The organism is Streptomyces lusitanus (genome assembly GCF_042647945.1).
In the GTDB taxonomy this organism is placed as follows: Bacteria; Actinomycetota; Actinomycetes; order Streptomycetales; family Streptomycetaceae; genus Streptomyces; species Streptomyces pseudogriseolus.
The window spans coordinates 110,107-225,020 of sequence record NZ_JBHRWL010000006.1 but is presented as its reverse complement, the minus strand read 5'-3'; the positions used below and the strand labels follow the sequence as shown (position 1 = coordinate 225,020).

The following is a 114,914-nucleotide window of genomic DNA, read 5'->3' as shown; positions in this document are numbered from 1 at the left end:
GCCCGGCGCGCGTCGGCGTCGGGGAGGCGGACGAGATCGACGATCACGGGGCCGTCGCCGTGCGGCAGCGCCGCCAGCACGGCCGGGTCCTTCGTGCCGACCAGGACGACCTCGGCGTGGTCCAGCACGTCCTCGACGGAGTCGGCGAGCAGCTGCGCGAGATGCGGCAGCCGGGTCTCGATGTACTCGCGGTTGGCGCCCAGCAGCCGGGACAGGCTGACGTTGGCGTCGTGGATCTTCAGGTCGTACCCCTTGCCGAAGAGCCGCTCCGCCAGTTCCACCAGCGGGCTCTCACGCAGGTCGTCGGTGCCCGGCTTGAACGACAGCCCGAACAGGCCGACCTTGCGCCTCCCGGTGCGCTCCACCAGCTCCACCGCGCGCTGGAGGTGCTCCTCGTTGGACGGCAGCACATGGGACAGGATCGGCACCGACACGTCGGCCCGGTGCGCGGCGTGCACCAGGCTGCGCAGGTCCTTCGGCAGGCACGAGCCGCCGAAGGCGAAGCCCGGACGCAGGTAGGCGGGGCTGATGTTGAGCTTGCGGTCGGCGAGGAACACGTCCATCACCTGGTGCGAGTCCACCCCGAGCGCCCGGCACACCGCGCCCAGTTCGTTGGCGAAGCCGATCTTCAGCCCGTGGAAGGCGTTGTCCGCGTACTTGATCGCCTCGGCCGTCGGCACCGGCACCCGGAACACCTCGCCGGGCAGGTCCGCGTACAGCGCCGCGACGACGTCGCCGCTCGCCGTGTCGAGCTCGCCGATGACGGTCTTCGGCGGGTCGAAGAAGTCCCGCACGCTGGTGCCCTCGCGCAGGAACTCCGGGTTGACCGCGACCCCGAGGTCGACCCCGGCGGTGCCGCCGACGTGCTTCTCCAGGATCGGCACCAGCAGGCCCAGGCAGGTGCCCGGCAGCATCGTGGAGCGGAACACCACCGTGTGCCGCCCGCCCCGCTCGGCCAGCGCCGCGCCGATCTCCTCGGTGACCCGCTCCAAGTACGTCGTGCACAGGCTGCCGTTGGGCTCCGACGGGGTGCCCACGCAGACCAGGGACACCTCGCTGCCCTCGATCGCCTCCCGCACGTCGGTCGTCGCGCGCAGCGCCCCGCTGCCCACGACCTCGGCGACGACCTCGCCGATCCGTTCCTCGACGACGGGCGCCTTGCCGTCGTTGACCAGGTCCACCTTCACCGGGTTGACGTCCACCCCGATGACCTCGTGACCCATACTGGCCAGGCATGCGGCCGACACGCAGCCCACGTAGCCGAGCCCGAACACGCTGACTCTCATGACCCGTTCCTCCCCCCGGGCAGGCCCTTGCGGCCTGCGCTCCGCACCCCGGCCGCCCCACGGCCGCCGCGCATCAGTACGCCCCCTGTCCCTGCACCACGGCGCGCAGCGTCTTCCACAAGATCACCGTGTCGAGGGCGAGCGACCAGTCCTCCACGTACCGCAGGTCCAGCCGGACCGCCTCCTCCCACGACAGGTCGCTGCGTCCGCTGATCTGCCACAGCCCGGTGAGCCCCGGCTTGACCTTCAGCCGCCGGCGGATGTCCGGGCCGTAGGCGGCGCACTCCTCCGGCAGCGGGGGGCGCGGACCGACCAGCGACATCGACCCGGTGAGCACGTTGAACAGCTGCGGCAGCTCGTCCAGCGAGTAGCGGCGCAGCACCGCCCCGATCCGGGTCACCCGCGGGTCGCGGCGCATCTTGAACAGCGGCCCGGCGCCCTCGTTGAGGCCGGCGAGCGCGGCGCGGACGCGGTCCGCGTCGGGGATCATCGTGCGGAACTTCAGGATGGTGAACTCGCGGCCGTCCTTGCCGACCCTGCGCTGCCGGTAGAACACCCCGCCCCGGCTGTCCGTCGCCACGAGCAGCGCGACCAGCAGCATCAGCGGCGCGAGCACCAGCAGCAGGATCAGCGCGCCGAGCCGGTCGACGACGCCCTTGACCGCGCGACGGCCGCCGGTGAACGCCGGCATGCTGACCCGCAGGAGCGGGATGCCGAGGACCGCGTCGACGTGCAGCCGGGGCCCGGCCACCTCCATCAGCACCGGGGCGACGACCATCTCGGCGTCGGAGCCCTCCAGGTTCCACGACAGCCGCTGGAGCCGGTCCGGGGACCAGTGCGCGTCGGGGGTGACGGCGACGACGCGGTAGCCGTCCCGGCGGACGTGGTCGGCGACGTCCGCCAGCCGGCCCACCACCGGCACCCCGTCCAGCCGGTCGCCGTCGATCCCGGGGCCGTCGGTGGTGCACACGGCGTCCACGCGCCAGCCCAGGTGCGGGTACTTGCGGGTGCGGGCGATCAGGTCGCGCACCGTGTCCGGGCTCCCGGCCGCGAGCACCGGCCGCAGACAGCGGCCCTCCTTGCGCCGGCGGTGCAGCCGCAGGCGCAGCAGGTAGCGCATCGTCATGGTGACGAGCGCGATCGCGGGTACCGCGACGAAGATCCAGAGTTTTATGTTGCGCGAGGTCAGGGCGATCCCGCCGAGCGCGAGCACGACGGTCGCCATGAACAGCGAGCGGCCCAGCCGCCGGAACTCCTCGGCGCCCTGGCCGAGCACGGTCGGCGACCACGACCGGCTCACCGCCAGCGCGCCCAGCACCAGCAGCCAGGTGCCGAAGGCGAGGATGCCCCACTTCTCGTGCCAGTCGGCGGCGTCCCGCACGCCGAAGAAGTTGCCGATCCCGGCGACCACGACGGCGGTCGCCACGGTGTCGCTCGTGATCACGGTACGGCGGTACCGGTGCTCCCAGTCGGCCGTACCTCTGTGAAACGCCCCGTCCGCCAGATCCCGTTCCGACGGGAACGGGCCGACCAATCCCCCTTGCCGCACAGAACCCCCCAGGTCCCCAGTAATGCGACGTGTTCGCCTGACACTGTTTCTGCCGGGGGGACCCCACCCCCCGAACCGCGCTGTTCCTCGCCACGGGAGGCCCCCGCCTCCCGCGCCGGCATGCCGGCAGCGGACGGACAAAGAACAACGTGAACAACTTGTCGCGGCGGCAGCGGCACACACACGGCCGCGCCGTTACATGGAGCCGAGCGGACCTGACCGGTCCCCCGGGTGCGCCCCCGCACCCGAGCCCCCCCGGGGCCCAGCGGTGTGATCACCCCCACGCCTGGCGCCGCGGACGAACCCCTCCCCAGGCGCCGGACTTAAAGATCAACTAATCGGTCGCCTCGTGCCCGAACAGCCGAAGCAGGGTCAATCTAGACCATCAGGGCCTGTAAGAAGAGAGGGTGTGGGGAAATTGTGTTCAGGCAACGTGGCTGAATACGCCGTCCGGAACCCGTCCTCGTGCCCCTCGCACCAGCGTCTCAACTCCCGTCGTACGACTGCGTGATGACACGTACGACCCCCGCCGACGACCCCGCGGCGCCGGCCCCGCGCACCCCTGCCGGCGGCGACGGCCGAGGTCCCGGCCCACTTGACAGCCGTACGGCCCCTCTGCCCCCGCCGCACCGCAGACACCCCCGGATCCCCGCGGCGCCACCCCCGCCCGACCCCCGGAACCCGCCCCTCCACCCCCGTTCGAACGCATGCGTGCACCGTCCACGGATGTCCGAGATCCAACCGCTGAACCACCGGTTCCGCGGTCCGTGCGAAGCCCCGCGGAGAGTGTCAGCGCCTGCTGCGAGGATGCCGCCGACGGCACACGAGGAGAGCGACATGGGCACCTGGGGCACCGGACCCTTCGACAACGACGCGGCGGCGGACTTCGCCGGCGCGCTGGTGGGGAGCTCGCGTTGCTGGGGGCGCGGGCCGGACGGGAGCGGATGGACGCGTATGCCGGGAGGCTGCGGGAGTTGGGGCATCCTCTGGCGCGGCTGCCCGAGACGCGGCTGGACGTCGAGCACCGGTTCGGTGTCCGCGTGCGAGGACTGGGGTCGGTCAAGACCTTGCAACAACTTCGGTCTCGCTTCCCGGAGTTGCCGCCGAGCGACGTCGGCGCGGCGGCCGGGCGGGGTGCCGTCGGCGGGGACGACGACGCGCGGGCGCGGGCGGTCGCGCGGCCGTTCACCGCCGGGGGATGGGCGCGCACCCCCGAGGTGCGATTCTTCGCGCTGCCCGCGCCGCTCGATCCCGGCGACTTCGGCACGTCCCTTCTGGAACGGCTTCCCTTGGCCTGCCTGCAAGGGGGCGGGAGCGCGGTCGCCTGTGCCACGACGCCCGATGACGTGCTCAACGAGCTGTTCTCCGCCGCCCTCTACGGCGGGGTCGGTGGGCAAGGGCAGGGCGGTGCGTATGCGCGGCTCTTCGCGTGGGAGAGTCTGTACGCCCTCATGGGACTACCCGCCGACGTACCGTTCCTCGACGCCGTGCGCACAACCCCCGATCACCGGTGGGTGCGCTTCCTCGCTTCCACCCCGTGGTTCCACCACGACACCGCCGACCTTGGTTTCGCAGTACTCGACCCTTCGCGTACGCGCGTCGCGGTCCTTGCGGCGACCGACACCGATGTCACGGCGCCGGGCGGGTGAGGACGGCTGTGAACTTGTAGCGGGAGCCGCGGTACACCGAACGTACCCACTCCACCGGGGTTCCGGTCTCGTCCCGCGAGTGGCGGGAGAGCAGCAGCATCGGCAGGCCCACGTCCGTGCCGAGCAGGCCGGCCTCGCGGGGGGTCGCCGGGGAGGTCTCGATGGTCTCGTCGGCCTCGGCGGGGCGGACCCCGTACACCTCGGCGAGCGTGGTGTAGAGGGAGGTGTAGCGGGACAGGTTGCGGCGCAGGCCGGGGAAGCGGCGGGCGGAGAGGTGGGTCGCCTCGATGGCCATCGGCTCACCCCCGGCCAGCCGCAGCCGCTCGATGCGCAGCACCTTGTCCTCCGGCGCCACCTCGAGCAGCGCCGCCAGCTCCGCGTCGGCGTGGACGTAGCCGATGTCCAGGACCCGGGAGGCGGGGTTGAGGCCCTGCGCCCTCATGTCCTCCGTGTAGGAGGTGAGTTGCAGCGTCCGGTACACCTTCGGGCGGGCCACGAACGTGCCCTTGCCCTGGATGCGGTCCAGCCGCCCCTCGCTCACCAGCTCCAGCAGCGCCTTGCGGACCGTGGTGCGGGACGTGCCGAACTCGACGGCGAGCAGCCGCTCGGCCGGCATCGGGGAGCCCGGGGCGCGCTCGTCGGTCATCTCCAGCAGCCGCTGCTTGATGCGGTAGTACTTCGGCACGCGGTCCCGGCGGCCCGGCGCCCCCGTGCCGGGCTGGGCGCTGCTGACGTCCGTGCTCATGTCCTGCCTTCCGGCTGCGGTGTCCGGCGCGCGGACGGCAGGGGGCCGGCCGCGGTGCACGTCGGCGGACCGCCAGTGATCGGCGCCGCACGCTCGGCGATCCCGTTATAACGGCGTGCTCTTGCTTTGGTCTAGTCCAACCCTGGATCCCGTCCCCGTTTGGGCGGACATCTCCACCCCGTACAGGGCTCGTTGCCGTTACCCAGCCGTGAGTCCGGCAACCCTTGACATGACCATAGGTCTAGGCCAAGCTCCCCTTGCTGGTCTAAACCATTTAGCGGAAGCCGGGTCCCAGCCCGCCGAGCTGTTGCGCCGTTGTCAGGGTCACCGCGAGGGCGTGGGTGTGCAAGGCATTCCTGAGGAGGGGTGGCGCGTGAAGCGCAAGCTGATAGCCGCGATCGGGGTCGCGGGCATGTTGTTCTCGGTCGCTGCGTGCGGGGGCGACGACGGCGGTGACAGCGGCAAGAAGGCCGGCGCGGACGGCTACGCCGGGCAGACGCTCACCGTGTGGGTCATGGACGGCTCCTCACCGGACCAGTGGCAGAAGGACCTCGCCGCCGAGTTCGAGAAGAAGACCAAGGCGAAGGTCACCTTCGAGGTCCAGCAGTGGAACGGCATCCAGCAGAAGCTGACCACCGCCCTGTCCGAGGAGAACCCCCCGGACGTCTTCGAGATCGGCAACACCCAGACCCCCGCCTACGCCAAGACCGGCGGCCTCGCCGACCTCGCGGACCTCAAGGAGGAGATCGGCGCCGACTGGACCGAGTCCCTCAACGAGTCCTCCGTCTTCGAGGGCAAGCAGTACGCCGCCCCCTGGTACTTCGCCAACCGCGTCGTCCTCTACAACAAGAAGGTCTGGGCCGACGCCGGCCTCAAGGGCACCCCCAAGACCCGCGACGAGTTCTACGCCGCGCTCAAGACCATCGGTGAGAAGACCGACGCCGAGCCGATCTACCTCCCCGGCCAGAACTGGTACCACTTCGTCGGCCTGGTCATCGGCGAGGGCGGCGAACTCGTCAAGAAGGACGGCGACAAGTACGTCTCCAACCTCGACGACCCGAAGGTCGCCGCGGCCGCCGAGACCTACAAGAAGTTCCAGGCCCTGTCCAAGGCCCCCAAGGACAAGGACGAGGCCACCCCGCAGCAGGGCGAGGTCTTCGCCAAGGGCAACGTCGGCGCCTTCATCGGCATGGGCTGGGAGGCCGGCATCGCGATCGAGGCCAACCCGGCCATCGAGAAGCAGATCGGCTACTTCACCATCCCCGGCGCCACCGCCGCCAAGCCCGAGGGCGTCTTCCTCGGCGGCTCCAACCTCGCCGTCGCCGCGGGCAGCCAGAAGCAGGACCTCGCCAAGGAGTTCCTGAAGCTCGCCCTCTCCGACAAGTACGAGGGCCAGCTCGCCAAGCTCAACGGCGTCATCCCCAACAAGGAAGCGCTGCAGACCAACCTCAAGGGCAACGCGCCCGCCGAGGCCGCCGCGCCGGCCGCCGCCGTCGGCGGCACCACCCCGCTGATCCCCGAGTGGGCCGCCGTCGAGAACGCCCCCAACCCGATCAAGACGTACCTGACCGCCGTCCTGAACGGCAAGTCCCCGGCCGCCGCCGCGAAGCAGGTCGAGGGCGAGTTCAACAAGCGCCTGGCGCAGCAGCAGTAACAGCGCACGCGCTCCGACCGGAGCGGGGACCGGCCGACGGGACGGTCCCCGCCCGCGTTGAGCACGCCGAGAAGAGAGATCGCGAGCATGACCGTGCAGACCGAACGGCCGCCCTCCTCACCGGCGGACGTCCGCAAGTCGGGCGACTCCCCCTCCGCCGGGCCCCGACCCAGAGCCGCGTCGCGGGCCGGCGCGCTCGCCCCGTACCTCCTGCTGCTGCCCGCCGTCGCGGCCACCGTGCTGCTGCTCGGCTGGCCGCTGCTGAAGGACCTGCTGCTGTCGTTCCAGAACCTCAACATGGCGCAGCTGATCCAGCACGTCACCGAGTGGAACGGCGTCGACAACTACAAGGAGGCCCTCACCGGGGAGGACTTCTGGCGGGTCACCCTCCGCTCCATCCTGTTCACGGCCGTCAACGTCGCCCTCACCATGCTGCTGGGCGCCCTGACCGGTCTGCTGCTCGCCCGCCTCGGCCGGCGCATGCGGCTCACCCTGATGATCGGCCTGGTGCTGGCCTGGGCGATGCCCGTGGTCGCCGCCACCACCGTCTACCAGTGGCTGTTCGCGCAGCGCTTCGGCGTCGTCAACTGGGTCCTCGACAAGCTCGGCTGGCACTCCATGGCCGACTACAGCTGGACCGGCAGCCAGATGTCGACGTTCTTCGTCGTCACCGTGCTCATCGTCTGGATGTCCGTGCCGTTCGTCGCGATCAACCTCTACGCGGCGACCACCACCATCCCCGGCGAGCTGTACGAGGCGGCCGCGCTCGACGGCGCCGGCGCCTGGCGCAGCTTCACCACCGTCACCCTGCCGTTCCTGCGGCCGTTCCTCTACGCCACGACGTTCCTGGAGATCATCTGGATCTTCAAGGCGTTCGTCCAGGTCTTCACCTTCAACGGCGGCGGCCCCGACCGGCTCACCGAGATCCTGCCCGTCTACGCCTACATCGAGGGCGTCGGCAACCAGCACTACGGCATGGGCGCGGCGATCGCGGTGCTGACCATCCTGATCATGCTCGGCCTGACCGCGTACTACCTCAGGATCGTGCTCAAGCAAGAGGAGGACGAGTCGTGAAGCGCTCGCTCTTCGGCCGCGTCTGGCCCAACGCCACCGCCCTCGTCGTGTTCGTCGCGTGCATCTTCCCCGTGTACTGGATGTTCGCCACGGCGCTGAAGCCGACCGGCGACATCATCGCCGAGGACCCGGTCTGGTTCCCGACGAACATGACGTTCGAACACTTCGGCACCGCTGTCGACGCCGAGCACTTCTGGACGTTCGTCCGCAACTCGCTCGTCGTCACCTGCCTGGCCGTCGTGTTCTCCCTGATCATCGCGCTGGCCGGCGCCTTCGCCCTGGCCCGCATGCGGTTCAAGGGGCGGCGCGGCTTCGTCATCGGGTTCATGCTGGCCCAGATGGCGCCCTGGGAGGTCATGGTCATCGCGATCTACATGATCGTCCGCGACGCCTCCCTGCTGAACAGCCTGGTGCCGCTGACCGCGTTCTACATGATGATGATCCTGCCCTTCACCATCCTGACGCTGCGCGGCTTCGTCGCCGCCGTGCCGAAGGAGCTGGAGGAGTCCGCGATGGTCGACGGCTGCACCCGCGTCCAGGCCTTCCGCCGCGTCATCCTGCCGCTGCTCGCGCCCGGCCTGATGTCGACCTCCATGTTCGGCTTCATCACCGCCTGGAACGAGTTCCCCCTCGTCCTGGTGCTCAGCAAGGAGTCCGGCGGAGCGCAGACCCTGCCGCTGTGGCTGTCCAGCTTCCAGACCCAGTTCGGCGACGACTGGGGCGCGACCATGGCCGCCTCCTCCCTGTTCGCCGTGCCGATCCTGATCCTCTTCGTCTTCCTGCAGCGCCGGGCCGTCAGCGGCCTCACCGCAGGCGCCGTGAAGGGATAACGCCACCCGATGACGACATTCACCACCGGCGCCGGCACCGTCACCCGCGACGCGCTCGCCGTGCTCCAGCCGGGGTTCACCGGCACCACCGCACCCGACTGGGTGCGGCGCGCCCTGGCCGAGGGCCTGGTCTCCGTCGCCCTGTTCGGCCGCAACGTCGCCGACCCCGAGCAGGTCACCGCCCTCACCGCCCAGCTGCGCGCCGAACGGGACGACCTGCTGGTCGCCATCGACGAGGAGGCAGGCGACGTCACCCGCCTCGAGGTCCGCACCGGCTCCTCGTTCCCCGGCAACCACGCCCTCGGCGCCGTCGACGACCCCGCCCTCACCCGGCGGGTGGCCCGCGAACTGGGCCGCCGGCTCGCCGCGTGCGGCGTCAACCTCAACTGGGCGCCCTCGGCCGACGTCAACGCCAACCCCGACAACCCGGTGATCGGCGTACGCTCCTTCGGCCGCGACCCGGACCTGGTCGCCCGGCACACCGCCGCCTACGTCGAGGGCCTCCAGTCCAACGGCGTCGCCGCCTGCACCAAGCACTTCCCCGGCCACGGCGACACCAGCGTCGACTCCCACCACGCGCTCCCGCAGATCGACGTCGACGCCACCACGCTGCACGAGCGCGAACTGCGGCCCTTCCGCGCCGCCATCGAGGCCGGCACCCGCGCCGTCATGACCGCCCACATCCGGGTGCCCGTGCTCGACCCGGACCGCCCCGCCACCCTCTCCCCGCGCATCCTCACCGGCCTGCTGCGCGGCGAGCTCGGCTACGACGGTCTCATCGTCACCGACGGCATGGAGATGGGCGCCGTCGCCGGCACGTACGGTCTCGAACACGGTGTCGTGCTCGCCATCGCGGCCGGCGCCGACGCGATCTGCGTGGGCGGCGGACTCGCCGACGAGGACACGGTGCTGCGGCTCCAGGAGGCCCTGGTCGCCGCCGTACGCTCCGGCGAACTGCCCGAGGAACGGCTCGCCGACGCCGCCGCGCGGGTCAGGTCCCTGGCCGCGTGGACGACCGGCACCCGGCGCTCGCCCTCCGCCGCCGACGACCCCGCGCCGGAGATCGGCCTGACCGCCGCGCGCCGCGCCGTGACCGTCACCCGCGCGGCCGGTCCCGCGCCGGTCACGGACCCCGTGTACGTCGCCACGTTCAGCCCCGCCCCCAACATCGCCGTCGGCGACGAGACGCCGTGGGGCGTCGGCGCGGAGCTGGAACGACTCCTCCCCGGCACCACCACCGGCCACTTCACCGGCCCCTCCGCCGGCACGGAGGCGCTGCGCGCGGCGAACGGCCGCCGGGTCGTCGCGGTGGTCCGCGACGAACACCGTCACCCGTGGATGGGCGCGGCCCTGGACACGCTGATCGCGGCGGGGCCGGACACGGTGGTGGTGGAGATGGGGGTCCCGCAGTCGGCGCCGCGGGGGGCGCTGCACATTGCCACGCACGGGGCGGCGAGGGTGTGCGGCGTGGCCGCGGCGGAGGCGGTTTTGGCGGGCTGAACCCGCGGATCCTTCGTGGGGGCTGCGCCCCCACACCCCCCTTGTCGGCCCTGACGGGCCTCGTCCTCAAACGCCGGACGGGCTATATGTAGCCCCTCCGGCGTTTGAGGAGCGGGGTCCGGGGCGGAGCCCCGGGGTCGGGACGGGAAGGGGCGGCGGGGGCGAACACCCTCTGCGCCCCGAACCCTCACGGATACAGCTTCTCGCCCCTGGCCAGCATGGCCACGAACTTCTCGATCCGCGCCGCCCGCGTCCCCGCCCGCTTCGCCTCCTCGACGCGATGCAGAATCGCGTACCGATTCCGGCTGTCCAGCCCCTCGAAGAACTCCCGCGCCGCCACAGGCGCCGCATCCAACGCCGCCCGCAGATCCTCCGGCACGACAGCCGTCCGCTGACTCGCGTACGCGGCCTCCCACCGCCCGTCCGCCTTCGCCTTCTCCACCTCCCGCAGCCCGCCCGGCCGCATCCGCCCCCGCTCGATCAGCTCGATCGCCTTCTGCCGGTTGACCGCGGACCACCGGCTCCGCGCCCGGCGCGGGGTGAACCGCTGCACCCAGTGCGTCTCGTCCAGACTCCTCTTGTGCCCGTCGATCCACCCGAAGCACAGCGCGGACTCCAGCGCGGTGGCGTAGTCGACGCCGCCCAGCCCGGACCCCTTCCGCGGAATCTTCAGCCACAGCCCCTCGGCGTCCCCCTGATGCTCCTCCAGCCACGCCTCGAACTCCTCCTGGGTGTCAAAACCCAGCACCGGCCCTGTCGGCCCTGTCGGCCTAGTCGGCCCTGTCGTACCACCCGTCCCACCAGCCATGCGCCCATGCAAGCCGTGTCCGACGGCCAGGTCAACGGCCGCCCCCCATCGGGGTGTTGCGCGGCCAACGATGGCGGAGCGTGTCGTTATTGGGCCGAACGGGTGACCATGGGTAAGAATTGGCCGATGCAGACAGCCAGCGCGACAGGGGACGGAGCATGCCGGTGAGCAGCCACGATGTCACCGACGAACAGTGGGAGGGGCTCGCCCAGGTCGTGCCGCTGCGGGGCCGCGACGCGTGGCCGTCCTCGGTCGGCCACCGCGCCAGTCCGGAGGCCCGCACGGAGGCGGCGCGGCGCCGCTTCGTCGTGCTCCGTGTGAACGTCTTCGCGGACGCCCGCGAGGTCGCCGAGACCCTGATGTCCGGCATACCCGTCCTCCTCGACCTGACGGGCGCGGAGCCGGACGTCGCCAAGCGCGTCCTCGACTTCAGCACGGGGGTCGTGTTCGGCCTCGCCAGCGGAATGCACCGCGTCGACCGCAACGTCTTCCTGCTGACGCCGGAGGGCATGGAGGTCACGGGTCTGATGGAGGGCGTCGGGGCGCCGGGCGCATGAGGCCTCACGCGCCGCGCGGCGCGCGCCGCGCGCGGCGCACGGGCGCGTCCGTGCCCGACGCGGGCGCGCCGTCCGTTCGTAGGAAAGGCCTCTGACGGAACGATTCGGCGGCGGGGAAAGCGTTTAGCGTCCCGCGCATGACCTCGCCGTCCGCCGCACCCCCGCGGCCCGCCGCACCCCCACGGCCCGTCGCCGAACCCCTTACGCACGCCCCCACCGACACCGGCCGGGCGCGGCGGCCCGGCCTGCCGCGCGTCACCGAGCTCCTGCTCTCCGCCTTCGCCGGGCACCGCGGCACCACGTTCCGCCTGGGCGAGCTCACCCTCCTCGCCGGTCCCAGCGGCACGGGCAAGACCACCGCGCTGCGCGCGTACGAGGCGCTCGCCCGGCTCGGCGGCGGGGCCGAGCTGGGCGAGGTGTTCCCGGACCCGTCGGCCTGCGTCCCGGAGCGGGCCCGGCCCGACGCCCAGCGCCGCCGCGGCTTCCGTATCGGCTGCACCGCCGACGGCCCGGAGGGCCCGGTCCGCCTGGAGATCGCCGTCCAGGCGGAGCCCGAACTGCGCATCGTGGGGGAGCGGTTGTCCGCCGACGGCCTGGTCCTGCTGGAGACCGCGCTGCGCGACCCCAGCCGCCGCGCCGTGCAGGCCGCCTGGCACACGGCGGGCGCCACCGCCGTCACGCGCGCGCCCCTCCCCGACGACCGCCTCGGCACCGCACTGCTGCCGCTGCGCGTGGCCGGCACGACCGCCGGACAGCTCCGGGTGCTGGCGGCGGCCGAGCAGATGCTGGTGGCGCTGCGCTCCGTCTTCCCCTGCGACCCCCGCCCCGAGCGGATGCGCGAACCCGTCCCGGCCGGCGGCGGTCGGCTGCTCCCCGGCTGCGAGAACCTCGCCGACGTGCTGTGGCGCACCCGCGCCGAGTGCACCCGCCGCCACGCGCTCCTCGTGGACGCGATGCGCGTCGGCTGCGCAGGACCCGTCGCCGACCTGCTCGCCGAGCCGTTCGCCGGGGGCCGCCTGGTGCGCGCCGTGCTGGACCGCGGCGACGGCGCCCGCACCACGCTGCGCCGGCTCGGCGACGGGGAACTGCGCTACACCGCCCTCGCGCTGGTGCTGCTCACCGGACCCGGGGTGCTGGAGGCCGACGTGCCCGGCGAGGTGCCGGCCGCCCTCCAGTGCCTCACCGTCCTGGCCGACGGCCTGGACCGGGCGCTCGACCCGGCCCAGCGCGCGGCCCTGCTGGCGCTGGCGGCGCGGATGTGCGAGCGCGGGCACATCCGCCTGGTCGGCGCGGTGAGCGACGCCACCTGGGCCGCCGGGGTGCCCGGGGCGACCGTGGTACACCTGAGGCGTGACTGACCCGCACGACGACGCGTCCCGGCCCGCCGACCTGCCCGCGCTCCGGCGCCGCCTCGCCGACTTCGCCGCCGCGCGGAACTGGCAGCCGTACCACACGCCCAAGAACCTCGTCGCCGCGCTCGGCGTCGAGGCCGCCGAACTGCAGGAAATCTTCCAGTGGCTGACGCCGGAGGAGTCCGCCCGCGTGATGGACGACCCGGACACCGCGCACCGCGTCACCGACGAGGTGGCCGACGTGCTCGCCTACCTCCTCCAGTTCTGCGAGGTCCTCGGCATCGACCCGCTCGCCGCCCTGGCCGAGAAGATCGACCGGAACGAGCACAGGTTCCCGGTGCCGGAGCCGGAGTCGGGTCCTGAGCGGTCCGACACTCCGCCGCGCGCCTAGGAGCCATGCGTTCCGTTCTCACGCTCCGTGGTCGAAAACACGCCTCGGCGCCAAGTGGTGTCCACAGATTTCGGACTTCCTCTGGCCTTTTGTCTCACCAAGCTTCACTCTGGGTAGTGAACAAGGGAGTTCAACGGATGCGGACGCGTGGGCAGCGCGTCGGACAGACGGGGGCAGCGCATGGACGCTGTGCGGCTCATCGTGACAAGCAGGAGGGCCCTGGCCGCCGGCGGCGGAGTGCCGGAGCTGATGGCCGAGGTGTGGCAGGCGCAGGCACTGGCCCAGGCGATAGGGAGCCGCCTGGCCCTGGTGGGCCCGCCCCAACTGCGCAACGAGGCGATCATGTTGGCCGATCTGGCCGACCGGGGCTGCGGCGTCCTCGACCCGCCGCCGCTCGGCCCCGACGGACCGCGCGCGGCCCGGCTCACCGAGCTGGGGGAGACCCACGCGTGCCTGATGCACCTCGGCGGCCTGCTCGGCGACGTCGGCATCGCCCTGGTCGGCATCGCCTGCGCCGCCGACGACGAGGCGACGTACTGGAGTTGCGTCGAGGCCATCGACGCCGCCGACGAGGCACGGGACCGCGTCCGGGACATGCTGCGCAAGCTGGCGGAGCGGGAGGCGGCGTTACCCCGGCGGGAGGCGGGCTGACCGCCCTCCCGCCACACCGTCCGCCCGCCGGCCGCTCAGCGACCTCCGTTCAGCGACCTCCGCTCTCCTCCGCCGAGCCGTCCTCTCCCGGCCCCCGCTCCGGTGCGGCACCCACCCCCTGAGGCCCCGCCCCCTGAAGTTCCGCGTCCAACGCGGACAGATCCGCGTTCAGCGCCGCCATCAGCAGATCCATCTGCGCCAGCAGCCCCACCGGCGGCCCCCCGGCCACCCCACCCCCCGGCGGCACCTGCGCCCCCTGTGGCCCCTGCCGCCCCTGCGCCACCCGCGGCACACTGCTCTGCTCCTCCGACATGACGGCCCCCTCGGCCCCTGGCCCCGACCGGGGCCGACACGGTGACACCCCGGCGTCCACAGGGCCGGCGCGGGCGCCGGACGCTCCGGCTCCGAACGAGCCCAACGATCTTCCCCACCCCCGGTCACTCCCCGTCGCACCACCGGCGTGCGACGAGGCACGCCGACCCTGCTCGCGCGCCCCCGCGCCAGGAAGCGTGCAGGATGGAGTCATGGATCTTCGCATCTTCACCGAGCCCCAGCAGGGGGCCACCTACGACACCTTGCTCACCGTCGCCAAGGCCACCGAGGACCTCGGCTTCGACGCCTTCTTCCGTTCCGACCACTACCTGAGCATGGGATCCGGGGACGGCCTGCCCGGTCCCACCGACGCCTGGATCACCCTCGCCGGACTCGCCCGCGAGACCAGGCGCATCCGCCTCGGCACACTGATGACGGCCGGCACCTTCCGCCTCCCCGGCGTGCTCGCCATCCAGGTCGCACAGGTCGACCAGATGTCCGGCGGCCGCGTCGAACTCGGCCTGGGCGCGGGCTGGTTCGAGGAGGAGCACAAGGCGTACGGCATCCCCTTCCCCAAGGAGAAGATCGCCCGTCTCGAGGAGCAGCTGGAGATCGTCACCGGTCTGTGGGCCACCGAGGCCGGCAAGACCTTCGACTTCCACGGCACCTACTACGACCTCACCAAGTCGCCCGCGCTGCCCAAGCCGGCCCAGTCCAAGGTGCCCGTGCTGATCGGCGGCCACGGCGCCAAGCGGACCCCGAGCCTGGCGGCCCGGTTCGCGGACGAGTTCAACCTCCCGTTCGCCGCCGCCGAGGACTCCGCCGCCAAGTTCGAGCGGGTCCGGGACGCCGCCCGTGAGATCGGCCGCGACCCCGGCGAGATCGTCTTCTCCAACGCCCTCGTCGTCTGCGTCGGCCGGGACGACCAGGAGGTGGCGCGCCGCGCCGCCGCCATCGGCCGCGAGGTCGACGAGCTGAAGACGAACGGCCTGGCGGGCTCCCCCGCCGAGGTGGTCGACAAGATCGGCCGCTACGCCGAGGCCGGCTCCCGGCGCATCTACCTCCAGGTGCTCGACCTGTCCGACCTGGACCACCTGGAGCTGATCTCCTCCCAGGTCCAGTCCCAGCTGTCCTGACCCACGGCACCACAGCGGGGCCGTCCCCACCGGGGGCGGCCCCCGCTCACGTACCGGGCGAAAAATGCCCGGACCCCCGCGACCCCTTCGCTGTACGTTGGGCGGACACCGGAATCCCGGTGTGTTCCCGCAGCTCAGAAGGTGTCTCGAGGTGTGACTCCGTGTTCCTGACGATCAGTACCACCGGCTCCGCGCAGCGCCCGGCGACCGACCTCGGTTTTCTGCTCCACAAGCATCCCGAGAAGGCGCAGGCGTTCTCCACGTCGTACGGCACGGCGCACGTCCTCTACCCCGAGGCGGACGCCGAACGCTGCACGGCGGCGCTGCTGCTGGAGGTGGACGCGGTGGCACTGGTCCGGCGCTCCAAGGGCAAGGGCCGCGGCGGCGCGCCCGACGCGGCCCTCGCCCAGTACGTCAACGACCGCCCGTACGCGGCCTCCTCGCTGCTCGCCGTCGCCCTCGGCTCCGTCTTCTCCACCGCCATGCGCGGCGTCTGCGCGGCCCGTCCCGAGCTGCCGGGCGTCCCGCTGCCGCTGCGCGTCGAGGTGCCCGCGCTGCCCGCGCGCGGCGGCGCCGCCCTGGTCCGCCGCCTCTTCGAGCCGCTCGGCTGGACGGTGACCGCCGAACCGGTGCCGCTGGACACCGAGTTCCCCGACTGGGGCGACTCGCGCCACATACGCCTGACCCTGGAGTCCGCCGCCCTCACCCTCGCCGAGGCGCTGCGCCATCTCTACGTACTGCTCCCCGTCCTGGACGACGCCAAGCACTACTGGGTCGCCCCGGACGAGGTCGACAAGCTGCTGCGCGTCGGCGACGGCTGGCTGGCCGGACACCCCGAGCGCGAGCTGATCACCCGGCGCTACCTCTCCCACCGCTGGTCGCTGACCCGGCGGGCGCAGGAGCGCCTGGAGCTGGTCCGGCTGGCCGAGGCGGACGACAGCGAGGTCGAGGATCTCGACAACGCCGTCGAGCCGGAGACCGAGGACGAGGAGAGGCCGACCCCGCTCGGCGTGCAGCGGCGGGAGGCGATCCTGGCCGTGCTGCGCGCGTCCGGCGCTGCCCGGGTGCTCGATCTCGGCTGCGGTCAGGGCCAGTTGGTGCAGGCGCTGCTGAAGGACCCGGCGTTCACCGAGATCGTCGGCGTGGACGTGTCGATGCGGGCGCTGACCATCGCCTCCCGGCGGCTGAAGCTGGACCGCATGGGGGAGCGGCAGGCGTCCCGCGTCACGCTTCTCCAGGGCTCCCTCGCCTACACCGACAAGCGTCTCAAGGGCTACGACGCGGCCGTGCTCTGCGAGGTGATCGAGCACCTGGACCTGCCGCGGCTGCCCGCACTGGAGTACGCGGTGTTCGGCGCCGCCCGCCCCCGGACGGTGTGCGTCACCACCCCCAACGTCGAGTACAACGTGCGCTGGGAGAACCTGCCGGCCGGCAAGGTCCGGCACGGCGACCACCGCTTCGAGTGGACCCGCGAGGAGTTCCGCGGCTGGGCCCGCACCGTCGCCGAACGGCACGGCTACGCCGTGGAGTTCCTGCCCGTCGGGCCGGACGACCCCGAGGTCGGCCCGCCCACGCAGATGGCCGTGTTCCGGCTCGACACCCCGAAGCCCGACAGGTCGAAGTCCGTCACCTCGACGTCCGACGCCCCGAAACCCGTCACCCCGAAGGAGGCGAAGGCCGCATGACCACCACCACCGACACCACCGCCGCCGCGCGCGGCCGTGCCCTGCCGGTCACCGACCTGTCCCTGGTCGTGCTGATCGGCGCCTCCGGCTCGGGCAAGTCCACCTTCGCGCGCCGTCACTTCAAGCCGACCGAGGTCATCTCCTCCGACTTCTGCCGGGGTCTGGTCGCCGACGACGAGAACGACCAGAGCGCCTCCCGTGACGCCTTCGACGTGCTGCACTACATCGCGGGCAAGCGCCTCGCGGCCGGCCGCCGCACCGTCGTCGACGCCACCAGCGTCCAGCAGGACGCCCGGCGCCAGCTGATCGACCTGGCCAGGCAGCACGACGTGCTTCCGATCGCCATCGTGCTCGACGTGCCCGAGGAGGTGTGCGCCGATCGCAACGCGGCCCGTGCCGACCGCGCCGACCTGCCCCGCCGGGTCGTCCGCCGCCACACCCGCGAACTCCGCCGCTCCCTGCGCCACCTGGAGCGCGAGGGGTTCCGCAAGGTGCACGTGCTGCGCGGCGTGGAGGAGGTCGAGCACGCCACCGTCGTCACGGAGAAGCGGTTCAACGACCTCACCCACCTGACCGGCCCGTTCGACATCGTCGGCGACATCCACGGCTGCGCCTCGGAGCTGGAGGCGCTGCTCGGCAAGCTCGGCTACGTCGACGGCGTCCACCCCGAGGGCCGCACCGCCGTGTTCGTCGGCGACCTGGTCGACCGCGGCCCCGACAGCCCGGGCGTGCTGCGCCGGGTGATGGCGATGGTGAAGTCGGGCAACGCCCTGTGCGTGCCCGGCAACCACGAGAACAAGTTCGGCCGTCACCTCAAGGGCCGCAAAGTTCAGCACACCCACGGACTCGCCGAGACGATCGCGCAGATGGAGGGCGAGAGCGAGGAGTTCCGCGCCGAGGTGCGCCGGTTCGTCGAGGGACTGGTCAGCCACTACGTCCTCGACGGCGGCAGGCTGGTGGTCTGCCACGCCGGTCTGCCCGAGAAGTACCACGGCCGCACCTCCGGCCGGGTCCGCAGCCACGCCCTCTACGGCGACACCACCGGCGAGACCGACGAGTTCGGGCTGCCCGTGCGCTACCCGTGGGCCGAGGACTACCGCGGCCGGGCCGCCGTCGTCTACGGCCACACCCCCGTCCCCGAGGCGACCTGGCTGAACAACACCATCTGCCTGGACACCGGCGCGGTGTTCGGCGGCAAGCTCACCGCGCTGCGCTGGCCGGAGCGCGAGCTGGTCGACGTACCGGCCGAGCGGGTCTGGTACGAGCCGGTGCGGCCGCTGCGCACCGAGGCGCCAGGCGGGCACGAGGGACGTCCGCTGGACCTGGCGGACGTGCACGGCCGGCGCGTGGTGGAGACCCGGCACATGGGCCGGGTGGGCGTACGGGAGGAGAACGCGGCGGCAGCGCTGGAGGTGATGAGCCGGTTCGCGCTCGACCCGCGGCTGCTGCCGTACCTGCCGCCGACCATGGCGCCCACCGCCACCTCGCAGCGCGACGGCTACCTGGAGCACCCCGAGGAGGCGTTCGCCCGCTACGCGCAGGACGGTGTGGCCCGGGTGGTGTGCGAGGAGAAGCACATGGGGTCGCGCGCGGTGGCCCTGGTGTGCCGTGACGCGGGCGTGGCGGCCCGCCGGTTCGGCGCGGCCGGGGGCGAGACCGGGTCGCTGTACACCCGTACCGGCCGGCCGTTCTTCGACGACGCGGAGATGACCGAGGAGGTCCTCGGCCGGCTGCGCACGGCGGTCACCGAGGCCGGGCTGTGGGAGGAACTGGCCACCGACTGGCTGCTGCTGGACGCCGAGCTGATGCCGTGGTCGCTGAAGGCGTCCGGGCTGCTGCGCTCCCAGTACGCGGCGGTCGGCGCCGCGGCCGGCGCGGTCTTCCCGTCCGCCCTCACGGCGCTGGAGGGGGCCGCGGCCCGCGGCGTCGACGTGGGGGAGCTGCTGACCCGGCAGCGCGAGCGGGCCGGTGCGGCGGCCGGTTTCACCGACGCGTACCGCCGCTACTGCTGGACCACCGACGGGCTGGACGGCGTGCGTCTCGCGCCGTTCCAGATCCTCGCCGTGCAGGGCCGCAGCCTGGCCGCGCTGCCGCACGACCGGCAGCTCGCCCTGATCGACCGCATGGTCGAGCACGACGCCACCGGCCTGTTGCAGACCACCCGCCGGCTCTTCGTCGACACCGCCGACCCCGAGTCGGTGCGGGCCGGCGTGGACTGGTGGCTGGAGATGACCGGGCGCGGCGGCGAGGGCATGGTCGTCAAGCCGGTCGACGCCCTGGCCCGCGACGGCGCCGGACGCCTGGTGCAGCCGGGCATCAAGTGCCGTGGCCGGGAGTACCTGCGGATCATCTACGGCCCCGAGTACACCCGGCCGGAGAACCTGGCGCGGCTGCGGTCCCGCTTCCTCGGCCACAAGCAGTCCCTCGCCCTGCGCGAGTACGCCCTCGGCCTGGAGGCCCTGGACCGCCTCGCCGACGGGGAGCCGCTGTGGCGGGTCCACGAGCCGGTGTTCGCGGTGCTCGCCCTGGAGTCGGAGCCGGTCGACCCGCGCCTGTGACGCGCGCGCGGGTGCGGGGGGCGCGGAGGACCCGTTCCTCCGCGCCCCGTCCGCCTTCGGCGTGGGGCGGACGGGATTCGGCGAGGGCAGGGGTGAACCCGGGCCGTGGCGGTCAGGATGGAGTCATGACCTACCACGTCGACTCCGAGGCCGGGCGGCTGCGCCGCGTCATCCTGCACCGGCCCGATCTCGAGCTCAAAAGGCTCACCCCGAGCAACAAGGACGCGCTGCTCTTCGACGACGTGCTCTGGGTGCGCCGGGCGCGCGCCGAGCACGACGGGTTCGCGGACGTGCTGCGCGACCGCGGCGTCACCGTCCACCTGTTCGGCGACCTGCTCACGGAGACGCTGGAGCTGCCCGAGGCGCGCGCGCTCGTGCTGGACCGGGTCTTCGACGAGAAGGAGTACGGCCCGCTGGCCACCGACCATCTGCGCGCCGCGTTCGAGACGCTGCCCGCGTGGGAGCTGGCCGAGGCGCTGATCGGCGGCATGACGAAGCGGGAGTTCCTCGACTCCCACCACGAGCCGGTCTCCGTGCGCTTCCATGTGATGGAGCTGGACGACTTCCTGCTCCGCCCGCTGCCCAACCACCTCTTCACCCGCGACACCTCCGCCTGGATCTACGACGGAGTCGCCATCAACGCCATGCGGTGGCCGGCCCGGCAGCGCGAGACCGTGCACTTCGAGGCGATCTACCGGCACCACCCGATGTTCCGGGACGCGTCCTTCCGCCTGTGGTCCGAGGGGCAGGCCGACTACCCGTCCACCATCGAGGGCGGGGACGTCCTGGTGATCGGCAACGGCGCGGTGCTGATCGGGATGAGCGAGCGCACCACCCCGCAGGCCGTGGAGATGCTCGCGCACAAGCTGTTCGCGGCCGGCTCGGCGCGCACCATCGTCGCCCTCGACATGCCGAAGAGCCGCGCCCTGATGCATCTCGACACCGTGATGACCATGGTCGACGGCGACACCTTCACCCAGTACGCGGGCCTGCCCATGCTCCGCTCGTACACGATCGAGCCGGGTGCGGACGAGGCGGAGCTGAAGGTCACCGACCATCCGCCGGAGCACATGCACCGGGCGATCGCCGCCGCGCTCGGCCTGAGCGAGATCCGGGTGCTGACCGCCACCCAGGACGTGCACGCGGCCGAGCGGGAGCAGTGGGACGACGGCTGCAACGTGCTGGCCGTCGAGCCGGGCGTGGTCGTCGCCTACGAACGCAACGTCACCACCAACACGCACCTGCGGAAACAGGGCATCGAGGTGATAGAGATCCCGGGCAGCGAGCTGGGCCGGGGCCGGGGCGGGCCGCGCTGCATGAGCTGTCCGGTCGAGCGGGACCCGGTGTAGCGCGCGGAGCGTGAACACGCTGTATAGAATTGCGGATCGTCGTATAGACTTCCACGGATTCGTGTCCCCCAGTCCTGGAGCGCCCCCATGGCGACAGTCCCGACCCCCCTCGCCGGCCGTCACTTCCTCAAGGAGGCCGACTTCACCGCGGAGGAGTTCCGCGGCCTGCTGGAGCTGGCCGCGGAGCTGAAGGCCGCCAAGCGGGCCGGGACCGAGACGCCGTACCTGCGCGGGAGGAACATCGCGCTGATCTTCGAGAAGACCTCGACGCGCACCCGCTGCGCCTTCGAGGTCGCCGCCGCCGACCAGGGCGCCTCCACCACCTACCTCGACCCGTCCGGCTCGCAGATCGGCCACAAGGAGTCCGTGAAGGACACCGCGCGGGTGCTCGGCCGGATGTACGACGGGATCGAGTACCGGGGCGACAGTCAGGCCAAGGTCGAGGAGCTGGCCGCCTTCGCGGGCGTGCCCGTCTACAACGGGCTCACCGACGACTGGCACCCCACCCAGATGCTCGCCGACGTGCTCACCATGACCGAGCACAGCGCGAAGCCGCTCACCGGGATCGCCTTCGCGTACCTCGGCGACGCCCGCTTCAACATGGGCAACTCCTACCTGGTCACCGCGGCCCTGCTGGGCATGGACGTGCGCATCGTCGCCCCGAAGACGTACTGGCCCGCCCAGGAGGTGGTCGACCGCGCCCGCGAGCTGGCCACGGCGAGCGGGGCCCGCATCACGCTCACCGAGGAGATCGCCGAGGGCGTGGCGGGCGCCGACTTCGTCGCCACCGACGTCTGGGTGTCCATGGGGGAGCCGAAGGAGGTGTGGGGGGAGCGGATCGCCGCCCTCGCGCCGTACGCGGTGACCATGGACGTGCTGCGCGCCACCGGCAACCCGGACGTCGGGTTCCTGCACTGCCTGCCGGCCTTCCACGACCTGGGCACCGCGGTAGGGCGGGACGTGTACGAGGCGCACGGCCTGGAGTCGCTGGAGGTCACCGACGAGGTGTTCGAGTCGGCGCACTCGCTGGTCTTCGACGAGGCGGAGAACCGTATGCACACCATCAAGGCGGTGCTGGTCGCCACCCTCGGCTGAGGGAACGCCGCCACCCCCGGCCGTGGGAACGCCGCGACCCTCGGCTGAGGGGCCACCGCCCCCCGGCTGACGGGACGCCTCAGACCGGACGCCGCTGACCCGGCAGCCGGAACCACACCACCTTGCCGGACTCGGTGGGGCGGTGTCCGCACGACGAGCTGAGCGAGCGGATCAGCAGCAGCCCGCGCCCGTGCTCCTGCCACGGGTCGGGCAGGCCGAGGTTGGGCCGGGTGAGGTCGCGGGGCGGCTCCGGGTCGGCGTCGTGCACCTCCACCTGGAAACCGGCCGGCAGCAGCCGCAGGACCAGCTCGATCGGGGTGGCGCCGGAGGTGTGCTCCACGGCGTTCGCCACCAGCTCCGCCGTCAGCAGCTCCGCCGTGTCGCAGTCGGCGGAGTGCTCCCGCTCGGCGAGCGCCGTGCGCACCAGGGCACGCGCGACGGGCACGGCCGCGGTCGTGTGCGGCAGCGCGACGCGCCAGGAAGTGGGGATGGCGGGGGGTTCGTACACAGCGGTTCCGTTCATGGAGCGGGCGCTCCCGTGATCGAGTGCCCATGGTACGGCCCGCCTCACCCGGTCCCGCCCCCGGGATCGGGTGGCACCGGAGCCCTGCCGGGCGCGCCGTCCGGAGCGCTGCGCCCCGGCATCCGCGGCCTACCCGCCCGGCGACCCCGCCTCGCACGCACGCCCGCACCGTTACCGAGCAGTCGATGATCCGTGACGTGCGTGACGGCGCCCGAACGGCGTATCGCGTACTCGTGACGACAGTCACCAACCGGTGATAACTTCGAGGGGCAGACCTCACTGAGCCGCGCAGTGCCCGCCCGAGGAGGCCGCCCTCATGAGTCCCTTCACCGGCTCCGCCGCCCGCACCGCGCGCTGGGAGCATCTGCGCGTCGAGCTCGCCGACGGCGTCGCCCATGTCACCCTCGCCCGCCCCGAGAAGCTGAACGCGCTCACCTTCGGCGCCTACGCCGACCTGCGCGACCTGCTCGCCGAGCTGTCCCGGGAGCGGGCGGTGCGCGCCCTCGTGCTGGGCGGCGAGGGCCGCGGCTTCTGCTCCGGCGGCGACGTCGACGAGATCATCGGCGCCACCCTCTCCCTGGACACCGCGCAGCTCCTCGACTTCAACCGGATGACGGGCCAGGTCGTCCGCGCGGTACGCGAGTGCCCGTTCCCGGTGATCGCCGCGGTGCACGGGGTCGCGGCGGGCGCAGGCGCGGTCCTCGCCCTGGCCGCGGACTTCCGGGTCGCCGACCCCACCGCCCGCTTCGCCTTCCTGTTCACCCGGGTCGGTCTGTCCGGCGGCGACATGGGCGCCGCCTACCTGCTGCCCCGGGTCGTCGGGCTGGGCCACGCCACCCGGCTGCTGATGCTGGGCGAGCCGGTGCACGCCCCGGAGGCCGAGCGGATCGGCCTGATCAGCGCGCTCACCGACGAGGGCGGCGCGGACACGGCGGCCCGCGAGCTGGCCCGCCGCCTCGCCGAAGGACCCGCCCTGGCCCACGCCCAGACGAAGGCCCTGCTCACGGCCGAACTGGACATGCCGCTCGCGGCAGCGGTCGAACTGGACGCCGCCACCCAGGCCCTCCTGATGACCGGCGAGGACTACGCGGAATTCCACGCGGCCTTCACGGAGAAGCGCGCCCCGAAATGGAGGGGACGATGACCCGGTCAGGGGCGCGGGGAACCGCGCGACCAGCCCCCACGGCGCCGCACCTGCGCGTGGCGATCATCGGCGGAGGCCCAGGCGGCCTCTACGCCGCCGCCCTCCTCAAACGCCTGGACCCCACCAGAGACATCACGGTCCACGAACGCAACGCCCCCCACGACACCTTCGGCTTCGGCGTGGTCCTCAGTGACGAAACCCTCGGCGGCATCGAACACGCCGACCCGGAGGTCTACTCCGCCCTCACGACCGAGTTCGTCCGCTGGGACGACATCGACATCGTCCACCGCGGCACCCGCCACACCTCCGGAGGACACGGCTTCGCCGCCCTCGGCCGCCGCCGTCTCCTGGAGATCCTTCACCAGCGCTGCCGCTCCCTCGGCGTGGACCTCCGCTTCCGGACGGAGGTCCCGGACCCCGCCCGCCTCGCGGAGACCCACGACCTCGTGATCGCCGCCGACGGCGTCCACAGCACCACCCGCGCCGCCTTCGCGGACGTCTTCCGCCCCCACATCACCGCGCACCGCTGCCGCTACATCTGGCTGGCCGCCGACTTCCCCTTCGACGCGTTCCGCTTCGAGATCGCCGAGACCGAGCACGGCGTGATGCAGCTGCACGGCTACCCGTTCTCCGCCGACGCCTCCACCGTCATCGTGGAGATGCGCGAAGAGGTGTGGCGGGCCGCCGGCTTCGACGAGGCCGACGAGACCGAGTCCGTCGAGCGCTGCGCCAAGATCTTCGCCGACGCGCTCGGCGGCCGCCCCCTGCGCTCCAACAACAGCGCCTGGACCACCTTCCGTACGGTCGTCAACGAGCGCTGGTCGCACGGGAACGTCGTGCTGCTCGGGGACGCCGCCCACACCGCCCACTTCTCCATCGGCTCCGGCACCAAGCTCGCCGTGGAGGACGCCCTCGCCCTCGCCGCCTGCCTGAGCGAACAGCCCACGATCACCGACGCCCTGCACGCCTACGAGGCGGAGCGGCGGCCCGTCGTCGCCTCCACCCAGCGCGCGGCCCGCGCCAGCCTGGAGTGGTTCGAGAACCTGGCCCTGTATCTGCGCCAGCCGCCGCGCCAGTTCGCGTTCAACCTGCTCACCCGCAGCCGCCGGGTCACCCACGACAACCTGCGGCTGCGCGACGCCCGGTTCACCGAGGCGGTGGAGCGCGGCTTCGGCTGCCCGCCCGGCACGCCCCCGATGTTCACGCCGTTCCGGCTGCGCGGACTCACCCTGCGCAACCGGGTCGTGGTCTCGCCGATGGACATGTACTCGGCGGCCGACGGTCTGCCCGGCGACTTCCACCTCGTCCACCTCGGCGCCCGCGCGCTGGGCGGCGCGGGCCTGGTGATGACGGAGATGGTGTGCGTCAGCCCGGAGGGCCGGATCACCCCGGGCTGCGCGGGCCTGTGGAGCGGGCGGCAGGCGGAGGCGTGGCGGCGGATCACCGACTTCGTGCACACCCGCGCGCCGGGCACGGCGATCGGCGTGCAGCTCGGCCACAGCGGGCGCAAGGGCTCGACCCGGCTGATGTGGGAGGGCATGGACGAGCCGCTCGACGAGGGCAACTGGCCCCTGGTCGCCGCGTCCCCGCTGCCGTACAAGCCGGGGTCCCAGACCCCCCGCGAGCTGTCCCGCGCGCAACTGACCGACCTGCGCGAACAGTTCACGGCCGCCGCGGTGCGGGCCGCGCGGGCCGGGTTCGACCTGCTCGAACTGCACTGCGCGCACGGCTATCTGCTCTCCGGCTTCCTGTCGCCGCTGACCAACCACCGCACCGACGCCTACGGCGGCTCGCCGGAGAAGCGGCTGCGCTTCCCGCTGGAGGTGTTCGACGCGGTACGGGCGGTGTGGCCGGAGGACCGGCCGATGACCGTGCGGATCTCCGCGACCGACTGGGCGGAGGGCGGCACCACGGCGGAGGACGCGGTGGCGATCGCCCGCGCCTTCGCCGACCACGGGGCCGACGCGATCGACGTGTCCACCGGTCAGGTCGTGGCCGACGAGGAGCCGGAGTTCGGCCGCTCCTACCAGACGCCGTTCGCCGACCGGGTGCGCAACGAGGCCCGCGTCCCGGTGATCGCGGTCGGCGCGATCTCCTCCTGGGACGACGTCAACTCCCTCATCCTGGCCGGTCGTACCGACCTGTGCGCGCTGGCCCGACCGCATCTGTACGACCCGCACTGGACGCTGCACGCCGCCGCCGAGCAGGGCTACGAGGGACCGGGCGTCCTCTGGCCTCCCCAGTACCGCGCGGGCAGCCGTCCGCCCCGCACCGGCCGCACCGACGCACCCAGGCCGCGGCTCACCCTGTCCGACCCGCCGCTCGCCCAGGCACCCGGGGTGTGAAGCCGTAGGACCGCGTCAGTCCGCCGCGGAATCGGAAGCCGGGTTCGCGAACGCGGCCCCCGCGTCCCGCAGTCGCTCGTGCAGCGCCAGGAAGACGGACGCCGAGCGGGTGCCGGGCCAGTCCGCCGGCAGCAGACCGGCGGGCAGGCCCGGGTCGGTGTACGGCAGGTGGCGCCAGGAGTCCAGGGCGAGGAGGTAGTCGCGGTAGGCCTCCTCGGGCGGGGCGTCCGTGCGTTGCTCCCAGGCCCGCAGCACCGGCGCGTGCCGCTCCAGGAACGCCTCGTGCCGCTCCGCGATCGCCTTCAGGTCCCACCAGCGGGCCACCGCCTCCGCCGTGGCCGCGAACCCGAGGTGCTCGCCGCGGAACAGGTCGACGTACCGGTCCAGCCGCAGCCGCTCGAGGCTGTGCCGGGTCTCCTCGTACAGCCGGGCCGGGGCGATCCACACGCCGGGCGCGGCCGTGCCGAAGCCCAGACCGGCCAGCCGGCTGCGCAGCACGTGCCGCTTCTGCCGCTCGGACTCCGGCACCGAGAACACCGCGAGCACCCAGCCCTCGTCGGCGGGCGGCGCGCCGGCGTAGATGCGCCGGTCGCCGTCCTCCAGCAACTGACGTGCCTCGGGGGACAGTTCGTAACCGGCCGCGCCCTGGGCGGTGCGGGCCGGGAGCAGCAGTCCGCGGCGCTTGAGCCGGGACACCGAGGAACGCACGGACGGCGCGTCCACGCCGACGGCGGCCAGCAGCCGGATCAACTCCGCGACGGGCACCGGGCCCGGCACGAACCGGCCGTAGGCGCCGTAGAGCGTGACGATGAGAGACCGTGGAGCATGCTGGTCGGACACGTTGATCATCTTAGGTCGTGTCAGCGGGCCCGTATCCCCGGCGTCATCCCTGGTCGTTCCCGGCGCCGGTGTCGGCGGAGGTGCGCAGCCGGAACCGCTGGAGCTTGCCGGTGGCCGTGCGGGGCAGCGCGTCCAGGAAGACGATCTCCCGCGGGCACTTGTAGGGCGCCAGCTCCGTCTTCACGAAGGCCCGCAGCGCCTCCGCGTCACGCTCCGCGCCCTCCTTGAGGACCGTGTACGCCACCACGACCTGACCCCGCGCCGCGTCGGGCCGGCCGACCACCGCCGCCTCCACCACGTCCGGATGGCGCAGCAGGGCGTCCTCGACCTCGGGCCCGGCGATGTTGTACCCCGCCGAGATGATCATGTCGTCGGCGCGGGCCACGTACCGGAAGTACCCGTCGGGGTCGCGGACGTAGGTGTCGCCGGTGACGTTCCAGCCGTCCCGCACGTAGTCCCGCTGACGCGGGTCGGCCAGGTAGCGGCAGCCGACGGGGCCGCGCACCGCGAGCAGCCCGGGCCGGCCGTCGGGCACGGGGACGCCGTCCGCGTCCTGCACGCGCGCCTGCCAGCCGGGCACCGGGACGCCGGTGGCGCCGGGGCGGACGGCGTCGTCCGCGGCGGAGATGAAGATGTGCAGCAGCTCGGTGGCGCCGATGCCGTTGATGATGCGCAGGCCGGTGAGGTCGTGCCAGGCCTGCCAGGTCGCGGCCGGCAGGTTCTCGCCGGCCGAGACGCAGCGGCGCAGGCTGGTCAGGTCGTGGCCGTCCGCCTCCGCGTGCATCGCCCGGTAGGCGGTGGGCGCGGTGAACAGCACCGACACCCGGTGCTCGGCGATCGCCGGCAGCAGCTGGGAAGGGTGGGCCTGTTCGAGCAGCAGCGCGCTCGCGCCCGCGCGCAGCGGGAACACCACCAGGCCGCCCAGCCCGAAGGTGAAGCCCAGCGGGGGACTGCCGGCGAACACGTCGTCGGCGACCGGCTTGAGGACGTGCCGGGAGAAGGTGTCCGCGATCGCCAGCACGTCCCGGTGGAAGTGCATGCAGCCCTTGGGCTTCCCGGTGGTGCCGGAGGTGAAGGCGATCAGCGCGACGTCGTCGGCGGCGGTCGGCACCGCCTCGTACGGGCCGTCGGGCGCCGGGCGGTGCAGCAGGTCGTCGCGGGAGTCGCCGCCGAACGCGGCGATCCGCAGGTCCGGGACCTCGGCCTTGACGAGGTCGTCGAGGGAGCGCACGTCGCACAGGGCGTGCCGCACCTCGGCGAGCGCGCAGATGGTGGCCAGCTCGTGCGGCCGCTGCTGGGCCAGCACGGTGACGGCGACCGCGCCCGCCTTCAGCACCGCCAGCCAGCAGGCGGCCAGCCAGGGCGTGGTGGGTCCGCGCAGCAGCACCCGGTTGCCGGGCACCACCCCGAGGTCCCCGGTGAGCAGATGGGCAAGCCGGTCGACGCGGGCGCGCAGCTCCCCGTACGTCCAGACGCCGCCGTCGGGCGTACGGAACGCCGGGCGGCCGTCGTCCTGGCCGCTGAGCAGTTCGGCGGCGCAGTTCAGCCGCTCGGGGTAGCGCAGCTCCGGCAGGTCGAAACGCAGCTCGGGCCACTCGTCCGGTGGCGGGAGATGGTCGCGGGCGAAGGTGTCGACGTGCGCGGTGGGCCGGGGATTCATGTCGATTCGCCCCCTTGGCGTGGTGGGCTCGCCCCTGGAGCGTATCGTGTTGGTGACGGCAGTCAACGGTTCGCGATAACCTCGGGGGTGGCCCAGCGGCGAGGGAAGGGACCGGCGATGACCGCATTCTCGCTCGACGAGGCACAGCTCGCCCGGTGCGCCGAGCTGCGCACCCTGGCCGCCGAACGGCTCCGGCCCCTCGCCGAGAAGGGCGAGCCGGGCCGCGTCAACCGGGCCCTCGTCGCCGAGTTGGGCGCCCTAGGGCTGCTGTCCCGGCTGTTCACCGCCGGTGCCCTGGAGCTGTGCCTGATGCGCGAGTCGCTCGCCCGGGAGTGCACCGAGGCGGAGACCGCCCTCGCCCTCCAGGGCCTCGGCGCCCACCCCGTGCACGCCCACGGCACCCCCGAACAGCGGGACCGCTGGCTCCCCCGGGTGAGTGACGGCACGGCGGTCGCCGCCTTCGCCCTGTCCGAACCGGGCGCCGGCTCCGACGCGGCGGCGCTCTCCCTGGGCGCGGAGCGCGACGGCCCGGACGGGTGGCGGCTCACCGGCGAGAAGTGCTGGATCTCCAACGCCCCCGACGCCGACCTCTACACCGTCTTCGCCCGCACCACCCCCGGCGCCGGCGCGCGCGGCGTCACCGCCTTCCTGGTGCCCGCCGACCGGCCCGGCCTCACCGGCAGCCGCCTCGACATGCTCGCCCCGCACGCCATCGGATCCCTCAGCTTCGACGGCGTCCCCGTCACCGCCGCCGACGTCCTCGGCGAGCCCGACGCGGGCTTCCGGGTCGCCATGGACACCCTCAACCTGTTCCGGCCCAGCGTCGGCGCCTTCGCCGTCGGCATGGCGCAGGCCGCGCTGGACGCGACCGTCGCGCACACCGCACGGCGCGGCGCGTTCGGCGGCCGGCTCCAGGACCTCCAGGCCGTCGCCCACCAGGTCGCCGAGATGTCCGTCCGCACGGAGGCGGCCCGCCTGATGGTCTACGCGGCGGCCACCGCGTACGACGAGGGCGCGCCGGACGTGCCACGGCGCTCCGCGATGGCGAAGCTGCTGGCCACCGAGACCGCCCAGTACGTCGTCGACACCGCCGTCCAGCTGCACGGCGCGCGCGCCCTGTGCCGGGGCCATCTGCTCGAACACCTCTACCGCGAGGTCCGCGCGCCGCGCATCTACGAGGGGGCGAGCGAGGTCCAGCGCGGCATCATCGCCAAGGAGCTGTACAAGACCCTGGAGGCCCGGTGACCGCCGAGCGCGTCAACCCGCCCGACCTGTCCCCGCCCGCCGGCTTCTCCCACGCCGTCGTCTCCACCGGCTCCCGCGTGGTGTTCCTGGCCGGCCAGACCGCCCTCGACGGCGACGGGAAGGTCGTCGGCGACACCCTCCCCGAACAGTTCACCCGCGCCCTCACCAACCTCCTCACCGCTCTGCGCGCCGCCGGCGGCACCCCCGCCGACCTGGCCCGCGTCACCGTCTACGCCACCGACGTCGCCGCGTACCGCACCCACGCCCGCGAACTCGGCCGCGTCTGGCGGGACCTGGCGGGCCGCGACTACCCGGCGATGGCGGTGGTGGAGGTGGTCCGGCTGTGGGACGAGGAGGCGATGGTCGAACTCGACGGGTTCGCCGTCCTGCCGTGAGCCGGCGGGCGCGGTTGAGCCGCTGCTCCTAGCCTGGAGCGATGCCGGAGATCGAGCTGAGCGCCGGGACCGTCGAGTACGAGGACACGGGCGGCGAGGGGCCGGTGGTCGTGCTGCTGCACGGCCTGCTGCACGACGCCGCCGTCTGGCGCCATGTCGTCGCCGAACTGCGCACCGACCACCGCCTCGTCGCGCCGACCCTCCCGTACGGCGCGCACCGTGTGCCGATGAGGCGGCCGCCCACCCCGGACCTGGTCAACGAACTGATCGCCGAGTTCCTCGACCGGCTGGACCTGCGGGACGTCACGCTCGTCGAGAGCGACTGCGGGCGTGCGCAGACGGTCGCCGTCCGGCACCCCGAGCGGCTGGCGCGGCTGGTGCTGATCTCGTGCGAGGCGTTCGACAACTACCCGCCGGGCCTGCCCGGCAAGATGATCGGGGTCGCGTGCAGGGTGCCGGGCGGACTTCCGCTGATGGTCCGCACCCTGGGCTGGAAGCCGTTGCGCCGGCTTCCCGTGGGCTTCGGCGCCCTGACGAAACGGCCGGTGCCGGATCACGTGGTCGAGCGATGGCTGCGCCCTCTGCGCACGGATCCGGCGATCCGCCGGGACTTCCGGCACTACGTCGCGCACGTGCGGCGTACGGAGCTTCTCGAGGCGGCGCGGGGGTTGCGGCGCTTCGAGCGCCCGGCGCGGGTCGTCTGGGCGACGGAGGATGTGATGATGCCGCGCACACATGGGCGCATGCTGGCGGAACTGCTGCCGCGGGGGCGGTTGGTGGAGTTGCGGAACACCAGGACGCTGATCGCGGAGGACCGCCCCCGGCGACTGGCGTCGCTGTTGCGGTGGTTCGTGGCGAACGGCTGAGCGGGTCGCCCGGGTGCGGGCCGGTGGGGGTTGCTCGCGCAGTTCCCCGCGCCCCCATCAGGGGCGCGGGGAACTGCGCGGACGGTCACCCATGTGCGCCTGCGCTGCCCACTCCGCCCCTGAAGGGTGACCATGAGTGGCCGCGCCCCCGTGGGGCCGGTACTGGTGGAGGGGCCCCTTCCGCTCACCTCGGAGGTACTCCTCATGCCCCTGCGCCCCCTCCTCGGCGCCGCGTCCTGCGCCGCGCTGCTGCTGGTAGGCGCCGCCGCGGCGGCCCCCTCCGCCGTGGCCGCCCCCGCGGAGTACGTCACCGTCGACCCGGAGGGCCGGATCGCCGCCGACGGTACCGTCACCCTCACCGGCACCTACCGCTGTGTCGCGAACACCGGACCCGTCTTCGTCAGCTCCTCCGTCAACCAGAGCACGCCGAACGTCACCTACGGCATCGGCGGCACCGCCGCCGTGTGCGACGGCGCCGAGCACCGCTGGGAGAACAGCGGCAAGGTTCCGAAGGACGCCCTGAAGGCGGGCCCGGCCAAGGTCGAGGCCACCCTGATGGAGCTGCGTGGCAGCGGCATCCTGGTCCTCCCCGTCCCGCACGCCGTCAGCCGCCACGACGTCACCCTCGCCGCCGCCGCGGCCTGAGCCGCCTACGCCACCGCCGTCTCCGGCCAGTTCAGCAGCCGCGCCCCGATGACGGCCGTCTGGAGCATGTACCGGTGTGCCGGATCGCCGGGGTCGGCGCCGGTCAGCCGGTGGATCCGCTCCAGCCGGTACGTCAGCGCCCGCACGCTCAGCGACAGCCGCCGGGCCGCCTCGGCGGCGACGCAGCCGGAGTCGAAGTAGGCGGTGAGCGTGTCCAGGAGCGGCCCGGCCCCGCCGCGCGCCCCGGTCAGCGGGCCCAGGGTGTTGTGCACCAGGTCGGCCATGGCCTGCCGGTCGCGGGCCAGCACCGGATAGACCAGCAGGTCGGCGGCGCGCAGTACCGGGTCGTCCAGGTCCAGACGCTCGGCGATCTCCAGCGCGTTCAGGGCCTCCTCGTACGACTGGACCACCCCGCCCGGCCCCGACTGCGGGCGTCCGACGGCCACCTGGCCGCCGTCGGTGGCGGCGTGCGCCTGCTTGGCGAAGTGCGTGAGCACGTCCTGCTGGTGGCCGGGCGCGATGCACAGCAGCCGCCCGTCCTTGGTGGTGAGCAGGATGCTCCGGTCGCCGAACCGGGCGATCAGGGCGCGCTCCACCTGACGCGGCACCGGGTCCCCGTCCTCGTAGGCGACGGGGCCCCGGGCGACGGCGACCGCGTGCTCGTGGGAGAGCCGCAGCCCGAACCGTTCGGCGCGCTCGGCCAGCCGGCCCAGGTCGCTGCGTCCGTAGAGCAGGTCGTCGATGAACTCCCGCCGCGCCGCCTCCTCCTGACGGATCGCCATCCGCTGCGCCCGCTCGTATCCTTCGGCGAACGCGTCCACCGCCTGCTGCACGGCGGCCAGCGCCCCGTCGGCCGTGTCCGTGCCGCGGGCCGGCCAGGCGTCGCGCGCGGCGGCGAGGTGGGCGATGACCAGGGAGCGCAGACCGAAGCCGGCCTCGGCGGCCTGTTCTCCGAGGGCGCGGCGGGAGGCGAGCTCGTCGCGGGTGAGACGCCTGCCCGTGGCCGCGACCTCGGCCAGGATGCGGGCGTAACCCTCCAGATACTGCTCCGGGATGTCTCGTTCCGGCACGTCGTCCCCCTCGGCTTCCCGGCGCGGTTCTGTTGCGTGCATGGCGGCTCACCGGCACGCAGACCCTAGTGAACATTGCCGGAAACCGGCAATGCGGGATGCGGGCCGGACCGTGCACCATGGGCCGAGGGGAGCACCGCGGAGGTTCCGGTGCCGGACACCGGCAGGTGTCCGGCACCGGAACCGGTGGGGGAGCGGTGCCGGCCGACGGCATCCACCGGAAGGCAACCCTCCGCGCCCGGCGCGAAACCGTGCCGCCCGCTGAGCCGTCTCCCTCACCATCCGACGTCACCGCCTCGTCCCCACGCGAGGCCCCGCACCCTTGAGGCCCTCGCCCGCGAGGCGCCGCACACATCCGACTTCTGCCCGTAAGTCAGCCCAGAAGGACGTGTCCCATGGATGCCGCCACCGTGGGCATCGCCGTACTCGCCGGCGCCGCCCTGTTGCTCGTGCTCATCGGCCTGCTCACGCTCACCAAGCTGTTCCGCAAGGTGGAACAGGGCAAGGCCCTGATCGTCTCCAAGCTCCGCAAGGTCGACGTGACCTTCACCGGCTCGGTCGTGCTGCCCGTGCTGCACAAGGCCGAGGTGATGGACATCTCGGTGAAGACCATCGAGATCACCCGCGCCGGCAAGGAAGGACTGATCTGCCGGGACAACATCCGCGCGGACATCCGCATCACGTTCTTCGTCAAGGTCAACAAGACCGTCGAGGACGTCGTCAAGGTCGCCCAGGCCGTCGGGACCGCCCGCGCCAGTGACCGCGACACGCTCCAGGAGCTGTTCCACGCGAAGTTCTCCGAGGCGCTGAAGACCGTCGGCAAGCAGATGGACTTCACCGACCTCTACACCAAGCGCGAGGAACTGCGGTACCGCATCATCGAGGTCATCGGCGTCGACCTGAACGGCTACCACCTCGAGGACGCCGCGATCGACTACCTGGAGCAGACGCCGCTCACCCAGCTCGACCCGGGCAACGTCCTCGACGCGCAGGGCATCCGCAAGATCACCGAGCTGACCGCGGTGGAGCACGTGCGCACCAACGAGGCGCAGCGCAACGAGGAGAAGGAGATCACCCGGCAGGACGTCGACGCGCGCGAGGCGATCCTGGAGCTCCAGCGGCGGCAGGCCGACGCGGAGATCAAGCAGAAGCGGGAGATCGAGACCGTGCGCGCCCGCGAGGAGGCGGAGACCGCGCGGGTCGTCGAGGAGGAGCGGCTGCGGGCGCAGAGCGCCTTCCTGCGCACCGAGGAACAGCTCGGCGTGCAGCGGGAGAACCAGGCGCGTGAGGTCGCCGTCGCCGCGAAGAACCGCGAGCGGGTCATCGCCGTGGAGAGCGAGCGCATCGAGAAGGACCGCCTGCTGGAGGTCATCGCCCGCGAGCGGGAGACCTCGCTGACCAGGATCGCCGCCGACAAGGAGGTCGAGGCGGAGAAGCGGGAGATCGCCGAGGTCATCCGCGAGCGCGTCGCGGTGGACCGTACGGTCGCCGAGCAGGAGGAGTCCATCAAGAAGCTGCGGGCGGTCGAGGAGGCGGAGCGCCGGCGGCAGGCCGTGATCATCGCGGCGGAGGCCGAGGCGCAGGAGAAGCTGGTCAAGGACATCAAGGCCGCCGAGGCCGCCGAACAGGCCGCCGCGCACCGCGCCGCCGAGGAACTCACCCTCGCCGAGGCCCGGTTGAAGACCGCCGACCTGGACGCCAAGGCCAAGGTGCGGCTCGCGGAGGGCGTGCGGGCCGAGTCCGCCGCCGAGGGACTCGCCGCCGTCCAGGTCCGCGACAAGGAGGCCGAGGTCATCGAGAAGGCCGGCCGTGCCGAGGCCGAGGCCACCGAGGCCCGGCTGCGCGCGGAGGCCGAGGGCGCCCGCGCCAAGGCGGTCGCGGAGGCGGAGGCCATCTCCGGCAAGCTGCGCGCCGAGGCGGCCGGCCTCACCGAGAAGGCGGCGGCGATGGCCGCGCTCGACGAGGCGTCCCGCGGCCACGAGGAGTACCGCCTGCGGCTGGAGGCCGAGAAGGACGTCCGGCTCGCCGGTCTGGACGTGCAGCGGCAGGTCGCGGAGGCCCAGGCCACCGTGCTCGCCACCGGCCTGGAGAACGCGGACATCAACATCGTCGGCGGCGACTCGGTGTTCTTCGACCGCCTGGTGTCGTCCATCTCGCTTGGCAAGGGCGTGGACGGCTTCGTCCAGAACTCCCAGGCCGTGCAGGCCCTCGCCGGGCCCTGGCTGGACGGCTCCGCGAGCTTCACCGACGACCTGAGCCGGATGCTCGGCTCCGTCTCCACCTCCGACGTGCGCGACCTCACGGTGGCCGCCCTGCTGACGAAGCTGATGAAGCAGGGCGGTGACAGCAGCGGGCAGTTCCGGCAACTGCTCGACAAGGCAGGTGAGTTGGGTCTGGCGGACACTCCGCTGGCCGACCTGAACGGCCGTACCGGGGCCTGACCACCACCCGTCCGGGCGCCGCCGCACAGGGGACGGCGGCTCCCGGACGGCTCCTTCCCGAGAGGCAGCCATGACCACCGGCACCCACGAGCCCATCCACGACGGCGCCCGCCCGGCCGGCGCCGCCCCGGCCGCTGTCACCGACCGGCCCGCCGCCGCGGCCGACGGCGGCGCCTACCAGGTGCTGCGCGACCGCCTCACCGCCCGCGCCGCCGAACTCGCACGCCGCGCCGAGGCGTTGAACCGGCGCCGGGCCGAGGAGTTCGGCGCGCCCGAGCTGCGCCTCACCGCCACCGAGCGGCTGCGCACCGAACGCACCGCCGTGCCCCGCGACGTCGTGGCCGTCGGCGACGTGCTGCTCCTCGGCTACGAGCCCCGGCCCCGCCCGGACCGGGACATCACCGTCGGCGACGTCCTCGCCGCCCACGACCGCGACCTGAACCGGCTGCCCGACGACGCCGTGCCCGGCCTCCTCGACGCCCCCGCCTTCCTCCGCGAGTTCGCCGCCCTGCACCGCTACTACCGGCAGGCCCGCCTGCTGCGGCTGCGCCGCGTCGAGGGCAAGCTGCTCGCCGTCTTCCAGACCGGCGAGAAGGCCGGCGACATCCGCGTCCTGCGCTGGTCCGTCACCGACGACGGCCAGGTGACGTTCCTCGACGCCCGCGGCGACCGCGACCACGCGCAGCGCCCGCCCGCCGACATCGAATGGACGCCCGCCACCCGCGAGGACCACGTCCTCGGCCGCCACCCGCACGTCTCCGTCCAGGGCGAGGTGTTCGTCGACACCCTCGGCGGCACCCTCACCGTCAAGACGGAGAACGACACCGGCACACCCGACGGCATCCACAGCGAACCCGTCGACGAACCCCTGCAGTCCCTCGCCGACGCCGACATCGCCCACGCCCGCGTCGGCCCGCTGATCCTGCTGCGGATCCTCCCCTACAAGGAGACCGCCCACCGCCACCTCGTCTTCAACACCCTCACCCGCACCGTCGTCCGCCTCGACGGCATCGGACAGGGCTGCCGCCGCCTGCCCGAGGACCAGGGCATCGTCTTCGCCGGCGGCCACTGCCTCGCCGCCGGCGGCCACAAGACGTACGACCTCGACACCGAGGGCATGGAGTTCGAGCGGGAGGTGCGCTCCCCGTACGGCGAGGACGTGCTCTACGCCTTCCACGCGCCCGCCCGCGGACGCGCCCTGCTGCTCTCCTACAACCAGATCCGCGAGGCCGTCGCCACCCCGATGGCCTGCCACGGCTGGGCCCTCTTCGACGACGGGCGCCTCACCCTGCTGCGCCCCGAGGGCGACGAACCCGCCCGCGTCCACCCCGTGCAGCTGTGGGACACGCCCTACCTGTCCGATGCCCGCGCCGCCGCGCGGCCGGTGGGCGAGGGGCCGCTGGCCCGGGTGGGCAACGCCGACCTGGTGCGGGGCGTCTCCGACTGCCTGTCGCTGGCCCGCGCCGCCGCCGAGACCACCCCCACCGCCGAGATCTACGCGACCCTCGCCGCCGCCTGCGTGCGCGCCCTGGACACCCACCACTGGCTGGGCGACCCCGAGGTCGGCGACCTGCGCACCCCGCTGGAGGAGGTGCGCGCCACCGCCGAGCAGGTGCTCGCCGAGTTCGAGACGGTCACCGACCTCACCCGCCGGGCCGCCGATGCCCTCGACGAGGCCGCCGAGCGGATCACCGCCGTGGTGCGCCGGCTGCGCGGGACACAGCCCCGCGAGGCCGCCGCCTGGGTGCGCGGACTCACCGAACTCCGCCAGGCCCAGGGCCACCTGCTGACCCTGAAGGAGATGCGGTACGCCGACCACGGGCGCATCGACGCGCTCGCCGCCGAGGCCGACGACGACCTCGCCTCCTTCGGACAGCGCGCGGTCGCCTTCCTGGCCCGCGAGGACGCCTTCGCCGCCCACCACGCCGCCCTGGAGCGGCTGCACGCCGACATCGAGGCGGTCACCACCACCGCGGGGGCCGCACCCCTCGCCGCCCGCCTCGACGAACTCGCCGACGGGCTGCGCACGGTGACCGAGGTGGTCGCCGGGCTCGACATCGCCGACGCCACCGTCCGCACCGGCGTTCTGGAGCGCGTCGCCGACGCCCTCGGCGGCGTCAACCGCGCCCGCGCCGGCCTCGACACCCGCCGCCGGAGCCTCCTCGACCGGGAGGCGCGCGCCGGGTTCGCCGCCGAGCTGACCCTGCTCGGCCAGACCGTCACCGGCGCCCTCGCCGCCGCCGGAGACCCGGACGCCTGCGACGACCAGATGGCCCGGGTCTTCGCCCAGCTCGAAGAACTGGAGTCCCGGTTCGCCGAGTTCGACGACGTCCTCGGCGAACTCGCCGACCGCCGCGCCGAGATCCACGACGCGTTCTCCGCCCGCAAGCAGGCCCTCACCGACGCCCGTGCCCGCCGCGCCGCCCAGCTCGCCTCCGCCGCCGAACGGGTCCTGGAGACGGTCACCCGCCGCAGCGCCGCCCTCGCCGACGCCGACGCGGTGAGCACCTACTTCGCCTCCGACCCGCTGGTCGCCAAGGTCCGCCGCAGCGCCGACGACCTGCGCGCCCTCGGCGACCGGGTGCGCGCCGAGGAACTCGACGGCAAGCTGCGCTCCGCCCGCGAGGAGGCCGCCCGCGCCCTGCGCGACCGCGCCGACCTGTACGCCGACGGCGGCCGCACCCTCCGTCTGGGCGCGCACCGCTTCGCCGTCTCCACGCAGCCCTTCGACCTCACCGTCGTCCCGCACCAGGACGGCCTCGCCCTCGCCCTCACCGGCACCGACTACCGCGCCCCCCTCACCGACCCCGCCCTCCTCGCCGACCGCCCCCTGTGGGACCGGCACCTGCCGTCCGAGTCGCCCGGCGTCAGCCGCGCCGAACACCTCGCCGCCCGGCTGCTCCACGAGCACGGCCCGGACGCGCTCGCCGGCGCCGACGACCTCGCCGCCCTGGTCCGCACGGCCGCCGTGGAGGCGTACGACGAGGGGTACGAGCGGGGCGTCCACGACCACGACGCGGCCGCGATCCTCACCGCCCTGCTGCCGCTGCACGACGGCGCCGGCACCCTGCGCCACGCCGCCGCCGTGCGCGCCCACGCCCTGCTCTTCTGGGCGCACGGCACCACGGAACCGGAGCGCGCCGACCTCACCCGCCGCGCCCGCTCGCTCGCCCGGGTCCGGGACGCCTTCGGGGCGCCGCCCGCGCTGGACGCGCTGCGGGACGAACTCGCCCGCGCGGTGGGGGAGTGGGACCCGGACGCCACGGTCCGCCCGGAGGCGTGTGCCGCGTACCTCCTCGACGAACTCACCACCGGACCCGAGGGGTTCGTGATCAGCGCCCGCGCCCGCACCCTGCTCGACAAGTTCCGCCGCACCGTCGCCGGCGAGGCCTACGACGAGGACCTCACCGCACTCGCGGACCTCGGCGCCCGTCGCCAGCTCGTCGAGGCGTGGCTCACCGCGTACGCGCGGGCGGCCGGCGAGCAGGAGGACGCCGGGGACCTCGCGGAGGCCGTGGCCGCCGCGCTGTGCCCGGACGTGCCCCGCCACGAGTCGGACGCGAACCTCACCGTCACCGTCGAGGGCCTGGTCTCCGCCCACCCGCGCATCACCGACCGCCGGCTCACCCTCCGCCTGGACGAGTTCCTCGCCCGCACCGACGCCTTCCGGGCGCGCGAGGTGCCCGCCTTCCGCGCCTTCCAGCGGCGCCGCGCCGCCCTCGTCACCGCCGAGCGCGCCCGGCTGCGCCTCGACGACCACCGCCCGCGCGTGACGGCGGCGTTCGTCCGCAACCGGCTGGTCGACGAGGTGTACCTGCCGCTGATCGGGGACAGCCTGGCCAAACAGCTCGGCACCACCGGCGAGTCCGCCCGCACCGGCGCCGGCGGACTGCTGCTGCTCCTGTCCCCGCCCGGGTACGGCAAGACGACCCTCATGGAGTACGTCGCCCACCGCCTCGGCCTGGTCCTGGTGCGGGTCAGCGGCCCCGCGCTCGGCCACGGCGTCACCTCGCTCGACCCGGCCGAGGCGCCGAACGCCACCGCCCGCCAGGAGGTCGAGAAGATCAACTTCGCGCTGGCGGCGGGCGGCAACACCCTGCTGCACCTGGACGACATCCAGCACACCTCGCCCGAACTGCTGCAGCAGTTCATCCCGTTGTGCGACGCCACCCGCCGGGTGGAAGGCGTCTGGCAGGGCGAGCCGCGCACCTACGACCTGCGCGGCAAGCGGTTCGCGGTGTGCATGGCCGGCAACCCGTACACCGAGTCCGGCGAGGTCTTCCGGGTCCCCGACATGCTGGCCAACCGGGCCGACGTGTGGAACCTGGGCGACGTCCTCACCGGCAAGGAGGACGTCTTCGCGCTCAGCTTCGTGGAGAACGCGCTCACCGCGAACCCGGTGCTCGCCCCGCTCGCCGGACGCGACCGCGCCGACCTGGACCTGCTGATCCGGCTCGCCTCCGACGACCCGACGGCCCGTCCGGACCGCCTGCGCCACCCGTACGCGCCGACCGAACTCGACCGCGTGCTCGCGGTGTTGCGCCACCTGCTCACGGCCCGCCGCACCGTCCTCGCGGTGAACGCGGCCTACATCGCCTCCGCGGCCCGCTCCGACGACGCCCGCACCGAGCCGCCGTTCCTGCTCCAGGGCTCCTACCGCAACATGAACAAGATCGCCCAGCGGATCCAGCCCGTGATGAACGACGCCGAACTGTCCGCCGTCGTCGAGGACCACTACACGGCCGAGGCCCAGACCCTCACCACCGGCGCCGAGGCGAACCTGCTGAAGCTGGCGGAGCTGCGGGGCACGCTCACACCCGAACAGGCCGCCCGCTGGGCGGAGGTGAAGGCGGCCCACGTCCGCACACTCACCCTGGGCGCCCCCGACGACGACGCCCTCACCCGTGCGGTCTCCGCCCTCGCCCTGCTGGGCGACCGCATCGCGGCGGTCGAATCGGCGATCACGCGGGCGACGGCGGCCCCTCGGCACCTTCCGGCGCCCCCGCCGCGACAGGAGGGCAACGGCTGAACGCGCCGAACCGAGAGGACCGGCGTCGACATTCCGTTTTGTCCTCTGGCGGACGCGCGTAGACCACGGGCATCATCTGTCTGCTCCGCCTGCACAGCCGCCCCACACACCCTGGCACTCAGCAGGAAGGTCCCCCCATGAAGACCGCCAAGGCGCCGAAGCTCCGTTCGGTCCTGACCGCTCTCGCCCTCGTCGTCGCCCCGGGCGTCGCCGTCGTGGGCACCGCCGGCGAGGCGTTCGCCGTCACCAAGATCAGCCACGCCACCGCGACCTCCATGTTCCGCGAGGTCGGCATCACCTGGTCGTCGTCCGGCGGCTGCTCCGACCGCAACGTCCCCACCTGTACGTCCTTCGACCAGCTGAACCTGGCCACGGCCCAGGGCGCCCAGACCCTGAAGCGGGCCAGCGGCTGCGCCCTGAACATCACGGGCGGCACCGAGACCGGGCACGCCTCCGGCACGTACTCGCACTGGAACGGCTACAAGCTCGACTTCGGCAAGAACACCTGCGTGACGAACTACGTCAAGAACACCTTCGCCTACATCGGCGTCCGCGGCGACGGAGCCCCCCAGTGGCGCTCCGGCTCCGGCAACGTCTACGCCGACGAGGGCAACCACTGGGACGTCACGTACTACAACTGCGGCGGCTGCTGACCCAGCAGCGCGACCAGTTCCTCCGGGGTGCGGGGAGCCGGGGCCGTGTCGTCGGCGGCCGGGCCCCGCGCCCGCAGGAACAGGCCCGCCGCCACGCCCCACGGGAGCCTCAGGCCCGACGCCGCGAGGAGGTCCCGGCGGGACAGCGTCTCCTCCGCCGGTCCCGTGTGGGCGCCCGACGGGGTGAGGAGTGCCGCGTCGTCGGCCCAGCGCAGGGCGAGGTCCACGTCGTGCGTGGCCATCACCACCGTCGTGCCGGCGGCCCGCAGACCGTCGAGGGTGGCAAGGAGCCGTTCCTGCCCGTCCGGGTCGAGGCCCGCCGTCGGCTCGTCCAGGATCAGCACCCGCGGCCGCATGGCGACCGCGCCCGCGATCGCCGTCCGCTTGCGCTGCCCGTACGACAGCAGATGCGTGGGCCGGTCCGCGAGCGCGGCGATGTCCAGCGCCTCCAGCGCCTCCGCGACCCGCGCGCGCACCTCCGCGTCGGGCAGCCCGAGGTTCAGCGGCCCGAACGACACGTCCTGCTCCACGGACGCGGCGAACAGCTGGTCGTCGGGGTCCTGCACCACCAGCTGCACGGTGGTCCGCAGCGTCGTCAGCCCCTTCCGGTCGTGCCGCACCGCACGGCCCGACAGCAGCAACTCACCGCCCCGCGGACGCAGTCCGCCGCTCAGCAGCCGCATCAACGTCGTCTTGCCGCTGCCGTTGCGCCCCAGCAGGGCAAGCGCCCGCCCCTCGCGCACCTCGAAGTCGAGCCCGGTGAACACCGGCGGCCCGTCCTCGTACGCGAACGACACACCCCGCAGGGCGACCAGCACGGACTTGCTCACGACAAGGGCCTTTCCAGGACGAAGGTGAGGGCGGCCAGCGCCGCCAGAAGCGCCCCGCTCGCGGCCGTGAACCGGGCGGACACCCGGGCCTCGGGCACCAGCACGCGCAGGGTGCCGTCGTAGCCGCGGCCCGCGAGCCCGGTCTGGAGCCGCGCCGCCCGGTCGAAGGACCGGACGAACGCGGTCGCGCCGAGCCCGCCGAGCGAACGCCAGGTCGCCGCCCGGGTGGTGTGCCCGAGGCGCGCCGCCTGCGCCCGGTGCACCCGGCGCACCGAGTCCAGCAGCAGGAAGCTCATCCGGTACGTCACCAGCGCCACGTCCACCAGAGGCGCGGGCACCCCGGCGCGCACCAGGCGCGGCAGCAGGTCCGACATCGGGGTGGTGAACGCGAACAGCAGCACGCCCAGCGACGCCGCCGAGGTGCGCAGCAGCAACTCCCCGGCGCGCGGCGGCCCGTCCTCGGCCCAGGACACGAAGCCGCCCGGACCGCCCACCCGCACCAGCAGCGTCACCGCGCCCGTGACGCAGAAGCCCAGCGGCACCCGGTAGGCCCGCCACAGCCGCCGGGCCGGCACCCCCGCCGGGCCGAGCAGCAGCACCACCGCGGTGACCAGCACCAGGGCCGCGCCCGGCCACGCGGGCAGCGAGATCGCGAGGACGGTGAGACCGAGACCGAGGACGGCCTTGTCCACCGGATGACGGCGGCGCCAGCGGCTGCTGTGCGCCGCCGCGTCGATCGGCAGCACGGAAGCGTCAGTCCCGTCCGTCGCCCACGCCGGCGGACGCGCCCGCGTCGCCCGCGCCAGCGGTGTCCACCGCATTCACCGCGCCCGCGTCTCCCGCCGCCCGCTCCCGGGCCCGCGCCTCGCCCTGCCGGCGTCCGCGCCGCAGCCCGAAGTAGTACGCGAGGACGCCCGCCCCGATCGCGGCCTGAATGGCGAACAGCGCCGACTCGATCTCCCCGGACGGCGGTTCGTACAGCGGTGAGAACCACGGCTCGTAGTCCGGGTCGATCTCGGTGATCGCGGTCTCCGCCTCGCCGTCCGCCCCGGCGAACGGCTCCTCCTTGTGGTCGCCGAGCCCGAACGCCAGCGGGATCACGGCGAGGGCGGCGACGAGCAGCAGGAGCAGGGAGTTGATCTTCGCGTTACGGCTCATCGGGCCACCGCCTGGGCCGACTCGGCCGGCTCGGTCCGCTGCTTCCCGGCCGCCGAGGCGACCAGCACCCCGAGCCGGGTCAGCTCGCCCTTGCTGGACTGCACCAGCAGCCGCATCACCAGCACGGTCAGCAGCCCCTCGCTGACCGCGAGCGGGATCTGCGTGGCGGCGAAGATGGAGCCGAACTTGCCCAGCGCGCCCAGGAATCCGCTGCCCGGGTCCGGGAACGCCAGCGCCAGCTGCACGCTCGTCACGCAGTACGTCGACAGGTCGGCGACGAACGCGGCGCAGAACACCGCGCCCATCAGCGACACGTCGTACCGGCGCAGCAGCCGGTAGACGGCGTACCCGGCCCAGGGGCCGACGATCGCCATGGAGAAGACGTTCGCGCCGAGCGTGGTGAGCCCGCCGTGGGCCAGCAGCAGCGCCTGGAACAGCAGGGTGATGGTCCCGAGCACCGCCATCACCGGCGGCCGGAACAGGATCGCGCCCAGCCCGGTGCCGGTGGGGTGGGAGCAACTCCCGGTCACCGAGGGCAGTTTCAGTGCGGACAGGACGAACGTGAACGCGCCGGACGCGCCCAGCAGGAGTGTGCTCTCGGGATGTTCTCTCACGTCACGGACGAGCGACCGGGCTCCGTGGACGACGAACGGCGCCGACGCGACGCCCCAGGCGACCGCGTGCGCCGGAGGCAGGAAACCCTCGGCTATGTGCATGGCTCAGCAGACCCTCTCCAGCACCTCGTGGATGGTTGACGCGCCTTGGCCGGTCTCCTGGCTGACGGGTACCACCGCCCGTGCTCCGCCTTCCCGGGTCCCGAGGGACCCAGTGGCTGTCCGTGAGGACTGGAGCCGGACTTCCCGATCACAGTGGCGAGGGCCGCACCGGTATCGCACCGATTTCCCGTCACCAAGGCGTGGTGACAGTAGTCCCCGTGGTGGCCCGGTGACAAGCGCCGACGGGGGGCGCGCGGAGGGCGCCCGGCAGCTCGCGACCCGGCGCACACCTGCGTGTTCGGGCTGGTGGCCCCGTCGTGCTCGAACGGGTGACTGAGGGGCCGCCGTCCTGGGCAGAGTCCTGCTGCAACTAATATGCAACAGCGATTTTCAGGCAAGAGGGATGTGAGGTTCGATGACGACCCGACTGATACGCGGCGCCGCCGCCGCGCTGGCGACGGCCGCGGCGGTCTCCGCCTGCTCCGCGCCGGGCGGCTCCGGCACCACGGACGGCGCGGCCGCGGCCGAGTCCGTCGTGATCGGCGTCTCCTCCGAGCCCGACACCCTCAGCCCGCTCCTCGGCTACGGCAAGGACGGCAACTCCAAGCTCTTCGACGGCCTCCTCGCCCGCACCGCCGACCTGACCCTGAAGCCCGCGCTGGCCAGGGCACTTCCGCGGATCACGGACGGCGGACGCACCTACACGTACACCCTGCGCGAGGGCGTGAAGTTCAGCGACGGCAAGCCGCTGACCGCGCGGGACGTCGTCTTCACGTACCGCACGATCCTCGACGACGACACCAACAACACCGCCAAGAGCGAACTCGCGGCCGTCAAGGACGTCCGCGCGGTGGGCGACGACACGGTCGTCTTCACCCTCCACCACCCCTACGCGCCGTTCGCCGCCCGCACGGTGCTGCCGATCGTCCCCGAGCACGTCGCCGGGAAGCAGGACCCCAACACCGGCCCCTTCAACACCGAGCCCGTCGGCACCGGACCGTACGTCCTCGCCGACTGGCGCAAGGGCGAGAAGCTCACCTTCAAGGCCAACCCGCACTACTGGGGCGGCGCCCCGAAGGTGAAGAAGCTCACCATGGCGATCGTCGCCGACGACGACGTCCGCGCCACCCGGCTCCGCTCCGGCGACCTCGACGGCGCCGTCCTCCCGCCCAACCTCGCCGCCACCTTCAAGAGCGACGACGACAAGAAGACGTACCGGGCCACCTCCTACGACTTCCGGGCCGTCACCCTCCCCAGCGGCAACCCCGTCACCGGCGACACCGCGATCCGCCGCGCCCTCGACCTCGCCGTCGACCGGCAGGCCATGGTCGACAAGATCCTCGACGGCGCCGGCCGCCCCGCCTACGGCCCGCTGCCCGTCGACGACCCCTGGTTCACCAAGGACGTCGAGCGGAAGCAGGACCTCGCCGAGGCCGGCCGCGTCCTCGACGCCGCCGGCTGGACGAAGGGCGGGGACGGTATCCGCGCCAAGGACGGCCGCCCCGCACGCTTCACGCTGTACTACCCCTCCGGCGACAAGGTCCGCCAGGACCACGCCCTCGCCTACGCGTCCGACGCCAAGAAGGCCGGCATCGACGTCCGCGTGGAGAGCGCCACCTGGGAGGTCATCGAGCCGCGCATGAAGCACGACGCCGTCCTCGCCGGCTTCGGCAGCACCGGCGACCCCGACTTCGGCCTCTACACCCTCCTGCACTCCTCCCTCGCCGGCGACGGCTTCAACAACATGGCGCACTACGACAACCCGGCCGTCGACCGGGCCCTGGAGACCGGCCGCCGCACCCAGGACCGCAAGTCCCGCGAGGCCGCCTACGACGCCCTCCAGCGCGCCCTCGTCAAGGACCCCGGCTACACCTTCCTCACCCACATCGACCACCTGTACGTACTCGCCGACCGCTGGAAGGGCCTCACCACCCAGACCGAACCCCACGAGCACGGCTTCGCCGCCGGGCCCTGGTGGAACGTCGAGGACTGGCAGCCCGCGGCATGACCCACGCCCCCTGGCGAGCGATGGCACGGCTCACGGCGCGCCGCGCGCTGTACGCCGTGCCGGTGCTCCTCGTCGTCACCTTCGGCGTGTTCGCCGTCGCCGCCGCCTCCCCCTTCGACCCGGTGAAGGCGTACGCGGGCACCGCCGCGCTCGGCGCCGACCAGGAGACCCTGGACCGGCTGCGGGAGAACCTGGGCGTGGACCGGCCGTTCACCGCCCGCTGGTGGGACTGGCTCACCTCCGCCCTCGGCGGCGACTTCGGCCACTCCACGGTGATGCGCCAGCCGGTCGCCGAGGTCATCGGCGAACGCCTGCTGTGGTCCACGCTGTTGTGCGCGGTCGCGTTCGCCGCGGCCGTGCTGCTCGGGACCCTGCTCGGCGTGCTCGCGGCCCGCCGCCCCGGCTCGTTCACGGACCGCGCGGTCACCTCCGCCGCGTACGTCCTGGAGGCCGCCCCGGTCTTCTGGATCGCGCTGCTCGCCGTCTGGCTGTTCGCCCTCCAGCTGGACGTCCTCCCGGCGGGCGGCCTCACCGACACGGGCAGCGACCGCGTCACGTTCGGCGGGCTGGTCCAGCACCTGGTCCTCCCCGCCGGCGTCCTCGCCGTCTCCCAGCTGCCCTGGTTCACCCTGTACGTCCGCCAGGGCGTCGGGGACGCCCTCATGGAGGACCCCGTACGCGGCGCGAGGGCGCGCGGCCTGAGCGAACGCACCGTGCTGCTCGGCCACGCCCTGCGCTCCGGACTCCTGCCGGTGCTCACGCTCATCGGCTCCCGGGTGCCGGAACTCATCACCGGGGCGCTGCTCGTGGAGACCGTCTTCAGCTGGCCCGGCATCGCCTCGGCCACGGTGGAGGCCGCCACGGCGGTCGACTTCCCGCTGCTGGCCGCGCTGACCACCCTGGCCACCGCCGCCGTCCTCGCCGGCAACCTGCTCGCCGACCTGCTCTACGGGCTGATCGACCCGAGGGTGAAGCTGGAGGAGATGTGACGTCCGACGTCGACGCGGTGGCCGTGAAGCCGGCCGCCCCCGTGTGGCGGGCGCACGGGGGCGCCCGCCGCTCCACGCACGCCCTGCGGCTGCGCGCGTCCGCCGCCCTGGTCGCCGTGACCGTGCTCACCGTCCTTCTCGTCCCGCCGTTGGTCCAGCTCGACCAGCAGGCCGTCGACCTGGCCGCCAAGCTCGAACCACCCAGCTGGGTGCACCCGTTCGGCACCGACGACGTGGGCCGCGACCTGCTGCTGCGCTGCGTCTACGGGCTGCGGGTGTCGCTGCTGGTGGGTGTGGTGGCCGCGCTCACCGCCACGGTGATCGGCACCGCCGTGGGGGCCGCCGCCGGCGCCCTCGGCGGCCGGGCCGACCGCCTGGTGATGCGTCTGGTCGACACCCTGTCGTCGGTGCCGCACCTGCTGCTCGGCATCTTCATCGTGGCCATGTTCCGCCCGGGCGTCTGGCCGGTGGTGATCTCCGTCGCGCTCACGCACTGGCTGTCCACCGCGCGCATCGTCCGCGCGGAGGTGCTGTCGCTGCGGTCCCGGCCGTTCGTCGACGCGGCCGTGTCCGGCGGGTCCAGCCGGTGGCGGGTGACCGTACGGCACCTGCTGCCGGGCGTGCTGCCGCAGGCGGGCCTCGCCGCCGTGCTGATGGTGCCGCACGCCATGTGGCACGAGTCGGCCCTGTCCTTCCTCGGCCTGGGCCTGCCCACCCACACCGCGAGCCTCGGCACCCTCATCCAGGGCGCCCGCGGCTCCCTCCTGGCCGGCCAGTGGTGGCCCACCCTGTTCCCCGGCCTGTTCCTCATCGTCCCCACCCTCGCGGTCGCCGGCCTGGCGGGCGCCTGGCGCGAACGGATCAATCCCCGCCGCCGATCGGAGCTGATGCTGTGACCGCGAAGGACGCGTCGTGGAGGCCGGCGTCGCCGGCGCCTTCTCCGGCGGACGGGGGCGACGCCGCTTCCGCCCGGCCGGGGGGTCAGCCGGTGCCGGCGGCGAGGGGCGACAGCGAGCCGGCGGGGACGGGGACGGGGACGGCCTCGGCGGCCGGTGCGGTCGCGCCGAGCGGGGCGGCTGCGGCTGAGCCGAGCGGGGCGGCTGCGTCGACCGGGGCGGCTGCGCCGACCGGGGCGCCTGGGTTGCCCGCGGCCACGTCGGCAGCCGAGGCGCCTGGCGCCTCCGCCGTGTCGGCGCCCGGAGCCGAGCGCACCCGCCTCGCGCCGACCGGGCCGCCTACGTCACCCGCGCCCGCGCCAACCGCGTCGACCGGGCCACCCGCGTCGGCAGCCGAGGCGCCCGACACCCCCGCCGTATCGGCGCCCGGAGCCGAGCGCACCCGCGTCGCGCTGACCGGGCCGCCTACGCCACCCGCACCCGCGCCAACCGCGCCGCCCGCGCCGGCAGCCGAGGCGCCCAGCTCATCCGCCGTACCCGCCCCCGACACCCCCTCCGTCCCGGGGCCCGGCGTCGATTCGACCCGCCCCGTGCCCGTCCTCTCCGTGCGCGACCTCTCCGTCCGCTTCCTCCTCCCCGGAGGGCGTCGCATCGCCGCCGTGTCGGACGCGTCGTTCGACGTCGCGCCGGGGGAGTGTCTCGCGCTCATCGGGGAGAGCGGGTGCGGCAAGTCCGTGCTGGCGTCCGCCCTGCTCGGGCTGCTCCCGGCCAACGCGCGGACCGCCGGCCACGCCCACCTGGGCGGCCTCGACCTGCTCACCGCCGGTGAGCGCACCCTCGCCCGCACCGTGCGCGGCCGCCGCGTCGGCTTGGTCCCGCAGTCCCCGGCGGCCCATCTCACCCCGGTGCGGACGATCCGTTCGCACATCGAGGAGACGGTCGCCCATCTCACCGGCGTCCGCGGCCGTGCCGCCCGCCGTGCGGCCGCCGAAAAGGCGGCCCACCGTGCCGAGTTCCCCCTGGACCACCTCGACCGGCACCCGCACGAGCTGTCCGGCGGGCTGGCCCAGCGCGCGGCGACCGCCCTCGCGCTGGTCGGCGACGCCCCGCTGCTCCTCGCGGACGAACCGACCACCGGCCTGGACCGCGACCTGGTGGACCGGACGGTCGACGAACTGCGCCGGCACGTGGACGACGGCCACGCCCTGCTGATGATCACGCACGACCTGACCGCCGCCGGGCGCATCGCCGACCGCGTGGCGGTCATGTACGCGGGCCGCATCGTCGAACTGACCGACGCGGCACGCTTCTTCGGCACCCCTGGTCCCCGGCACCCGTACAGCCGGGGTCTGCTGGAGGCCCTCCCCGAACGGTCCTTCACGCCCGTCCCCGGCCTGCCCCCGGAGCTGGGCAGCCTCCCCGACGGCTGCGCCTTCGCCCCGCGCTGCGACCGCGCCACGGACGCCTGCGCGGCCCTCCCGCCGTTCGAGAACACCGTCGCCTGCCACCACCCGGTACCGGCGGCCCCCGCCGACACCCCGCCCGCAACCCGCACCCCGGAGGACACCCGTGCTTGAGCTGCGCGCCGTCACCGCCGGCTACGACCGCCGCGCCCCCGCCGTCCGCGACGCGAACCTCACCGTCGCCCCGGGCGAGGCGGTCGGCCTGCTCGGCCCGAGCGGCTGCGGAAAGTCCACCCTCGCCCGGGTCGCCGCCCTGCTGCACCGCCCGGACGCCGGTGAGGTCGTCCTCGACGGCACGCCCGTCCGCGGCTTCCGGCACCGCGCCCCGAGGGAGCAGCGCACCGCGATCGGCGTGGTCTTCCAGCAGCCGCGCCTGGCCGCCGACCCCCGGCTGCGCCTCGCCGACCTGATCGCCGAACCCCTGCGCGCGACGGGACGCCGCGCCTCGGCCGCCGACCGCGTGGCGGAACTGGCCGACACCGTGGGCCTCACCCCGGACCTGCTCGGCCGCCGCCCCCACGAGGTGAGCGACGGCCAGCTGCAACGCGCGTGCCTGGCACGGGCGTTGGCACTGCACCCGCACTGGCTGGTGTGCGACGAGATGACGGCGATGCTCGACGCGTCGACCACGGCCGCGCTGGTGCGGGTCGTGGAGGACTACCGCGCGTCGACGGGGGCGGGCCTGCTGTCGGTCGGCCACGACCGCACCCTGCTGAACCGCTGGTGCGACCGTACGGTCCCGTGGGAGGCGGTGGCCGCGAGCTGAGCCCAAGGCCCCCGCCCCCTGAAAGCGCCTCAGGGCGTCTTACACGGAGGCGTCCCCGACGAGGTCCCCCTCCTCGAACGGGACGTCCGTGAGCGGAGCGTCCGCGAACGGATCCTCCCCGAGACCCCCGCCGAGGGTGCCGGTGAGGAGCCCGCTCATCAGCTCCTCGATGTTCACCTCGGTCGCCCCGGCGGGCGCCTGAGGCTTCTCGCCCTCGCTCACGCGCAGCACCAGCGCGAGCTTCTTGGGCTTCGCCTTCTCCGCCAGCTTCGCGAGGTCGACGGACACCTCGGTCAGCTCGCCGTTCTTCAGCGTGAAATCGGCGCTGACCTTCTTGTTGGGGGCGTCCGCGAGGTCCTTGGCGGTGGGCAGCTCCTCCCCGCCCGGCAGCTCGTTCTGCAGCGGCTTCAGCGCGCCGAACAGCTCGGTCAGCAGCGTGCGGAACGGCGCGGTCGCCGTGATGTGCTCGGTGCCGTCCGAGCCGCCGGAGGTGGTGAGGTCGACGTTCTCGGCGACGGCCTTCTTCAGCGCGTCCGTCAGTTTCTTCTGCGTCCCGGCGTCGAGGCTGGGCTCGTCGGAGGGCGCCTCGCCGCCGAAGCCCGGCGCCCCGCTCATGCCCTTGCCGGTCTGCTCCAGCTCCTTCTTGGAGAGCTTGATCCACCCGCCCTCGAGGAGTTTCTTGAACGCCTTGGCCTCGTCGGGCAGTTCACTGGCCGGAGGCATCGGGCTGCCCGTCATCTCCCCGAGCGTCGCGGCGTCGATCCGGACGTAGAAGGAGTCGCCGACCAGCCGGTACTCGAGGAGGGCGCCGTCCGGGCCGTCGACCTTCATCGCCATCGCCGTGAAGTCCTTCTCCTCGGACGTCGCGATCGGCTTCTTCGAGTGCATGGAGACGCTGATCGTCGCCTCGCTGAGCAGCTCGGCGATCTCGGGCGTCATCTCCTCGCCCGGCTCCGACTGCTCGGCGTCCAGCGCCAGCAGCGAGTCGGCGTCGGTGTCGAGGTCCAGCTCGAAGGCGAGCGAACGCTCCTCACCGAGCTTGTCGAAGGCGCTGTCCAGCTTCTGTCCGGCGGACAGGTTCTCCACGGTGCCGCAGGCGGCGGTGCCCGCGAGGACCATGCCGGCGACGGCGGTGGTGGTCAGGGTCTTGCGCAACGCGAAAATGACGATCTCCTTGTCAAGCGACCGGTCCGGTCGTCACATCAGACGACCGGCCAACTCGAACGGTTGTATGGCAAAAGCAAGTTCACTGGAAAAAACACGCGCAGAAGCGGCCCCCGCCCGACTCACCGGCCCGCGCGCCGGGAAGAACCGGACCATGTCCACTCACACCACGGCCGCCGCCGGAGTCCAGGTCTGCTCCCTCAAGCGGGACACCCCGCAGACCGTCCCGGCGAACAGCCCCTACACGGTCATCCGGTTCCCCTTCGGATCCGCCGAGTCCAGCGACCGCTTCACCATGCACCAGGTCAACCAGCCCGACGGCTACGTGATCACCGACTGGGACAACGACCCCCGCTCCGGCCTGATATGGCCCAGCGTGGCCGGCTGGGGCACCCTCTACGCGATGATCCAGTGGGAGGCCGGAAACTACGACGAACTCCGCGACCAGTTCGTCCGCGACCCCCTCGGCCTCACCCCCAGCCCCAACGACACCACGGCCACGGAACACCGCCCGCCCAGCCCCGGCATGCAGTGCTGGACGAAGAGCTGGGGCATCTTCGTCGACCCGTCCGTCCCCCTCGCGGTACGAGCGACGCACGACGACAGCGTGGCCCGGGACATCGTCCTGGCGGAGTTCAAGCTGGTGATCCACGAGGCGGCGTGAGCGGGTGACCCCGGCGGCACGCCCCGGGGTCACGTTCGCGGCCTGCCGCCGGTGACCCTGGCGTAGGAGAAGACCTCACCCTCCCGGGGCGCCCGGTTCCAGGACCGGGTGGTCAGCTCCGGCAGGATGCCCTGGGTCAGGTCCCCCTCCGCCAGCTCGATGGCGTCTTCCTCGCTCGGCACTCACTCGTCCCGCCACCGCCGCAGGAACGTGGGCCAGTCGAACCCGTTGTCGTCCATGCGGTGATCGTGGCAGGCGGCACTGACAACGCTGCCGCTGCGGGCATTTCGGGGAAGTTGTGCCAGGCGCGTGAAGGAATGCCGAGGCGGCCCGCCCGGAGGTGAGTGCATAAGGGACTTCCCGTGGCATGTGTAGCGTGTCAACGCATCCATCTCAAGGGTGTCCACGGGGGTGCCGTGTACGCTGGGTGTATGACGGACAACGCCGCTTCACCGGCCGGCTCCCTTGTCACCGGCTCCGACATCGCTCGGCTGGCCGGTGTCACCCGGGCCGCCGTTTCCAATTGGCGTCGGCGTTACGAGGACTTCCCGGCGCCCGCCGGAGGATCGGCGAACAGTCCCCTCTACGCCCTCGCCGAGGTCCAGGCCTGGCTCGCGAAGCAGCGCAAGGGCCAGGAGGTGTCGCCGGAGGTCGAGCTGTGGCAGACGATGCGCGCCGCCTACGGGGAGCAGATGCAGACGGGCCTCGCCGAGGTGGCGGGACTGCTGGCCGGTGAGGACGCGCCGGAGCCGCCGGGCGACGTGGCCGGCCGCGTGCGCGAGCTGAGCCGTACGGCGTCACCCGCCGACGTCGTGACCGGACTGGCGGAACGTTTCATGGATTCGGCCCGGCGCTCGGGATCGGACCAGGTGACCTCGGAACGCGTGGTGCGGGCGGTGTGCCACTTCGCACCCGAAGTGCCCACCGGGGGCACGGTGTTCGACCCGGCCTGCGGCATCGGATCGCTGCTGCTGTCGGTCGCCGCCGACGACGGAGCGAGCCGCCGCGGCCAGGAGATCGACGCGGACAGCGCGCGTTTCGCCCAGCTCCGGGCCGACCTCGTGGGCCGGCCGGGGGTGCGCGTCGTCGCGGGCGACTCCCTGCGCGCGGACCAGTGGCCGGACCTCAAGGCGGACCTGGTGGTCTGCGACCCCCCGGCCGGTGTGACCGAGTGGGGACGGGAGGAGCTGCTGCTCGACTCCCGCTGGGAACTGGGCACCCCGTCCAAGGCCGAGGGGGAGCTGGCCTGGCTCCAGCACGCCTACGCGCACACCGCGCCCGGCGGCCAGGTCCTCATGGTCATGCCCGCGTCGGTCGCCTACCGCAAGGCGGGCCGGCGGATCAGGGCGGAACTCGTGCGCCGAGGCATCGTGCGCCAGGTGATCGCCCTGCCCCCGGGTACGGCGACGTCCCACGCCCTCCCCGTGCACCTGTGGTGCCTGCGGCGCCCCATGAACACCGGCGCCGGCGACACCAACCACACCGTGCGCATGGTCGACCTGACCGACAACGACCCCGAGGCGAGCCTGGAGCCACGCCCCGACCAGGTCGCGGACGTCCCGCTGATCGAGCTGCTGGACGACGTCGTCGACCTGACGCCCGGCAACCACATGCGGGCCCTGCACCGCGACTACCCCGGTGAGTACGCCGCCCTGCGCGAGGAGCTGGCGCGGGAGCTCGGCCGGCTCGCCGCCCTTCTGCCCCAGCTCGACCCCGGTGACGGACCGGGCGCCCTGGACGCGGCCACGGCCGGCGTCGCGGAACTCGCCCGCGCCGGGCTGGTCGCCTTCGAGGGGACCGAGCCGGTGTCGACCAGCGATCAGCTCGACACGGACTATCTGCGGGGCTTCCTGCGCAGTTCCGTCAACGCGCGCAGGTCCACCAGCGCCAGCGGCACCTACCGCCTCGACGGCAAGGGCGCGCGCGTTCCCCGCATGGGGATCGACGACCAGCGCCGCTACGGATCGGCCTTCCGGGCCCTGTCCGAGTTCGAGGATGGGATCCGCAAGGTCCACGAGCTGAGCCGCCGCCTCGCCGACATCGCCCGCGAGGGCCTGACCACCGGCGCCCTGACCCCGGAGAAGTGAGAGCGGGGCGCCGGCCGGACCTCACGCGAGGTGTGCCAGGAACGGGCTCGCCGCTCCGCTCCACGTCACGCTCAGCGCCTCCCGCGCCCGCGTGCAGGCGACGAAGAGGAGACAGCGTTCCCGGAGCAGGTCGGCCTCGTGCTGGAGGGCGTCCGCCTCGAGCGGGGTGATCTCCCGGGCGAACGGCACCGTTCCCTCGCCGACACCCAGGACGGACACGGCCCGGAACTCCAGGCCCTTCATCGCGTGCATCGTCGCGAGCCGCACCCCCTCGGCGTGCTGGGCGGTCTGGCCCTTGACGCGGAGCACCGGTATCCCGGCGGCCTTCAGCTTGTCCTCCGCGCTGTCCAGGGAGAGGTTGAAGCGCGCGCACACGCCGATCTCGTGCGGGGCCAAACCCTCGTCCAGCAGTTCCCGCACCCGGTCCACCAGGGCCTCGGTCTCCTCCTGCCGGGTGGCGTAGCCCTGTGCCTGGGGCCGGCCCCCGTGCAGCAGTGAGCGGTACCCGGCGAGCGAGTCCGTGCCCTCGCCGTCGAGCGCGTCGACCGTGACGGGCGCCAGGAGCCGCGCCGACCAGGCGAGGATCTCCTCCGTCGAGCGGTAGTTGACCCGCAACCGGAAGCTGCGGCCGGCCGTGGCGATGCCCAGGGACCCGAGGGACACCCGCGAGTCGTAGATCCGCTGGTGCGGGTCGCCGGTGAGGAACAGGTCGTCGGGGCCCGGGGCCACGGCGGCGCGCAGCACACGCCACTGCGCGGGGTGCAGATCCTGCGCCTCGTCGACCACGACATGGGCGTACGGGGCCGGCCCGTCGGCGAGCAGACCGGCGGCGCGTGCGCAGACCGCCAGGTGCGTGGTCTCACCGCGGTCCCGCAGCAGCCGCTCGAACCGCTCCACCCCGCTCCACACCTCCCGGCGCCGTGCGGGCCCGAGCCCGGTGCCCCGTCCCCGGCGGCTCGCGGCGAGATAGGCGTCGAGGTCGCGGAGGTCCTGGGCGAGGACGACGTGCCGGTACTCCTGCGCCAGGAACCGGGCGGTGAACGGCAGATCCAGCTGCTTGACGACCTTCTCCCACAGCTGCCGCTGCTCCCGGTCCCCGACCGGCCTGGGCGCGGTCGCCGACGCCGCCCGCACCACACCGTTGGCGTAGGCGTCCACCGTGGTCACGTCGACCCGGGCCAGCAGCGTCTCGTCCTCGTCGAGGAGCAGGCCGAGCATGTCGCGCAGGCCGGCGGCGAGCGCGTTCGTGTACGTGGTGAGCAGGACGCGGCTGTCGTCGGAGCGGCCCAGCAGGTGCTTGACGCGGTGCAGGGCCGCCACCGTCTTGCCCGTCCCGGGGCCGCCGGTGACCTGGACGGGGCCCCCGTACGAGGTGCGGTAGGCGACGCGCCGCTGGGAGGGGTGGAGGAACACCCGCCAGGCGGCGAACGGCTTCTCCAGCGCCTCCTCCAGCTCCCGCGGGCCGGTGACCAGGCGGATGCGCGCGGGGGTGTTGGCGATCACCGTGGCCAGGTCCTCGACCGGCTCGGCGGGCGCGTCGGCGGGCCGGCGGACGGCCACGACGTCCCGGTACACCTCCTCCGGGCCGAACCCCTCGGCGAGGTACTGGAGCACCTCCAGCTGGTCCTCCGGCAGGAGCGTGGAGAACGCCTCCAGCTGGGCCTTGTCCGCCAGGGAGCGGGCGGCGCGCAGCACCTGGTCGTCGATGCCGAGTTCGCGCAGCGCGCCGTCGGAGACGTGCTCGAAGAGCAGCCGGGGGGCGGAGCGGGCCGCGCTCTCGTACAGCGGCGTCAGCTCGTCCAGGGCGACGGCGTCGCGCACCTCCAGGGCCCGGGTCGCGGAGTTCGCGCTGTAGAGGCGCTTCGCGGCCCAGGTGTAGGCGTCGTCGTGCGGCAGCACGTTGACGAGCAGGAAGACGTCGCTGCCGTCGTCGGGCGCCAGGACGACACCGCGCCAGAAGTCCGTGACGCGGATGGTGCGCATGCGTTTGTCACGGGCGTTCTCGACGGACTCCAGATGCAGTCCCTTGTCGGCGTTGAGTTCGGCGGCGCTCATGGCCTGGAACTTCGCCATGGCCTTGCGCACTCCGGCCCGGACGGGCTTTTCCAGGGTGTCGTAGCCGTCCCAGAAACTCTGGGCGAAGGCGAGCCGGGGCATACGGTGTCTTCCTTTCCGTCGGGCTTCCGTCGGACTTCAGTCGGGCTTCCGTCGGCTTGATGGGCGTGGGTCACGCGGGGGTGCGGGCGCGGGTCAGGCGTACGGCGATGTCACGCAGCGCCGACATCAGCTGCCCCGGCTCAAGGGACAGGTCGACGCTGTGCTGGTGCAGCAGCACTCCGCGCCCGTCCGCGCCGCCCGCCGTCCCGCGCACCTCGTGGAAGCGCGTGGGCAGCCGCCCCGCCGCGTACACCAGGTGCGCCTCGCGCAGGCCGAGCACCGTGGCGTACGCCAGCGCCTGGTACAGGTCGGCGTTGAGGCGGCCGTCGCCCTTCTCCACCTTGTACTTGGCGTCGACGACGGCGACCGGCGTCCGGCCGTCACGGGTGCGCACCACGAGGTCGGGACGGATCCGTACGAGGCCGGCGGTGTCCAGGTGGTGCGTGTCCTGGAGCCGGGCGGTCAGGCCGTGGTCCTTCAGCGCCTCGCTCAGGGCGACGGTGACGAAGTCCTCGAACAGCTGGTTCATGTCGATCAGGAAGCCGTCCACGGCGAGCGGATCGGTGCCCGGCGGCGTGTGCTCCGGCGAGGAGCCGCGCAGGACGGCCTCGCAGAGCCGCAGGGCCGGCTGGTAGCGGGAGTTGAGCCGGGAGGGCTGCCAGCGGGGGAGTTCCTGCCCCCGGACCAGGGGCAGCGCGTCGGCGAGCCGGACCCGCAGGTGGGCCAGGCGCCGCCGCACGGGACCGGGAACGCCGGGCAGGCGCAGCAGCCGCTCGACGGCGGCCCGCAGGATGCGGTTCTCGGCGGTGTCCGCGGTGTAGGCGTCGTACGCGATCTCCACGGGCGGCGTACGGCCGAAGTGCCGTCTGATCTGCTCGGCCTCGAGGATGCGCCCGCGCACCACCAGCGAGGGCTCCGCCACCTCCCGGTAGCCCTGGAGGACCCCTAGGCGCAGCGCCGCGTCGATCCGCCGCTCCACGGCGTGGGCGAGCGCGGGCACCACGTCGTCGTACGCGCCGGTGTCGACGGTGCCCTCCCGGTCGTCGCGCCAGGCCCGCTCCGGGGCGAGGCTGAACCCGAGCAGGAAGAAGATCCGGCTCACCGGGGTCTTGGGCATGATCCGCACGATCGGCCCGCCGGGCGTGCGCAGCGCGCCGACCCGGCTGCCCGCCCGCAGCAGCCAGTGCCCGTCCCGGGCCGGATCCGGCGTGACGCTCTGGAGGATGCTGGAGGCGGCGAGGGCCCGGCCGGCCGCGGCGCCGAGCGGCACGGAGACGGCGGGCCCGTACTCGCGCAGCACCACGTCCGGCACGGGCTCGGTCATGCCGGCCGCTCGCGCAGCGCGTCGAGGCCGTAGCGGGCGGCGACGTCGATGCCCTCGCCGTAGTGGTGCTCCTCCAGCAGCGGCAGGATCTTCGTGCGCCAGGTCCGTTCGAGGCCGCCGTCGCGGTACACGCCCGGCTTCATCAGGTACGAGGGGCCGATGGCGAAGTCGGCGTCGTCGACGCGGGAGTTGAGGGCGTCGAGGAGGCGGGCCGGCTCCGTGTCGCGCCCTTCGCGCGCGAGCCAGCGGGCGAGCAGGCCGGCGGTCGGCTCGGTGCGCGGGGACAGCTCCACGAACGCGAAACGGCGCCGCATCGCCGCGTCGACCAGCGCGATGGACCGATCGGCGGTGTTCATCGTGCCGATCACGAAGAGGTTGGGCGGCAGCGGGAAGTCGTCCCCCGAGTAGGTGAGCCGCACGGAGCGGTCCCGGTACTCCAGCAGGAAGTACAGCTCCCCGAAGACCTTGGCCAGGTTGGCGCGGTTGATCTCGTCGATGATCAGGAAGTGCGGGACGTGCCGGTTGCCGTCGCGGGAGGCGAGGTCGGCGAGCTCCCGCAGCGGGCCGGCGGTGAGCCGGAACGCCACCTCCCGCGTCTCGGGGTCCTCCACCGGACGGAACCCCTCGAAGAAGTCCTCGTAGGCGTACGACGGGTGGAACTGCACGATCTTGACCTGCTCCGGGCCGCCGCCGAAGTGCTCGGCGAGCTTCATGGCGAGGTACGTCTTGCCGGTGCCCGGCGGGCCGTAGAACACCAGCTGCTTCTCGTCGATCAGCAGCTCGCGCAGCTCCTCCAGCCACGCCCGGTCGTGGACGAGCAGCTCCTCGGCGAGGGCCTCGCCGATCCCGGGCAGCGTCAGCTCCTTGGGCGCCACGCGCTCCAAGGTGTCCTCCACATCGGCCCCGCCCGTGCCGTCCGCCTCGCCGGCGAGCCCGTCGAGGGCGTCCAGGACGCCGGTCAGATCGACCACGTCGTGCTGCACGGACAGCTTCTGCCGCAGCTCGCCGGGCAGTTCGTCGTACGGGTGACCGTCGGCCCGCCAGGTGACCGACCGGCGCAGGTTGGACAGCCCGCCCGGCGACGTGGTCTGCACGGCGTCCCCGGTGATCCGGCCGAGGTACAGCCGGTCGTCGTCGTAGGTCGCCACGGTGTCGCCGACCCGCATCTGCGTCAGGAACGCGTGCAACTCGTCGACGAGGCCCTGCTTCTGGTGGTACGAGGCCGCGCCCTCGTAGCCGTCCTCGACGAACCGGCGCAGCGCGCTCTTCGTCGGGTCGGACTCCTCCAGCGGCGGCAGGTGCGCGCCCGACAGCGACACGAACCCTTCCTTCAGCCACAGCTGCCGCACCAGGTTGTGCCCCGAGACGTTCGACCCGCGCACCAGCCACGCCTTGTGCGGGGGGCGCCAGCCGGTGGACTGGTAGTCGGAGAGCGGGTGCCCCTCGTCGGTGCGCCAGGACTCCGGGCCGGAGGCGTCGTAGCCGTACACCAGCGCGGCGGCGGCGGACGAGGAGTTGCACTCGATGTCCCGGGTCGCCACCCACCGCGCGGGCGCGCCCTCGGGCCGGCCGGGGACGGGCGGGGCGTCCACGAGGGCGCCCTCCGCGCGGAGTTCCGCCCGCGACCGGCGGGCGTGACGGCCGAGCCCGGGCCACTCCTCGGCGGTCACGAGGGACCCCTCACGCAGTAGGAACCTGTTCGTCCCGTTGCCGCCGAACCGCGTCAACAGCCACCCACGCGCCTCGGCCCCGTCCTGCGGCAACCTGATGCGGAACTCGGGCGTGCCGGGGAGACGGTCGGGCTGGGGCATGGGTGACCTTCCGGGAGGGACGACGCCTGCATCGGACGCCTCACAGGCTACACGTTGACAGCGTCAACGAACATGGGTCAGGTTTACCCTCTGTGCCGCGAGACGGGGCGCGTGGGGCGAGTGACACACGGTGCCGTGATTCGGCTATACCGTTCTGCTGGGACGTCGGTCGCGGGCTGACGTGGGGATGAGTTGGGGGGACGATGATCGACTATCGCAAGCCGGCGAACGTTCCGGTCTGGACGCTGGCGACGCGGGACGTCCAGGTGCCGAAGGTGTTCGGGGACGGGCCGATGACGGCCGAGCGGCTGGACGAGCTGCGGGGTGTGCTGGCCGCCCTGGCGGACGAACCGATCGTCACACTCGAGGCACACCCCCTGCCCGACAAGATCGACCGGAGCCGTGGCATCCGGCTCGACGCCGTGAGTCCCTTGGCGCAGCACCTGTCGGAGTTCGTCACGCGGGCCTCGCGCAATTCCCTGACGACGGCCAAGGTGACCGCCTCCGGTGAGAACCTGTACCGCATCGTGGTCCCGGCGAAGCACGCCGCCCAGCTCGGTCAGGGCCTCCTGCGCTCGATGCCGTCGAACGCGGTGGCCGGCGGGATCCGCGGGCCGCTCGTGGACACCGCGGGCAAGATCGCGGGCGGCGCGACGTTCGTGCCGGTAGGAGGGGCCGCAGCGGCGGGCACGGCCGGCGGAGCGGGAGCGACCGCGGGCGCCGTCGCCGCCGGCGGTACGGCGCTCACCGTGGCCGCTCCGCTGGTGCTCATGGCCGTCGCGGTGGGCGTGAGCGCGCACGCCGACCAAAAGCGCCGGCAAGCCATCGAGCACATCACTGACATGCTGGAGCAACTTCAGCAGGACAGGCTCAACGACGAGCACAGCGCACTCAACGGATGTCGTGCTGCCATCGACAAGGCCACGGCTGTTCTGCTCGACCAGGGCAAGCTCGGTCTGTCGCTGGGACTCGACTCGGCGGTGCACACCCTCGACACGGCGGTGAGTAAGGCCGAGGACCGCCTCACCCGGTGGCGTGGCGCTCTGGACGCGCTGCCCGAGGGCGAGCCCGTCGAACTCGGCACGCTGACGAAGGCGTTCCCCGGCATCGACGAGGACGCGGGCACGTTCCGCGCCCATCTCGAACTCGCTTCCCTGGTCATCGCCCTGAAGCGGCGGGTCGCCGTCCTCCAGGCCGTGGAGCACGCCGACGGCGAGCCCGGCAACCCGTTCCGCAACTTCACCCGTGTACTGCGGCGCGAGCAGGAGAGCGTCGACGCGCTGGAGTCGGGCATCGCCCAGGTCCTGGTACGCCTGTCGGCGCTCGAACTGGGTCGTTCTAATCGGCGTCCCCTCCTCGCTCCCGAGGTCGACCGCCTGCTGCGTGCCGCGCACCGTCTCCGCCGACTGGGCGAGAGTGTCGTGCCGCACGCCCCCGCGACGGACGTGGCGATCGAGATGGCCCGCGACACGGACGGCTCGCTCGTCGTGTTCCCCGCCCTGCCCGCCCACGCGTAGGCCCGCGGACGCCGATAGCGAGTGACCGTGTCGAATCTTCGCAGCGACCCGCGCACCTCCGACGCCGTCCGCGGCAGCGGCTGGACCAGCGGCTCACCCCAGGCCGAACAGCTGCTGTCGCGTCTGGGAGCCGGTGAGCGGGTCGAGCTGCTGTTCGTGACCCTCCGGTACCAGGGCGCACTGACCGCTCGGCGTCTGCTTCTGTGGCGCGGCACCTTCCGGGTGCAGTGCGTCGAACTCAGCCGCCCCTTGCCCCTGGTGGGCACCGGAAGCCGGTCGGCTTTCGGTGAAACCCTCGTGCTGGACGCGCCCGGAGGCGCCATCGAGCTCAAGCCGCTTCCCCCGCACGTGGCGAGCGCCTTGACCGCCGCCGGCCGATCGGCCGCCGCCACGCCGACCGCCCACCACGCGGCGGCGGCCGGCCGCGTGTCAGGGACGCCGCGCGCGGAGGAAAGCGTCGGCGTGGCCGGGTCGTACCACCCGAGAGTCATCCTTACGTGGCAGGACGCTGAGCTGGCCGCCGTCGACCACATGCGCGGTCTCGGATTCGCCGACGCGCGCGTGACGGGCGCCGGTGCGGACGGGGGCATCGACGTGTTCGCGCGGGACGCCGTGGCGCAGGTGAAGCACTACAGCCAGCCGATCGGCGTCGGTCCCGTCCGCGAACTGCGGGGAGTGGCGGACCCGCACCAGCACCTGCTGTTCTACGCGTCCGGCGGCTACACGGCCGCCGCGCGCCAGTTCGCCGACGAAAGAAAGGTCGCGCTGTACTCCCTCGCGGAGTCCGGCCACGTCACTCCGCTGAACGAGACGGCGACCCGTCTGTCCGCCCGCTCCGCCCCGGCCCCGTCCTCGGGCTGGTCCCAGGCGTCCGGGTGGGGGAGAGGGGCGGCGGCCGAGCGTGCGAGCCGGCGTGCCGCCGAGCTGGACGCGCAGCGGCAGACCGTGCTCCGTCTGATCGCCCGGGTCCGCGCGCACACGAGCGAGGTCCACGCACTGCCGTCCAACCGGTACACCAAGGACCGCATCAAGGCGCTGAAGGCGGCCCACAAGCTGACCGAGCGGGCGGAGTCCCTGCTGGCCAGGTCGCGGGCGGACTTCCAGACGCACGGCGGACGGAAGCAACTCATCGCTTCGGCGGACGAGAAGGCCCGAGAAGCAGCCCTCAAGCTGGGGTTGCGTGTCTGACGCCCCGGCACGGTGTGGCCCCCGCCGCCGACGGCCCCGGCGGCCCGACGCCCTCACGCCCCGGTGTCGAGCAGCTCCGCCCGGACCGTCTTGCCGCTCGGCGGGTAGGGGACGCAGTCCCAGTGGTCGGCGAGGGCGGTGACGAGGGTCAGGCCGCGTCCCGTGGTGGCGAGCGGGTCGCACGCGGGGTCCGTGAGGCAGGGCAGCGGGCGGAGGTCTCCGCGGGCGTCGCTGACCTCGACGCGGAGGCGGCCGGCCGCCGGGTCGAGGACGAGGGTGAGCCGGAAGCAGCGGCCGGGCACGCGGCCGTGCAGGACGGCGTTGGCGGCCAGTTCGGCGACGACGAGTTCGGCGCGCTCGGTGAGGTCCCGTGAGACGCCCCGGGAGCGCAGCTCGGTCACCGCGAGCAGCCGGGCGAGACGGGCGCCGCGCCGCGTGGACGACAGCAACTGCGTGTAGGTGTGAACGGGCGCGCCTACGCCCGGTGTTGCGTGGTTCATGGCGTCAGAGTGGCGGCTGCGCGCGGGCGGAGGGGAGTGCCACGCCTCGTACGCGGGGCACGCGTACGGACGGCGCAGGCGGGCGGTACGCGGCAGCCGCGCCGACGGCAGGTCTGTACCAATACCAGCCCTTCCGCGCCCTTGACGGAACTTGACGGAACTTGCCTGTGATTCAAGTCACCTGTGTAGCTTTCTGCTCCCAACCCGCTACTAAACTGCCGGTAAAGAAATGATCCGGGTGACGCGTCGGCGCGGCGATTGACCACCGCTGCTGCCAAGCGTGACCGTTTCACCCTGTTGCGCCGTTTTCCGGCCCGGCAGGGGTACGTACGCAGGGGGAGATTTCACTTGACCACGGTCGTAGAGACCCGACCGTTCGACGTTTCCGTTGACGGGGCGACGCTGGCGCGCCTGACGGCCCGGGAACGTGAAGTGCTCCGTTGCCTGGCGAGAGGCGAGACGAACCGCGTCCTCGCCCGGCAGTTGGGAATCGCGGAGCGCACCGTCCGCGCGCATGTGACCAGTGTCGTGCGCAAGTTGGAAGTGGGATCCAGGTTCGAGGCGAGTCTGGTGGCGTTCCACCATTACGACGCCCTCGCCGAGGACGCGACCGCCTCCTGACGCATTGCCGCGCCAGGCATTGCCCGACGCCGCGCCGCATTGCCCGATGAGGCATCGCCCGATGAGGCATTGCCCAACGAGGTATTGCCGCATGAGGCAATGCCAGGAACGGCAATGCCGGTAACGGCGATGCCGCTAGAGGCAATGGATGACCCCGCCGCACACTGGCAGGCTCGAATGCGTTGCCGGCCGCGCGTCGATGAATGTCCGGAACACCGGACCGAGGCGCACGGCCATACCCATTCCTGGATTACCGTCCTGGGGGAGAAAACCCGCATGAACATCAAGAAGATCGTCACCGCCACCGGTGTCGCCACCGCCGGTGTCGCCCTGTTCGTCGCCACACAGGGCAGCGCTCAGGCCGCCCCGGTCCAGCCGGCCGCGCCCGTGGCCGCCGCCCAGCCGTCGCAGGACAAGGCGCCGCAGGCCCTCGGCTCCCTGGTGGGCAAGGCCGCCAAGGCGGTGGGCAAGGCCGCCACCAAGGGGGCCCACAAGGCCACCGCCGTCGGCAAGGGCATGGCCGTCGTGGCGAAGAGCAACGCCGACAACATGCTGTCGCACGGCAGTGTCTTCGCCGCTCCGGCGGAGCTGCCGCAGGGCGTCACGGCCGACACGGTCTTCGACCGGTAAGCACCACGTGACGCACCCGTACCGCACCACCAGGAGGGTGGCGCTCGTTGTCGGCGGCGCCCTCCTGGGCGCACACATGACGATGGCCGCCCTGTCCCAGGCGCCGATCAGCCCGGCGAAACTCGTCTACGGCGACTGGGTGGCGGAATACCTCGACCCGTACTTCTCGCAGAACTGGCAGCTGTTCGCCCCGACACCCGTCTCCGACGACCGGGGCGTCCTGGCGCGGGCCGCCTGCGCGGACGGATCGGTGACGCAGTACTACGACGTGACGGCTCGCGGAGTGGAAAAGGCGCGGAGTTCCCGCTTCTTCCCGTCGCGGGAGAACCGCATCGTGTCCGCGCATCTCCAGAACATCACCAGCAGCGAGGAGCTTCTGCGGAGGATCCGGCAGCAGCAGACCAACGACAAGAAGCCCATGCTGCCCCCGCTGCCGTACGAGAAGGCCACCGAGGCGGAGGCGGTGAAGGGACTGTCCCGGTACGCCTACGACCAGATGCCCGCCGCGTGCGACGGGGACATGGAGAGAATCCAGATCCGTATGTACGTGCACGAGTTGCCGCCGTGGTCGAAGCGACACGACCCCTCCGCCGAGGGGAAAGTCCTGGTGAAGGATTTCGCCTGGCAGAAGACCCGGGATCTGCGATGAAGAAGTCCTTGAACGGAATCACCGGCCGCCTGGATTCCTGGTCCCTGCACCCCGTGGCCGTCACCGGCGTCTCGGGAACGCGGGCGCTGCTCGGCTTCGTCGGGCTCATGTACTACGTGAGCCAGTACCAGGAGCGCAACTACCTGTTCGGCCCCGACGGGGTGCTCCCGCACGAGGAGTTCACGGCGCAGCTGACCGGCTTCAGCCTCTACACGCTCTCGGCATCGCCCTGGTACTTCCAGCTCGTCTACCACCTGGGGATCGCCGCCGCGCTCGCGGTGATGCTCGGAGTCGGCGGCCGGCCCGGACTGGCCCTGCACTGGGCCCTGTTGTGGTCGGTCTACCAGCGGCAGCCCGGTCTCCTGGACGGCGGCGACAACCTCGCGTACGTCGTCATCCCGTTCCTGCTGCTGACCCACTGCTACGACCGGTTCGTCCTGCCCACCGGCCTCGCGAGCCGCCTCGCCCGGCACGTTCCCGGCCACCTGCGGGCGGTCTCCGTGCCGTTCCACAACCTGGGCGTCCTCATGGTGGCGGCGCAGATCTGCCTGGTCTACGTCGTCTCCGGCCTCTACAAGGTCATGGGTGAGGAGTGGCAGGACGGCACCGCGCTCTTCTACATCATGAGAGTCGCGGAGTTCGAGCTGCCCGGCTGGTCGAACCTGGTGTACGAGAACGACGTCCTGGTCGTCCTCGGCACGTACGGGACGGTCGCCTTCCTGGTCTACTTCCCCCTGGGCGTGCTCGTTCCGGCGCTGCGTCCCTGGGCGGCGGCCGCGTCCATCTGCTTCCACGTGTCGATCGCGTTCTTCATGGGGCTGACCGGCTTCGCCCTCACGATGATCGCGTGCGACCTGGTCTTCCTGTCCGGTGCCCTCGATCGCGCCCTGCTGTGGGTGCGGGCCAGGTTCCCCGGCTCCCGGACGCCCCAGCCGGACGACGGGGAGTCGCCGGACCTCTCGACGGCGGAGCCGCCCGGCGGGGAGCGGGGGACCCGCACGACCGTACCCACAGCCGAACCCGTCTGACCGACCCCACCGACCGACAGGAGTGACAGACCGTATGCCCACCCCCCTCTGCCAACTGGGCGGCACCGGTGTCGAGGACCGGGCCGCCCACGGCCACGACCGGGACCGGTTCGTGGAGATCGGTTCCCTCAGCAAGGTGTTCACCGGAACCGTCCTGACCGAGCTGGCGAAGGAAGGGGTGGTCGGCGTCGACACTCCGCTGGAGGACTGCCTGGAGGAGGTGCCCGCCGGGACGGGCATCACCCTCCGGCACCTCGCCGAGCACACCTCGGGCCTGCCGCGCCTGCCGGTCGGCCCCGCCGGCCCGCCCGACGACCCGTACGCCACCTTCACGGAGGAGGCCCTGCGCGCCTCGCTGCGCGAGCTGGACCGGGTGGCCACGGGCCCGCTGGGCCAGGAGGAGTACTCCAACCTGGGGTACGCCGTGCTCGGTCACGCCCTCACCACCGTCACGGGACGCTCGTACCAGCAACTCGTCGACGCATACGTCCTGATGCCGCTGGGACTGGAGGCGGGCGCGGTGACCGCGCTGCCGCCGCGGGAACGGCGTCTCGTGCCACGGAACCTGTTCGGCCGGCCCCGCCCCCTGTGGACGCTGACCGGGCCGATCCTGCCGGCCGGGGGCCTGTGGTCCACCTGCCGGACGCTGTCCCAGGTCGTGACCGGACTGCTGGTCGACCGCCGGCTTGGCCCGCCCGCGCCCACCTGGCAGCGCGGCTCCTCGATCACCTGGCACAACGGCGCCACGCGCGGCTCGTCCGTCATCGCCGCCGCGCACGACGACGGCCGCTGGATCGTCCTGCACCGCCTGGGCGCGCCGGACGGCACCGACGATCTCGCCAGGAAGACCCTGCTCGCGGCACCCGCGCCGCGCGGCGGGGCATGAACCCCACCACCACACCGAGAGGGTCACGGGAAACGTCGTGAGAATCGCCTGGTTCGCCTGGCTGGTCCAGCATGTCGACGAATTCGGTTACGACGACGGGCCGTTGCGCGCCACGATCGGCACGGGCGCCGTGCTGCTCACCGCGGCGCTGCTCTGGCTCGCCCTGCACCGCAACCGGCCCGCCGCCGTCGCCGCCGCGGGCCTCACCTGCGCGCTGGGCATCGCCTGGCTGGCCTTCCACTGAGAGGACGACGACACCTATGACGGACGCCGTCGTCGTCGGTTCCGGGCCGAACGGGCTCGCCGCCGCGCTCACCCTGGCCCGCGCCGGACTCCGGGTCGAGGTGTTCGAAGCACACGAGCGCGTTGGCGGCGGGCTGCGCACGGAGGCCCTGTTCGACTCGGAGGTGCTCCACGACATCTGCGCGGCCGTCCACCCCATGACCCCGGTGTCCCCGTTCATGCGGTCACTCGGCCTGGAGGCGCACGGCGTCGCCCTGCTGCACTCCCCGGCCGCCTACGGTCACCCCCTCCAGGGCCGCCCGGCCGCCCTGGCCTGGCGTGACCTCGACGCCACCTGCGCCGAACTCGGCGCGGACGGGCGGCGATGGCGGCGGCTGATGCTCCCGCTGATGGAGCGTTCCGCGGACGTGGTGGACCTGATGCTCTCCACCCAGCGCACCCCGCCGAACCCGAGGGCCCTGGCCCTCCTGGCCACCCGCCTGCCGGCCCACGCCCTGCGCGCCGGCGGGGACCTGCGCACCGAGGCGGCGCGGGCGCTCCTCACCGGTGTGGCCGCGCACGGCATCGGCCGGCTCCCCTCACCGGCGTCCGCCGCTGTCGCCCTGCTGCTCGGTCACCTCGCCCACACCACCGGCTGGCCGGTGCCCCAGGGCGGTTCAGGGGCCGTCGCCGCCGTCATGGCCCGGCAGATCGAACGGCTCGGCGGCCGGATCCACACGGGCGTCCGGGTGAACAGCCTGAACGACCTGCCCACCCGGAGGCTCACCCTCCTGGACGTCTCGCCCCGCGAACTGGCCCGCATCGCCCCGCTGCCCGCCGGGTACCTCCGCGCGCTGTCCCGCTACCGGTACGGACCGGGCGCGGCCAAGGCCGACTTCCTCGTCGAGGGCGCGATCCCCTGGGCCGACCCGCGCCTCTCCCACGCCGCCACGATCCACCTGGGCGGTACCCGCGGCACGGCCCAGGAACTGGCCCACGCCGAGACCGCGACGGCCCGGGGCCTGAGCGTCCGGCACCCGTACATCATCGTGGTCGACCCGGCCGCCGCGGACCCGGCACGGGCCGTCCGGGGCAGACGACCGGTCTGGGCCTACGCGCACGTCCCCCACGGCGATCCCCGTGACCCCCTGCCGATGATCCGCGCGGCCCTGGAACGCCACGCGCCGGGCTTCACCGACACGGTGATCGCCGAACGCGGCATGTCGGCTCTTCAGTTGGGCGCGTACAACGCGAACTACGTCGGCGGCGACATCGCCTCCGGCGCGATGACCCTCCGGCAGACGCTGGCCCGCCCCGTCCCGCGCTGGAACCCCTACCGGACGCCCCTGCCCGGCACATGGCTGTGCTCCTCGGCGACCCCGCCGGGCCCCTCGGTCCACGGGATGTGCGGGTACTACGCGGCGCGGGCGGCACTGGACACGTGGCCGAAGGCGGACCGGCCCGCGAGTGCACACCTGCTCGAAGGCTGACGCCGTCCGCGACGCCGGACGACGACGGGCCCGGACCCGGAGGCGCCCGGCGGCCGGGCCGTGAGGAACGCGGTCAAGCCGGAACGGAGTTCCCGATGTCCCGGAGCCTCCGCGGAGGCGGGGCACTGTCGGTGGCGGGTGACAGCATCACTGGCATGGTTCTCGTACGTACGACTCCACCGCGGCCGGTCGAGGTGACCGAGCTGTTCCCTGAACTGGCCCCGCTGGCGCGTCCCGCGATCCGGCTGCACCCCCGCCCGGGATCGCCGTCGGTCCAGGACAGTTCCGTCGGGGGACCGTTGCTGTGGCCGGCCGACGAACCCTGGCCGCACTGCGAGGACGCGCACCTGCACGGTGACAGCGGCTTCCGCGAGTCACCGGCGGCGATACGGCTCGGCAGGTACCGGCGGGCCCAGGAGCATGACGACCCGTACGGCCCCTCGTTCACGCCGGAAGAGGTGGCGGCGCTGGAGCAGAAGGCCGCGAGGCTCGCGGAGCGGCTCGACGCGGGCCCTCCCTATCCCGATGAGGGCCCGGTCCCCCTGCTGCCCGTGGCCCAGCTGTATCTGCGTGACGTGCCCTTGCTGCGGCCCCCCGGAGAGGCCGATCTGCTCCAGATCCTCTGGTGCCCCTACGACCACGAGCCGAACTGGAAGCCCGCGACCAGGGTGTTCTGGCGCTCCGCCGCCTCGGTCACGGACGTCCTCGCCACGCCACCGGAACCGTACGAGGCCAACTACGACGGCTATGTGCCGGAGCCGTGTGTGCTGGCCCCGGAAGCGATCACCGAGTACCCCTGCAGCCTCGATCTGAGCCCCGAGGTGAAGCAGGTGGTGCAGGACTGGAGCCGATGGCAGGCGGCCCGTGCGGTGGTGCACGGCTCGTACGAGGAGTACCCGGCGGAGTACTACGACGCCCACCTGGCCGACGCTCCCGGTTGGAAGGTCGGCGGCTGGCCGCCGTGGGGCCGCACCGACCCGAACCCCCGGTACTGCGCCGTCTGCGAGGCCCGGATGGTCCCGCTGCTGACCATCGCCTCCTTCGAGTGGGACAGCCAGACGTACGGGTGGGCGCCGCAGGAGGAACGGGCCGCCGCCTCCGCCCGTAGTCACATCGCCGGCCTGAGCCCCGCACAGCCGACGCGGGTGGAAGTGGGCAGCACCGACAACATGCAGCTCTATGTCTGCCCGGAGTCCCCTGAGCACCCGCACACCGACTTGATGCAGTAAAGGTCTATGCGCACGGGCAGGGCAGGTCGGGGGCCGTGCGGTTCGGGGAGCAGGTGACCACGGCGAGGGAGAGGTAGGAGGGGCGTTCGAGGTAGACGCCGTACGACACGTCGCCACCCGCGTGCAGACGCTCGGCGGCGGAGTCCACCAGCCGGGCCAGACGCGCGGTGTCCCGCTCGTGCTCCACGGCGAACCTCGGGGCGTACTCGGCCAGCCGCTCACCGAACCAGGCCGCGGCCTCCTTCGCCTCCTCCCAGGTGCCCCGCACGAGTGAGCGGGGCTTGACGAGCCAGTACGCCGTCTCCAGGGGCGGGAGGTCCGACGTGCGGAACTCCGCGGCGACCAGGCGGTAGCGCTCGATCAGTTCCGGCCTGCTTCCGGCCGGGGGCGGATCGGGGTGCGGGGGCCGCCGCAGGGCCTCGTCGTCGAAGCGGGCCTTCGGGCCGGTCCAGAGGTAGGCGTGGTGGTGCACGTGCTGTTCCCGTTTCCGTGACGAGGAGGGCCGGCCGGACGCGCGGGAGGAACGCGGTCCGGCCGGCGGCTGGGAGGGAAGGGGAGGGAGGTGTCAGGCGCCGAGGCCGAAGCGGGCCGGGTCGATACCGGCGGCGTCCAGCTCCTCCGTGGTGAACCGCAGCGGCTCCACGTCCGGCCGCTTGCTGTCACCGAGCGCCCAGGCGTCCGCACCGATCCGGGCCAGGGTCACGCACCCCTCGGTGCAGGGGCCGCCGCACGCCTTCGTGAACGAGGCCCCGCCGATGTCCAGCGCGTAGAGGTCGGTTCCGTTCTGCATGACTGCACCTTCCAGCTCGTCCGAAGCGGCCGGGTCCGGCCGCCGCCGCCCGGGGTGGGCGGGAGTGCACGGAGGGACCTTCGCCGGGTGTTTCCGCAGGTGAGCGGCGGACACGGACGGCTCGGCCCGGAATCTCCGTGACCTCAGAGTGGCGGTCGGACGGGGGCGGGGACGAGTGTCGCACCCCGTACGCTGAGTCAGCGTACGGACACGAAGAGTGGACGGTACGTCTGATGATCCGTCAGTCTTGGGGTGGAGACGCGGGCGGTGTGAGGAGCCGCCGTGGCGCGCGGCACGGAGGAGAGGAAAGGGGCGGCGGATGGACGTGGTCGGGGTCGAGGGGGAGACGGCTGCCGGGAGCGCCGGCTCGCGGGCGGTTCCGGCGGGGGAGTGGGAGCGGGAGCCGCATCCGTCGGACAGCCTGCGGACGTTCGGGGCGGTCGTGCAGGGGCTGCGCGAGCACGCGGGACTGAGCCGGGCGGACCTCGCGGCGAGGGTGCAGTACTCCAAGCACACGGTGGAGTCGGTGGAGTTGGGGCGCCGGATGCCCGACGAGGCGTTCGTGGAGCGCGCGGAGGAGGCGCTGGGCAACACGGGGGCACTGCGGAAGGCGGCGCGGCATCTGACGCGGGGGGAGGCGGGGCTGGCGGCGTGGTTCCGGCGGTGGGCGAGGCTGGAGAGGGAGGCGGTGAGTCTGTGCACGTATGAGTGCCGGTTGGTTCCGGGGTTGTTGCAGTCGGAAGGCTATGCGCGGGCGGTGTTCGAAGGCACGATCCCGCTGCGGACCGATGACGAGCTGGAGGTGCAGCTCGCGGCGCGGATGGAACGACAAGTGATGATGCGGGAGCGGCCGACGGTGCCGTTCAGCTTCATCGTCGAGGAGCATGTGTTCCGGCGGCGGTTCGGCGACGCGGAGGAGATGCGCGGGCTGGTGGACCACGTCCTTGAACTCACAGCTCCGCGCAACGTGACGCTTCAGGTGGTGCCGCTGGAGGCGCGGTTGCATGCGTGTCTGGATGGGCCGTTGCAGATCCTGGAGACCTTCGAGGGGAGAAGGCTCGCCTACTCGGAGGGGCAGAAGAACGGGCGGCTGATCTCCGACTCAAAAGAGGTAACTGTGCTGTGTCAGCGCTATGACACACTGCGCTCGCAGGCCCTGAACCCGACAGAATCCCGGGACCTGCTGGAGCGACTGCGAGGAGAACTATGAGCAGCGGTACGTCGGAACTCGCCTGGTTCAAGTCCAGCTACAGCGGTAGTGAGGGCGACAGCTGCGTGGAGGTCGCGATCGCCGAACAGGCCGTCCACGTACGGGACTCCAAGGACGTGACCCGACCGGCCTTCGCCGTGGGCCGCGAAGGCTGGGGGCAGTTCGTACGGTTCGCGTCGGAACGCTGAGCGACGAAGGAGCGTGCCGTCTGCTGAGCGGTGGACGGCACGCGCCGTGCGTTTCACGGGTGAAGGGGGTCAGGCGGCCTCACGCACCAGGTCCTGGTGTTGATGCCCTTCACCAGAGAGGATGTCCGCATGCCGAAGACAACACAGTTGCGCACGTACACGGTCCGGGACGGCATGCTCGACGAGTGGGTGGCACGGTGGCGGGAGGAGATCGTCCCGCTGCGACTGGAGTTGGGGTTCACGATCGACGGGGCCTGGACGGACAGAGAGCGCAACCAGTTCGTCTGGTTGATCTCGTACGAGGGTCCCGAGACGTTCGCCGAGCGTAACGAGCTTTACTGGTCGTCGCCCGAGCGCAAGGCCATGGGCCTGGACCCGGACGACTACCTCGTCCACACCGACGACCGTACGGTCGAAACGGCGTACTGATCACACGGTCACGTGGGGGCGAGCGGCAGGAGGTGCTGCCGCCGTTCCTCCTGGGTGAGGGTGCGGAAGACTCTTCCTCGGGCAGTCGCTCTCAGCCGGTCGTAGTCGGGCTCTGCCTGCCACACTCGCGCCGTCCCGTCGGCCGACCCCGTGAGCAGGTGTGCGCCGTCCGGAGACCAGGCGACGGAGGTCACCTTGTCCTGGTGCACGCCGACGACGGAGATCTCCTCGCATGTGGTGGCGGACCATACCCGCACGGTCCGGTCGTCGGCCCCTGTGGCGATGTGCCGGCCGTCGGGTGACCAGGCGACGGCGCGAACCCGTCCCTCGTGCCCCCTCATCACCGCGATGCGCCGTCCGGTGCGAACGTCCCACATGGCTGCTGTCCAGTCCCCGGAGGCGGTGGCGGCCCTTGTCTCGTCCGGTGACCATGCGACGTCCTCCACGTAGTTGTCGTGGCCGCGCAGCACAGTGAGCTGTTGTCCCTCGACGATGTCCCACAGCCGGCACGTACGGTCGTCGGAACAGCTGGCTAGCAGACGTCCGCTCGGGGACCAGGTCACGCGACCGACCCAGTCCTGGTGTTCCGTCAGTCTCAGCAGTCCGGTCCCGTCCTGTGCGGAAAGGACACGCACGGTGCCGTCATGGCTGCCGGTGGCGATCCGTCGTCCGTCCGGCGACCATGCGCACCCCTCGATCACCTCGCCCCGGTGTTCGAAGAGCGTGCCCTCGTGCGCGTCGGCGATCCGGAACAGGCCGTCGTTCGTGCTGAATGCGAGCCGCTCTCCCTGCGGAGCCCAGGCCACGGCCCAGACCCGGTCCCCCGCCTCTGTCACAGGACCGGCCGGCACGCCGGTCGCCGCGTCCCACACCCGCACGGTGCCGTCGTCCGAGGCTGTGGCGAAGCGGCTGCCGTCACCGGACCAGGCGGCCTGGTTGACCGGCCCTCGGTGCCCATCGGCCAGGACAGCCTCGGCGCCACGCGGACGCAGGTCCCACACCATGCCGGTGCCGTCGGTCGAGCTGGTGGCGAGCATCGATCCGCGAGGCGACCACGCGACGCCCCACACGGTGTCCGTGTGGCCTCGCAGCACGGCCAGCACCTTGGCGTCCTCGGTGTCGACGACACGCACCGTACGGTCGGAGGAGGCGCTGGCCAGCATCCGCCCGTCGGGCGACCACGCCACGTTCCACACGTAGTCGGTGTGCCCGCGAAGCAAAAGGCGCAGTTCACCGGTCCCGGCGTCCCAGATACGGGCGGTGTGGTCCCCGGAGCCGGTCGCGATGTGCCGTCCGTCCGGCGACCAGGCGATGCCCTCCACGAAGTCCGAGTGCCCGATGAGCGTGATGGCCGCTGTCCCTGTCGTCAGATCCCACACCATCGCGGTCTGGTCGTGACCGGCGGACGCGAGGCGGTCACCGTCCGGCGACCAGGCCACGCCCCACACATCCTCCCTGTGCCCGCACAGTTCATGTGTGAGCCGCCCGGTGTCGGTCTCCCAGACCCGCACGACGCGGTCTTTGGAACTCGCCGCGACACGTCGGCCGTCCGGCGACCAGGCCACCTGCCTGTTGATGTCCCGGGCGCCGACGAGAGTGCGGACCGGCTCTCCGGTGACGGCGTCCCAGATTTGCACGACATGGTCACGGCCGACGGTCGCGAGCTGCGCCGAGTCCGGTGACCAGGCGACCGACTCGACCATGACACCGTCGTACGGCAGCACCAGCCGCACGCGTCCGGAGGGCGCGTCGTACACACGGCCCGTGCCGTCCCTGGACGCCGTGGCCAGCATGCGCCCGTCCGGCGACCAGGCGATGTGCCGGACGGTGTCCGTGTGCCCGTCGAGCCGGGAGCGGAGGTGACTGGCCGCCAGAGCCGCCATCAGCCCGCGCCGGGCCGATGGCGTAGGCGCGCACTCGTCCAGGGCGGCGAGCGAGAGCAGCAGAGAGCGCTCGGGTTCGCTCTCCGCGTTCAGAAGAACCTGTCGGCCGATGCTCTCCGACACCTGGCTCAGGAAGGTCAGGTCACGGCGCTGCGAGTGTTCGACGAGCGCGCGCGACGGCTCGGACGCCTGCCCGGCCTCCTCCAGCGCTTCGAGCCAGCGCCTTGCGGCTGTCAGGCGCTCTCCGGTCAGGAGGTAGTCGTCGCTGCGTCCGGCCCGCTCCCAGTCGGCGGCCCAGCGCTCCAGTTCGGCACGCTCACGGAGGCGTTCGGCACGCGCCTCGACCTCCTGTCGCAGCGGCGCCCACTGGCGGAACAGGGCTTCGTGCGTCACCTGTGCGCAGGGTTCGCTGCCGTCGGCCGCCGAGCCTCCGCCCGCGACTTCGGTGCGCAGCAGCCGCGCCTCGACGAAGGCGTCCACGACATGACGGTCCCGCTCGTCCAGTTCGGACAACGGCACCCGGCGGCGAGCCACCTCCTGCCCCTCGACGGTGACGAACCGGAGCAGTACGCGGAGGACGAAGTCGATGCCCACGCCCGCGCCGAGCGCAGTCACGGTGTTGTCCGCCTGACGTGCCAGCGCGCCCGGCACTCCACCAAGCCGCCGGTACAGCTCCTCGGTGACCGTCCCGCCGGGGCCGGCAGCGAAGTACAGCTCCTGGAGCAGATAGGCGAGCAGCGGCAGCGCGTCATCCGTGCCGGTCTCGTTCACGATGGAGTCGACGACTCCGGGCACGAAGCGAAGGCCTACGAGGGTCCCGGGCCGCTCCACGACCTCGACAAGCTGTGCTCTGCCCAACGTGCCGATCGCGATGGGATGTTGCAGAAGTTCCGCGTGTCCGGTGCCAAGGAGCCGACCGAGCAGGTCCACCCGGAGCGTCACCAGCACACGGACCGCTGGATCCCGTTCCGTACAGGTACGCAGCGCTTCGAGGAACTGGGCGCGTTCCCGCTCCCCCGCCAGAGTGACGATCTCCTCGAACTGGTCGACCACGAGGAGCGTCCGCCGGAACCGGCCTTCGCGCAGCCGCGACAGCTCGCCCCTCAGCGCGTCCGGTCCCTGCCTCAGCCTGCGCAGCACGGCGCCGGCCGTTTCATGCCCGTGGCCGGCGGCGGCCAGCGCACCGGCGAGCGCGCCGAGCGGGTCGGCACCGGGAGCGAAGGCCGGGACGACGGTCCAGCGACTTTCCCTCAGCCGAGGCATCACCCCGGCCCTGACCAGCGAGGACTTGCCGCTTCCGGACGCCCCGACCAGTGCCAGGAAGCGTTCCTCGGGGCGGGTCGCGGTGGCGTGGAGCCTTCGGGTCAGTTCAGCGGCCTGCGCCTCCCGTCCGAAGTAGACGGGCGCCTCGTCCTCGTCAAAGGCGTCGAGCCCCGGATACGGCACCCGCTCGCGCGGCCACTCGACCCGGGGAGGCGCGGGATTTTCCAGCCGGTAGACGACGACCTGACCGACCACCAGCGCCACGATCAGTACGCCGATGGCCGGAACGGAGAACCGCTGGATCGCCTCCAGGATCCAAGGAGCCTCGTCGGTGCTGGTCGCGTAGTTGGTGGCGATCCCGAGTAAGCAGGCGACCAGCGCCAGAAGGATCTGCAGTGTGACTTGCATACGGTTCCTCATTGGGCACCGCTCTCGACGAAGTCGCCACGCACCAGCACCAACTCAACCCCCGTTCAACCGACACCCCGAGGGGCAGCCGATGTGTCATCCCATACGCCGGCGACCATCTTCTGGGCCCTCGCAGAAGCCTTCAACCGGACGTACGGGTATCGGCCACGGGTGAAGGCGATTCCCGGGCCGGCGGTAACGCCAGCGACGCCGGGCAGACACCGCTGCGGCCTCCTTGCTCACCCGGTGCCGCGGGCCACACCTGCGGCGCTGGCTGCAACCCATCCCCGTTCACGTGCTGTTGGTGAATGCGCAGGTTAGGGAGGCGAGAGAGGCTGATTACGGGGGCGCACGTGCATCGTCTTACGGCGTCCCGTCGCCAGGGCCGCCGGGAGTACCGGGGGCCGTCCCGGCGGTCGGGGGAGCAGGCGCGGGTGACGGTGGCAAGGCGGGGCGAGGACGCGGGGCGTGCGAGAAAAGGCGGCGTACGCGGCCCTGAGGGCGCAGGTGCGCCTCCACTGCGGCCATGTACCGCTCGCGGACATCCGCCAATGCCCGCAGGTCGACGACCGACGTCGGGATCACCATCGCTGCGTCGTCCGCCGCTGGGGGCGAGAGCCAGGCATCCTTCATGCTCCGCCCCGCCACCGTCCGCGTATGGGTGACAAGTTCGTCATATGTGGCGCCCACCTCAGGGGCCTCGAAGCGAACCCATGCCTCGTGCCAGGTCAGCCTGGCCTGTATCTCCCGCAGTTGCTCCGACAGGCGGACCCGCTCCTCGGCGGCGGCGTCCGCGCGGCGGCGCCGCACGGCGTACGCCATTTCTGCGTATTGGATGCTCACCTCGTACGCGCTCGCCAATAGTTCCTGCTTCCGCTCCCGGAGCTGGGCGCGGCGGCTGATTCGTGCCTGGAGGCCGAGGATGAGGCCGGTCACGAGTGCGGCGAGAACGGCGGCGTATGGGCCGAAGGCCTTGATCGCGTCAGCCAATGGTCCGGTCCTGTTCGTCGAGGCCCGGCGAACCGTGGCCGTGGGGTGCTTCAAAGCCTGGCCAGACGTTGGTGGCGCGATAGGCAGCCTCCCAGCGCAGATGGCGGACGATGATCGCGATGAGGAGCCGCCCGCCGTCACCAGGCGACCAGCGGCGCGAGGGGGCGTCCTTCGGGTACCACAGGCACAGGGAACCGTCGGGGTTGCGGTGGGCGGGGCAGTCGGGTCCGCGTGCGTGGACGCGGGGGACTGCGGGATCGTCGGCGGCGAAGACGATGCGAAGACTGTGTGAGGGCAGGATCCGCACGTGCGGGTAGACCTGGACGGTGAACCCGGACGTGAAGTCGGCGGGCCTGTCCACTTCGCGTACGTCGAGCCCCGTTGAGCGCATCCCGGTCATCAACTCGGCGCGAGCCATGGGACGGGCGAACCAAGGACGGCGCGCGGGACGCCGGTCACCGCTCACCGGCTGCGTCCTCCCGCCACGAACGCGTCTTGGGTAGGGGCCGGCTAGCGCCCGCGAGACCGAGCTTGGCGGTGGTGCTCAGGGGAGTGGAGACGGCGGAGAATGCGCGCTCACGTTCACGCATCGTCTTAGGGAAGAGGTGCTCCAGGACCTCCGCAACCGTGTCGATGTCGTCGGGGTCGGCGATTGCCTTCGCGAGCTTGTCGGCGGCGACCCGCAGTCGTCGCTCGGCGTCTGCGACGGGGATGAGCGGTTTGAGGTCGGGCGAGACGGAGCGCGGATCCTTGGTCGGCTCGCCTCGCTGGAGGCGCAGGGAGGCTTCCAGCAGCACCGTGTGGACTGCGCCGACGAGGCCCATTCCCGGCTCGACGAACTCGTAGGCCCATATGGAGATTAGGTGCGAGGAGAAGCCTGGTTTCGCTGCCTGAGCATTCCACGCCTTGAGGATGCGGATGGCGCGGCGCCGGGTGCGCCGCAGGGCGTCGGTGCCGGAGGTCAGCAGCTCCACGTGGCCCTGGGGGTCGCTGGCGCTCCAGGCATTGTTGGAGTCCGGGGCGCGCTCCAGGTCGGGGATCCACAGCCCGCGCCCCTCGCGGCGGCGCAGCGCCACGATGAGATCGACCGTGACATCCGTGCCGTTAACCGGAGCGCCGAAGTGAATTTTGAGGCCCCGCCGGGACTTGTAGACCCGCGCCTTGGGGTAGGACGGGGTGCGGTCCGGGTCGCGGAGCTTTGGACCGATGAACGCGACGAGTTCGTCAGTGACGGTGTGCGGGGCCTCCCCTTCCCCGTCAGGACCGAGCTCTGGGTGGCGGACACGGTCCAGGATGATCCCGCCGTCCCCGTCGCTGACCGCTCCCGCGTGTGGCTGAATGTGGGTGCGAGCAGGGATCGAACCCGAACTGTACGACACACGGCCCTCAGGGTGTTGCTCGGCCAACTTCCGCGCCAATGCCAGACGTTCGCGCGTCGCCGTGAGGACGTCCGGATCTACGTTGATCAGGGTGAGTAGGTCGTCGAACTGGTTGTGCAGGTGTGCCATGGCTGCTCCTTGCGGATGGAGGGAGTGAGGCGCGTGGACAGACGGCCGGTACGGAGGGTGTCTGCTTCCCGAGTTTGACGCACACCACTGACAACGCCTCCGCGCTCAACGGGGGTCATGGCCCAGTCGGCCTCGTTGGCGAGACGGTCACACCGAGATCACGGACGGCGCCGCCCGCCGGACCTCACGACTCTCCACAGTCATCGGGTTCTTCCCGACCTTGAGCCAGGATCCGGCCTCCGACGAAGACCACCCCCAGAGCGGCCACGGAACCGACACCGACCATGGCTTTCTTCAGTAGATTGCCACCGTGGCGCTTGTGCTCGGTATCCTTCTGAGACGCAAGTTTTGCCGTTTCCTGGATAAGTTCGAGAAGGTGCTTCCGCTGCTCCCAGGTAAGGTCGTCCCTTTGGAGTTCCCGTTCGAAGATCTCCCGGTTCTGCCGCAGGGCCTCGTAGACCTGATCCAGGCTGTGCCTGCCGTCCGCGAGCGTGGCCTCGTGAGCCTTCTCGATGGCGCCGAAGGCGTCCGTGGCGAACTTCCTGAACTCGGGAAACTGTTCGACAATCTTCATGGCCACTTCAGTGTCCATGTCAGGCATCATGGCGGCGAATCTGACCATCTTCTCCTTTGAGAGGTGTCTCCAGGTTTCGATCCCGAGCGCGCGCATGATCTCGGCTTCGTCTTTGTACTTCATGCTGTGGAGCCTCCATGGCTCTCCTTCGCGGCGGCGAGTTCTTCCGCGCTGCGGGTCCGATAGTCGACCCTCTGAAGGGGCACCCCTGGAGTTGAGGCGTGCTGCCGACATCCTGAACGAGGTAAAGAGTGGTCGACTGAGTGGCTGGTCGCTGGACCGGGCTGGATATCTAAGATGTGGACATTCGATACCGAATTGCTGGCGCATGGTGCTGTCGGCCTGCTCAGGGTGCAACGGGCCGACGGCACGAAAGTAGCTTTCAGGGACGTGCTGCCGCGGGGTGGCAAGGGCCCTGACCGGGGGGCGGGGTGAGGGTGGACTGGTAGGTACCGGACTCGCCCTCGATGAGCGGGTTCTCCAGGGTCAGGCCGGCGGCGGCCATGCGGTCATACTCGGCGAGGACCAGACGCTTGGTGCGGTACTCGCCGAACTTGGCAATCTCGTTGTTCTTCAGACCGCCCGACGCCGACTGGAAGGACTCCAGGATGTACTCGGTGTCCTCGCGTGAGATGCCGTAGAGGTGGAAAAAGTACGCGTCCAGCTCGGCTCGCAGCTGGGCGCGGCGGTCCTCGTCCCACCGGAACGGCTCGCCCTCGTATCCCAGGTCCCGGGCGAGCGGCGTCATGTCGTGGGCAGTGTAGACAAGCTCAAGGACACGGGGAAGGAGGAAGGGCAGGTGGGGTTCGAGGGTGTTAGGAGTGGGAACGGGGAGCTGTTTCCAGATAAAGATCTTCATGTGGGCATCGCTAATGCGCTGACGGCTCACAAAATCGAAGACCAAGGACGACTGCGTGGCTAGGAGTGCAGCTACCAGTGTCGGAGAAACGCTGGGAAGCATGAGTGGGAACGTCTCGACGACGGCGGCCCGAGGGAGAAATGCTGGGATCGAGGTGCGTGTGTTAGTTGAAGAGGTGATGTCACACCACCCGCAGAGCCATTCGTAGGGCCAATTTTCCTCTGCGAGGCGCAGCTCAACACCCTTGATTCTGACGTCCTTGTTTTTGCGTCGGGTGGGGATTGTTCCGCTCTGTCGAATCCAGTTGAGCGGCATGGCTGCGCGAGCGGCATCTTGCAACTCTTCGGCGGTTAGATACTTAGGCTGGTTCTGACGATTAACGGCGGTCAGGCTTTTGATGACGTCGGCTGCGCGATGGTTGAAGAAGTCCACCATCTTTGCCTCGTATACCGGCAGCATTCGTTCCCCGTCGCGCTCGAAGATGTTACCTCGAAGCGTCCATCCTTCAGTCTCGAGGCTCTCGCGGCTGCGATAGAGGTCGGAGTCGTCAGTTGTGTTGAAAAGGTTTTTGAAGGTTAGGCCCCATGGATTACCGCGCTGGTTTCCTTCGTTCCACAGCACAGGTAGGCGTCGATACACGCGGGACGTGATATCTGAGTCGCGTTGAGTCCGAAATAGGGGAAGTGTGCCCGTGTTGGGGCTGATGAGAGCCAGATCATCGGAATTCAGAGCGAAAACCCGGTTCGGGTCTTCTATGTCTGTAATGTCTGAAAGGAAGAATCCAACGCGACTTGCGTCCGTACGCGCGGTTCGGCCGGTGAGGGAGAGCAGGCAAAACTTGTAACTGGCGTGCACACTCTCGAACCACTTGCCGCCCTTAAGTAGCGTAGGCGACTTGGGGCGGCGATTCTCGAAGTCGTAGAGCGAGGCCAGCGCGCCGCGCCGGGTGAAGTCCGCGAACAGATACTGGGAACCCGCACCCGTGGCGATCGCCGTTGGCAGGACCAAGCCGAACCTGCCCTCGGGAGCGACCACATTTGCCGCACGCTCGGCGAACAAGGTGTCCGTTTGTAGGGAATTGACACCCTTGACCGTCAACCCTTTCGCGCACAGCGGGAACACCCCAGAATCCCCCGCGAAGTGGAACGTCCCCTTAACCGCGCGCCGCGCCTCCCGGTACCGCTTCCCGGCCTCTGGGTTCTCATGTTCCCACTCGGCGATGCGAGTGCGGCGGGCCGTGCCGGAGATCTCCGCAATCTCGGGCGCGACAACGCTGAAGTACTTCTTGTCTTCGAAATCGACCTTGTCCCACGGCGGGTTGCCCACCACGCACGAAAACCCGCCGGCCCAACCGGTGCCCGGGTCGATCGCCTCAGACGCTTTCCCGGCCTCGGCCAGGGTGGGATCCTCCGGAACGTTGAAGACGTCGGGGAACTCTAGGTGCCAGTGGAAAAAGGCGTACTGCTCACGCAGGCGCGCGATCTCGTCGTGCACCGACTGCGGGGCGGCGTCTCCCTCCAGGTCTTCCAGGTCCCGGAACACCTTGTGGGTGATGGCCGACGGCGCGTCCTCACGCTTGACCCAGACGAACGCCGCGCACCAGGCGTCTGCCAGACGCAGGGCGTGCCGGTACTCGTCCGAAGCGGACCACTCCCGGTAGGCGGCCTCCTTGCGGCGGACGTCGGCGAGGCTGTCGTCCGGGGAGGCGGTGATCCGGCGCAGTCCGCGGGCGAAGGAGGCGTTGGCGACCTTCGTCTCCGTCTCGATCTCGAAGAGACTGCCCTGACCCTTGCGTTCCTCCGTGTTGCGGTTGAGTAGCTGCCGCGCCCAGGCCTCGTCGTCGCCTTCGGTCTTCTTGAACGCCTTGTCAGGGATGCCATCCCGCATCAGCGCAGGGGTCGCCCCGATCAGGCCGTTGCCGTGCTTGATGTGAGCGTCCAGGAAGCCGAGGGGCATGCCGGGTTCCATCGCCTCCAGCCACAGCGACACCTTGGCGAGTTCGACCGCCATCGGGTTGAGGTCCACGCCGTACACGCAGCGGGAGACGACCTCGTGGAGGGCGTGACGCACCGACTCGGTTGTGGGCTCAGGATTGCGGTCGCGGACGGCGGCGACGCGCTTGGCGATGCGGCGGGCGGCTGCCACAAGGAAGTGGCCCGATCCGCAGGCGGGGTCGCACACCGTGAGGGACAGCAGTTCCTCGACGATCGTGTCGGCGGGGTCCTGGTGACCCTCGGCGCTCGCGCGCCGGTCCCCGCGCTTGACGGCATCGTCTATCACCGGGTTCAGCGTCGAGTCGAGGAGAGTTTCGGTGAGCGCCGACGGCGTGTAGTAACTCCCAGTTTTCTTACGATCGTTGCCGATACGGTCGACCAGCTCGAAGGTGCGGTCGGCCGCGCTGTGCTTGGGCACCAGCTCCAGCAGGGCCTCGTACACCGACCCAAGCTCCTCGGCCCCCATGTGCTGGTAGTCGACGGGCCGCCAGCGAGCGGAACCTGCGTCGCGCACGCGGGCCAGGTGCTTGACCGCCTCGAAGAGGTGGCGGTTGGCCAGGTAGGCACCGCGCAGTGGTTCGTCGGCGGAAGTGTCGTTGAAGAGGCCTCCGAGTCCCTTCAAGCCCAGCTCCGGGCGACCTTCCTCGGAGCCCAGCGCCTCGATGAGTAGTTGCAGCGCGCGGTACTGATCGTCGTGGGCCGTGCCCAGACGCCGGAGAGCGTGGCGGCGCAGGCGCGCGGTTGAGAAGTAGCGGGTGAAACGCTCGCGGGTCACCTCGTCCGCCGCCGGGTCGAGGAGAGCGCCCCGGTCCTCGGCCACGAAGAGGAAGATCATGCGGTAGACGAGCCGGAGCAGGGCCGTCTGGAAGGCATGGACGTCCAGGTTCTCGCGCAGCTTGTGGTTCTGCGGGTGGCTCAGGAAACCGGTGCCGAGGACGGTCAGAGCGGCCTGGACGCCGTCACGAAAGTGGTCCAGCGCGCGGCTGCCGGATTCGATGGCGACTGTACGCCACCTTTCGAGCCAGCACCCGGAGGGCACCGGTCCCGCGAACCGCGACGCATGCAGCACGCAGTACAGCAGCACGAACTCGCTGAACAGCTCCCCGTCGAAGATCGCCTCGAGGTCGAACTCGACGTACGCCGCCGTGGCAAAGGACGACGAGTCCCGCAGCAGCCGCAGCCGGCGCCCGTTCGTGAGTACTGCCCAGAGGTGGGCCTCGGTCCGGTTCAGGCAGTCCTGGAGCATCGACTGCGCCGGCACCTGACCGGCCGCCGGACGCTTGTCCAACTCCTGGTTCCACGGCACCAGATGCACCAGCGCGGGCCCGTGCCGGTGGGACACCGGGAACCGCTTCTCGGGATCGGAGTCGGCAGGGATACCCCCCGCCCCGACCTCCGTCAGCGCCCCGAAGTCCAGCTTGCGGAACAGCTGGGCGAGCCAATCCGTGCCCGCCCGCCCCGTCGGGTCGGCGGACGGGGCGCCCGTGACCGGGTCCGAGGGCAGCGCGGCCCGCAGGTCACGCCAGAGCGGCTTGAGGTACTCCCAGGCGCGCTCCGCCTCGTCCCGGACAGGGACGGACGCGGGGAGGCCGTAGTCGGCGGGCTTGGTGCCCGGCAGGTTCCGCGCCTCGGCGATGCGCAGCAGCATGTCGGCGGGGAGGAGTCCGCCGACCGTGGTGACGGCGGTGAAGGCCAGGGCGGTGCGGGTGGCGGCGGCGGACATCAGGCTTCGGCTCCGGACACGGTAGAGGCGGCGGGGGCGGCGGGCGGCAGGTAGACGTAGACGCCGAGGACGTCGGCGGGCTCCTGCGGGACGACCTTCAGGCCGCGGACGATCTCCTCGTTGGCCTTGCGCACGCGGCGGTGCGAGGCGTCGAGTTCGGCGGCGAGGCTGGTGCCGTACTCGGTGAGGTGGTCGGCGAGGCCGGGCAGGCCGTCCAGCGCGCGGGTGATGGCCTTGCGGGCTGCCAGCTCGTGGGTGTTGTCGGTGGCTCGGGCGCCCAGGAGTGCGGTGGCCGCGTCGTCGTCCAGCCAGCGGGCGCGCTGCGGCAGGCCCTCGTAGGCGAGCAGGCGGGCGTCCTCGGCGACGAGCTGCCGCTCGCCCGTGCGGGACGGCAGGGTGAGGTGGAAGCGGTAGCGGACCAGGAGCAGCGTGGTGCGCACTCTCACCGTGTCCGTGGTCACCACACCGCAGCGGCGCGCCGGGCGCGGACCCAGCGCCTTCGCGTCCAGCGCCGAGTCCAGGACGTACGAGGCGACGGCCCCGATCGCCGGGTCGGTGCGGACCAGGGCGGCCTCGCCGCGCCCGATCGCCGGGGTCGTACGGAACGGGATCTCGCGGTCCTCCTCGACCAGCCGGTTGCCCAGCGTGGCCGCGAGCGCGTCGCGCAGGCCGGCCGGGGTGCCGCCGACCTGCGCGGTGAAGTCGCCGCTGCCGTCCCGCGGCTCGCGCACGAGCGCCTCCAGGTTCCGCAGCGCCTCCAGCGTGAACTCCCGCACCTCCTCCGCCCCGCCGAGCGCGGCCCGTACGGCGGCGACCTCGCGGGCCACCTCCTCCGGGTGGATGGCACGCTGCGCGTACTTGGAACGGGAGGTCTTCTCCCGCTCGGCGGCCGAGCTCCACTCCCGCTCGATGCGGTCGAAGGACTCCTGGTGGCCGTCCATCTCGAACAGGCTCTCCTGGCTGCCCTGCCGGCCGTGCAGCAGCAGCCACTCCACCACCGCGTCCGTGACGCCGGAGGCGGTCTCGTCGGGGACGGAGACGGAGATGCCGAGGTCCTTCTTGATCTGGCGGTGCTTCTTGAACAGCACCTCCAGGACCTTGCCGTCGATCCCGTTGTCCTCGCCGTACATGGTGATGACGCGGACCTGGTCGCGCTTCTGGCCGTAGCGGTCGACGCGGCCCTCGCGCTGGTCGTGGCGGGTCGGGTTCCAGGCCAGGTCGTAGTGGACGACGGCGTCGAAGTGGTGCTGGAGGTTGACGCCCTCGGAGAGGCAGTCGGTGGCGATCAGCACGCGCCGCACGGCCGGGTCGTCGCCCGCCTCGGCGGCCTCGGCGGCGAGCTGCTCGATCCGCTCCAGGCGCTGCTGCGGGGAGAGCGTGCCGGTCACGGCGGCGATCTTCGTCTTCTTGCCGAGCTTGCCGTCCAGCTGCTCGGCGAGATAGTCGGCGGTGGGGATGTAGCGGCAGAAGACGATGGGGTGGTAGCCCTCGTTGATCAGGTCCTTCAGGTGCTTGGTCAGCGCCTTCAGCTTGGCATCACCCGCCGGGCCCATCAACTCCTCGGCGCGTCCGGCGAGTTCCAGCAGGCGCGCGCCCGCGTCCTCGGACTCGGCGGCGCCGGGCGCGACGTCCATGCCCTCCAGGCGGTCGTTCTCCGCGGAGTCGGCGGCCACCGGGGAGCCGAGGACGTCCGCCTCGTGCGCGGTGCGGGCGGTGGCGGACTCGGAGCGGGTCTTCAAGGTCTGCGCGGCGGCGGCCGGGGAGGACACCATCGAGCGCAGCAGGGCGATCACCGACCACCAGGCGATCCGGGCCTCCCGCTTGCCCTGCTCACCGGCCGCGTGGACGCGGTCCGCGGCGTAGGCGATAGCGTCGTCGAGGAGCGCACGGTAGGCGGGCGTCAGCTTGTACGGCTCGTCCTTCGTCCAGCGGTCGGAGGGGAACGCGGTCCGCTCGATCAAGGAGTCGTCGGTGAGGCCGTCCTCCTTGGTGAGGTAGGTGCGGACGTCGGCGCGCTTGCGGGCCACGAAGTGCTCGGCGAGTTTCGCGCGGCCCGCCGGCGTCTCCAGGTCCAGCGTCGCCAGCTCGGGCCGCACCAGGCCGAGCAGGTTACGGAAGGCGGACTCCTTGCCGGAGTGCGGGGTCGCCGTCAGCAGCAGCAGATGCCGGTCGGCGTCGGCGGACACCTTCCGCAGCAGCTCGTAACGGAGCTGGTTCGTCGCGGAGGACGCGCCGCCCTGCGTGGCGTCGTCGGCGGCCACACAGGTGTGCGCCTCGTCGACGATCACCAGGTCGGGGCAGTGCTTGACGAAGTCCTCGCGGTGCCGGGTCGACTTGATGAAGTCCGTCGAGATGATCGTGAACGGGTGCTTGTCGAACAGCGACTGCCCCAGCTCCAGGTTCCGCTCCAGACGCGACACCGTGGACGCCAGCACCAGTTCGGCGTCGATGCCGAACTTCTCCCGCAGTTCCGCCTGCCACTGCTCGGCCAGCGCGGGGGAGCACAGCACCGCCAGCCGGGTCGCCTCGCCCTGTGCCAGCAGCTCCTTGGCGATCAGGCCCGCCTCGACCGTCTTGCCGATACCGACGTCGTCCGAGATCAGCAGGCGCACCGTGCGCTGCCGCAGCGCCATCAGCAGCGGCACCAGCTGGTAGGCGCGCGGCTCCACGGCGATCGACGCCAGCGAGCGGAACGGGCCCGCGCCCGACCGGAACCCGATGCGCAGCGCCGTGCGCAGCAGACCGGCCGCGCGCTGGTCGCCCAGGTCGTCCGGGCTCGGCGCGGCGAACTCGGCGGGCCGCACCTCCTCGAACGAGGGGAACACGGCCGCGATGTCGTCCTCGCTCCCGCCCAGCGGGCGCAGCACCAGCATGTCGGGGGCGCTCTCGGGCAGCACCACCCATTCCCGGCCACGGGCGGCGACCAGCGAGCCGGCTGTGTACGTGGGGCTCATGGGATGTCTCAGTTCCTCAAAGGTCGATACGTCGGTGAGTCGATGCCGTGCGGGGCGGTTCAGCGCAGATGGAAGTAGGCGGCGTGGTGCTCGACGACGGCGTCCCAGTCCGCGTCCGCCGGGAAGCGCACCACGTCCCAGCCGGCCTCCTCCAGGCGGTAGCCGGCGTCCACGTCACGCGTGGAGTCGGCCGGCCGGCCCGAAGTGTCGACGAACACGGCGAGGTGGACGCCGTCCAGGCGGAACACCAGGTCGGGCCGGGCCGCCGCCGCACCGACGAACACGTCCACCTCGTCCGGCAGCCGATAGCCCTTCGCCTTCAGCCAGCCCACCAGATCGCCCTGCGCGACGAGCGCCGCCAGATCCGACTCCAGCGGGGTCGGCACGGACACGGGGGAGGCCTCGGCAGGGGCGGGAGCGTCCCCGGCCGCCGTGCGGTCGCCGCCCGCGGCGGCGGCAGCCGCCGCCGGGACCAGCCTGCGGAACGCCTCGCTGCGCGACTCGCCACGGTCCTCCCGCTCGGTGCGGGCACCGGCCAGACGCAACAGCAACGGGCGCGCGGTGTGCCGGCTCAGCTGGCGGTGGTGCCCCTGGTTGGCGTACGTCAGCAGGCAGGTGTAGCAGCCGCGGGCGCACTTCTCGTGGTCCGACGGCCCGCCCAGGTCCTCGCCCGTGTCCGGGTCGAAGTGGCAGATCTCCAGCGCGGTCCGGGCGGCCTTCGCGAGCGCGTCCTTCTCGTGCTGGATCCGGCGCAGCACCCCCGCACCGCCCTCCGCGGCCTCGGTGAACAGCATGCGGCGGCGCGGCCCGTCGTCCGGGGGCAGCAGCTCCGCCGTCAGCTCGGAGTCCTCCAGCTCGAACGCCGCCTCGATGCCCCGCTCCAGCGCGTACAGGAACGACAGCGCCACCGGCTCCGGCTGCGGCTCGTCCAGCGTCACCACCAGAATGTTGCGGCGGTCCTCGACGTACGGCAGCACCCGCTTCTTGCGGCGCTTCTCGTTGCCGTCCTCGTCGACCACCGGCATGCCGGTGCCCTCGATGGCGTCGGCGGCGGCCCGGTCGTTCAGCCAGCGGCCGTCGCCCAGGTCCAGCCAGTAACCGTCCGGCTCGCCCTCCTTGTCGCGGACCCGGCCCAGGTTGGTGATGCGGACGGTCGCCGAGTCGCCGTAGTCCAGGTCGAGGACGGGCGTGCCGTCCCCGTCGCTGACGTGGGAGGTGAGACGGCCCTTGCGGGCGCCGTGATCCTGGAACGCGTACGACGTCTCCAGGCGGAACCCGGCCCTGCGCCGCTCCTCCTCGTCGGAGGAGATCCGCTCGCGCGGGGTGGTGTACACGGTGTGCAGCTGGAGCAGGCCCGTGCGCTTGCCGCGCAGTGGCTCGCCGCACATCGCGCACAGGTCCGAGCCCGCCCTGACGTCGTGGTGGTAGCCGCAGCCGTCGCAGCGGCGGGCCTCCGCCGTCGCCAGGTCGCCCGAGGCGTCCGGCGGCAGCTGCACCCGCGTCACCTGGTAGCGGGCGCCCTCGTGGTAGATGAGCGCGCCGGGACCGAACTCGCGGATCGCGAGGAACCGGGGCCGCTGGAGGTAGTCGCCGTCGGCGTTGCGGCGGTTGCCGGACCGCGGGATGTACGCGGCCAGCGGCAGGCGCGGGAAGCTGTAGCCGGGCAGGAACCCCTCGGACGCCAGGTAGCGGTACGGGTTGAAGTCGCTCATCACCGACTTGCTGTCGGTCGAGCGGTTCAGCAGCAGGTTCGTCTGCGTCTCCGCCTCCCGGCGGCGGGTGCGCGCCCGCGCCTGCTCACCGGGGGACAGGGTGTGGTCCACGACCCGCTTGTTCTGCTCGTACTGGTCGATGACCGCCGCCCGGAACAGGTCCCGCCACCGGTCGAACGCCGCGTCGAACTTCGCCGGGGCCCGCTCGATCCGGTCCTCGATCCACTCGTCGTACCACCAGGTCGTCGCCTCGAAGTCCGCGATCAGCGGAGCGAGGACCGTACGGGCGGCGGCGACCGCACGCCGGCGCGCGTCCTCGTCCAGGGACAGGTCCCGGATCCGGTCGAGCAGCGGCAGCGGCATGTGCGGGTCGGGGCGGTCGCCGCCGTCCGGGTCGTAGGCGACGTCGATGACGTCCGGGATCGCGGCGCCGAGCTTCATCTCGGTCTCCGCCAGCCAGATGCCCTGGATGTGCGAACGGACCAGGTCCTCGTTGGCGAGGTCCAGACGCGGCGGGGCCACCTGCCCCGACACCATGTCCTGGGACCGCCGGAAGTAGTACTGGTCGTGGCTGTTGCCCGTCGCGCAGTACGTGGTCACCAGCGCGGGCTGGCCGGAGCGGCCCGCCCGGCCCGAGCGCTGCGCGTAGTTCGCCGGGGTCGGCGGCACGTTGCGCATCATCACCGCGTTGAGCGAGGAGATGTCCACGCCCAGCTCCATCGTCGGCGAGCAGTACAGCAGCGGCAGTTCGGCGTCACGGAACTGCCGCTCGCGCTCCAGCCGGTCCTCCGGCGTGACCTGCGCGGTGTGCTCCCGCGCGAACAGTCCCGCCAGCTCGGACGCCGCCGTGCGGTACAGGTCGCGGAAGAACGGGTTGACGCGGGGTCCCTCGCCGCTGCTGTAGGTGCGCGCCAGCGGGTCGACCGCGCCGCGCTCCCCGTCACCCGCCCGCCAGACCAGCGCCGCCGCCGACACCCGGTAGCCGGTCCGCTTCTCCGACGCGCGGCGGCGGAAGGCAGGCCCCGAACGCTCGGGGGCCGCCTCCACCTCACGCACCAGGTCCGCGTCCCGCAACACCGTCAACAGGTTCTCGATGACGCCCTGCACGTCGTCCAGGGAGACGGACGGCTCCCGCAGGGCGGGCATGTTCCGCCGCAGATACTTGCCGAACTTGCCGCGCGCCGACAGGAACAGCGCGGAGCGCTCCATGCCCGGCCGCGAGCCGTACGGGTAGGCGGTGCCCACGGTCGGCTGGTCCGAGTCGCTCAGCACCCACGGCCCCGTCAGCCGCTCCTCGCTCGCCCGCTGCAACGTGTCGAAGTCGTCGCGGAAGTACTGCACGTCGATGGCAAGTTCACGCCGCAGGTAGTCGAGCAGCGTGCGGCTGATCTCCTCGCGCAGGGGCGCGTCGGCGTCACGCAGCACCGCGTGCGCGGACTGCCAGCGGTCCTGCTGGGCGGCGACCCAGGCCAGGTCCTCGTAGTCGATCCGCAGCAGACCCGTCTGCTCCAGGTTCGGCATCGTGATCCGCCAGCCGCGCTCCAGGTCCCGGTACAGGCGGTACCCGACGACCTCCCGGAACACCTTCGTCGACCGCTTCTCCATCGACGGCGGCAGGTTGGCGCCCGCCGCGTAGTCGCGGGGCGTCAGACCCATCACCTCGGTGACGGCCTCCGCGAGGTCGTCGTGGCGCAGCCCGTCCTCACCCGCCTGCACCGCCGCCTGGTACAGCGCCCCGCGCAACTGCGTCACCTGGGCGAAGTCGTTGAAGTGCCCTGCCTGGAGGGACGCGTCCTGCCGGTTGTCGACGAACGTGAGCAGCTTGCGCGCCTCCTTGCCCAGGCTCTCCTCCGGCACCGCCCGCAGAGACTTCACGATCGACGCGGAGATCAGCGACGTCGCCGACGACCGCCCCTCCTGGTCCAGCGTGGCCAGCTTCGCGAAGTCCCGGCCGCGCGTCTGCTCGTAACTGACCTGGCAGTGCACGCAGAACAGGAACGGCGCCGGCACGAACGCCGCCACCAGGCCCTCGCCCTCGCCCGACTCGTTGCCGTGCGCGTCCACGACGACCCGCTTCGGCACGCGCGGACGGTACGACTTCTTCACGGTCGTCCCGCCGTTCGCGTCCGGCTCCAGCCACGACTCCGGCAGCCGGCGGTCGTCCACCGCCTTCTGCGGATCGGCCGGCCACTCGTAGTCCTGCCCCGGCATGCCCAGATACAGGTAGCCCTCGCCCTCACGGCCCCCGGACGCGGAGGTGTCCCGGCGCGGCTCGTACCGGAAGGCGCCGCCCTCCTCGGTGCGCCACACCGTCAGATACTCCTGCCCGCACTCACGGCAGAACGCCAGCGGGAACAGCGGCTTGCCGCCGCTGTCCGGCTGCTCCAGCTGATAGGTGCGGGTCAGCGGCCGGGTGAGCGGATCCTCCAGCGTCGTGTAGACGGTGTCGCCCTTGGACAGGAACTGGTGCAGCCGGAACGCGAACAACGGCCGCTCCGTCACCGGGTGCTTGGCCTGCGCGCCCGCCTCCAGCGTCGTCCGGATCGCCTCGCGCACGGTCTCCTCGGCGACCCCCGACACGGCGGACAGCTCCGCCGCCGCCTCCTCCACGGTCGCCGGGGCACGGCGGCGCAGCCGGCCCGTGCCCTCCTCCCGCTCCAGACCGAACCGCGACTCCACCCAGCGCGCCAGGGAGTCCTTCGTCAGCGCCTCGTACGACCGGGGCGCCGAGGGCACCCGCAGCCGCTCGGCGGGCACCGACTCCGGAGCCTCCTCCGTCGCCCGGACCAGGGTCTCGCCGATGACCCGCTCCGGCAGCACCGTCGTGCCGAACAGCCGCCCGGCGACCTTCGCCACCTCACGCCGCTGGTCGTCCCACGTGCCCTCGGTGGACATCGTCGCCGAGGTGCCGATGCACTGGAGGGACTCCGACGCCCGGCACGCCTCACGCACCCGGCGGATCAGGAACGCCACGTCGGCGCCCTGCCGGCCCCGGTAGGTGTGCAGCTCGTCGAAGACCAGGAACCGCAGCCCCTCCGCCATGCGGATCAGGCTGGACCGGTCGTCCGGCCGGGTCAGCATCAGCTCCAGCATCACGTAGTTGGTCAGCAGGATGTCCGGCGGGTTCTTGCGCAGCTCACGGCGCTCCTCGCTGGACTCCTGACCGGTGTACCGGGCGAAGGTGACCGGCTCGCGGCCCTTCCCGAAGCCGTGGCGCAGATACTTCTCCAGCTCCCCGAGCTGCGAGTTCGCCAGCGCGTTCATCGGGTAGACGACGATCGCCCGCACCCTGCGCTCGGCGTTGGGCCCCGCCGCCTCGCGCTCCTTCAAGACCCGGTCCACGATCGGCACGATGTACGACAGCGACTTGCCGGAACCGGTGCCGGTGGTCAGCACGTACGAGTCGCCCGCCTGCGCGGCCTCGATCGCCTGCCGCTGGTGCAGATGGAAGGTCAGCGGCCGGCCGTCCGGACGCGACGACGTCTCCTTCTTCCCCGCCTGGAAGATCTCCGCGCACCTCGGGTGCAGGACGCCGTCCCGCACCAGGTCGGTGACCTGGCCGCCGTCGGCGAAGAACGGGTTCAGCGACAGCCACGGGTCCGGCCACTGTGACTTCGCCTTCAGGTCGTCCGCGACGAAGCCCTCGATCCGGGCGTCGCGGATCACCGTGCCGCTGCGGGTGAAGCTCTCGTACTCGCCGATCAGGTCGGCGTGGATGCCGAAGACGTCCATCGCCTCCGGCAGCCGCGGCTGCCTGCGCGGCGCGGGCGCGGGCACGGCGGGGGCCCGCTCGGGAAGCAGGGCGCGCAGCCGCGCCACCGGGTCCATCTCCTGCCAGTGCGGGGCGAGCAGGGCGGCCGTGGGGTCCGGCGCGAGGGCGAGCGGCACCAGGGCCTCACGGACCAGGGCGGCGTTCTCCGGCCGCAGTTCGGCGTCCTTCTCCAGCAGACGCTCCACCAGCCGCACCAGCCCTGCGGGCAGGTCCGGGCGCACCAGCGTCAACTGGGGCGGCCGCTCGCGCAGATGCTGCTCGGAGATCTCGTAGTGGGTCCGGCCGGAGAACGGCGGGCGTCCTATGAGCAGTTCGTACAGGATGCAGCCGAGCGCGTAGAGGTCGGCCGGGGCGGAGACCTGCTCGGCACGGAACTGCTCGGGCGCCATGTACCGGGCCGTGCCCAGGCTGACGCCCGTGCTGGTGAGCCGCGTCTGGTCGGGGTCGTCGACGATCGAGCCCATGCCGAAGTCGAGGATCTTGACCGTGCCGTCACCGGTCAGCATCACGTTGGCCGGCTTCAGGTCGCGGTGCACGACCCCGGCGGTGTGCGCCGCCGTCAGCCCGGACGCGATCTGCGCGCCGATGGCCGCGACCCAGGAGACCGGCAGCTGGGGCTCCTCGTCGATGAGGTCCGCGAGCGGACTGCCGTCCAGCAGCTCCATCGCCAGGTACGGCAGACCGCCGCCGTCCGCCGAGTCGTCCACGCCGCCGTCGATCAGCAGCGTGAGGTTCGGGTGCCCCTGGGAGAGCATGCGCATGATGCGCACCTCCCGGCGGAACCGGGCGGTCTCCTTGCCGGACCCGGAGGTGTCGATCGCGCCTCCGGTCCGGCTGCGCAGCAGGGTCTTGACGGCGACCTGCCGGTGCGGGGAGTCCGGGGCGGCCTCGAGGTCCTCCGCCCGGTGCACCTCGCCCATGTTTCCGCGTCCGACGACGCCCGTGATGCGGAAACGTCCGCCGACAGTCCCCAACCCCACTTACCCCTCCCCATGACGCCCGTCTCGTGCAAGATGGGTACATCTTGCAGGGAGCGTACACCTTAGCCCGTACGGGCGGCGGCGTCTATGTGTTGAGGGTGTCAACGTGCTTTTTGGGTGTGAACGGTAGAGGTGCGGGTGGCGTCACTCCCCGAGCGACGCCACCGCCTCCTCGTAACCCCCCGTCGGCGGCGCCGTGTCCGGCCCGTACACGAGGTTGAGCACACCCGTGCTGAACGTCTCCGACTTCAGCAGCTTCAGCGGGATGGACGGCTCGCCCTCGTCGAACAGTCGCATGCCCTTGCGCACGGCGATCGGGTGGACGATGAGCTGCAGCTCGTCGAGCAGCCCGGCGGCGAGCAGCTGCCGGATGATCGAGATCGAGCCGCTCAGCCCGATGTCGCCCCCGGGCTCCTGCTTGAGCGCGGCGGCCACCTCGGCCACGTCGCCCCGCGCCTGCTCGGAGTTGCGCCACTGGAAGTCCAGCGGACTGCGGGAGAACACGATCTTCCGCATGTCGCCGAGCTGCTTGGCGAAGCCCGCGTCCTCCGCGCCCGCCGTCTCGCGTTCCGGCCAGGCGCCGGCGAAGCTGTCGTACGTCACGCGGCCGAAAAGCATGGTGTCGGCGTTGCTCAGGCCCGCGCCCACGGCCGCGCCCATCTCCTCGTTGAAGTACGGGAAGTGCCACTGGTCGGGCGCCTCGACGACGCCGTCGAGCGAGATGAACACGCTGGCCACGATCTTGCGGGACATGGGGTCCTCCTGGGGTGTCGGTCCGTGTACGGGTTACGACCGTGGCAGCCGCCGGAACTCATCGGCGGGACGGCACGCGAGGAACCCCTCCGGACGGCCGCCCCGCCCCGCCCGTCCGGCGCCGGTCCGTGACGCTGCCCAGCCAGCCCAGCAGGAACCCGGCCGGTGTCGTCACCAGCCCCGCGATCGTCACGTCCCACAGCCGGAAGTCGTGCTCCGGCCAGATCGCCCCGGGGACGCCGGACGCGTACGGCGACACCGCGAGCGCCACGACGGTCACCACCGTCGCGCCCCACAGGCACCACAGCGCGCCGCGTGCGGTGAACCCGGGCCAGTACAGCGCGTACAGCAGGACGGGCGCGAGGGCGGCGCCGCACAGGCCCAGCCAGAGCGTCGAGACGACCACCAGGTTCCAGTCGGCGCAGACGACGGCCACGGCCGCGGCGGCCAGCCCGGTCAGCGCGGCGGACCAGCGTGACGCGGTGCCGTCCACGCGTTCCTTGCGGCGGTTGCCGGAGGCGGCCAGCACATCCCGTCCCAAGGTGATCCCGGCGGCGAGGGTGACGTCCACGACGGCGGCCAGCGCGGTGAGGAAGAGGGCGCAGGCGAGGGCCGCGACCAGGAGGCCGCCGCCGTCCAGCGCCCGCCCCAGCAGCAGCGGCGTGAACACCTGCGCCGACGGACCGGCCTCCCGCAGCACCCCGCCGGCCAGCGCCGCCGCCCCGACACCGACGACGGCGAGAGCCCCGTACAGCACGACGAGCTCGCCGAGCATCCAGCGGCCGACGGTACGGGCCCCGCGCGGGCTCTTGGTCGCGATGGCCCGCATCAGCACGGCGGGCATGGCGAGCGTGGCCATCGTCATGCCGAGGATCTGCCCGACCCGGTTCACCGCCCCGACCCACCCGTCACCCGTGTAGCCGCCGGGCCGCAGGAACGCCTCACCTGTCCCCGAGCCGAGGGCGGCAGCGTCCAGCAGCCGGCCGAGATCCCAGCCGAAGCGGTGCAGGACGAGGCCGGCGGCGACCACCAGCACGGGCAGCGCGACGGCCGACTTGGCGATCATCACCACACCCGTGCCCCGGATGCCGCCGCTGACGGCCAGCGCGGTCATCACCACGCCGATGACGACGATGCACCCGGTCCGCGCCCCCGGCTGCCCTAGCACGGCGGCGGCCACGTTCCCGACCACCACCAACTGCACGACCAGCAAAGGGAAACAGACCAGCAGCGTCACCACACCCCACGTCACCCGCACGGCCGACCCGCCGCTGCCGCGCGCGTCCAGCAGATCGGGCGCGGTCAGCGAGGCGTGCGCCCGCAGCGGCTCGATGACGAGCACGAGGAAGAGGAGCACCCCGACCAGGCTGCCCAGCATCACGCCGAGCCCGTCGAACCCGGTCGTGGCGACCATGCCCACCAGCACGGTGACCGTCGCCACGGTCGTGGTGTCACCGCCCATCGCGACGCCCTGCTGCCAGGAGCGCAGCCGCCGGCTGTCGGACCGTACGAGAGCGCGGTCGTCCTCGTCGGCGCCGGTGATGACGCAGAGCATCAGACAGATGACCACGAAGACGGAGAACACGGCGAAGACGAGGGAGCGGGAGGAGGAGTCGAGCAGCTCGGTCACGACCACCTCCGGTGCTCGGCGCCGGCCGCCGCGGCCCGGTCGACCCGCCGCCCGTACGCGACGACCCCGTGCACCCCGACCCCGAGCGGCACCAGGGCCAGCACGGCCCCGAGGCTCACGGTCCCGGCGACCGGCGTGCCGTACACGCCGGGCACGAGCGCGGCGGCCGTCACGTAGACCGACCACACGACGGCGATCCGGGCCCCGATCCGCAGCCCAACGCTCAGGCGCGCCGCCGCCTCCTCGGCGTCGTCACGCTCGTGTTCGGCGACAGGCCGCGCGTGGGCCGTCGTCCGCGGGTCGGGGTGGTGGTACGGCGGCGGCCCGGACCAGGGCTGCTGTCCGAAGGACATGGGGTGGCTCCGCTCATGCTGCTCGGGCACCCCGACAGGGGTGCGGGCACGGTGTGGGGGTGGGCGCCGGAGTCAACCAGACCCGCACCATGCCCGGAGCGCCCCGGACGCCATGTTGTTCCGGCACCCAACGGGAGGCGGGGCGGACAGTGCACGGGCACTGCGGGGAGGGGGTACTTCGCGCGCGTGCGTCACTGGGCGGGAGGCCGTTTCAACTCGACGCCCGCAGCGGGTACTTACTCAGGCCGCGATGAGTACCTGCGCTCATTGTCCGCCGTTGCCTCTCCCGGCGAGGATCGAGGGCAAGGAAGGGCGGCCGAGGAGAGCCGCCCCATTCAGTTGAAGACGTGGGGGAGTTTGTGATGTCGCCTCGTGTGACTCTGTCCGTTGCCGCAGGTGCCCTGGTCCTCGCCGCCGGCGCCGGAGCCTTCGCTCTCGCCTACGCGGACGAGCAGCCGCCGGCCCTCAGCGACAGCGCCGCGCGGTACACCGCTCCGCGCGCCGACCGCGACGGCTCGCTCACGTTCACCACCGACGTCACCGCGTCCTCGGGCGTCAAGAGCGTCAAGGTTCTGGCCTGGCCCGAGAACTCCTCCCTCGCAGAGCAGAAGCCGACCGCGAAGGACATGGCCGCGGCGGAATCCGCCACCTGCGAGCCCTCCGGCCACGACACCGCCCGCTGCACCTACACCGTTCCGGTCACGGCCACCGACGCCGACGCGTCGCCGGGAGGCCCGTGGCACATCGCGGTCCTGGCCACCGCGGACGACGGCTCCAGCACCCTGGACCCGGAGGCGGCCGGCTTCACCGTCGAGTAGGGCGGTTACGGCGGTCACGGCCGGGTGAGCATCGTCCCGTGCCCGTTGCCGAGGGCGTACGGGACGCCGTCGAGCGCGGCGACGAAGAGCGTGTCCGGTGTGAGCGGGGCGTCGATGCGGGGGACCGCGGGGTCGACCCCCCGCGCCTCGAAGCTGAGGCGGTGTGCGCCGAGGCGTCCGATCTCCTCGACGGCTGCGCGGCGGGCCGGCTCGTCCAGGTAGGCGAGCGTGGCGCAATGCGTGACCACGAGCGTGGCGTCGCGCGGTGCGCCGGCGGCCAGCCGCGCCAGGTCGGCGGTCATCAGATCACCGGCCGTGACGCGTACCCCTTCCTCGGCCACGAGGGCGGCCGCCGCGGTGAGACGCGCACGCCGCGTCTCGTGCTCGGGCCAGACGAGGGTACGGAGCCAGGCGAGGCTGTCGGGGTCGGCGGGGTCCAGCGGATGCAGGTCGAGGCCCGCACGCCAGACGATGTCGGGCACGGCGGTGGGCGGGGCGAGCGCGGGCCCGAGGCGAATGTCGAGGGTCACGGGCCCGGCGGGCCCGCTCACCGGCCTGGCGGCCCTGTTCACCGGCTCGGCTCCGTTCGTCGGTCCTGCGCCCCCGGTCACCAGTCCGGCTCCGCCCGCCGGCCCGCCGACTCCACTCACCGCTTCACAACGAGCCTCCCCATTGAACTCGTAGGAGTACCGCTCCGGAATCAAGCACAGCCCGGCGGACGCGCCGATCTCCAGCAGGGCGACGGGGCCCTCGACGCGCTGGAGCCCCAGCAGGAGCGCTCCGCAGCGGGCGGGCTCGTTGGTCTGCGTCGCCCGCGTCCGGACGGTGGCCGCGAACGCCACCCACCGCGTGGCGAACAGTTCGCGCAGGGAGTCCGCGTCCCCTGGCCGCGCTCCATGCCACCGCGCCGCCGCGAAGACCAAGTTGGGCTGCTGCTTGCCGGGCGGAAGGGAAGCCAGCGGCGCGAGCAGCGCGGGGTCGTCGGCGACCGCCTCGGCCCAGCGCCGCAGGGTGGGTGACGTACCGGCGGCCTGGTGGACGGCGAAGGCGCGGTACCGCTCGGCCAGGGCGTGCAGGTCCGGGCGGAAGTGGCATCCAGTGGTGTCGTTCATGACGGGGAGCCTGCGGGACGCCCTGGGCCCGGGTCGACGTTGACCGAGTCAACATGGGCGGCTCAGGCCAGGGCGCGGGGCCGCAGGCGCAGCCCGTTCGGGTATTCCTCCAGGGCGTGAGCCATGAGACCCGGGATGCGGGCGAGGGTGAAGACGACCTCGCCGGCGTCGATGGGCAGATCCGCCGCGACCGTCAGAGCGGCCAGGGCGGCGTCGACGTTCGGGTGGACGCTGTGCTCGCGCGCCACCCGTACCGCGAGGTCGTCGACGGCGTCGGCGACGTCCGGGGAGACGTCGGCGACCCGGTCGAGGAGCACGGCGACACGGGGATCGGGTCCGACGTACACCTTGTGCCCGAACCCCGGAACCGGCGCGTCGGGCACGGTGCGCGTGGCGATCCACGCGCGCAGGGCCGTCGTGGCGGCGCGGCTCGCACCCGCCTGCGCGCGGCCGCTCATCGCGGCGAGTCCGGTGAGGAGCACCATCCACGGGTCGGCGCCGACGCCCGCCGCGGTGCGTGCGGCCAGTGTCGAGGCGGTGAGCTCGTGGTCCACCAGCACGGTCAGCGCCCCGTCGAGGGCGCGGCCGACGCCGGCGAGCCGGGCGTCGTCGACGGGCCCGGGCGCCCAGGCACGGGCGAGCCGCTCGGCGACGGTGCCGTCGCGCAGACCGGTCAGCGCCGTGGTCGACGCGGCGACGGCGGTGACCGCGACCTCCCGGCAGTGCCCGGGTTCGAGGCACGTACGCTCCGGGTCCCGCGCGGCCGACCGCATCACCGTCCAGCGCACGACGTCGGCGCCGGCCGGATCACCGGGCACGGTCCCTTCGGCCTCCGTGCTCCACGTCGCGTCGGCGTCGGACATGCCGAGCACATGGCACGCCGTCCGCTCGAACCCCCATGCCGCGCAGTCCGCCACGTCCACCCCGCGGAAGGCGAGGCGTCCGGACGCGTCCAGCTGCGTGACCTCGGACTCGATCAGCGGCAGCGCGCCCGCCCGAGGCCGGCTCCGGGAGCGGGCCAGCGCCAGCACGTCGTCCCGCCGGAACCGCGACACCCGCTGTCCCTCCGGCCCCGTCGCCACCTCCCGCGCGATCACCCCGCGCGACACGTAGGCGTACAGCGTGGACAGCCGCACCCCCAGAGCCTCGGCGGCCTGCTCCGACGTCATCCATGATGCGCGCACCGGACGATCATGCCTTCCGATGCGCCGGCACGGCCCACAGGCATCAAACACTTCCGCATCCTCGGATCGCCGATCAGTGGCTCAAGCGGCCCTGAATGCGGACGCCGGCTCCTGCCACGGTGGGAGGCAACGACACACCCACGAGGAGCCGACATGCCACGCAAGCCCATCGACATCACCGTCCCCGACCTGTCCGGCCGGCGCGCCGTCGTCACCGGAGCGAGCGACGGCATGGGGCTGGAGCTGGCGGCGCGACTCGCGGCGGCCGGCGCCGAGGTCGTCATGCCCGTCCGCAACCCGCGCAAGGGAGAGGCGGCGATCGCCACGATCCGTGAGGGGAATCCGACTGCCGACGTGTCGCTGCGCGAGCTCGACCTGTCCTCGCTCAGCTCCGTCGCGGCGCTCGGCAAGACGCTGGCGGACGAGGGGCAGCCGATCCACATCCTCGTCAACAACGCCGGCGTCATGACCCCGCCCGACCGGCAGACGACCGCCGACGGCTTCGAGCTCCAGTTCGGCACGAACCACCTCGGCCATGTCGCCCTCGTCGCCCACCTGCTGCCCCTGCTGCGGGCCGGCGGTGCGCGGGTGACCTCACAGAGCAGCGTCGCCGCGCGCAGCGGCACCATCAACTGGGACGATCTGAACTACGAACGCTCCTACGACGGCATGCGCGCCTACCGTCAGTCGAAGATCGCGTTCGCCCTGTTCGGGCTCGAACTCGACCGGCGCAGCCGTGCCCACGGCTGGGGCATCACCAGCAACATCGCGCATCCCGGCGTCGCCCCGACGAGCCTGCTGGCCGCCCGCCCGGAGGTCGGCCGCGGCAGCGACACCGCGGCCTTGCGCGTGATCAAGGCCCTCTCCCGGCGCGGCATCCTCCTCGGCACCCCGCGGACCGCGATGCTCCCCGCCCTGTACGCCGCCACCTCGCCGGACGTCCGGGGCGAGCTGTTCTACGGGCCCCAGGGCCCTGGCAACCTCGGCGGAGCCCCGGGGCAGCAGGCGCTGTGGCGTCCCCTGCGCAGCGCCGAGGAGGCCGCCCGCGTCTGGCGGATCTCCCAGGAGCTCGCCGAGGTCCGCTTCCCCGGCAGCTGACGCCGACCTTCACCGACGCTCACCGCACGGCGAGGCCGTACGGGGGGACCCGTGAGCGAGGCCGTACGGGGGCGTAAGGGGGGATCGGCAGGCCGTGGATACGCGCGTCCACGGGCGGTAGAAGTGAACCAGCACGGAAGGAGGTGCGGCATGGAGATCGACCGAAGCGGACTGGCGGAGTTCCTCCGCAGCCGCCGCGCGGCGCTGCAACCCGAGGACGTCGGCCTGCCGCGCGGCCGACGCCGCCGGACCAGCGGGCTGCGGCGGGAGGAAGCCGCCCTGCTGTGCAGCATGTCGACCGACTACTACGCGCGTCTCGAGAGGGAGCGCGGCCCGCGGCCGTCCGAACAGATGATCGCCTCCATCGCGCAGGGGCTCCACCTCTCCCTCGACGAGCGCGACCACCTGTTCCGTCTCGCCGGCCACCACCCACCCGCGCGCGGCCCGGCCAGCGAACACATCAGCCCCGGTCTGCTGCGCATCCTCGACCGCCTTCAGGACACCCCCGCCGAGATCGTCACCGAGCTCGGCGAAACCCTGCGGCAGACCCCGCTCGGCGTCGCCCTCACCGGTGACCTGACCGTCTACCAGGGCCCGGCCCGCAGCCTCGGCTACCGTTGGTTCACCGACCCCGCCACCCGCCGGCTCTACGCCGACGACGAACACGCCTTCCTCAGCCGCCTGTTCGCCTCCGGCCTGCGTTCCCTGGTCGCCCAGCGGGGCCCCGGCTCCCGGGCGGCCCACCTCGCCGACCTGCTCCTGGCGCAGAGCGAGGAGTTCACGAAGGTGTGGAACGACCACGAGATCGGCCTGCGCCCCCGCGAGGTCAAACGCTTCAACCACCCCGAGCTCGGCATCATGGAGCTGAGCTGCCAGACGCTCCTCGATCCCGACCAGTCACATCTGCTGCTCGTCTACACCGCCGTTCCCGGCAGCGAGAGTCACGAGAAGCTGCAACTGCTGTCCGTGATGGGGCCGCAGACGGTGCACTGAGCCGACCCGGACAGGTCGTCCCGGAAGTGCCGCCGCACCCTTCCCCGACCCGTTGACGCGCAGGTCGTTCAGGGGGCGGCGGCACCGTCACCTCAGATGTCCCGGAAGATCTCGATCTGCGCCCCGATCGAGTTCAGCCGCTCCGCCAGGTCCTCGTACCCGCGGTTGATGACGTACACGTTGCGCAGCACCGACGTGCCCTCGGCCGCCATCATGGCGAGCAGGACGACGACGGCCGGGCGGAGGGCCGGCGGGCACATCATCTCGGCCGCGCGCCAGCGGGTCGGGCCCTCGACCAGGACGCGGTGCGGGTCCAGCAACTGGAGCCGTCCGCCGAGGCGGTTGAGGTCGGTCAGGTAGATGGCGCGGTTGTCGTAGACCCAGTCGTGGATCAGCGTCTTGCCCTGCGCCACCGCCGCGATCGCCGCGAAGAACGGCACGTTGTCGATGTTCAGGCCCGGGAACGGCATCGGGTGGATCTTGTCGATCGGCGCCTCCAGCTTGGAGGGCCGGACGGTGAGGTCCACCAGCCGGGTGCGGCCGTTGTCCGCGAAGTACTCCGGCGTGCGGTCGTGGTCGAGGCCCATCTCCTCCAGGACCGCCAGCTCGATCTCCAGGAACTCGATCGGCACCCGGCGGACCGTCAGCTCCGACTCCGTCACCACCGCCGCCGCGACCAGGCTCATCGCCTCGACCGGGTCCTCGGAGGGGGAGTAGTCGACGTCCACGTCGATCTTCGGCACGCCGTGCACGGTGAGCGTCGTCGTGCCGATGCCGTCGACCTTGACGCCCAGCGCCTCCAGGAAGAAGCACAGGTCCTGGACCATGTAGTTGGAGGACGCGTTGCGGATGACGGTCGTGCCGTCGTGCCGCGCGGCGGCCAGCAGGGCGTTCTCGGTGACCGTGTCCCCGCGCTCGGTCAGCACGATCGGGCGGTCCGGGGCGACGGCGCGGTCGACGACCGCGTGGTACTGGCCCTCCGTCGCCGCGATGTCCAGGCCGAACCGGCGCAGCGCGATCATGTGCGGCTCCACCGTGCGGGTGCCGAGGTCGCAGCCGCCGGCGTACGGCAGCATGAAGCGGTCCATGCGGTGCAGCAGCGGGCCGAGGAACATGATGATGGAGCGGGTACGGCGGGCCGCCTCCGCGTCGATCGCGGCGAGGTCCAGCTCGGCCGGGGGCACGATCTCCAGGTCGACGCCGTCGTTGATCCAGCGGGTGCGCACGCCGATGGAGTTCAGCACCTCCAGGAGGCGGTACACCTCCTCGATGCGGGCGACGCGGCGCAGCACCGTGCGCCCGCTGTTGAGCAGCGAGGCGCACAGCAGTGCCACGCACGCGTTCTTGCTCGTCTTGACGTCGATGGCGCCGGAGAGCCGGCGGCCGCCCACCACCCGCAGGTGCATCGGGCCCGCGTAGCCCAGGGAGACGATCTCACTGTCCAGCGCCTCGCCGATGCGGGCGATCATCTCAAGGCTGATGTTCTGGTTGCCGCGCTCGATCCGGTTGACGGCGCTCTGACTGGTGCCGAGCGCCTCGGCGAGCTGCGTCTGTGTCCAGCCGCGGTGCTGTCTGGCGTCACGGATGAGCTTGCCGATGCGTACGAGGTAGTCGTCTGCCATGAGGTTGAGGCTATCTCAGATATGAGATGGCACCTCTTGGGGGGTCCATTCGGGTGACAGTCGGGTGATGTGACGTCAATGTTCCCCGACTATCCGCCGGTCCGACGGCTGCGGGTGGTGCGCCGCCACCCGAAAGGTCCGGGCAAATCCATTGATGTCGTACGACGTCCGGTACTGCTCCGGGTGTGCCGGGGGCCGTTCTTCCCGCCGGTGGTGATGGACCACGACTTCTTGTTGATGTTCAGCCGCACCCCCGGAAGGATCCGGAAACTCTTGCGGAACGTGAGGGGCATCCTCGCCTCCCTGCTCGGTGGTCGGGCCTGTCGTGACTGACTGTGCCTCAGTCGGATACCCCGGTCTTCGGCCGTGATGACTCCAAGGCCGTGTCGGCCACGTCAGCCATGCCGGCCGCGTCGGCCGCGCAGGCCGCGTCAGCCGTGTCGGCCATGGCGCCGAGCCGCCCGCGGCGGGAGGCTGGAGGGAGGAAAGGTGAAAACGTGCCCGCGAGGGCACGGAAAGGGCGCACCGGAACCCGGGCATGACCATTCCGCGCCCGTGTACTAGAGTTATCTCGACATCGAGATATCTGCCGAGGCGCACCGCGGTCGCCACTCAAGTTAGGCATACCTAACTTAGCCTGACCTCACCGGAACGGCCAAGCCGGCGTGGCGGCACGATTGACGGTGGTACGCGCACATCAATGAAGGAGACTGTCGTGTCGGCGAACAGCTTCGACGCCCGCAGCACGCTGCAGGTGGGCGACGAGTCGTACGAGATCTTCCGGCTGGACAAGGTCGAGGGCTCCGCGCGCCTTCCCTACAGCCTGAAGGTGCTGCTGGAGAACCTCCTCCGCACCGAGGACGGCGCGAACATCACCGCCGACCACATCCGCGCCCTGGGCGGCTGGGACTCCCAGGCGCAGCCGTCGCAGGAGATCCAGTTCACGCCGGCCCGCGTGATCATGCAGGACTTCACCGGCGTGCCCTGTGTCGTCGACCTCGCCACGATGCGTGAGGCCGTGAAGGAGCTCGGCGGCGATCCGAACAAGATCAACCCGCTCTCCCCGGCCGAGATGGTCATCGACCACTCCGTCATCGCCGACAAGTTCGGCACCAACGACGCCTTCAAGCAGAACGTCGACCTGGAGTACGGCCGCAACAAGGAGCGCTACCAGTTCCTGCGCTGGGGCCAGACCGCGTTCGACGACTTCAAGGTCGTCCCGCCCGGCACCGGCATCGTCCACCAGGTGAACATCGAGCACCTGGCCCGCGTCGTCATGGTCCGCGACGGCAAGGCGTACCCCGACACCCTGGTCGGCACCGACTCGCACACCACGATGGTCAACGGCCTGGGCGTCCTCGGCTGGGGCGTCGGCGGCATCGAGGCCGAGGCGGCCATGCTCGGCCAGCCGGTCTCCATGCTGATCCCGCGCGTCGTCGGCTTCAAGCTCACCGGTGAGCTCAAGCCCGGCACCACCGCCACCGACCTCGTGCTCACCATCACCGAGATGCTGCGCAAGCACGGCGTCGTCGGCAAGTTCGTCGAGTTCTACGGCGAGGGCGTGGCCGCGACCTCCCTGGCCAACCGCGCCACCATCGGCAACATGTCGCCGGAGTTCGGCTCCACCGCCGCGATCTTCCCCGTGGACGACGAGACGCTGAGCTACCTGCGTCTGACCGGCCGCTCCGAGCAGCAGGTCGCGCTCGTCGAGGCGTATGCCAAGGAGCAGGGTCTCTGGCTGGACCCGAAGGCCGAGCCGGACTTCTCCGAGAAGCTCGAGCTGGACCTCGCCACGGTCGTCCCGTCCATCGCCGGACCGAAGCGCCCGCAGGACCGCATCGTCCTCGCCGACGCCAAGGCCCAGTTCGCCCAGGACGTGCGCAACTACGTCAAGGACGGCGGCGACGTCGACGAGGCCGGCCAGGAGTCCTTCCCGGCCTCCGACGCCCCGGCCATCTCCAACGGCGCCCCGTCGCACCCGGTCGAGGTGACCGCCCCCGACGGCACCACCTACACCCTGGACCACGGCGCGGTGACGGTCGCGGCCATCACCTCCTGCACCAACACCTCCAACCCGTACGTCATGGTCGCCGCCGCGCTGGTGGCCAAGAAGGCGGTGGAGAAGGGCCTGACCCGCAAGCCGTGGGTCAAGACCACCCTCGCCCCGGGCTCCAAGGTCGTCACCGACTACTTCGAGAAGGCGGGCCTGACCCCCTACCTCGACAAGGTCGGCTTCAACCTGGTCGGTTACGGCTGCACCACCTGCATCGGCAACTCCGGCCCGCTGCCGGAGGAGGTCTCCAAGGCCGTCAACGAGCACGACCTCGCCGTCACCTCGGTGCTGTCCGGCAACCGCAACTTCGAGGGCCGGATCAACCCCGACGTCAAGATGAACTACCTGGCGTCCCCGCCGCTGGTCGTCGCCTACGCGATCGCCGGTTCCATGAAGGTGGACATCACCCGCGAGGCCCTCGGATACGACCAGGACAACAACCCGGTCTTCCTGAAGGACATCTGGCCCTCCGAGGCCGAGGTCAACGACGTCGTGGCGAACGCCATCGGCGAGGACATGTTCTCCAAGTCCTACGCCGACGTCTTCGCCGGCGACGCCCAGTGGCAGGCGCTGCCGGTCCCGACCGGCGACACCTTCGAGTGGGACGCCGAGTCCACCTACGTCCGCAAGCCCCCGTACTTCGAGGGCATGCAGATGGACCCGGCCCCGGTCGAGGACATCACCGGCGCCCGCGTGCTGGCCAAGCTGGGCGACTCGGTCACCACCGACCACATCTCCCCGGCCGGCGCCATCAAGGCCGACACCCCGGCCGGCCAGTACCTCACGGAGCACGGCATCGAGCGCCGCGACTTCAACAGCTACGGCTCCCGCCGCGGCAACCACGAGGTCATGATCCGCGGTACGTTCGCCAACATCCGCCTGCGCAACCAGATCGCGCCGGGCACCGAGGGCGGCTACACGCGTGACTTCACGCAGGAGGGCGGCCCGGTCTCCTTCATCTACGACGCCTCGCAGAACTACCAGGCCGCCGGCGTCCCGCTGGTCGTCCTGGCCGGCAAGGAGTACGGCTCCGGCTCGTCCCGCGACTGGGCGGCCAAGGGCACCGCGCTCCTCGGCGTCAAGGCCGTCATCGCCGAGTCGTACGAGCGCATCCACCGCTCGAACCTCATCGGCATGGGCGTCCTGCCGCTCCAGTTCCCCGAGGGCCACACCGCGGAGTCCCTCGGCCTGACCGGCGAGGAGACCTTCTCCGTCTCCGGCGTCACCGCGCTCAACGAGGGCACCACCCCGCGCACGGTGAAGGTCACCACCGACACGGGCGTCGAGTTCGACGCGGTCGTCCGCATCGACACCCCCGGTGAGGCCGACTACTACCGCAACGGCGGCATCCTGCAGTACGTGCTGCGCAGCCTGATCCGCAAGTAAGCGGCAGGCAGGGCATGTCAGGGCCGCACCCCCGCCCGGGGGTGCGGCCCTCACGCGTACGCGCGGTAACCGTTTACAACACCGTTCCCCGGCGCTACCGTCCCTTCCACGGACGAGGTGGGAGCGCTCCCATGAGCGTGGCGGACCGGAACCCGTCGCCGGGGCGCCGCCACCTCGTCCGGCCCTCGCCCCGCCATCCGTCGACCCCACCGCCGCGGACGGAAGTGCCATGACCGCGCCTACGAAGCAGTACGGTGCCGGCGCCCCGCCGACGCTGCGCACCGGCAGCAGGGTGCTGTTCCTCGCCCTGGTCTGCCTGCTGGCCGCCCTCCCGGCGGCGGGCCTGGCCCTGACCTCCGGCGCCGCCACCCACCCCAGCCCCGGCACACTGCCCCGCGCCGACATGCTCGGCCTGCTGTGCCACCGGGACGCGCCATCGGCCGCCGGGACGGCGGGAACCGCCACCGGGACCACAGGCGCCACCGCGCGCCCCCTCCCCGCGCGCCCCCTCCCCGCGCCCGTCGAGCCGTGAGCGGGGCCGTCCGGAGGCCGCGAGTCGCCGCGCCGCACACCGCGCCCGTCCCCTCACGCCCCCAACACCTCCCGCAGCCACCCCAGTTGCCGTCGCACATGCACCGCGTCCCCGCCCTCGTGCCCGTTGAAGGGATAGGCGTGCAGGACCTTCTTCTCCTGTCCGCCCGTCAGCTCCGCGTACCGGTTGCAGGCCGCGTACGCCCCGCTCGGCGGGCACACCGTGTCGCGCAGGCCCACGCCGAAGTGGGCCGGGGCGTGGGCGCGGCGGGCGAAGGAGATGCCCTCGACGTAGGACAGGGTGCGGCAGGCCGCCTCCACCGCGCCCCGGTGCACGGCGAGATACGCGCTGATCTCGCCGTACGGAGAAGCGTCCGTGAGGTCCAGGGCGCGGCGGATCCCGCACAGGAAGGGGGCGGTGACCAGGACCGCCGCGAGGTCCGGGACCAGTCCCGCGACCGCCAGCGCGACGCCCCCGCCCTGGCTGTTGCCCACCGCCGCGATCCGCGAGGAATCCACGCCGGGCAGCGCGCGTACGGCGTCCACCGCGCGCACCGCGTCGGTGATCAGCCGGCGGTAGTGGTAGGTGTGCGGATCGAGCAGCCCGCGCACCGCCGGTCCGGGACCGCCCGGCGCGCCGGTGTGCGGGTCGGGGGTGGCCCCGCCGCACCCGTACTGGTCGCCCTGACCCCGGTTGTCCATCAGCAGATGCGCGTACCCGGCGTTGACCCAGGTCAGGCGTTCGTGGGGGAGGCCTCGTCCGCGTCCGTACCCGGCGAACTCCACGACGGCCGGCAGCGGTTCGGTCACCCCCGCCGGGCGGCTGAACCATCCGCGCACCGGGTCGCCCGCGAAGCCGCGGAAGGTCACGTCCCAGGTCTCGGTCAGCCGCAGCCCGCTGTCCACGGGGTCGGCCAGGACCAGTGCGTCCCCCGCGTCCGCCGCCTCCTCGAGCGTGCGCTTCCAGAACGCGTCGAAGTCCGCGGGTTCGGCGACGTCCGGACGATGGCGTTCCAGGTCGGCCGGGGGCAGGTCGATCGCGGGCACACGGCACCTCGGGGAGTCGGACGGACGGCACCTCCGATCGTTGCGGGCGTGCCGCAGAAATTTCGGTGACGGTAACAGATCACGGCCGCATTCCACAGCGCTCCGTCCGGACTTTCGCGCGGCGGTGACGTCGGCAAAAGCCGCCTGTGCGCCAGCCATTGACACGACTGACCGCGGCTCATACGGTGCCGCGGAGTTTCCGGAAGTTGTTCGAAAATTTCGGTTCCGTGTCAGGCGCGGGAGGCCCGAGCATGAGCAGCTCCACCACGTCGGCTTCACCTCCGGGCACCCAGGACACCCCGCCGACGCCTCCGCCCCGCCGCCGTACCCGGTCGCCCTCGCCCACCGGCCGGCGGCGCGCGCTGCGCAAGGACTGGCAGCTCTACTCGCTGGCCGTGCTGCCGCTGCTGTTCTTCCTGGTGTTCCGCTATCTGCCGATGATCGGCAACGTGATCGCGTTCCGCCGGTTCGAGCCGGGCGGTTCGATCCTCGGCGAGTACTGGGTGGGCCTGCGCTACGTCGAGATGTTCCTGTCCGACCCGACGTTCTGGCAGGTCTTCCGGAACACCCTGTGGATCGGCGGGCTGACGCTCCTGTTCTGCTTCCCGGTCCCGATCGTGCTCGCCCTGCTGCTCAACGAGGTCCGCCGCAGGTCGTTGAAACGATTCGTGCAGTCGGTGTCCTACCTGCCGCACTTCCTGTCCGTCGTGATCGTCGCCGGCATCACGATGCAGCTGCTCGCCACGGACGGCCCGGTCAACCATGTCCTCGGCTGGTTCGGGCACGACCCCGTCCGGTTCATCCAGGAGGCCGGCTGGTTCCGCACCCTCTACGTCGGCTCCGAGATCTGGCAGACCGCCGGCTGGGGCACGATCCTCTACCTCGCCGCGCTCACCACCATCGACGAGGACCTCTACGAGGCCGCCCGGATCGACGGCGCGAACCGCTGGCGGCAGACCTGGCACGTCACCCTGCCCGGCATCCGCCCCACCATGATCACGCTGCTGATCCTCAACATCGGCACGTTCCTGGCCGTCGGCTTCGAGAAGGTCCTGCTGCTGTACAACCCGCTGACGTACCCCACCGCCGACGTGATCTCCACCTACCTCTACCGCACCGGAGTGGAGTCCAACAGCTTCAGCTACGCCGCCGCGATCGGCCTGTTCGAGGCCGTCATCGGCCTGGTGCTGATCACCTCGGCCAACCAGCTGTCGCGCCGCACGGTCGGGACGAGCCTGTGGTGAGCACGATCCGCCCCTCCTGGGGATACCGCGTCTTCCAGGGCGTCAACGGCGTGATCCTCACCCTGGTCGTGCTGATCACCCTGTACCCGTTCGTCAACATCGTCGCCCGCTCGTTCAGCGGCGAGAAGGAGATCCGCGCCGGTGACGTGACGCTGTGGCCGAAGGGCCTCAACCTCACCACGTACGAGATCGTCTTCAACGACTCGATGTTCTGGCGCAATTACGGCAACACCGTGTTCTACACGGTGGTCTCCACCGCCGTCGCCATGGTGCTGACCACCTGCTACGCCTACGTGCTGTCCAAGCACCGGCTCAGGGGCCGCGGCGCGCTGGTCGGCATCGCCGTGTTCACCATGTTCTTCACCGGCGGTCTCATCCCGAACTACGTCCTGATCACCAGCCTCGGACTGAAGAACAGCGTGTGGGCGATCGCCCTGCCGAACGCGATCAGCGTCTTCAACCTGCTGGTGATGAAGGCCTTCTTCGAGAGCCTGCCGTCGGAGCTGGAGGAGGCCGCGCAGATCGACGGTCTGAGCACCTACGGCATCCTGCTGCGGATCGTGCTGCCGCTGTCCAAGGCGGTCGTCGCGACCATGGTGCTCTTCTACTCGGTGTCCTTCTGGAACTCCTGGTTCTCGGCCTTCCTCTACATGGACCGCACCGAGCTGATGCCGGTCACGGTGTATCTGCGCAACCTCCTCGCGGGCGCCACCGCGGGCACCGGAGCCGGCGCCACCACCGAGAACCTCACCCAGGTCAACGCCAACATCCAGGCGGTGACGATCGTCCTCACCTCGCTGCCGATCCTCTGCGTGTACCCGTTCGTGCAGCGCTACTTCGTCTCCGGCGTGATGCTCGGCGCGGTCAAGGGCTGACGGCCGCACCCCTTCCCCCCATCTCACCTCAGGGAGTTCCCCGTGAAGAACACCGGACAGCTCTCCCGGCGCCAGATCCTCGCCGCCGCGGGCCTCGCCGGCCTCGCCGGCCTGACCGGCTGCGGCAGCGGCGGCGGCGAGGACGCCAAGGACCTGTCGAAGAAGCGCACGGGCGCCATGAAGAACTACCGCGCCGGGCAGCAGTTCAAGGCCACCGAACCGCTCACCTTCTCCGTCCTGCACAACGACAACCCGGTCTACCCGATGAAGGAGAGCTGGCTGTTCTGGAAGGAGCTCACCCGGCGCACCGGTGTCACCCTGGACGCCACCCCGGTCCCGCTCAGCGACTACGAGAAGAAGCGCAGCCTCCTCATCGGCGCGGGCGACGCCCCGCTGCTGATCCCCAAGACCTACCCGGGCGCGGAGACAGCGTTCGTCTCCTCCGGCGCGATCCTGCCGGTCAGCGACTACCTCGACCTGATGCCCAACTTCCAGGACAAGGTCAGAAGATGGAACCTCCAGCCGGAGGTCGACTCGCTGCGTCAGTCCGACGGCCGCTCCTACCTGCTGCCCGGCCTGCACGAGAAGGTCCGCCAGCAGTACTCGCTGTCCTTCCGCACCGACGTCCTCGACAGGCACGGCCTCGCCCTGCCCGCCACCTGGGACGAGGTGTACACCACCCTCAAGGCGCTCCGTGCGGAGTACCCCGACCGCTACCCGCTCACCGACCGCTGGAGCACCAACACACCCTTCCCGGCGGGCGCGCTGTTCCAGTACCTCGGGCAGGCGCACGGCGTCCGGGCCGGCTGGTCGTACCTCAACACCACCTGGGACGCCAAGGCGGGCGCGTTCGTCTTCACCGGCGCCACGGACGCCTTCCGCCAGGTCGTGGAGTATCTGCGCCGGCTGGTCGCCGAGCAGCTGATGGACCCGGAGAGCTTCACCCAGACCGACGAGGAGGCGGTCAGGAAGCTGCTGGGGGAGAAGGCCTTCGCGATCAGCGCCAACGCGCAGGAGCTGGTGCAGAACTACCGCTACAACCTCCAGCGGCAGGTGAAGGGCGCCACCATCGAGATGATCCCGGTGCCGCTCGGCCCGGCCGGCCCGGTCGTCATGGGCGGCGGACGCCTGGAGAACGGCATGATGATCTCCAGCAAGGCGCTGGAACGGGACGACTTCGTCGCCCTGATGCAGTTCGTGGACTGGCTCTGGTACTCCGACGCCGGCCAGGAGTTCTGCAAGTGGGGCGTGGAGAACACCACGTTCACCCGCTCCGGCACCGCGGGATACCGGCTCCGGCCCGGCATCTCCCTCATGGGCTCCGACCCCAGAGCCCCGAAGGACCTGCAGAAGGACTTCGGCTTCTACAACGGCGTGTTCACCTACGGCGGCAGCTGGGCCCTGGTGTCCTCCTCCTTCAGCCCCGACGAGAAGAAGTTCACCGACGCGATGGCCGCGCGCAGGGAACTGCCCACCGACCCGCCGCACCCGCTGCGCGCCGAGGAGCAGGAGCAGGCCACCCTCTGGGACACCCCGCTGAAGGACCACGTCACCCAGAACGCCCTGCGCTTCGTCCTCGGCAAGCGTCCCCTCTCCGAGTGGGACGACTACGTCAAGGAGCTCAAGGCCAAGAACATGGACCGCTACATCGAGCTGCACAACCAGGCGTACGAGCGGTTCAAGAAGGAGAACACGTGATCCGCGTGCCCGCGGAACCGGCCGGGCGGCTGTCGGACGCCTGGCGCGCCTGCGTCGGCAGCGGCCGGCTGGACCTCGTCCTGCGCCGCGACCACCAGGACTCCCTCGCCCTGCTCCAACGCGACATCGGCTTCCGCCACCTGCGCGGCCACGGCCTGCTCAGCGACGGCATGGGCGTCCACCGCCCCTACGAGTGGCAGGGCGCCCGCCTCACCCACCACTCGTTCACCTACCTCGACCAGGTGCTCGACGCCCTCCTCGCCGTCGGCATCCGCCCCTTCCTCGAACTGGGCTTCATGCCGCGCGAGACGGCCTCCGGCACACAGACGGTGTTCTGGTGGGAGGGCAACGTCACCCCGCCCGCCGACGACAAGGAGTGGACCCGCCTGGTGCGCGCGGTCCTCACCCACCTTCTCGACCGCTACGGACTCGACGAGGTGCGCACCTGGCCCGTCGAGGTGTGGAACGAGCCGGACCTGCCGCAGTTCTGGCAGAACGCCGACGAGGCGGCCTACCACCGGCTGTACGAGGCGACGGCGCACACCGTGAAGGAGGTGGACGCGGAACTCACGGTCGGCGGACCGGCGCTGTCACCGGCCGCCGACGGCTGGCTGGAGCGGTTCGCCGCGTTCGCCGAACGCCGGGACGTGCCCGTCGACTTCGTGTCCCGGCACGCCTACACCTCCGGACCCGCGCGGCACGTCCCGTTCGGCGTGCACCAGACCCTCGCCCCGGCGAGCACCCTGCTCGACCAGTTCGCCCAGCCGCGCACGGCCCTCGCGGGCACCCGCCTGGCCGGACTGCCCGTCCACATCACGGAGTTCAACTCCTCCTACCGGCCCGACAACCCCGTCCACGACACCGCGTTCCACGCCGCCTACCTCGCCCCGGTGGTGGCGGCGGGCGGCGACCACGCCGACTCCTTCTCCTACTGGACCTCCAGCGACGTCTTCGAGGAGACCGGCATCCCCACCGCCCTGTTCCACGGCGGCTTCGGCCTGCTCACCCACCGCCAGGTCCGCAAGCCCACCTACCACCTGTACGCGTTCATGGCGCGGCTGGGCGAGGAGCGACTGGCGCGCGGGGACCACCACCTGGTGACCCGGCACGCCGACGGCCGGATCGCCGTCCTCGCCTGGGCCCCCGTCGACCCCGCCGGCCGCGCCCCGGGCCCGGACCGGCACACCCTGCGCCTGTCCCTCCCCGTCGGCGGCCAGGGACGCGGCGAGGTGTTCGTGCGCCGCTCCTCCGTCGACGAGGAACGCGGCAACGCCCGCACCGCCTGGCGGCACATGGGCTCCCCCCGCTCCCCGCGCCCCGGACAGCTCGACATGCTGCACGAGGCCGCCGAGCCCGCCCGCAGCCACCAGCGGCTGCCCGTCGAGGACGGCCGGACCGACCTCACCGTCACCCTGGCCCGCCACGAGATCACCCTCGTCGAGCTGACCCCGGTCGACGACGAGACCCCGCCCTGGTGGCACGAGCGGCGGCTGCCCGGCGGGGAGGCGGCATGAGCACCGTACGCGCCGACGCCTTCGGCACCGGCCCGCTCTCCCGGGCCGCCGCCCTGATCCACACCCTCCTCACCGTCGAGGCCCTGCTGCTGCTCACCGCCGCGCCGGGCCTCGCCGGCCTCTTCCTGCTCGCCCCCGACCCGGCCAACCTGCCGCCCGCCGCCCTCTGCCTGCTGCCCCTCGGCCCGTCCGCCGCCGCGGCCCTCCACGCCCTGCACCACCGCGGCGGCGACCTCACCGAACTCCGCCCGGCCCGCGCCTTCCTGCACGGCTGGCGGATCAACGCCGTACCCGCGCTGAAGCTGTGGGCGCCGCTGCTCGGCTGGCTCACCGTCATCGCGTTCACCCTCACCCACTTCCCGGCCAGCGGACTGCCCGGCTGGTGGGCGTTCCTGCTCGCCGTGACCGGCGTGGGAAGCCTGCTGTGGGGCGCCCACGCGCTGGTCCTCACCGCCCTGTTCGCCTTCCGCGCCCGCGACACGGCCCGCCTCGCCGCCTACTTCCTGCTGAGGCGGCCCCGGGCCACCCTGGGCGCCCTGTCCCTGCTGATCCTGACGGCCGCCGGCACCGCACTGCTCACCGAGGCGCTGCCCGCCCTGCTCGCCGCGCCGCTGCTGCTGTCGCTGCTGCGCGGCAGCCGCCGGGTGATCGAGGAGACCCGGGAGCACTTCACCGCCTGAGGCCGCGCCGCCCGCTCAGTGGACGGTGCGCCCCCGCGCGTCCGGCACCCCGGACTTGCGCAGGAAGTAGCTGTTGATCTGGTCCCGCCACTCGCGGGCGCTGCGCAGCTGCTCCTCGAACCGCTCGGCCACCCGCGCGTGCCGCTCCGGCTCCACCAGGTCCGCGAGGCCCGCCCACACCCGGCGGGCCTCCTCGGCCTCCGCCACGCCCTCGAAGTGGGTGTCGTAGATGTGCTGGATCACCGTCGTGCCGCTGTGCAGCACATGGCCGTACGGGACGTGGTGGAAGAACAGCAGCAGCTCGTCGGGGCAGGTGTCCGGCGACTCGTAGAGCTTCGCCCACGGCTCGGCGTACTGCCCGGCGAAGCCGGTGCCGGTCGCCACGGAGCGGTCGACGCCGACGCCGTCCCGGTCCGCGAAGTGGTAGGTGCCCCAGGGGCTGTACTCGTAGCCGTCCACGGAGGGCCCGTAGTGGTGGCCCGGCTGCACCATGAAGCCCACGCCGAGCGGCGCCGTGTACTTCTCGTACGTCGCCCAGGAGCCGTCCAGGATCGCGTGCAGCCCCTCGGCCAGCCGGGCCGGGGCGCCGGGGTGGGTCAGCGCGATCCACTCGTCGAGGACGGCCCGCGGGTCCGCCTCCGGGTCCCACGCCAGCCGCCCGAAGGCGTACAGGTTGGCCTGGGCGAGCGGATGACCCGTCCAGAACCGGTCGTCGCCCGCGTTGGACACCGCGACCAGACCGTCCGCGAGCCGCCCGGCGCTCGTCCCGCCGGCCGGACGGAACCGCAGCACCTCGCTCCACATCGGGCCCAGCCAGCACACGTGCCGCTGTTGCCCGGTGTACTCCTGGGTGACCTGGAGCTCCACCGCGAGCCGGGTGTCCGGCATCGCGCCGATCAGCGGCGACACCGGCTCGCGCACCTGGAAGTCCATCGGCCCGTGCTTCACCTGGAGCACCACGTTGTCCGCGAACCGGCCGTCCAGCGGGGTGAAATGGTCGTACGCGGCCCGCGCCCGGTCGGTCGAGCGGTCCCGCCAGTCCTGGCGGTGGTCGTAGACGAAGGCCCGCCAGTGCACCGTGCCGCCGTGCGGCTCCAGCGCGGCGGCCAGCATGTTCGCCCCGTCGGCGTGCGAGCGTCCGTAGGCGAAGGGGCCCGGCCGTCCCTCGGAGTCGGCCTTCACCACGAACCCGCCGAAGTCCCCGATCGCCTCGTACACCCGGGCGGTCGCCGCCGCCCACCACGCGCGCACCGCCGGGTCCAGCGGGTCCGCGGTGGGCAGCCCGCCCAGCAGCATCGGCGTCGCGAAACCGACCGACAGATGCGTGCGGATGCCGTACGGCCGCAGCACATCGGCGATCGCGGCCACGTCCCCGAGCCGGTCGGTCAGCAGCCGCGCCTCCGTGGCGTGCACGTTGACGTTGTTGACGGCGACGGCGTTGATCCCGCACGCGGCCAGCAGCCTGCCGTACGCCCGCACCCGGTCGAGGTCCCCGCGCGCCTCGCCGTCCGCCCAGAACAGGGAGCCGCCCGCGTAGCCGCGCTCGACCTGTCCCGTCACCGGGTGCACGGCCACGTTGTCCCAGTGGTCCAGCATGCGGGTGGCGAGGGCGGGCCGGTGCGTGCGTGGCGGCAGGTCCCCGGCGAAGGCGTCCTCGCCGAGCCGCACCACGTGGAACAGCCCGTACAGCAGCCCCCGCCCACCGGACGCGGTCACCGTCGTGACTCCGTCGGCGCGTCCCAGGGTGAAGCCTTCGTCGGCGGGGTTGTCGCCGGTCAGGTCGAGGACCAGCCCGGCGCCTCCGGCGTCCGCGCCGCGGACCGCCTCGCCGCCGAACCGGGCGCAGGCGTCCGCGAGTTCGCGGTGCACGGTGTCGGCCAGGAGGTCCGGACCGCCCCGGACCAGTGAACGGCGGGCGCCGACCGCGCGGAACGCGGCGTCGGGCAGCCAGGCGGCGTCGAAGTCCCCCGGGTCCGTCATGGCGCCATTCTGGTGCACCGGGGGCTTCGGAGGTACCCCGTGGTGAGGAGCCGGAAAGAGAGGCGGGGCCGGACCG

Annotated in this window: 92 protein-coding genes, 1 pseudogene and 1 riboswitch (1 of these 94 running past the window's edge); of the genes and pseudogenes, 54 read left to right on the top strand and 39 right to left on the bottom strand. The window is 72.1% G+C overall.

The window, feature by feature from the left end:
- Positions 1-1,286: the 5' portion of a nucleotide sugar dehydrogenase gene (locus ACFOSY_RS10570; RefSeq protein WP_394306491.1), read on the bottom strand. It extends 31 nt beyond the left edge of the window; only the first 1,286 of its 1,317 coding nucleotides appear in the window; it begins with the start codon at positions 1,284-1,286; the stop codon falls past the left edge of the window.
- A gap of 73 nt (positions 1,287-1,359) precedes the next feature.
- Positions 1,360-2,835 carry a sugar transferase gene (locus ACFOSY_RS10565; protein ID WP_369159243.1) on the bottom strand — a complete coding sequence of 492 codons (1,476 nt, stop codon included), beginning with the start codon at positions 2,833-2,835 and terminating at the stop codon, positions 1,360-1,362.
- A 510-nt stretch (positions 2,836-3,345) separates the two neighbouring features.
- Here ACFOSY_RS10565 and ACFOSY_RS10560 point away from each other — a divergent pair.
- Together ACFOSY_RS10560 and ACFOSY_RS10555 are read left to right on the top strand one after the other, a co-directional pair.
- Positions 3,346-3,714: pseudogene (locus ACFOSY_RS10560) on the top strand (hypothetical protein); the annotation flags it as partial.
- On the top strand, positions 3,603-4,484 hold the full coding sequence (locus ACFOSY_RS10555; protein WP_394306490.1) for a DUF6183 family protein: 882 nt from the start codon (positions 3,603-3,605) through the stop codon (positions 4,482-4,484). The pseudogene ACFOSY_RS10560 and the gene ACFOSY_RS10555, both read left to right, overlap by 112 nt.
- Here the strand turns inward: ACFOSY_RS10555 and ACFOSY_RS10550 are convergent.
- A complete protein-coding gene (locus ACFOSY_RS10550; RefSeq protein WP_394306489.1) occupies positions 4,465-5,229 on the bottom strand; it encodes a GntR family transcriptional regulator in 765 nt (254 codons plus the stop codon). The genes ACFOSY_RS10555 and ACFOSY_RS10550 overlap by 20 nt on opposite strands.
- Before the next feature lie 373 nt (positions 5,230-5,602).
- On the opposite strand from ACFOSY_RS10550, the gene ACFOSY_RS10545 reads away from it, so the two are divergent.
- From ACFOSY_RS10545 to ACFOSY_RS10530, 4 genes are all read left to right on the top strand, one after another.
- Positions 5,603-6,883 (top strand): extracellular solute-binding protein, encoded by a 1,281-nt coding sequence (locus ACFOSY_RS10545; protein WP_394306488.1) that lies wholly within the window; start codon positions 5,603-5,605, stop codon positions 6,881-6,883.
- 87 nt (positions 6,884-6,970) lie between these two features.
- Entirely contained in the window at positions 6,971-7,957 is a 987-nt protein-coding gene (locus ACFOSY_RS10540; protein WP_394306487.1) for a carbohydrate ABC transporter permease, read from the top strand.
- A complete protein-coding gene (locus ACFOSY_RS10535; protein ID WP_394306486.1) occupies positions 7,954-8,787 on the top strand; it encodes a carbohydrate ABC transporter permease in 834 nt (277 codons plus the stop codon). The genes ACFOSY_RS10540 and ACFOSY_RS10535 overlap by 4 nt, the downstream gene beginning before the upstream one ends.
- A gap of 9 nt (positions 8,788-8,796) precedes the next feature.
- Positions 8,797-10,287, top strand: coding sequence for a glycoside hydrolase family 3 protein (locus ACFOSY_RS10530; RefSeq protein ID WP_394306485.1), 1,491 nt, complete (start codon positions 8,797-8,799; stop codon positions 10,285-10,287).
- A gap of 187 nt (positions 10,288-10,474) precedes the next feature.
- Here the strand turns inward: ACFOSY_RS10530 and ACFOSY_RS10525 are convergent, their stop codons facing one another.
- Positions 10,475-11,035 carry a YdeI/OmpD-associated family protein gene (locus ACFOSY_RS10525; RefSeq protein ID WP_394306484.1) on the bottom strand — a complete coding sequence of 187 codons (561 nt, stop codon included), beginning with the start codon at positions 11,033-11,035 and terminating at the stop codon, positions 10,475-10,477.
- 218 nt (positions 11,036-11,253) lie between these two features.
- Between ACFOSY_RS10525 and ACFOSY_RS10520 the strand changes: the two genes are divergently transcribed.
- The 4 genes from ACFOSY_RS10520 (at position 11,254) to ACFOSY_RS10505 (ending at position 14,046) form a co-directional block, all read left to right on the top strand.
- The gene (locus ACFOSY_RS10520) at positions 11,254-11,652 is read left to right on the top strand and encodes a cell division protein SepF (protein ID WP_394306483.1); all 399 of its coding nucleotides are present in this window, start codon (positions 11,254-11,256) and stop codon (positions 11,650-11,652) included.
- A 137-nt stretch (positions 11,653-11,789) separates the two neighbouring features.
- A complete protein-coding gene (locus ACFOSY_RS10515) occupies positions 11,790-13,010 on the top strand; it encodes an ATP-binding protein (RefSeq protein ID WP_394306482.1) in 1,221 nt (406 codons plus the stop codon).
- Complete coding sequence (locus ACFOSY_RS10510) at positions 13,003-13,395, top strand: nucleotide pyrophosphohydrolase (RefSeq protein WP_394306481.1); 393 nt, start codon at positions 13,003-13,005, stop codon at positions 13,393-13,395. Before ACFOSY_RS10515 ends, ACFOSY_RS10510 begins: the two co-directional genes overlap by 8 nt.
- 180 nt (positions 13,396-13,575) lie before the next feature.
- Positions 13,576-14,046, top strand: a complete 471-nt coding sequence (locus ACFOSY_RS10505) for a DUF6099 family protein (protein WP_394306480.1) — start codon at positions 13,576-13,578, stop codon at positions 14,044-14,046.
- A 49-nt stretch (positions 14,047-14,095) separates the two neighbouring features.
- On the opposite strand, the gene ACFOSY_RS10500 is transcribed toward ACFOSY_RS10505, so the two are convergent.
- Positions 14,096-14,359 carry a hypothetical protein gene (locus tag ACFOSY_RS10500; RefSeq protein ID WP_394306479.1) on the bottom strand — a complete coding sequence of 88 codons (264 nt, stop codon included), beginning with the start codon at positions 14,357-14,359 and terminating at the stop codon, positions 14,096-14,098.
- Between the two features lie 211 nt (positions 14,360-14,570).
- On the opposite strand from ACFOSY_RS10500, the gene ACFOSY_RS10495 reads away from it, so the two are divergent.
- The 5 genes from ACFOSY_RS10495 (at position 14,571) to argF (ending at position 22,181) form a co-directional block, all read left to right on the top strand.
- Complete coding sequence (locus ACFOSY_RS10495) at positions 14,571-15,494, top strand: LLM class F420-dependent oxidoreductase (protein ID WP_394306478.1); 924 nt, start codon at positions 14,571-14,573, stop codon at positions 15,492-15,494.
- Positions 15,495-15,655: 161 nt separating this feature from the next.
- Positions 15,656-17,179 (top strand): 3' terminal RNA ribose 2'-O-methyltransferase Hen1, encoded by a 1,524-nt coding sequence (locus ACFOSY_RS10490; protein WP_394306477.1) that lies wholly within the window; start codon positions 15,656-15,658, stop codon positions 17,177-17,179.
- The gene (locus ACFOSY_RS10485) at positions 17,176-19,737 is read left to right on the top strand and encodes a polynucleotide kinase-phosphatase (RefSeq protein WP_394306476.1); all 2,562 of its coding nucleotides are present in this window, start codon (positions 17,176-17,178) and stop codon (positions 19,735-19,737) included. Before ACFOSY_RS10490 ends, ACFOSY_RS10485 begins: the two co-directional genes overlap by 4 nt.
- 125 nt (positions 19,738-19,862) lie before the next feature.
- Entirely contained in the window at positions 19,863-21,086 is a 1,224-nt protein-coding gene (locus ACFOSY_RS10480; protein WP_394306475.1) for an arginine deiminase, read from the top strand.
- 87 nt (positions 21,087-21,173) lie between these two features.
- Positions 21,174-22,181, top strand: a complete 1,008-nt coding sequence (argF, locus tag ACFOSY_RS10475; protein ID WP_394306474.1) for an ornithine carbamoyltransferase — start codon at positions 21,174-21,176, stop codon at positions 22,179-22,181.
- A gap of 79 nt (positions 22,182-22,260) precedes the next feature.
- On the opposite strand, the gene ACFOSY_RS10470 is transcribed toward argF, so the two are convergent.
- Entirely contained in the window at positions 22,261-22,704 is a 444-nt protein-coding gene (locus ACFOSY_RS10470) for an ATP-binding protein (RefSeq protein ID WP_394306473.1), read from the bottom strand.
- Positions 22,705-23,020: 316 nt separating this feature from the next.
- Between ACFOSY_RS10470 and ACFOSY_RS10465 the strand changes: the two genes are divergently transcribed.
- Both ACFOSY_RS10465 and ACFOSY_RS10460 read left to right on the top strand, forming a co-directional pair.
- On the top strand, positions 23,021-23,848 hold the full coding sequence (locus ACFOSY_RS10465) for an enoyl-CoA hydratase family protein (RefSeq protein ID WP_394306472.1): 828 nt from the start codon (positions 23,021-23,023) through the stop codon (positions 23,846-23,848).
- The gene (locus ACFOSY_RS10460) at positions 23,845-26,193 is read left to right on the top strand and encodes a bifunctional salicylyl-CoA 5-hydroxylase/oxidoreductase (RefSeq protein ID WP_394306471.1); all 2,349 of its coding nucleotides are present in this window, start codon (positions 23,845-23,847) and stop codon (positions 26,191-26,193) included. The genes ACFOSY_RS10465 and ACFOSY_RS10460 overlap by 4 nt, the downstream gene beginning before the upstream one ends.
- A gap of 15 nt (positions 26,194-26,208) precedes the next feature.
- Here ACFOSY_RS10460 and ACFOSY_RS10455 read toward each other — a convergent pair whose 3' ends face one another.
- Positions 26,209-27,042, bottom strand: coding sequence for a PaaX family transcriptional regulator (locus tag ACFOSY_RS10455; protein ID WP_394306470.1), 834 nt, complete (start codon positions 27,040-27,042; stop codon positions 26,209-26,211).
- 34 nt (positions 27,043-27,076) lie between these two features.
- Positions 27,077-28,693, bottom strand: coding sequence for an AMP-binding protein (locus tag ACFOSY_RS10450; RefSeq protein ID WP_394306469.1), 1,617 nt, complete (start codon positions 28,691-28,693; stop codon positions 27,077-27,079).
- Positions 28,694-28,810: 117 nt separating this feature from the next.
- Here ACFOSY_RS10450 and ACFOSY_RS10445 point away from each other — a divergent pair, with 117 nt between their 5' ends.
- The 4 genes from ACFOSY_RS10445 (at position 28,811) to ACFOSY_RS10430 (ending at position 31,844) form a co-directional block, all read left to right on the top strand.
- Positions 28,811-29,938, top strand: a complete 1,128-nt coding sequence (locus ACFOSY_RS10445) for an acyl-CoA dehydrogenase family protein (RefSeq protein WP_394306468.1) — start codon at positions 28,811-28,813, stop codon at positions 29,936-29,938.
- Positions 29,935-30,333, top strand: coding sequence for a RidA family protein (locus tag ACFOSY_RS10440; protein WP_394306467.1), 399 nt, complete (start codon positions 29,935-29,937; stop codon positions 30,331-30,333). The genes ACFOSY_RS10445 and ACFOSY_RS10440 overlap by 4 nt, the downstream gene beginning before the upstream one ends.
- A gap of 41 nt (positions 30,334-30,374) precedes the next feature.
- Positions 30,375-31,199 carry an alpha/beta fold hydrolase gene (locus tag ACFOSY_RS10435; protein WP_394306466.1) on the top strand — a complete coding sequence of 275 codons (825 nt, stop codon included), beginning with the start codon at positions 30,375-30,377 and terminating at the stop codon, positions 31,197-31,199.
- Positions 31,200-31,403: 204 nt separating this feature from the next.
- The gene (locus ACFOSY_RS10430; RefSeq protein WP_394306465.1) at positions 31,404-31,844 is read left to right on the top strand and encodes a DUF6299 family protein; all 441 of its coding nucleotides are present in this window, start codon (positions 31,404-31,406) and stop codon (positions 31,842-31,844) included.
- A gap of 5 nt (positions 31,845-31,849) precedes the next feature.
- Here the strand turns inward: ACFOSY_RS10430 and ACFOSY_RS10425 are convergent, their stop codons facing one another.
- Entirely contained in the window at positions 31,850-32,914 is a 1,065-nt protein-coding gene (locus ACFOSY_RS10425) for a PucR family transcriptional regulator (RefSeq protein ID WP_394306464.1), read from the bottom strand.
- Between the two features lie 395 nt (positions 32,915-33,309).
- Between ACFOSY_RS10425 and ACFOSY_RS10420 the strand changes: the two genes are divergently transcribed.
- The 3 genes from ACFOSY_RS10420 to ACFOSY_RS10410 all read left to right on the top strand — a co-directional run bounded on the left by ACFOSY_RS10420 (position 33,310) and on the right by ACFOSY_RS10410 (position 41,037).
- Positions 33,310-35,355, top strand: a complete 2,046-nt coding sequence (locus ACFOSY_RS10420; protein ID WP_394306463.1) for an SPFH domain-containing protein — start codon at positions 33,310-33,312, stop codon at positions 35,353-35,355.
- Between the two features lie 70 nt (positions 35,356-35,425).
- On the top strand, positions 35,426-40,384 hold the full coding sequence (locus tag ACFOSY_RS10415) for a DNA repair ATPase (RefSeq protein ID WP_394306462.1): 4,959 nt from the start codon (positions 35,426-35,428) through the stop codon (positions 40,382-40,384).
- A 137-nt stretch (positions 40,385-40,521) separates the two neighbouring features.
- Positions 40,522-41,037 carry a hypothetical protein gene (locus tag ACFOSY_RS10410; protein ID WP_394306461.1) on the top strand — a complete coding sequence of 172 codons (516 nt, stop codon included), beginning with the start codon at positions 40,522-40,524 and terminating at the stop codon, positions 41,035-41,037.
- Here ACFOSY_RS10410 and ACFOSY_RS10405 read toward each other — a convergent pair.
- The 4 genes from ACFOSY_RS10405 to ACFOSY_RS10390 are packed head-to-tail and all read right to left on the bottom strand — an operon-like array spanning position 41,016 to position 43,741.
- The gene (locus tag ACFOSY_RS10405; protein WP_394306460.1) at positions 41,016-41,867 is read right to left on the bottom strand and encodes an energy-coupling factor ABC transporter ATP-binding protein; all 852 of its coding nucleotides are present in this window, start codon (positions 41,865-41,867) and stop codon (positions 41,016-41,018) included. The genes ACFOSY_RS10410 and ACFOSY_RS10405 overlap by 22 nt on opposite strands.
- A complete protein-coding gene (cbiQ, locus tag ACFOSY_RS10400) occupies positions 41,864-42,613 on the bottom strand; it encodes a cobalt ECF transporter T component CbiQ (RefSeq protein ID WP_006136284.1) in 750 nt (249 codons plus the stop codon). The genes ACFOSY_RS10405 and cbiQ overlap by 4 nt, the downstream gene beginning before the upstream one ends.
- Before the next feature lie 7 nt (positions 42,614-42,620).
- Positions 42,621-43,025: an energy-coupling factor ABC transporter substrate-binding protein gene (locus tag ACFOSY_RS10395; RefSeq protein ID WP_394306459.1), complete on the bottom strand. Its 405-nt coding sequence runs from the start codon at positions 43,023-43,025 to the stop codon at positions 42,621-42,623.
- Positions 43,022-43,741, bottom strand: a complete 720-nt coding sequence (locus ACFOSY_RS10390; protein WP_394306458.1) for an energy-coupling factor ABC transporter permease — start codon at positions 43,739-43,741, stop codon at positions 43,022-43,024. Before ACFOSY_RS10390 ends, ACFOSY_RS10395 begins: the two co-directional genes overlap by 4 nt.
- Before the next feature lie 30 nt (positions 43,742-43,771).
- A riboswitch (cobalamin riboswitch) is annotated at positions 43,772-43,954 on the bottom strand.
- Positions 43,955-44,156: 202 nt separating this feature from the next.
- Between ACFOSY_RS10390 and ACFOSY_RS10385 the strand changes: the two genes are divergently transcribed.
- From ACFOSY_RS10385 to ACFOSY_RS10375, 3 genes are read left to right on the top strand one after another with little or no spacing between them, the layout of a single operon-like run.
- Positions 44,157-45,749, top strand: a complete 1,593-nt coding sequence (locus ACFOSY_RS10385; RefSeq protein ID WP_394306457.1) for an ABC transporter substrate-binding protein — start codon at positions 44,157-44,159, stop codon at positions 45,747-45,749.
- A 20-nt stretch (positions 45,750-45,769) separates the two neighbouring features.
- Complete coding sequence (locus ACFOSY_RS10380; protein ID WP_394306701.1) at positions 45,770-46,738, top strand: ABC transporter permease; 969 nt, start codon at positions 45,770-45,772, stop codon at positions 46,736-46,738.
- A complete protein-coding gene (locus ACFOSY_RS10375; RefSeq protein WP_394306456.1) occupies positions 46,735-47,634 on the top strand; it encodes an ABC transporter permease in 900 nt (299 codons plus the stop codon). Before ACFOSY_RS10380 ends, ACFOSY_RS10375 begins: the two co-directional genes overlap by 4 nt.
- 85 nt (positions 47,635-47,719) lie before the next feature.
- Here ACFOSY_RS10375 and ACFOSY_RS10370 read toward each other — a convergent pair whose 3' ends face one another.
- Positions 47,720-47,893, bottom strand: coding sequence for a hypothetical protein (locus ACFOSY_RS10370; protein WP_394306455.1), 174 nt, complete (start codon positions 47,891-47,893; stop codon positions 47,720-47,722).
- A 331-nt stretch (positions 47,894-48,224) separates the two neighbouring features.
- On the opposite strand from ACFOSY_RS10370, the gene ACFOSY_RS10365 reads away from it, so the two are divergent.
- Complete coding sequence (locus ACFOSY_RS10365; RefSeq protein WP_394306454.1) at positions 48,225-49,211, top strand: ABC transporter ATP-binding protein; 987 nt, start codon at positions 48,225-48,227, stop codon at positions 49,209-49,211.
- Entirely contained in the window at positions 49,204-49,863 is a 660-nt protein-coding gene (locus tag ACFOSY_RS10360; RefSeq protein WP_394306453.1) for an ABC transporter ATP-binding protein, read from the top strand. The genes ACFOSY_RS10365 and ACFOSY_RS10360 overlap by 8 nt, the downstream gene beginning before the upstream one ends.
- 39 nt (positions 49,864-49,902) lie before the next feature.
- On the opposite strand, the gene ACFOSY_RS10355 is transcribed toward ACFOSY_RS10360, so the two are convergent.
- Positions 49,903-50,982 carry a hypothetical protein gene (locus ACFOSY_RS10355; RefSeq protein ID WP_394306700.1) on the bottom strand — a complete coding sequence of 360 codons (1,080 nt, stop codon included), beginning with the start codon at positions 50,980-50,982 and terminating at the stop codon, positions 49,903-49,905.
- A gap of 199 nt (positions 50,983-51,181) precedes the next feature.
- On the opposite strand from ACFOSY_RS10355, the gene ACFOSY_RS10350 reads away from it, so the two are divergent.
- The gene (locus ACFOSY_RS10350) at positions 51,182-51,691 is read left to right on the top strand and encodes a hypothetical protein (protein WP_394306452.1); all 510 of its coding nucleotides are present in this window, start codon (positions 51,182-51,184) and stop codon (positions 51,689-51,691) included.
- Positions 51,692-51,720: 29 nt separating this feature from the next.
- Here ACFOSY_RS10350 and ACFOSY_RS10345 read toward each other — a convergent pair whose 3' ends face one another.
- Positions 51,721-51,873: a hypothetical protein gene (locus tag ACFOSY_RS10345; RefSeq protein WP_394306451.1), complete on the bottom strand. Its 153-nt coding sequence runs from the start codon at positions 51,871-51,873 to the stop codon at positions 51,721-51,723.
- A gap of 249 nt (positions 51,874-52,122) precedes the next feature.
- Here ACFOSY_RS10345 and ACFOSY_RS10340 point away from each other — a divergent pair, with 249 nt between their 5' ends.
- Positions 52,123-53,778, top strand: a complete 1,656-nt coding sequence (locus ACFOSY_RS10340; protein WP_394306450.1) for an N-6 DNA methylase — start codon at positions 52,123-52,125, stop codon at positions 53,776-53,778.
- Between the two features lie 21 nt (positions 53,779-53,799).
- Here the strand turns inward: ACFOSY_RS10340 and ACFOSY_RS10335 are convergent, their stop codons facing one another.
- The 3 genes from ACFOSY_RS10335 to ACFOSY_RS10325 form a co-directional block, all read right to left on the bottom strand.
- The gene (locus tag ACFOSY_RS10335; protein ID WP_394306449.1) at positions 53,800-55,935 is read right to left on the bottom strand and encodes a UvrD-helicase domain-containing protein; all 2,136 of its coding nucleotides are present in this window, start codon (positions 55,933-55,935) and stop codon (positions 53,800-53,802) included.
- Between the two features lie 70 nt (positions 55,936-56,005).
- Complete coding sequence (locus ACFOSY_RS10330; protein WP_394306448.1) at positions 56,006-57,259, bottom strand: McrC family protein; 1,254 nt, start codon at positions 57,257-57,259, stop codon at positions 56,006-56,008.
- Positions 57,256-59,070: a DUF4357 domain-containing protein gene (locus ACFOSY_RS10325; protein WP_394306447.1), complete on the bottom strand. Its 1,815-nt coding sequence runs from the start codon at positions 59,068-59,070 to the stop codon at positions 57,256-57,258. Before ACFOSY_RS10325 ends, ACFOSY_RS10330 begins: the two co-directional genes overlap by 4 nt.
- 203 nt (positions 59,071-59,273) lie before the next feature.
- On the opposite strand from ACFOSY_RS10325, the gene ACFOSY_RS10320 reads away from it, so the two are divergent.
- Positions 59,274-60,587, top strand: coding sequence for a hypothetical protein (locus ACFOSY_RS10320; RefSeq protein ID WP_394306446.1), 1,314 nt, complete (start codon positions 59,274-59,276; stop codon positions 60,585-60,587).
- A 27-nt stretch (positions 60,588-60,614) separates the two neighbouring features.
- The gene (locus ACFOSY_RS10315; protein WP_394306445.1) at positions 60,615-61,775 is read left to right on the top strand and encodes a restriction endonuclease; all 1,161 of its coding nucleotides are present in this window, start codon (positions 60,615-60,617) and stop codon (positions 61,773-61,775) included.
- Between the two features lie 53 nt (positions 61,776-61,828).
- Here ACFOSY_RS10315 and ACFOSY_RS10310 read toward each other — a convergent pair whose 3' ends face one another.
- Positions 61,829-62,275: an ATP-binding protein gene (locus ACFOSY_RS10310; protein WP_394306444.1), complete on the bottom strand. Its 447-nt coding sequence runs from the start codon at positions 62,273-62,275 to the stop codon at positions 61,829-61,831.
- Between the two features lie 348 nt (positions 62,276-62,623).
- Between ACFOSY_RS10310 and ACFOSY_RS10305 the strand changes: the two genes are divergently transcribed.
- The 8 genes from ACFOSY_RS10305 to ACFOSY_RS10270 all read left to right on the top strand — a co-directional run bounded on the left by ACFOSY_RS10305 (position 62,624) and on the right by ACFOSY_RS10270 (position 69,030).
- Complete coding sequence (locus ACFOSY_RS10305; RefSeq protein ID WP_394306443.1) at positions 62,624-62,896, top strand: helix-turn-helix domain-containing protein; 273 nt, start codon at positions 62,624-62,626, stop codon at positions 62,894-62,896.
- A 276-nt stretch (positions 62,897-63,172) separates the two neighbouring features.
- Positions 63,173-63,526, top strand: a complete 354-nt coding sequence (locus ACFOSY_RS10300; protein WP_394306442.1) for a hypothetical protein — start codon at positions 63,173-63,175, stop codon at positions 63,524-63,526.
- A gap of 37 nt (positions 63,527-63,563) precedes the next feature.
- Complete coding sequence (locus ACFOSY_RS10295) at positions 63,564-64,175, top strand: DUF5819 family protein (RefSeq protein ID WP_394306441.1); 612 nt, start codon at positions 63,564-63,566, stop codon at positions 64,173-64,175.
- Positions 64,172-65,203 carry a hypothetical protein gene (locus ACFOSY_RS10290; RefSeq protein ID WP_394306440.1) on the top strand — a complete coding sequence of 344 codons (1,032 nt, stop codon included), beginning with the start codon at positions 64,172-64,174 and terminating at the stop codon, positions 65,201-65,203. The genes ACFOSY_RS10295 and ACFOSY_RS10290 overlap by 4 nt, the downstream gene beginning before the upstream one ends.
- Before the next feature lie 34 nt (positions 65,204-65,237).
- Positions 65,238-66,089 (top strand): serine hydrolase domain-containing protein, encoded by an 852-nt coding sequence (locus tag ACFOSY_RS10285; protein ID WP_394306439.1) that lies wholly within the window; start codon positions 65,238-65,240, stop codon positions 66,087-66,089.
- A gap of 37 nt (positions 66,090-66,126) precedes the next feature.
- Positions 66,127-66,333, top strand: a complete 207-nt coding sequence (locus ACFOSY_RS10280) for a hypothetical protein (protein WP_394306438.1) — start codon at positions 66,127-66,129, stop codon at positions 66,331-66,333.
- A 16-nt stretch (positions 66,334-66,349) separates the two neighbouring features.
- Entirely contained in the window at positions 66,350-67,801 is a 1,452-nt protein-coding gene (locus ACFOSY_RS10275) for a phytoene desaturase family protein (RefSeq protein WP_394306437.1), read from the top strand.
- Between the two features lie 155 nt (positions 67,802-67,956).
- Entirely contained in the window at positions 67,957-69,030 is a 1,074-nt protein-coding gene (locus ACFOSY_RS10270) for a hypothetical protein (protein ID WP_394306436.1), read from the top strand.
- A 4-nt stretch (positions 69,031-69,034) separates the two neighbouring features.
- On the opposite strand, the gene ACFOSY_RS10265 is transcribed toward ACFOSY_RS10270, so the two are convergent.
- On the bottom strand, positions 69,035-69,502 hold the full coding sequence (locus ACFOSY_RS10265) for a hypothetical protein (RefSeq protein WP_394306435.1): 468 nt from the start codon (positions 69,500-69,502) through the stop codon (positions 69,035-69,037).
- A gap of 93 nt (positions 69,503-69,595) precedes the next feature.
- Positions 69,596-69,820, bottom strand: a complete 225-nt coding sequence (locus ACFOSY_RS10260; RefSeq protein WP_086679825.1) for a DUF397 domain-containing protein — start codon at positions 69,818-69,820, stop codon at positions 69,596-69,598.
- A gap of 319 nt (positions 69,821-70,139) precedes the next feature.
- On the opposite strand from ACFOSY_RS10260, the gene ACFOSY_RS10255 reads away from it, so the two are divergent.
- The 3 genes from ACFOSY_RS10255 to ACFOSY_RS10245 all read left to right on the top strand — a co-directional run bounded on the left by ACFOSY_RS10255 (position 70,140) and on the right by ACFOSY_RS10245 (position 71,647).
- Positions 70,140-71,030, top strand: coding sequence for a helix-turn-helix domain-containing protein (locus ACFOSY_RS10255; RefSeq protein ID WP_394306434.1), 891 nt, complete (start codon positions 70,140-70,142; stop codon positions 71,028-71,030).
- Positions 71,027-71,218, top strand: a complete 192-nt coding sequence (locus tag ACFOSY_RS10250) for a DUF397 domain-containing protein (protein ID WP_107476688.1) — start codon at positions 71,027-71,029, stop codon at positions 71,216-71,218. The genes ACFOSY_RS10255 and ACFOSY_RS10250 overlap by 4 nt, the downstream gene beginning before the upstream one ends.
- Before the next feature lie 129 nt (positions 71,219-71,347).
- A complete protein-coding gene (locus ACFOSY_RS10245; RefSeq protein WP_394306433.1) occupies positions 71,348-71,647 on the top strand; it encodes an NIPSNAP family protein in 300 nt (99 codons plus the stop codon).
- An 8-nt stretch (positions 71,648-71,655) separates the two neighbouring features.
- Here the strand turns inward: ACFOSY_RS10245 and ACFOSY_RS10240 are convergent, their stop codons facing one another.
- The 11 genes from ACFOSY_RS10240 to ACFOSY_RS10190 form a co-directional block, all read right to left on the bottom strand.
- Positions 71,656-75,201, bottom strand: coding sequence for an nSTAND1 domain-containing NTPase (locus ACFOSY_RS10240; RefSeq protein WP_394306432.1), 3,546 nt, complete (start codon positions 75,199-75,201; stop codon positions 71,656-71,658).
- Positions 75,202-75,564: 363 nt separating this feature from the next.
- A complete protein-coding gene (locus ACFOSY_RS10235; protein WP_394306431.1) occupies positions 75,565-76,191 on the bottom strand; it encodes a hypothetical protein in 627 nt (208 codons plus the stop codon).
- On the bottom strand, positions 76,184-76,609 hold the full coding sequence (locus ACFOSY_RS10230; RefSeq protein ID WP_394306430.1) for a hypothetical protein: 426 nt from the start codon (positions 76,607-76,609) through the stop codon (positions 76,184-76,186). The genes ACFOSY_RS10235 and ACFOSY_RS10230 overlap by 8 nt, the downstream gene beginning before the upstream one ends.
- Positions 76,610-76,646: 37 nt before the next feature.
- The gene (locus tag ACFOSY_RS10225) at positions 76,647-77,699 is read right to left on the bottom strand and encodes a hypothetical protein (protein ID WP_394306429.1); all 1,053 of its coding nucleotides are present in this window, start codon (positions 77,697-77,699) and stop codon (positions 76,647-76,649) included.
- A 184-nt stretch (positions 77,700-77,883) separates the two neighbouring features.
- A complete protein-coding gene (locus tag ACFOSY_RS10220; RefSeq protein ID WP_394306428.1) occupies positions 77,884-78,396 on the bottom strand; it encodes a hypothetical protein in 513 nt (170 codons plus the stop codon).
- Between the two features lie 259 nt (positions 78,397-78,655).
- Positions 78,656-82,849 carry an Eco57I restriction-modification methylase domain-containing protein gene (locus ACFOSY_RS10215; protein WP_394306427.1) on the bottom strand — a complete coding sequence of 1,398 codons (4,194 nt, stop codon included), beginning with the start codon at positions 82,847-82,849 and terminating at the stop codon, positions 78,656-78,658.
- Positions 82,849-85,803, bottom strand: a complete 2,955-nt coding sequence (locus ACFOSY_RS10210; RefSeq protein ID WP_394306426.1) for a DEAD/DEAH box helicase — start codon at positions 85,801-85,803, stop codon at positions 82,849-82,851. Before ACFOSY_RS10210 ends, ACFOSY_RS10215 begins: the two co-directional genes overlap by 1 nt.
- Before the next feature lie 59 nt (positions 85,804-85,862).
- The gene (locus ACFOSY_RS10205; RefSeq protein WP_395180761.1) at positions 85,863-92,267 is read right to left on the bottom strand and encodes a protein kinase domain-containing protein; all 6,405 of its coding nucleotides are present in this window, start codon (positions 92,265-92,267) and stop codon (positions 85,863-85,865) included.
- Positions 92,268-92,411: 144 nt separating this feature from the next.
- On the bottom strand, positions 92,412-93,020 hold the full coding sequence (locus tag ACFOSY_RS10200) for a dihydrofolate reductase family protein (RefSeq protein WP_394306425.1): 609 nt from the start codon (positions 93,018-93,020) through the stop codon (positions 92,412-92,414).
- 58 nt (positions 93,021-93,078) lie between these two features.
- Positions 93,079-94,650 carry a sodium:solute symporter family transporter gene (locus ACFOSY_RS10195; protein ID WP_394306424.1) on the bottom strand — a complete coding sequence of 524 codons (1,572 nt, stop codon included), beginning with the start codon at positions 94,648-94,650 and terminating at the stop codon, positions 93,079-93,081.
- Positions 94,647-95,003: a hypothetical protein gene (locus tag ACFOSY_RS10190; protein WP_394306423.1), complete on the bottom strand. Its 357-nt coding sequence runs from the start codon at positions 95,001-95,003 to the stop codon at positions 94,647-94,649. Before ACFOSY_RS10190 ends, ACFOSY_RS10195 begins: the two co-directional genes overlap by 4 nt.
- A 362-nt stretch (positions 95,004-95,365) precedes the next feature.
- Between ACFOSY_RS10190 and ACFOSY_RS10185 the strand changes: the two genes are divergently transcribed.
- Positions 95,366-95,821, top strand: coding sequence for a DUF5707 domain-containing protein (locus ACFOSY_RS10185; RefSeq protein ID WP_394306422.1), 456 nt, complete (start codon positions 95,366-95,368; stop codon positions 95,819-95,821).
- Between the two features lie 14 nt (positions 95,822-95,835).
- On the opposite strand, the gene ACFOSY_RS10180 is transcribed toward ACFOSY_RS10185, so the two are convergent.
- Both ACFOSY_RS10180 and ACFOSY_RS10175 read right to left on the bottom strand, forming a co-directional pair.
- A complete protein-coding gene (locus ACFOSY_RS10180) occupies positions 95,836-96,933 on the bottom strand; it encodes a DUF2332 family protein (protein ID WP_394306421.1) in 1,098 nt (365 codons plus the stop codon).
- A gap of 62 nt (positions 96,934-96,995) precedes the next feature.
- Positions 96,996-98,117 carry a citrate synthase gene (locus ACFOSY_RS10175; RefSeq protein WP_394306420.1) on the bottom strand — a complete coding sequence of 374 codons (1,122 nt, stop codon included), beginning with the start codon at positions 98,115-98,117 and terminating at the stop codon, positions 96,996-96,998.
- Between the two features lie 153 nt (positions 98,118-98,270).
- Between ACFOSY_RS10175 and ACFOSY_RS10170 the strand changes: the two genes are divergently transcribed.
- Positions 98,271-99,215, top strand: a complete 945-nt coding sequence (locus ACFOSY_RS10170; RefSeq protein WP_394306419.1) for an SDR family oxidoreductase — start codon at positions 98,271-98,273, stop codon at positions 99,213-99,215.
- A 150-nt stretch (positions 99,216-99,365) separates the two neighbouring features.
- A complete protein-coding gene (locus tag ACFOSY_RS10165; protein WP_394306418.1) occupies positions 99,366-100,208 on the top strand; it encodes a helix-turn-helix transcriptional regulator in 843 nt (280 codons plus the stop codon).
- Between the two features lie 92 nt (positions 100,209-100,300).
- On the opposite strand, the gene ACFOSY_RS10160 is transcribed toward ACFOSY_RS10165, so the two are convergent.
- Together ACFOSY_RS10160 and ACFOSY_RS10155 are read right to left on the bottom strand one after the other, a co-directional pair.
- Positions 100,301-101,830, bottom strand: a complete 1,530-nt coding sequence (locus ACFOSY_RS10160; RefSeq protein WP_006135941.1) for a helix-turn-helix domain-containing protein — start codon at positions 101,828-101,830, stop codon at positions 100,301-100,303.
- Positions 101,831-101,919: 89 nt separating this feature from the next.
- A complete protein-coding gene (locus tag ACFOSY_RS10155) occupies positions 101,920-102,123 on the bottom strand; it encodes a DUF4236 domain-containing protein (RefSeq protein WP_367420936.1) in 204 nt (67 codons plus the stop codon).
- Between the two features lie 422 nt (positions 102,124-102,545).
- On the opposite strand from ACFOSY_RS10155, the gene acnA reads away from it, so the two are divergent.
- On the top strand, positions 102,546-105,269 hold the full coding sequence (acnA, locus tag ACFOSY_RS10150; RefSeq protein ID WP_394306417.1) for an aconitate hydratase AcnA: 2,724 nt from the start codon (positions 102,546-102,548) through the stop codon (positions 105,267-105,269).
- A gap of 229 nt (positions 105,270-105,498) precedes the next feature.
- Positions 105,499-105,801 carry a hypothetical protein gene (locus ACFOSY_RS10145; RefSeq protein ID WP_394306416.1) on the top strand — a complete coding sequence of 101 codons (303 nt, stop codon included), beginning with the start codon at positions 105,499-105,501 and terminating at the stop codon, positions 105,799-105,801.
- Between the two features lie 53 nt (positions 105,802-105,854).
- On the opposite strand, the gene ACFOSY_RS10140 is transcribed toward ACFOSY_RS10145, so the two are convergent.
- Positions 105,855-106,847, bottom strand: a complete 993-nt coding sequence (locus tag ACFOSY_RS10140; RefSeq protein ID WP_394306415.1) for an acetylxylan esterase — start codon at positions 106,845-106,847, stop codon at positions 105,855-105,857.
- 251 nt (positions 106,848-107,098) lie between these two features.
- Between ACFOSY_RS10140 and ACFOSY_RS10135 the strand changes: the two genes are divergently transcribed.
- The 5 genes from ACFOSY_RS10135 to ACFOSY_RS10115 are packed head-to-tail and all read left to right on the top strand — an operon-like array spanning position 107,099 to position 112,858.
- Positions 107,099-108,091, top strand: coding sequence for an ABC transporter permease (locus ACFOSY_RS10135; protein ID WP_394306414.1), 993 nt, complete (start codon positions 107,099-107,101; stop codon positions 108,089-108,091).
- Positions 108,085-108,966, top strand: a complete 882-nt coding sequence (locus ACFOSY_RS10130) for a carbohydrate ABC transporter permease (RefSeq protein ID WP_394306413.1) — start codon at positions 108,085-108,087, stop codon at positions 108,964-108,966. Before ACFOSY_RS10135 ends, ACFOSY_RS10130 begins: the two co-directional genes overlap by 7 nt.
- Positions 108,967-109,008: 42 nt before the next feature.
- Complete coding sequence (locus ACFOSY_RS10125) at positions 109,009-110,664, top strand: ABC transporter substrate-binding protein (RefSeq protein WP_394306412.1); 1,656 nt, start codon at positions 109,009-109,011, stop codon at positions 110,662-110,664.
- Positions 110,661-112,178, top strand: a complete 1,518-nt coding sequence (locus tag ACFOSY_RS10120; RefSeq protein ID WP_394306411.1) for a GH39 family glycosyl hydrolase — start codon at positions 110,661-110,663, stop codon at positions 112,176-112,178. The genes ACFOSY_RS10125 and ACFOSY_RS10120 overlap by 4 nt, the downstream gene beginning before the upstream one ends.
- The gene (locus tag ACFOSY_RS10115; RefSeq protein ID WP_394306410.1) at positions 112,175-112,858 is read left to right on the top strand and encodes a hypothetical protein; all 684 of its coding nucleotides are present in this window, start codon (positions 112,175-112,177) and stop codon (positions 112,856-112,858) included. Before ACFOSY_RS10120 ends, ACFOSY_RS10115 begins: the two co-directional genes overlap by 4 nt.
- Before the next feature lie 15 nt (positions 112,859-112,873).
- On the opposite strand, the gene ACFOSY_RS10110 is transcribed toward ACFOSY_RS10115, so the two are convergent.
- Entirely contained in the window at positions 112,874-114,838 is a 1,965-nt protein-coding gene (locus ACFOSY_RS10110) for an alpha-glucuronidase (RefSeq protein ID WP_394306409.1), read from the bottom strand.
- Between the last annotated feature and the right edge of the window lie 76 nt (positions 114,839-114,914).

Excerpts from the sequence above, each read along its gene's own strand:
- ACFOSY_RS10550 (WP_394306489.1), bottom strand. The coding sequence starts at position 5,229 with ATGAGCACGGACGTCAGCAGCGCCCAGCCCGGCACGGGGGCGCCGGGC.
- ACFOSY_RS10540 (WP_394306487.1), top strand. The coding sequence starts at position 6,971 with ATGACCGTGCAGACCGAACGGCCGCCCTCCTCACCGGCGGACGTCCGC.
- ACFOSY_RS10530 (WP_394306485.1), top strand. The coding sequence starts at position 8,797 with ATGACGACATTCACCACCGGCGCCGGCACCGTCACCCGCGACGCGCTC.
- ACFOSY_RS10520 (WP_394306483.1), top strand. The coding sequence starts at position 11,254 with ATGCCGGTGAGCAGCCACGATGTCACCGACGAACAGTGGGAGGGGCTC.
- ACFOSY_RS10515 (WP_394306482.1), top strand. The coding sequence starts at position 11,790 with ATGACCTCGCCGTCCGCCGCACCCCCGCGGCCCGCCGCACCCCCACGG.
- ACFOSY_RS10505 (WP_394306480.1), top strand. The coding sequence starts at position 13,576 with ATGGACGCTGTGCGGCTCATCGTGACAAGCAGGAGGGCCCTGGCCGCC.
- ACFOSY_RS10500 (WP_394306479.1), bottom strand. The coding sequence starts at position 14,359 with ATGTCGGAGGAGCAGAGCAGTGTGCCGCGGGTGGCGCAGGGGCGGCAG.
- ACFOSY_RS10495 (WP_394306478.1), top strand. The coding sequence starts at position 14,571 with ATGGATCTTCGCATCTTCACCGAGCCCCAGCAGGGGGCCACCTACGAC.
- ACFOSY_RS10485 (WP_394306476.1), top strand. The coding sequence starts at position 17,176 with ATGACCACCACCACCGACACCACCGCCGCCGCGCGCGGCCGTGCCCTG.
- ACFOSY_RS10480 (WP_394306475.1), top strand. The coding sequence starts at position 19,863 with ATGACCTACCACGTCGACTCCGAGGCCGGGCGGCTGCGCCGCGTCATC.
- argF (WP_394306474.1), top strand. The coding sequence starts at position 21,174 with ATGGCGACAGTCCCGACCCCCCTCGCCGGCCGTCACTTCCTCAAGGAG.
- ACFOSY_RS10470 (WP_394306473.1), bottom strand. The coding sequence starts at position 22,704 with ATGAACGGAACCGCTGTGTACGAACCCCCCGCCATCCCCACTTCCTGG.
- ACFOSY_RS10465 (WP_394306472.1), top strand. The coding sequence starts at position 23,021 with ATGAGTCCCTTCACCGGCTCCGCCGCCCGCACCGCGCGCTGGGAGCAT.
- ACFOSY_RS10460 (WP_394306471.1), top strand. The coding sequence starts at position 23,845 with ATGACCCGGTCAGGGGCGCGGGGAACCGCGCGACCAGCCCCCACGGCG.
- ACFOSY_RS10455 (WP_394306470.1), bottom strand. The coding sequence starts at position 27,042 with ATGATCAACGTGTCCGACCAGCATGCTCCACGGTCTCTCATCGTCACG.
- ACFOSY_RS10450 (WP_394306469.1), bottom strand. The coding sequence starts at position 28,693 with ATGAATCCCCGGCCCACCGCGCACGTCGACACCTTCGCCCGCGACCAT.
- ACFOSY_RS10445 (WP_394306468.1), top strand. The coding sequence starts at position 28,811 with ATGACCGCATTCTCGCTCGACGAGGCACAGCTCGCCCGGTGCGCCGAG.
- ACFOSY_RS10435 (WP_394306466.1), top strand. The coding sequence starts at position 30,375 with ATGCCGGAGATCGAGCTGAGCGCCGGGACCGTCGAGTACGAGGACACG.
- ACFOSY_RS10430 (WP_394306465.1), top strand. The coding sequence starts at position 31,404 with ATGCCCCTGCGCCCCCTCCTCGGCGCCGCGTCCTGCGCCGCGCTGCTG.
- ACFOSY_RS10420 (WP_394306463.1), top strand. The coding sequence starts at position 33,310 with ATGGATGCCGCCACCGTGGGCATCGCCGTACTCGCCGGCGCCGCCCTG.
- ACFOSY_RS10415 (WP_394306462.1), top strand. The coding sequence starts at position 35,426 with ATGACCACCGGCACCCACGAGCCCATCCACGACGGCGCCCGCCCGGCC.
- ACFOSY_RS10410 (WP_394306461.1), top strand. The coding sequence starts at position 40,522 with ATGAAGACCGCCAAGGCGCCGAAGCTCCGTTCGGTCCTGACCGCTCTC.
- ACFOSY_RS10395 (WP_394306459.1), bottom strand. The coding sequence starts at position 43,025 with ATGAGCCGTAACGCGAAGATCAACTCCCTGCTCCTGCTGCTCGTCGCC.
- ACFOSY_RS10390 (WP_394306458.1), bottom strand. The coding sequence starts at position 43,741 with ATGCACATAGCCGAGGGTTTCCTGCCTCCGGCGCACGCGGTCGCCTGG.
- ACFOSY_RS10385 (WP_394306457.1), top strand. The coding sequence starts at position 44,157 with ATGACGACCCGACTGATACGCGGCGCCGCCGCCGCGCTGGCGACGGCC.
- ACFOSY_RS10380 (WP_394306701.1), top strand. The coding sequence starts at position 45,770 with ATGGCACGGCTCACGGCGCGCCGCGCGCTGTACGCCGTGCCGGTGCTC.
- ACFOSY_RS10355 (WP_394306700.1), bottom strand. The coding sequence starts at position 50,982 with ATGGTCCTCGCGGGCACCGCCGCCTGCGGCACCGTGGAGAACCTGTCC.
- ACFOSY_RS10350 (WP_394306452.1), top strand. The coding sequence starts at position 51,182 with ATGTCCACTCACACCACGGCCGCCGCCGGAGTCCAGGTCTGCTCCCTC.
- ACFOSY_RS10340 (WP_394306450.1), top strand. The coding sequence starts at position 52,123 with ATGACGGACAACGCCGCTTCACCGGCCGGCTCCCTTGTCACCGGCTCC.
- ACFOSY_RS10335 (WP_394306449.1), bottom strand. The coding sequence starts at position 55,935 with ATGCCCCGGCTCGCCTTCGCCCAGAGTTTCTGGGACGGCTACGACACC.
- ACFOSY_RS10330 (WP_394306448.1), bottom strand. The coding sequence starts at position 57,259 with ATGACCGAGCCCGTGCCGGACGTGGTGCTGCGCGAGTACGGGCCCGCC.
- ACFOSY_RS10325 (WP_394306447.1), bottom strand. The coding sequence starts at position 59,070 with ATGCCCCAGCCCGACCGTCTCCCCGGCACGCCCGAGTTCCGCATCAGG.
- ACFOSY_RS10320 (WP_394306446.1), top strand. The coding sequence starts at position 59,274 with ATGATCGACTATCGCAAGCCGGCGAACGTTCCGGTCTGGACGCTGGCG.
- ACFOSY_RS10310 (WP_394306444.1), bottom strand. The coding sequence starts at position 62,275 with ATGAACCACGCAACACCGGGCGTAGGCGCGCCCGTTCACACCTACACG.
- ACFOSY_RS10300 (WP_394306442.1), top strand. The coding sequence starts at position 63,173 with ATGAACATCAAGAAGATCGTCACCGCCACCGGTGTCGCCACCGCCGGT.
- ACFOSY_RS10290 (WP_394306440.1), top strand. The coding sequence starts at position 64,172 with ATGAAGAAGTCCTTGAACGGAATCACCGGCCGCCTGGATTCCTGGTCC.
- ACFOSY_RS10285 (WP_394306439.1), top strand. The coding sequence starts at position 65,238 with ATGCCCACCCCCCTCTGCCAACTGGGCGGCACCGGTGTCGAGGACCGG.
- ACFOSY_RS10275 (WP_394306437.1), top strand. The coding sequence starts at position 66,350 with ATGACGGACGCCGTCGTCGTCGGTTCCGGGCCGAACGGGCTCGCCGCC.
- ACFOSY_RS10270 (WP_394306436.1), top strand. The coding sequence starts at position 67,957 with ATGGTTCTCGTACGTACGACTCCACCGCGGCCGGTCGAGGTGACCGAG.
- ACFOSY_RS10260 (WP_086679825.1), bottom strand. The coding sequence starts at position 69,820 with ATGCAGAACGGAACCGACCTCTACGCGCTGGACATCGGCGGGGCCTCG.
- ACFOSY_RS10255 (WP_394306434.1), top strand. The coding sequence starts at position 70,140 with ATGGACGTGGTCGGGGTCGAGGGGGAGACGGCTGCCGGGAGCGCCGGC.
- ACFOSY_RS10250 (WP_107476688.1), top strand. The coding sequence starts at position 71,027 with ATGAGCAGCGGTACGTCGGAACTCGCCTGGTTCAAGTCCAGCTACAGC.
- ACFOSY_RS10245 (WP_394306433.1), top strand. The coding sequence starts at position 71,348 with ATGCCGAAGACAACACAGTTGCGCACGTACACGGTCCGGGACGGCATG.
- ACFOSY_RS10240 (WP_394306432.1), bottom strand. The coding sequence starts at position 75,201 with ATGCAAGTCACACTGCAGATCCTTCTGGCGCTGGTCGCCTGCTTACTC.
- ACFOSY_RS10230 (WP_394306430.1), bottom strand. The coding sequence starts at position 76,609 with ATGGCTCGCGCCGAGTTGATGACCGGGATGCGCTCAACGGGGCTCGAC.
- ACFOSY_RS10225 (WP_394306429.1), bottom strand. The coding sequence starts at position 77,699 with ATGGCACACCTGCACAACCAGTTCGACGACCTACTCACCCTGATCAAC.
- ACFOSY_RS10220 (WP_394306428.1), bottom strand. The coding sequence starts at position 78,396 with ATGAAGTACAAAGACGAAGCCGAGATCATGCGCGCGCTCGGGATCGAA.
- ACFOSY_RS10215 (WP_394306427.1), bottom strand. The coding sequence starts at position 82,849 with ATGTCCGCCGCCGCCACCCGCACCGCCCTGGCCTTCACCGCCGTCACC.
- ACFOSY_RS10210 (WP_394306426.1), bottom strand. The coding sequence starts at position 85,803 with ATGAGCCCCACGTACACAGCCGGCTCGCTGGTCGCCGCCCGTGGCCGG.
- ACFOSY_RS10200 (WP_394306425.1), bottom strand. The coding sequence starts at position 93,020 with ATGTCCCGCAAGATCGTGGCCAGCGTGTTCATCTCGCTCGACGGCGTC.
- ACFOSY_RS10190 (WP_394306423.1), bottom strand. The coding sequence starts at position 95,003 with ATGTCCTTCGGACAGCAGCCCTGGTCCGGGCCGCCGCCGTACCACCAC.
- ACFOSY_RS10185 (WP_394306422.1), top strand. The coding sequence starts at position 95,366 with ATGTCGCCTCGTGTGACTCTGTCCGTTGCCGCAGGTGCCCTGGTCCTC.
- ACFOSY_RS10180 (WP_394306421.1), bottom strand. The coding sequence starts at position 96,933 with ATGAACGACACCACTGGATGCCACTTCCGCCCGGACCTGCACGCCCTG.
- ACFOSY_RS10170 (WP_394306419.1), top strand. The coding sequence starts at position 98,271 with ATGCCACGCAAGCCCATCGACATCACCGTCCCCGACCTGTCCGGCCGG.
- ACFOSY_RS10165 (WP_394306418.1), top strand. The coding sequence starts at position 99,366 with ATGGAGATCGACCGAAGCGGACTGGCGGAGTTCCTCCGCAGCCGCCGC.
- ACFOSY_RS10160 (WP_006135941.1), bottom strand. The coding sequence starts at position 101,830 with ATGGCAGACGACTACCTCGTACGCATCGGCAAGCTCATCCGTGACGCC.
- ACFOSY_RS10155 (WP_367420936.1), bottom strand. The coding sequence starts at position 102,123 with ATGCCCCTCACGTTCCGCAAGAGTTTCCGGATCCTTCCGGGGGTGCGG.
- ACFOSY_RS10145 (WP_394306416.1), top strand. The coding sequence starts at position 105,499 with ATGACCGCGCCTACGAAGCAGTACGGTGCCGGCGCCCCGCCGACGCTG.
- ACFOSY_RS10135 (WP_394306414.1), top strand. The coding sequence starts at position 107,099 with ATGAGCAGCTCCACCACGTCGGCTTCACCTCCGGGCACCCAGGACACC.
- ACFOSY_RS10115 (WP_394306410.1), top strand. The coding sequence starts at position 112,175 with ATGAGCACCGTACGCGCCGACGCCTTCGGCACCGGCCCGCTCTCCCGG.
- ACFOSY_RS10110 (WP_394306409.1), bottom strand. The coding sequence starts at position 114,838 with ATGACGGACCCGGGGGACTTCGACGCCGCCTGGCTGCCCGACGCCGCG.